Annotated in this window: 83 protein-coding genes, 3 tRNA genes, 4 pseudogenes and 1 other annotated feature; of the genes and pseudogenes, 51 read left to right on the top strand and 39 right to left on the bottom strand. The window is 53.5% G+C overall.

The features are described 5' to 3' along the window. Nucleotides 1-69: 69 nt before the first annotated feature. Nucleotides 70-956, top strand: a pseudogene (locus tag PG722_RS10600) (IS256 family transposase); the annotation flags it as partial. A gap of 211 nt (nt 957-1,167) precedes the next feature. On the opposite strand, the gene PG722_RS10595 reads toward PG722_RS10600, so the two are convergent. Beyond that, nucleotides 1,168-3,177, bottom strand: coding sequence for a phospholipase D family protein (locus PG722_RS10595; protein ID WP_270580513.1), 2,010 nt, complete (start codon nt 3,175-3,177; stop codon nt 1,168-1,170). Nucleotides 3,178-3,400: 223 nt separating this feature from the next. Between PG722_RS10595 and PG722_RS10590 the strand changes: the two are divergent. From PG722_RS10590 to PG722_RS10580, 3 genes and pseudogenes are all read left to right on the top strand, one after another. Next, nucleotides 3,401-4,285 (top strand): annotated as a pseudogene (locus PG722_RS10590) (transposase); the annotation flags it as partial. Between the two features lie 896 nt (nt 4,286-5,181). Next, the gene (locus tag PG722_RS10585; protein ID WP_270580512.1) at nt 5,182-8,403 is read left to right on the top strand and encodes an S-layer homology domain-containing protein; all 3,222 of its coding nucleotides are present in this window, start codon (nt 5,182-5,184) and stop codon (nt 8,401-8,403) included. Nucleotides 8,404-8,561: 158 nt separating this feature from the next. Further along, a tRNA-Val gene (locus tag PG722_RS10580) sits at nt 8,562-8,637 on the top strand. Between the two features lie 145 nt (nt 8,638-8,782). Here the strand turns inward: PG722_RS10580 and PG722_RS14240 are convergent. Next, complete coding sequence (locus tag PG722_RS14240; RefSeq protein WP_442867846.1) at nt 8,783-8,986, bottom strand: hypothetical protein; 204 nt, start codon at nt 8,984-8,986, stop codon at nt 8,783-8,785. Between PG722_RS14240 and PG722_RS10575 the strand changes: the two genes are divergently transcribed. Further along, a complete protein-coding gene (locus PG722_RS10575) occupies nt 8,912-9,178 on the top strand; it encodes a hypothetical protein (RefSeq protein ID WP_242994777.1) in 267 nt (88 codons plus the stop codon). The genes PG722_RS14240 and PG722_RS10575 overlap by 75 nt on opposite strands. A gap of 174 nt (nt 9,179-9,352) precedes the next feature. Here the strand turns inward: PG722_RS10575 and PG722_RS10570 are convergent, their stop codons facing one another. Beyond that, entirely contained in the window at nt 9,353-9,721 is a 369-nt protein-coding gene (locus PG722_RS10570; RefSeq protein WP_270580511.1) for a S24/S26 family peptidase, read from the bottom strand. Between the two features lie 192 nt (nt 9,722-9,913). Here PG722_RS10570 and PG722_RS10565 point away from each other — a divergent pair, with 192 nt between their 5' ends. From PG722_RS10565 to PG722_RS10545, 5 genes and pseudogenes are all read left to right on the top strand, one after another. Next, the gene (locus PG722_RS10565; RefSeq protein ID WP_270580510.1) at nt 9,914-10,084 is read left to right on the top strand and encodes a hypothetical protein; all 171 of its coding nucleotides are present in this window, start codon (nt 9,914-9,916) and stop codon (nt 10,082-10,084) included. A 144-nt stretch (nt 10,085-10,228) separates the two neighbouring features. Further along, on the top strand, nt 10,229-10,447 hold the full coding sequence (locus PG722_RS10560; protein WP_270580509.1) for a hypothetical protein: 219 nt from the start codon (nt 10,229-10,231) through the stop codon (nt 10,445-10,447). After that, nucleotides 10,405-10,500, top strand: a pseudogene (locus PG722_RS10555) (ssDNA-binding protein); the annotation flags it as partial. The gene PG722_RS10560 and the pseudogene PG722_RS10555, both read left to right, overlap by 43 nt. A gap of 11 nt (nt 10,501-10,511) precedes the next feature. After that, nucleotides 10,512-10,775 (top strand): hypothetical protein, encoded by a 264-nt coding sequence (locus PG722_RS10550; protein WP_270580517.1) that lies wholly within the window; start codon nt 10,512-10,514, stop codon nt 10,773-10,775. 1 nt (nt 10,776) lies between these two features. Further along, the gene (locus tag PG722_RS10545; protein ID WP_270384748.1) at nt 10,777-10,929 is read left to right on the top strand and encodes a hypothetical protein; all 153 of its coding nucleotides are present in this window, start codon (nt 10,777-10,779) and stop codon (nt 10,927-10,929) included. Nucleotides 10,930-11,024: 95 nt separating this feature from the next. Here the strand turns inward: PG722_RS10545 and PG722_RS10540 are convergent, their stop codons facing one another. Next, nucleotides 11,025-11,288 (bottom strand): DUF1653 domain-containing protein, encoded by a 264-nt coding sequence (locus PG722_RS10540; RefSeq protein WP_270580508.1) that lies wholly within the window; start codon nt 11,286-11,288, stop codon nt 11,025-11,027. Between the two features lie 143 nt (nt 11,289-11,431). Continuing rightward, nucleotides 11,432-11,508 (bottom strand) — tRNA-Ala (locus PG722_RS10535). Between the two features lie 276 nt (nt 11,509-11,784). Between PG722_RS10535 and PG722_RS10530 the strand changes: the two genes are divergently transcribed. The 3 genes from PG722_RS10530 to PG722_RS10520 all read left to right on the top strand — a co-directional run bounded on the left by PG722_RS10530 (nt 11,785) and on the right by PG722_RS10520 (nt 14,859). Further along, a complete protein-coding gene (locus PG722_RS10530) occupies nt 11,785-13,197 on the top strand; it encodes a glycine--tRNA ligase (protein ID WP_110436756.1) in 1,413 nt (470 codons plus the stop codon). 17 nt (nt 13,198-13,214) lie between these two features. After that, complete coding sequence (locus PG722_RS10525) at nt 13,215-13,421, top strand: hypothetical protein (protein WP_270580507.1); 207 nt, start codon at nt 13,215-13,217, stop codon at nt 13,419-13,421. A gap of 145 nt (nt 13,422-13,566) precedes the next feature. Beyond that, nucleotides 13,567-14,859: an O-acetylhomoserine aminocarboxypropyltransferase/cysteine synthase family protein gene (locus tag PG722_RS10520; RefSeq protein ID WP_270580506.1), complete on the top strand. Its 1,293-nt coding sequence runs from the start codon at nt 13,567-13,569 to the stop codon at nt 14,857-14,859. Nucleotides 14,860-14,938: 79 nt separating this feature from the next. On the opposite strand, the gene PG722_RS10515 is transcribed toward PG722_RS10520, so the two are convergent. The 3 genes from PG722_RS10515 to PG722_RS10505 form a co-directional block, all read right to left on the bottom strand. Beyond that, nucleotides 14,939-15,154, bottom strand: coding sequence for a DUF378 domain-containing protein (locus PG722_RS10515; RefSeq protein ID WP_118285795.1), 216 nt, complete (start codon nt 15,152-15,154; stop codon nt 14,939-14,941). A 65-nt stretch (nt 15,155-15,219) separates the two neighbouring features. Beyond that, nucleotides 15,220-15,936, bottom strand: a complete 717-nt coding sequence (locus tag PG722_RS10510) for an NAD-dependent protein deacylase (RefSeq protein ID WP_110436758.1) — start codon at nt 15,934-15,936, stop codon at nt 15,220-15,222. A 130-nt stretch (nt 15,937-16,066) separates the two neighbouring features. Continuing rightward, nucleotides 16,067-16,588, bottom strand: a complete 522-nt coding sequence (locus PG722_RS10505) for a nitroreductase family protein (protein ID WP_270580505.1) — start codon at nt 16,586-16,588, stop codon at nt 16,067-16,069. Nucleotides 16,589-16,770: 182 nt separating this feature from the next. Between PG722_RS10505 and PG722_RS10500 the strand changes: the two genes are divergently transcribed. From PG722_RS10500 to PG722_RS10395, 22 genes are all read left to right on the top strand, one after another. Beyond that, entirely contained in the window at nt 16,771-18,375 is a 1,605-nt protein-coding gene (locus PG722_RS10500; protein WP_270580504.1) for an ABC-F family ATP-binding cassette domain-containing protein, read from the top strand. Next, complete coding sequence (locus PG722_RS10495; protein WP_270580503.1) at nt 18,375-18,740, top strand: DUF2752 domain-containing protein; 366 nt, start codon at nt 18,375-18,377, stop codon at nt 18,738-18,740. Before PG722_RS10500 ends, PG722_RS10495 begins: the two co-directional genes overlap by 1 nt. A gap of 155 nt (nt 18,741-18,895) precedes the next feature. After that, complete coding sequence (locus PG722_RS10490) at nt 18,896-19,342, top strand: NfeD family protein (RefSeq protein ID WP_118359429.1); 447 nt, start codon at nt 18,896-18,898, stop codon at nt 19,340-19,342. A 12-nt stretch (nt 19,343-19,354) separates the two neighbouring features. Further along, the gene (locus PG722_RS10485) at nt 19,355-20,278 is read left to right on the top strand and encodes an SPFH domain-containing protein (protein WP_270384743.1); all 924 of its coding nucleotides are present in this window, start codon (nt 19,355-19,357) and stop codon (nt 20,276-20,278) included. A gap of 152 nt (nt 20,279-20,430) precedes the next feature. Then, nucleotides 20,431-20,805 (top strand): ArsR/SmtB family transcription factor, encoded by a 375-nt coding sequence (locus tag PG722_RS10480; protein WP_442865240.1) that lies wholly within the window; start codon nt 20,431-20,433, stop codon nt 20,803-20,805. A gap of 5 nt (nt 20,806-20,810) precedes the next feature. Continuing rightward, the gene (locus tag PG722_RS10475) at nt 20,811-23,507 is read left to right on the top strand and encodes a heavy metal translocating P-type ATPase (RefSeq protein WP_270580502.1); all 2,697 of its coding nucleotides are present in this window, start codon (nt 20,811-20,813) and stop codon (nt 23,505-23,507) included. A 132-nt stretch (nt 23,508-23,639) separates the two neighbouring features. Further along, entirely contained in the window at nt 23,640-25,490 is a 1,851-nt protein-coding gene (locus PG722_RS10470; protein WP_118645749.1) for a TIGR03960 family B12-binding radical SAM protein, read from the top strand. After that, entirely contained in the window at nt 25,483-26,151 is a 669-nt protein-coding gene (locus tag PG722_RS10465; RefSeq protein WP_118359423.1) for a TIGR03936 family radical SAM-associated protein, read from the top strand. The genes PG722_RS10470 and PG722_RS10465 overlap by 8 nt, the downstream gene beginning before the upstream one ends. A 12-nt stretch (nt 26,152-26,163) precedes the next feature. After that, on the top strand, nt 26,164-27,561 hold the full coding sequence (gene miaB / locus PG722_RS10460) for a tRNA (N6-isopentenyl adenosine(37)-C2)-methylthiotransferase MiaB (RefSeq protein WP_118359421.1): 1,398 nt from the start codon (nt 26,164-26,166) through the stop codon (nt 27,559-27,561). Between the two features lie 15 nt (nt 27,562-27,576). Further along, on the top strand, nt 27,577-30,171 hold the full coding sequence (gene mutS, locus PG722_RS10455) for a DNA mismatch repair protein MutS (protein WP_270580501.1): 2,595 nt from the start codon (nt 27,577-27,579) through the stop codon (nt 30,169-30,171). 60 nt (nt 30,172-30,231) lie between these two features. Next, on the top strand, nt 30,232-32,238 hold the full coding sequence (gene mutL, locus PG722_RS10450) for a DNA mismatch repair endonuclease MutL (RefSeq protein WP_270384733.1): 2,007 nt from the start codon (nt 30,232-30,234) through the stop codon (nt 32,236-32,238). Nucleotides 32,239-32,254: 16 nt separating this feature from the next. Next, nucleotides 32,255-33,196: a tRNA (adenosine(37)-N6)-dimethylallyltransferase MiaA gene (gene miaA, locus PG722_RS10445; RefSeq protein ID WP_118359415.1), complete on the top strand. Its 942-nt coding sequence runs from the start codon at nt 32,255-32,257 to the stop codon at nt 33,194-33,196. Between the two features lie 32 nt (nt 33,197-33,228). Further along, nucleotides 33,229-33,477 (top strand): RNA chaperone Hfq, encoded by a 249-nt coding sequence (hfq, locus tag PG722_RS10440; RefSeq protein WP_199667438.1) that lies wholly within the window; start codon nt 33,229-33,231, stop codon nt 33,475-33,477. Between the two features lie 19 nt (nt 33,478-33,496). Further along, a complete protein-coding gene (locus tag PG722_RS10435) occupies nt 33,497-34,786 on the top strand; it encodes an HlyD family efflux transporter periplasmic adaptor subunit (RefSeq protein ID WP_270580500.1) in 1,290 nt (429 codons plus the stop codon). Beyond that, entirely contained in the window at nt 34,783-35,508 is a 726-nt protein-coding gene (locus PG722_RS10430; RefSeq protein WP_118359411.1) for a YggS family pyridoxal phosphate-dependent enzyme, read from the top strand. The genes PG722_RS10435 and PG722_RS10430 overlap by 4 nt, the downstream gene beginning before the upstream one ends. Nucleotides 35,509-35,528: 20 nt before the next feature. After that, nucleotides 35,529-36,029, top strand: a complete 501-nt coding sequence (locus PG722_RS10425) for a cell division protein SepF (protein WP_243022707.1) — start codon at nt 35,529-35,531, stop codon at nt 36,027-36,029. Nucleotides 36,030-36,038: 9 nt separating this feature from the next. Then, a complete protein-coding gene (locus tag PG722_RS10420; protein WP_147358098.1) occupies nt 36,039-36,317 on the top strand; it encodes a YggT family protein in 279 nt (92 codons plus the stop codon). A 95-nt stretch (nt 36,318-36,412) separates the two neighbouring features. Then, nucleotides 36,413-37,006, top strand: a complete 594-nt coding sequence (locus PG722_RS10415; protein ID WP_117488033.1) for a DivIVA domain-containing protein — start codon at nt 36,413-36,415, stop codon at nt 37,004-37,006. A gap of 27 nt (nt 37,007-37,033) precedes the next feature. Further along, a complete protein-coding gene (ileS, locus tag PG722_RS10410) occupies nt 37,034-39,823 on the top strand; it encodes an isoleucine--tRNA ligase (RefSeq protein ID WP_118359407.1) in 2,790 nt (929 codons plus the stop codon). A gap of 61 nt (nt 39,824-39,884) precedes the next feature. Next, nucleotides 39,885-40,355: a signal peptidase II gene (gene lspA / locus PG722_RS10405; protein WP_270580499.1), complete on the top strand. Its 471-nt coding sequence runs from the start codon at nt 39,885-39,887 to the stop codon at nt 40,353-40,355. A gap of 2 nt (nt 40,356-40,357) precedes the next feature. Beyond that, nucleotides 40,358-41,278 (top strand): RluA family pseudouridine synthase, encoded by a 921-nt coding sequence (locus PG722_RS10400; RefSeq protein ID WP_270580498.1) that lies wholly within the window; start codon nt 40,358-40,360, stop codon nt 41,276-41,278. Continuing rightward, nucleotides 41,275-42,087, top strand: a complete 813-nt coding sequence (locus tag PG722_RS10395; RefSeq protein WP_270580497.1) for a Cof-type HAD-IIB family hydrolase — start codon at nt 41,275-41,277, stop codon at nt 42,085-42,087. Before PG722_RS10400 ends, PG722_RS10395 begins: the two co-directional genes overlap by 4 nt. A gap of 422 nt (nt 42,088-42,509) precedes the next feature. On the opposite strand, the gene pdxT is transcribed toward PG722_RS10395, so the two are convergent. The 6 genes from pdxT to PG722_RS10365 all read right to left on the bottom strand — a co-directional run bounded on the left by pdxT (nt 42,510) and on the right by PG722_RS10365 (nt 49,720). Further along, complete coding sequence (gene pdxT / locus PG722_RS10390; protein WP_270580496.1) at nt 42,510-43,094, bottom strand: pyridoxal 5'-phosphate synthase glutaminase subunit PdxT; 585 nt, start codon at nt 43,092-43,094, stop codon at nt 42,510-42,512. A 1-nt stretch (nt 43,095) separates the two neighbouring features. Then, a complete protein-coding gene (gene pdxS, locus PG722_RS10385; RefSeq protein ID WP_110436780.1) occupies nt 43,096-43,968 on the bottom strand; it encodes a pyridoxal 5'-phosphate synthase lyase subunit PdxS in 873 nt (290 codons plus the stop codon). A 162-nt stretch (nt 43,969-44,130) separates the two neighbouring features. Continuing rightward, nucleotides 44,131-46,050 (bottom strand): HlyD family secretion protein, encoded by a 1,920-nt coding sequence (locus PG722_RS10380; protein WP_270580495.1) that lies wholly within the window; start codon nt 46,048-46,050, stop codon nt 44,131-44,133. A gap of 61 nt (nt 46,051-46,111) precedes the next feature. After that, a complete protein-coding gene (locus PG722_RS10375) occupies nt 46,112-46,624 on the bottom strand; it encodes a hypothetical protein (protein WP_270580494.1) in 513 nt (170 codons plus the stop codon). Nucleotides 46,625-46,754: 130 nt separating this feature from the next. Further along, entirely contained in the window at nt 46,755-48,230 is a 1,476-nt protein-coding gene (gene spoIVA / locus PG722_RS10370) for a stage IV sporulation protein A (protein WP_118761211.1), read from the bottom strand. A 14-nt stretch (nt 48,231-48,244) separates the two neighbouring features. After that, the gene (locus tag PG722_RS10365) at nt 48,245-49,720 is read right to left on the bottom strand and encodes a DUF3794 domain-containing protein (RefSeq protein ID WP_270580493.1); all 1,476 of its coding nucleotides are present in this window, start codon (nt 49,718-49,720) and stop codon (nt 48,245-48,247) included. 141 nt (nt 49,721-49,861) lie between these two features. Here PG722_RS10365 and PG722_RS10360 point away from each other — a divergent pair, with 141 nt between their 5' ends. After that, nucleotides 49,862-50,008 carry a hypothetical protein gene (locus PG722_RS10360; RefSeq protein WP_158557213.1) on the top strand — a complete coding sequence of 49 codons (147 nt, stop codon included), beginning with the start codon at nt 49,862-49,864 and terminating at the stop codon, nt 50,006-50,008. A 152-nt stretch (nt 50,009-50,160) separates the two neighbouring features. Here the strand turns inward: PG722_RS10360 and PG722_RS10355 are convergent, their stop codons facing one another. Genes PG722_RS10355 through nrdD form a run of 3 tightly spaced genes read right to left on the bottom strand, consistent with a single transcriptional unit; the run spans nt 50,161 to nt 53,313 of the window. After that, on the bottom strand, nt 50,161-50,676 hold the full coding sequence (locus tag PG722_RS10355) for a deoxyuridine 5'-triphosphate nucleotidohydrolase (RefSeq protein WP_118285774.1): 516 nt from the start codon (nt 50,674-50,676) through the stop codon (nt 50,161-50,163). Between the two features lie 16 nt (nt 50,677-50,692). Further along, nucleotides 50,693-51,187, bottom strand: coding sequence for an anaerobic ribonucleoside-triphosphate reductase activating protein (nrdG, locus tag PG722_RS10350; RefSeq protein ID WP_270384720.1), 495 nt, complete (start codon nt 51,185-51,187; stop codon nt 50,693-50,695). A 5-nt stretch (nt 51,188-51,192) separates the two neighbouring features. Then, nucleotides 51,193-53,313, bottom strand: coding sequence for an anaerobic ribonucleoside-triphosphate reductase (gene nrdD / locus PG722_RS10345; RefSeq protein ID WP_118480065.1), 2,121 nt, complete (start codon nt 53,311-53,313; stop codon nt 51,193-51,195). A gap of 426 nt (nt 53,314-53,739) precedes the next feature. Between nrdD and PG722_RS10340 the strand changes: the two genes are divergently transcribed. The 4 genes from PG722_RS10340 (at nt 53,740) to hydF (ending at nt 57,787) form a co-directional block, all read left to right on the top strand. Then, nucleotides 53,740-53,997: a TM1266 family iron-only hydrogenase system putative regulator gene (locus tag PG722_RS10340; protein ID WP_270580491.1), complete on the top strand. Its 258-nt coding sequence runs from the start codon at nt 53,740-53,742 to the stop codon at nt 53,995-53,997. Beyond that, the gene (hydE, locus tag PG722_RS10335) at nt 53,978-55,036 is read left to right on the top strand and encodes a [FeFe] hydrogenase H-cluster radical SAM maturase HydE (protein WP_270580490.1); all 1,059 of its coding nucleotides are present in this window, start codon (nt 53,978-53,980) and stop codon (nt 55,034-55,036) included. Before PG722_RS10340 ends, hydE begins: the two co-directional genes overlap by 20 nt. Nucleotides 55,037-55,108: 72 nt before the next feature. Beyond that, a complete protein-coding gene (gene hydG / locus PG722_RS10330) occupies nt 55,109-56,557 on the top strand; it encodes a [FeFe] hydrogenase H-cluster radical SAM maturase HydG (protein WP_227108836.1) in 1,449 nt (482 codons plus the stop codon). 12 nt (nt 56,558-56,569) lie between these two features. After that, nucleotides 56,570-57,787, top strand: coding sequence for a [FeFe] hydrogenase H-cluster maturation GTPase HydF (gene hydF / locus PG722_RS10325; protein ID WP_270580488.1), 1,218 nt, complete (start codon nt 56,570-56,572; stop codon nt 57,785-57,787). Between the two features lie 236 nt (nt 57,788-58,023). On the opposite strand, the gene thiD (PG722_RS10320) is transcribed toward hydF, so the two are convergent. Beyond that, a complete protein-coding gene (gene thiD, locus PG722_RS10320) occupies nt 58,024-58,821 on the bottom strand; it encodes a bifunctional hydroxymethylpyrimidine kinase/phosphomethylpyrimidine kinase (RefSeq protein WP_270580487.1) in 798 nt (265 codons plus the stop codon). Between the two features lies 1 nt (nt 58,822). Beyond that, a complete protein-coding gene (locus PG722_RS10315) occupies nt 58,823-59,716 on the bottom strand; it encodes a radical SAM protein (protein ID WP_270580516.1) in 894 nt (297 codons plus the stop codon). A gap of 176 nt (nt 59,717-59,892) precedes the next feature. Between PG722_RS10315 and metF the strand changes: the two genes are divergently transcribed. From metF to PG722_RS10300, 3 genes are read left to right on the top strand one after another with little or no spacing between them, the layout of a single operon-like run. Beyond that, nucleotides 59,893-60,753 (top strand): methylenetetrahydrofolate reductase [NAD(P)H], encoded by an 861-nt coding sequence (metF, locus tag PG722_RS10310; RefSeq protein ID WP_270580486.1) that lies wholly within the window; start codon nt 59,893-59,895, stop codon nt 60,751-60,753. After that, on the top strand, nt 60,750-61,394 hold the full coding sequence (locus tag PG722_RS10305; protein ID WP_270580485.1) for a vitamin B12 dependent-methionine synthase activation domain-containing protein: 645 nt from the start codon (nt 60,750-60,752) through the stop codon (nt 61,392-61,394). Before metF ends, PG722_RS10305 begins: the two co-directional genes overlap by 4 nt. A gap of 5 nt (nt 61,395-61,399) precedes the next feature. Next, nucleotides 61,400-63,772 carry a homocysteine S-methyltransferase family protein gene (locus PG722_RS10300; RefSeq protein ID WP_270580515.1) on the top strand — a complete coding sequence of 791 codons (2,373 nt, stop codon included), beginning with the start codon at nt 61,400-61,402 and terminating at the stop codon, nt 63,770-63,772. Nucleotides 63,773-64,003: 231 nt separating this feature from the next. On the opposite strand, the gene PG722_RS10295 is transcribed toward PG722_RS10300, so the two are convergent. Together PG722_RS10295 and PG722_RS10290 are read right to left on the bottom strand one after the other, a co-directional pair. Then, complete coding sequence (locus PG722_RS10295) at nt 64,004-65,002, bottom strand: helix-turn-helix transcriptional regulator (RefSeq protein WP_118729867.1); 999 nt, start codon at nt 65,000-65,002, stop codon at nt 64,004-64,006. Continuing rightward, on the bottom strand, nt 64,995-65,519 hold the full coding sequence (locus tag PG722_RS10290) for an O-acetyl-ADP-ribose deacetylase (protein ID WP_270580484.1): 525 nt from the start codon (nt 65,517-65,519) through the stop codon (nt 64,995-64,997). Before PG722_RS10290 ends, PG722_RS10295 begins: the two co-directional genes overlap by 8 nt. Nucleotides 65,520-65,600: 81 nt before the next feature. On the opposite strand from PG722_RS10290, the gene PG722_RS10285 reads away from it, so the two are divergent. Then, nucleotides 65,601-66,701 carry a tyrosine recombinase XerC gene (locus PG722_RS10285; protein ID WP_330674682.1) on the top strand — a complete coding sequence of 367 codons (1,101 nt, stop codon included), beginning with the start codon at nt 65,601-65,603 and terminating at the stop codon, nt 66,699-66,701. A gap of 213 nt (nt 66,702-66,914) precedes the next feature. Here PG722_RS10285 and pyrB read toward each other — a convergent pair whose 3' ends face one another. The 6 genes from pyrB to PG722_RS10255 form a co-directional block, all read right to left on the bottom strand. Next, on the bottom strand, nt 66,915-67,979 hold the full coding sequence (gene pyrB / locus PG722_RS10280; RefSeq protein WP_188886173.1) for an aspartate carbamoyltransferase: 1,065 nt from the start codon (nt 67,977-67,979) through the stop codon (nt 66,915-66,917). An 88-nt stretch (nt 67,980-68,067) separates the two neighbouring features. After that, a complete protein-coding gene (locus PG722_RS10275; RefSeq protein WP_270580483.1) occupies nt 68,068-69,240 on the bottom strand; it encodes an ABC transporter permease in 1,173 nt (390 codons plus the stop codon). Then, the gene (locus PG722_RS10270) at nt 69,237-70,193 is read right to left on the bottom strand and encodes an efflux RND transporter periplasmic adaptor subunit (RefSeq protein ID WP_270580482.1); all 957 of its coding nucleotides are present in this window, start codon (nt 70,191-70,193) and stop codon (nt 69,237-69,239) included. The genes PG722_RS10275 and PG722_RS10270 overlap by 4 nt, the downstream gene beginning before the upstream one ends. 61 nt (nt 70,194-70,254) lie before the next feature. Further along, a complete protein-coding gene (radA, locus tag PG722_RS10265) occupies nt 70,255-71,610 on the bottom strand; it encodes a DNA repair protein RadA (protein ID WP_110436803.1) in 1,356 nt (451 codons plus the stop codon). 10 nt (nt 71,611-71,620) lie between these two features. Further along, the gene (locus tag PG722_RS10260) at nt 71,621-72,319 is read right to left on the bottom strand and encodes an N-acetylmuramoyl-L-alanine amidase (protein ID WP_118645519.1); all 699 of its coding nucleotides are present in this window, start codon (nt 72,317-72,319) and stop codon (nt 71,621-71,623) included. Between the two features lie 51 nt (nt 72,320-72,370). Beyond that, on the bottom strand, nt 72,371-73,624 hold the full coding sequence (locus PG722_RS10255; RefSeq protein ID WP_270580481.1) for an S-layer homology domain-containing protein: 1,254 nt from the start codon (nt 73,622-73,624) through the stop codon (nt 72,371-72,373). Nucleotides 73,625-73,740: 116 nt separating this feature from the next. On the opposite strand from PG722_RS10255, the gene PG722_RS10250 reads away from it, so the two are divergent. Then, complete coding sequence (locus PG722_RS10250; RefSeq protein ID WP_270580480.1) at nt 73,741-74,685, top strand: L-lactate dehydrogenase; 945 nt, start codon at nt 73,741-73,743, stop codon at nt 74,683-74,685. 50 nt (nt 74,686-74,735) lie between these two features. On the opposite strand, the gene PG722_RS10245 is transcribed toward PG722_RS10250, so the two are convergent. The 7 genes from PG722_RS10245 to thiD (PG722_RS10215) form a co-directional block, all read right to left on the bottom strand. Continuing rightward, nucleotides 74,736-75,752, bottom strand: coding sequence for an ABC transporter substrate-binding protein (locus PG722_RS10245; protein WP_270580479.1), 1,017 nt, complete (start codon nt 75,750-75,752; stop codon nt 74,736-74,738). 61 nt (nt 75,753-75,813) lie between these two features. Next, nucleotides 75,814-76,563, bottom strand: a complete 750-nt coding sequence (locus PG722_RS10240; RefSeq protein ID WP_110436808.1) for an ABC transporter permease — start codon at nt 76,561-76,563, stop codon at nt 75,814-75,816. Further along, nucleotides 76,560-77,315: an ABC transporter ATP-binding protein gene (locus PG722_RS10235; protein WP_118480035.1), complete on the bottom strand. Its 756-nt coding sequence runs from the start codon at nt 77,313-77,315 to the stop codon at nt 76,560-76,562. The genes PG722_RS10240 and PG722_RS10235 overlap by 4 nt, the downstream gene beginning before the upstream one ends. Nucleotides 77,316-77,318: 3 nt before the next feature. Next, nucleotides 77,319-77,987, bottom strand: a complete 669-nt coding sequence (gene tenA / locus PG722_RS10230) for a thiaminase II (protein ID WP_118645485.1) — start codon at nt 77,985-77,987, stop codon at nt 77,319-77,321. 36 nt (nt 77,988-78,023) lie between these two features. Continuing rightward, on the bottom strand, nt 78,024-78,893 hold the full coding sequence (gene thiM / locus PG722_RS10225) for a hydroxyethylthiazole kinase (RefSeq protein WP_270580477.1): 870 nt from the start codon (nt 78,891-78,893) through the stop codon (nt 78,024-78,026). Continuing rightward, nucleotides 78,890-79,399 carry an energy coupling factor transporter S component ThiW gene (gene thiW, locus PG722_RS10220; protein ID WP_119189353.1) on the bottom strand — a complete coding sequence of 170 codons (510 nt, stop codon included), beginning with the start codon at nt 79,397-79,399 and terminating at the stop codon, nt 78,890-78,892. Before thiW ends, thiM begins: the two co-directional genes overlap by 4 nt. A gap of 6 nt (nt 79,400-79,405) precedes the next feature. Next, complete coding sequence (gene thiD, locus PG722_RS10215) at nt 79,406-80,197, bottom strand: bifunctional hydroxymethylpyrimidine kinase/phosphomethylpyrimidine kinase (protein ID WP_270580476.1); 792 nt, start codon at nt 80,195-80,197, stop codon at nt 79,406-79,408. Between the two features lie 766 nt (nt 80,198-80,963). On the opposite strand from thiD (PG722_RS10215), the gene PG722_RS10210 reads away from it, so the two are divergent. Further along, complete coding sequence (locus PG722_RS10210) at nt 80,964-82,700, top strand: carbon starvation CstA family protein (RefSeq protein ID WP_270580475.1); 1,737 nt, start codon at nt 80,964-80,966, stop codon at nt 82,698-82,700. 164 nt (nt 82,701-82,864) lie between these two features. Here PG722_RS10210 and leuB read toward each other — a convergent pair whose 3' ends face one another. The 4 genes from leuB to PG722_RS10190 are packed head-to-tail and all read right to left on the bottom strand — an operon-like array spanning nt 82,865 to nt 87,250. After that, the gene (leuB, locus tag PG722_RS10205) at nt 82,865-83,941 is read right to left on the bottom strand and encodes a 3-isopropylmalate dehydrogenase (protein WP_118285757.1); all 1,077 of its coding nucleotides are present in this window, start codon (nt 83,939-83,941) and stop codon (nt 82,865-82,867) included. 4 nt (nt 83,942-83,945) lie between these two features. After that, nucleotides 83,946-84,437: a 3-isopropylmalate dehydratase small subunit gene (gene leuD / locus PG722_RS10200; protein WP_110436813.1), complete on the bottom strand. Its 492-nt coding sequence runs from the start codon at nt 84,435-84,437 to the stop codon at nt 83,946-83,948. A gap of 17 nt (nt 84,438-84,454) precedes the next feature. Beyond that, the gene (gene leuC / locus PG722_RS10195) at nt 84,455-85,717 is read right to left on the bottom strand and encodes a 3-isopropylmalate dehydratase large subunit (protein WP_270580474.1); all 1,263 of its coding nucleotides are present in this window, start codon (nt 85,715-85,717) and stop codon (nt 84,455-84,457) included. Between the two features lie 21 nt (nt 85,718-85,738). Then, nucleotides 85,739-87,250 carry a 2-isopropylmalate synthase gene (locus PG722_RS10190; RefSeq protein WP_118359336.1) on the bottom strand — a complete coding sequence of 504 codons (1,512 nt, stop codon included), beginning with the start codon at nt 87,248-87,250 and terminating at the stop codon, nt 85,739-85,741. 76 nt (nt 87,251-87,326) lie between these two features. After that, nucleotides 87,327-87,570 (bottom strand) — a binding site (T-box leader). A gap of 520 nt (nt 87,571-88,090) precedes the next feature. On the opposite strand from PG722_RS10190, the gene metG reads away from it, so the two are divergent. The 4 genes from metG (at nt 88,091) to PG722_RS10170 (ending at nt 92,287) form a co-directional block, all read left to right on the top strand. Then, nucleotides 88,091-90,025 carry a methionine--tRNA ligase gene (gene metG, locus PG722_RS10185; RefSeq protein ID WP_270580473.1) on the top strand — a complete coding sequence of 645 codons (1,935 nt, stop codon included), beginning with the start codon at nt 88,091-88,093 and terminating at the stop codon, nt 90,023-90,025. 203 nt (nt 90,026-90,228) lie between these two features. After that, a complete protein-coding gene (locus tag PG722_RS10180) occupies nt 90,229-90,642 on the top strand; it encodes an EamA family transporter (protein ID WP_117488099.1) in 414 nt (137 codons plus the stop codon). A 94-nt stretch (nt 90,643-90,736) separates the two neighbouring features. After that, nucleotides 90,737-91,501 carry an HAD hydrolase family protein gene (locus PG722_RS10175; protein ID WP_117488101.1) on the top strand — a complete coding sequence of 255 codons (765 nt, stop codon included), beginning with the start codon at nt 90,737-90,739 and terminating at the stop codon, nt 91,499-91,501. Between the two features lie 12 nt (nt 91,502-91,513). Beyond that, on the top strand, nt 91,514-92,287 hold the full coding sequence (locus PG722_RS10170) for a TatD family hydrolase (RefSeq protein ID WP_270580472.1): 774 nt from the start codon (nt 91,514-91,516) through the stop codon (nt 92,285-92,287). Nucleotides 92,288-92,337: 50 nt separating this feature from the next. Here PG722_RS10170 and PG722_RS10165 read toward each other — a convergent pair. Then, a tRNA-Ala gene (locus PG722_RS10165) sits at nt 92,338-92,413 on the bottom strand. Nucleotides 92,414-92,639: 226 nt separating this feature from the next. Here PG722_RS10165 and PG722_RS14235 point away from each other — a divergent pair. Further along, nucleotides 92,640-93,503, top strand: a pseudogene (locus PG722_RS14235) (transposase); the annotation flags it as partial.

Genomic DNA, 93,503 nt, shown 5'->3' with positions numbered 1-93,503 from the left:
TCCATCCCAAACTTTGTGTAAACCTCCAACAAGGTTTAGAATAGAAGCAGAATGACAGAGGTAATCACAATGGCAAGAAGGAAAAGAATCCCAGAAGAAAACAAACGTCGCGAAAAAATTCGTGAGCTGCTGCAGCTGGCGAATGTAGGCAGCATGGATGATATTCAGGAACTGTTCAAGGACACTATCGCGGAGTTCATGGAAAACGGTCTGGAGGCCGCGTTGGACGATCAGCTGGGCTACAGCCGGTATGACTACAAGAACAAGGACACGGATAACAGCCGGAACGGGCACAGCAGCAAAACCCTGCGCACCAGTTTTGACGATGTAGAGGTATCTGTGCCGCGTGATCACAAGAGCGAATTTGACCCCAAGGTGCTGCGGAAAAATCAGACCAGCATCAGCCAGGACATCGAGGAGAAGATTCTGTCCATGTACGCCAAAGGCATGACCACCGGTGACATTGAAGCGCATATTCAGGATATCTACGGCGTAGATGTCTCTGATACCACGGTAAGCCGTATCACAGATAAAATCCTTCCCGCAGCGAAAGAGTGGCAGCAGAGGCCGCTGGAGTCCATTTATGCGGTTGTTTTTCTGGATGCGATTCACTACCATGTCCGCAGTGAAGGACAGATTGTAAAGAAGGCCGTTTATATCGCCATCGGTATTGATCTTGATGGTTGGAAGGATGTTCTGGGAATGTGGTTTGGCGAGAATGAAAGTGCGAAATTCTGGGCTACCGTATTGAACAGCCTGAAAATCGGGGCGTCGAGGATATTTTCATTGCCTGTACGGATAATTTGACCGGTTTTTCTGCGGCGATCAAGGCGGTCTATCCCAAGACGGAAATCTAGAACTGCATCATCCATCAGCTTCGAAATTCCAGCAAATATGTCTCCTACAAGGATTTGAAGGCACTTATGGCTGACTTGAAAGCAGTCTACGCAGCGGTATAGCAAATAGGCTGTGTTTTCAATAATTACACCTTGAAATCACAGCCTATTGCGCTTATATAGAAGTAGAATTTTTCACAGTTCTGCCTGAGCATTCTCCAGTTTGTACACTAAATTACTAATCCGACTCCAGGCTTCCCTTATTTAAGCTATCTGCAAACCACTGCCTGCCGCGCATACTCACAAACTGCAAGGCGCCTCATTGCCACTCTCAAAACCGCCACAATCCCTTTCTGAAATTCACATCGAAAAATTCCCGTGCGGCCTGCAGGTTCATCACGACCCACTCACGAGATTTATGGGCCTCCAGTGTTTCCGGCAATTCTTTCATCAGGCGGTCCGCTTCATACGGTACACCCGCATTGTAATGTAGTTCATTGCTGTGCTTATTCACAACAAACGACTTTTTGCTCGTCCGCCATGCATTTTGAATCAACTTGATCGCGTATTTGCCGGTAACGTGCTCACTGAAATAATTCTCCAGTGAAAGCGTTCGGATATAATCCGGCAGCACATCACTGCCAAACTGTTGCATGACAGCAACGATAATCTCTGAGGAAATCTGTAAAATATCCGGTGCCTCGGTTTCATCATCCTTTAGCTGATCGAGTAAATCCGGCATTTGTTCCAGCATTCTGCGTAAGTATTCCCGATAGAATGCTGTGCCGATCTTCTGCTGCACCGAGCGTACCACGTTGCTGCGCATCACTTCGGTATTGGTCAGACCCGCTTCTACACGACAGATAACTGTTCGGCGAATGACCTCCGGTGCAACCGCTTTTACATCCTCGTTAGCACTGATGACAACCGCAGAATAATGTGTCAAATGATCGCTCACACCAAAATCATCATTCTTGATAGTTTCGATCGCGTGCTGATTAAAGCGTGTATTCGTCAAGTCATCTACAATGATCGGGGCACCTTGCACGGTTCGTTTCAGGTTTTCAATACCAGATCGGGTAAAATCCGGTGCCGAAATCTTAGGTTTCTGGCCGATCATCATTTTGAGCAGTGTTTCCAGAAAGCTGGTCTTCCCGGCCTTGCTCTGTCCATAAACCAAGCCAAATACCGGATACGGCAACCGCTGCTGATCAAACCTTGCCGCTATATCGCGCATCGTTGCCATCAGCGGCGAACAAAAGAACCAGTTCGCAAACTCAAAATACCGATACTGCATCCCCTCATAATCACCATGAAAACGGCTGTATCCGTCCATATAATCGCGGAATAACCCTACATCATGGCGAATCTCATCTTCTGTCGGATGCAGGTTCAGTGCCTCGCCATTCAGAGTGGCACTTTGTTTATCCGCATCGATTATCAACTGCGGGTATTCACTTCTCAGTTCTTTTTCTTTAATCTTCTCATTTTGGATTTGCCGCCGCAGCTTGACAATCTGTGCCGCCGAAATGATCGTTTTGCCCTGTTTACTTGTTTTCTTATCCTGCTTAGGCATATACGGCTTCAGTTTATCTGCCAGATTATGTACATCCAGAATAAATTTGACTTCCGTCGCATCATCCGCAGTTGCCTCTGTCGGCTCGATCACAAAGACTTTATTCGCCTTGATTGTGCCGGCAATGGGCAGTTCATCAATATTTTCGCCCGCATCTGCATATTGCAGCGCTTTCGTGGTGATCTCATCCGAGCTTTCCTCGAGCAGACTTTGAAACACACTGTAATACCAATCATACGCTTCATTGCCATCAACAAAGCAGATATTTTCTCGCTGCATACCGCCGAACGCATGATAAGACATATTGGCCGAACCTGTGATAACGCGCTTTCGGCCATCTGCCGCCTCCAACAGATACAGTTTTTCGTGGGAAACCGTACCGCGGGATACATAAAACCGAACTTCTCCCTTATCCATACGGGCAAGCAGATCATTCATTTTTTCACTTGACTGCTCGCGTATTCGCTCGATCAGCTTATCTTGATAAGCAATAATCTGATTCATGGACGAGGAAAGGATATGCTCACAGCCAAAGATAATCTCCGCATGGTCGAACATATCCAGCAGCTGATACACAAAATTCAGGCCAGAGGAAAATGTAATGGCGTGAATGGTATCAAATCCCTCAAACAACTCCTGCCATGTGACAGCGTGCGCCTGCTTGTACTCCATCTCCACTACGTCAAGTTTGCTGCCTCGCTTTTTGTTGGGTGCCGATTTTTCTTCTTCGTCTACCAAGGAAAACAGATTCAAGTTATCGTCCATTGACATTACCCCGCTTTTTATATTTTTGTGTGATCCTATGCTATTGTTTTGTACCCTTTCTGCTATGGATTGCTATATTTTTGCTCCTGCATCCGCCATATATGGCTGTTTGGTTGATAGCGTATAATCAAGTTCGCAAAAGCAAACAGAAAATAGACAAGCCATCAGGGCTCCTGTAAAATGATAGTTGCCGAAAAAATCATGATGTAAAGGAGAGACACTAATGGCTCACAAAAAGAATACCATAAATCTGACAGAATTGCTACTGCAATGTGTGACGCAGCCGGATCCGATGCTGAGCATGCTGGAATGGCTGTGCACGGAGCTGATGGAGGCAGAGGTCGATCAGCAGCTGGGAGCAGAGAAGAGCCAGCGCACGGACGGCAGGAGCGGCTACCGCAGCGGTTATCGTCCTCGCCGTCTGGATACCCGAATGGGCACGATGTACCTCATGGTGCCCAAGGTTCGTCAGGGCGGCTATATTCCGTTCTTCGTCACAGAGCGCAAGCGCAGTGAAGCCATGTTCGTACAGGTGGTTCAGGAAACCTTCGTGCAGGGCGTTTCCACTCGAAAAATGGAGAAGCTGGCACATAGCCTCGGCATTGAAAATCTATCCGGAAGCCAGATCAGCGAGATAACCAAAGGGCTGAATGAGCAGGTCGAGGAGTTCCGTAATCGCTCTCTTGCCGGTATGGTGTACCGGTTTTGTGGATGGACGCACTGTACGAAAAAGTTCGTGTAGATGGCAGAATTATCAGCATGGCGGCGCTTATCGTGTGCGGTGTGGACGAAAATAGCCGCAGAGATATTATCGCGCATATGATGTGATCGACTCCTATGCCAAGCGCTTGCCGAAAGCGGTTCAGTGCCTTGAATAGGGGGTGGAAGATTCTCTGGCCTTCTATACATTCCCCATGCTGGACGCGCGAAAAATCTCATCTTCCAACATGATTGAAAGATTGAATCGTGAAATCCGGAGACGTACCAGCGTGATTGGAATCTTTCCGGATGAAAGTTCCTATGTTCGCCTGGTGACAACGTATCTCATGGAATCGCCGAGGACTGGTCTGTCTCCAGAGTAAATATACAGCGCTCGTGTTTTTCGTCTTATTATTACTCATCAACGGCGCAGTCCTGTGGAAAGCTTCACGGTGTTTTTGCACTTGTAGAATATTTATGCGAAACACAGATAAATGAACGTATAGTCATTAAACGAAAAACATCAGACAATATATATGAAAATGTCATAATAGAGAATTAGTAGTCGTTTTTAAGATAATAACATAAATATGCAAATATGAATATTCTGCCGATGAAAGGCTCACTGTATAAGCGGAGTAGACACAAAGAAACAGACTAACGACTGGCTGTGCCTTTATGGAAAATGCTGAATATTATGTGTCGAATTTTGTCGATTAAAATATTGACGCATGCGAAACCTCATGGTAAGCTGAATAAAAATATGTGTGTTCTCTGCGAAAAATTGTGCAGAGTGCAGTGGACGAAGCGCACGCAATCGTCAAATCCCAGCTTGCGGGTCAGGAGGAAAACGTGAAACGTCTTAAAACGGCATTTTTGGCGGTCTTGGCGCTCTCGATGGCGCTCGGCATGGTAGTCGTTCCTGCGGGAGCGGCCGACGGTACTTATCAGAATGCGGTTTATCTGGAACGGATATGTAGAAAGGCTCAACCGACTACATCAATCCGAATCAATCGAAATGGTACGCCCGTAGTTGAAAAGTCGATTACTGTTTCGATTCCAACTGGTGATGAGCCATACAAGGATATGTATACGGCGGATGCACTTTTCCAGGATCTGACGGTCAACCACGAAGCAACATGCAATATTTCATTGCATGCAGAGGATAAAACAATAGTGGACGAAAACACGAATAATGGTGTCACATTTCGCAGGAAAGAAGAATCAAATAAGCAGACAAACAAAATAGCTGTGCACTGGGACATGATTGTTACTTGTAATGCAAAAGCAGGGCAAACATATCATATGAAAGCCGAGTGTAATGGTTTATCTGACGAACTCGAGATTGTTTTAATCTCAGAAGAAGGTTCAAAAGAAGAAACACCGATTATAGACTGGATTACGTCGGCTAAGGGCACATACGGCCAGACCTGGAATGAAATGGTTGATGCTTCCGGCTGCAGTGCAACGCTGAATGGCACAGAACTGTCCGGCACATTCGAGGTCGTAAACGGTGGTACTGTCCCGAATATCGGAGACAAATATCGGCTCAAATTTACGTCGAAGGACGGCACGTACACTGCGGAAAGTGAGGAGTTTTCTGCGGAAATCCAACCGAAAGCGCTTATAATTACGGCGGAAAGTGCAGAGAAAGTGTACGATGGCGAACCTCTGGTGAGAAATTCATACATGGCAGACGGGCTGGTAAACGGCGATGAAATTACCAAGGTTATAGTATCTGGAACACTGACCGATGCTGGAGAAATGTCAAATGTGCCAAGTGACGCGAAAATAAGCAGAAATGATACAGATAAGACGGAAAATTATGCAATTACTTGCGTCAATGGTACGTTGAAAGTTACTCCGCGGGATATTGCGGACGCGCAGATTGATATGAAGCAGACCGAGTATGTGTATAACGAAAGTGCGCATAATCCTAAGCCGATCGTTATGATAAATGGCAAAGAATTGTTAAATGGTACGGATTTTGAGCTTTCCTACGCTAATAATGTGCACAGCGGTACGGCAACGGTGACAATTAACGGCAAGGGTAATTACACCGGAAAAGTTGAGAAAACGTTCCAAATCACGCCGAAAATGCCGGAAAAGGACGTGGATTACAAAGTTGCGCTGCCTGCGGATCTGATATATGACGGCAAGCCATGTGAGGCGTCTGTGTGGACGAAAACAGGCGTTGGCGAGGTCACAGTTTGGTACAACGACAGCACGGCTTTGCCGGTTCATGCCGGAACTTACAACGTGGCGGTCGAGATTGCATCGAGTGACAACTTTTCTGCGGTCAAACGGATGAATATCGACAGTTTTACAATCAATAAGCGCACGATCTCTTTGGATACAACAGCGCTGAAAATTGTAGACAAGACATACAACGGACGCGATGATGATGCGCAGATTAGCGGTCTGGCGTTCAGCAACCTACCGGATGGCGCGGTACTGAGCGAGGGCACGGATTACACATTTGCTACGCGCTACGCATCTGCTGAAGTTGGCGAGAGGGACGTGACGATTGCAGTTACACTTACGAATGAAAATTACACGCTGAAAGACGGAAACTGCATCGTAAAAGGTAAAATCCTGCCTAAAACAGTCGAACTTGTTGTAATTGCGAAGGATGCAGTTTATACCGGCCTGCCGTACAGCGAGGGCAATCTGACCTGCTCGGGCACGTTCGCGCCGACGTATCGCTACTACGCCGACAGCAACGGCGCAAAAAGCAATCAACTGGACGGTGCACCGATCAATGCTGGAACTTACTGGGTGGAAGCGTATGCGCCCGAAACGAGCAGTACGGCTTCCGCAACCTCGCAAGCGGTTCGGTTTCATATTGAAAAAGCGCCGCTGTGTATTCGTGCTAAGGGTAAAACCATAACCTATGGAGAAACGTTAAGTGATAATGGTGCGGAAATCAATGGATTCGTGAACAATGAGAACGAAAACGTGCTTTCGGGTCTGAACTATGCGTTTGACTATGCGCAGTTTAGCAATATTGGAACTTACACGATTATTCCGATGGATGCAAAAGCCGAAAATTACAAAATTACATACGAAAACGGCGTGTTGAACGTACAGCCGAAGCCTGTTGAGATAAAATGGAACGGCGAGAGTGTTTTCTATTATGATGGTACGCCGAAGTTGGTCACGGCAGAAGCGATTGGCGCGGTGAACGGAGATGCGCTTACTGTTATAATCGAGGACGGCAGCCGGACCGAAATCGGGTCGTACACCGCACGCGCGGTCGCTCTGGCAGGCGGAAAGGCGGGCAACTATGTGCTGCCCGAGGTACAAACCTTCTCGTTTCAGATTAAGAAGGCGCTCGAGACGGCAGCTGTCACGCCGAGTACCGTTACTGCCGTAATCGATGGTCTGACGATTCGACTGACCGGCTTTGCGACCGAGCCGATTACGGTTTCTGCGCCGGATGCCGTGGCCGCGGGCGATACGCTGACCATCCATGGCGTGACGTACACGATCGACCGTTCTGCAGTGGACGTGCGCCGCGCGGAGATCACGTTCGTGTTTGCGGACAGCAGTGCGCAGACCAACGTTTACGGCGCGGGAGATATCGGAACGGCGTTTCCGGCCGACAGTAAGCGCGGATACACGTTTGACGGGTGGAAAATCGGTGATAAAACGTACACGACGCTGACGGAGGAAGCACTTACTAAACTGAACGGCACGCAGACTGCAGCACCGGTGTTCACCGTTCAGCAGAGTGGCGGAACGAGCGGCAGTGGTGGCGGCGGCGGTTCGGTCCGCACGCCGACCGGTGTGGTGACTGCGGCTAAGAGTGAGCACGGCGAGGTCTCAATCACGCCGAAAAACGCAGCCAAAGGCAGCACAGTGATGATTAAAGCTGTGCCAAAGGAAGGCTATGCGCTCAAAACAATCGCGGTTACCGACCAGAGCGGCAAGCCGGTCGCAGTGACGGAGAAGGACGGTCAGTTTACATTCGTCATGCCTGCGTGCAATGTCACGCTTACGCCTATTTTCGAGAGACAGCCTGCTCAAAATGTGAGTTTCGATGACGTCAAGCCAACCGAGTGGTACGCCGATGCCGTGCACTGTGTTGTGGAAAAGGGTCTGATGAGCGGTACAGGTACGGATGCGTTCTCGCCGGATGGCACGACCACGCGCGGTATGCTGATGACGATTCTCGCACGGTACGCGGGTGCGGATACGACCGGCGGTGCAAGCTGGTACGAGAAGGGCATGGCGTGGGCGCAGTCGGCAGGCATTTCGGATGGCCGCGTGCCGGAGGCTGGCATTACACGAGAGCAGCTCGTCACCATGCTGTACCGCTATGCGGATGCGCCCGAAGCCAGTGGCACACTGGATGCCTTTGCGGATGCGGATACCGTCAGCGCTTATGCGGCTGATGCCATGCGATGGGCGGCGGCGAACGGAATCGTCAACGGCTCGCACGGCAGACTGAATCCACAGGGGAATGCCACCCGCGCACAGGCTGCGGCAATGCTGATGCGGTTCTGCGAAAATATGGAACAATAAAATAATACATTGCGCCGCGCATGTCGGAGAACGCTGTGCGCGGCGCAAATTTTCGGGCCTAAAAATTTTTTGGAGTTTTTTCAGAAAATGTGTTGACAGATTCGTAATTCTGTTATATACTAAACAAGTCGTCAGGGATGAGACGACAACGACCCGATGGAAGTTTAGCTCAGCTGGGAGAGCATCTGCCTTACAAGCAGAGGGTCACAGGTTCGAGCCCTGTAACTTCCACCAAACGAAAAGCTCCTAAACATTGTGGTTTAGGAGCTTTTTTCTCTGTTTATTTGAACTTTTTACAGCGTCGCAAGGGAAGCGGAGCTTTTTTCGTTTTTGTGTGAATGCGGTTTTTTTGGGGTTTTTACGGGTGCAGGATGTGGGACTAAGTGCGGGAGCAAAAATCAACGGATAGAGACGACTTTTTCTGCGTTTTCTTCCTGCTCTCGGTCGCAAAACTGAGCACCTTTAACGAGGCGTTCGTGAACGCTTCATCGGAGAGGTGCGTATAAATATGCGACGTCATGGCAATCGACTGGTGACACAGAAGATCCTTTGCAACATTAAGCGGGACACCGGCGGACTGCAGGTCGGTCGCATAAGTGTGTCGCAGGCAGTATGGTGTGAGATCATCAGCCACAACGACGTTTCCGGGTCGATCGCGCCGTGTACCATCTGCGCGCCCATGTCGAGATCAAGCGCCTGTTTGAACGAGCGCCACATCTGCTTCATGGACGTTTCGGTGTGCAGTCTGCCGGTAGTCGGCTGCGTAAAAAGATAGCCGCTACTCTTTTCCTCGACCTTGTGCCAGAGATCGCGCGCGGTCTTTACCCGGACGGAGTACCGCTTGCCATTATAGCTAAACGTTTTGCGGAAACATCCGTCTGATGCGTTTGTTTTTATTGTAAAACATCTTTGGTTGTAAAATAAGAGGGTAGAATGCACTCGCTAACGCTCATCGGTTGCAGCCGGTGGGCGTAATTTTTATATTTAGAACGCGCGTATCAGTACACGCGGGATACCGATAATACGGCATCTTTCCGGGTCGGTGCCCTCGATCCGTCTGGGCGGGTAAGACGGGGTTCGGGGGCACAAGCTTCAGCCAATCTTCGCTCTGAACGTAGTTGATGCGTTTGATGGTCATTTCGTCATCGCCATAGCTGATGACTCCGATCTCGCCGCTGTGGTTCATGGTGTTCTGCTTGAGCACCAGCACGATATCACCATCACGGAAATCAGGATACATACTGTCACCGCGGACATGCATAGCGCAGAAATCCTCCGGCTTGCGGCCCTTGAGATAGGTGTCGGGAACTTCGACCATTTTCTCTTTTGATTCTTTCTCCTAATGTCAGAACAAACACCTTTACTTTATATCAAACATTCGATTGGTTGTGATTAGTGTACCACCTGCGTGATTATAAATCACACGAGGAGGTGTAAAACATAAACGCCTGAACCAATCAGGAACTCCGTCAGGGGGGGCAAGAACGATCTGATGCGGATGTATTCGAACATGGTATTGCTGACACTGGAGCAAGTCGCAAAAATCTACGGTTTTACCGACAAGCACAAAGCCAAGCGCATAATCGGCGCACCGAGAGTGTCCGGCGAGCATCGCGTGATGTACTATCTTGGCGACGTTGCAACCGACATCGTCAAGCGGCGTATGGGCATTGTACGATAAAATGCACAAGAAAGAAGATTCAATGTAAAACAACAACTTCGCAGCCAATCTGGCTGCAGTCGAGAAGCACAGCTGCGGCATCAAGCCGAGCAAGCGTTTTCACTTCTGCTGGACGGAGGAGCAGCTCGAGCAGCTGGCCGCTCTGTGGGATACGGCGTCAAGAACCTGTGGAAGGGCAACTGTCCGCAGATACGCTATCCGGTCATCTACGGCGGCGACGGCATCCGTCCGTCCGGTGAGCCGTTCGTCCTGGAGTGCAAGGGACACTGGGTTATAAGCAGAAGCCGCAGTGCGTGCATATTTCCAACGTCCACGCCGATCTGCTGCCGACCGACGTTTACTCCGGTATGTATGCCCGCGTGACCGTCAACTTCTTCCCGTATGACGCTTCCGGCAACTGCGGCGTAGGCTTCGGTCTGGGCAACGTGTGCAAGACCCGCGACGGCGAACCGCTCGGCAGCCGTGCAAATGCTGTACGGCAGCGTACCCCGGTACGCTTTCGCAGTTGGTGCGGACGGCACTGGTGCTCAAGCCCGGCTACAAATTCGTGGACGCGGACTTTTCCGCTATCGAGGCGCGTGTGGTTGCGTGGCTTGCGGGCGAGAAATGGGTCTTGCAGGTTTTCCGCACGCACGACAAGATCTACGAGGCAACCGAAATCCCGTACACGCGAGTGCATTACCAAGAATGAGGTGAACTACATCAAACTGCGGTCGTTAGAACGGGCAGGCTTTATGATCGGGTATGGTTCGGTTCGCAAGCTGCTGAGCGTCACCGTGCAGGAGCTTGCCGGTCTGGAGGAGCAGACCATCGAGTATCTGCTGCGGTATCAATCAGTACGGTGAGAACCTCGTGAAGAAGCTGGCGAAGGCTATGGAGAAGTAAAGCGAAACCCCTCTGGGAACTGGTTTTATACCGGCTCTCAGAGGGGCTGCTTTATTTATTCGGTTGGCTTCGGTGTATCTCCATCAAAGACTACATGAGCAAAGCGGAAACGCTGCGTAACATCGGGGTACTTCTTGGGATCCACCTCGGAGGCGAACATATCATACGGCCGCGCATAAATTTTGAAGTCGCCGTAGAGCGCCTGATAGATCACCAGCGGTTCGCCGGTTTCCGTGTGCGTGGCGATAGCGAGTACCTGATACAGCTTATTCTTAAAGTGCAAGTATTTTTCACCGACCAGAATTTTTCTTGAAGCCATTCATATTTCCTCCAATCCTATATTTTTATTATAACAGAGAGGAGGGCAAAGAAAAAGAGCACACCCGCAATCAGGTGTGCTCTATTCTGATGGTTAATGCGAAAACATTCCGAACTATGAAAAAAGTTTGTATCTTCGCATTATGGTGGACTTGAAGGGGATCGAACCCTCGACCTCTCGGATGCGAACCGAACGCTCTCCCAAACTGAGCTACAAGCCCGAATATATGTTGTCAAGAAAAGTGTTTTGACCAAACTCAACTGAACAGGGAAGACGGAGACTGCTTTCCGCACTGCTTTCAACTGCGCTAATCGCCCAAATGTCAACTTTTTGCAAGCAATTTACCGATCAAACCAAACTCTATTCGTTTAATTCGCTAAACTACCCTTGACAATTATTAATTATAACGGTAGAATAATTTCATGTCAAGCACTTTTTTCGGGTGCAAAGCAAAAACAGCGTGCAGCAGCCAGCTGTGCCAAAAGGAGAATTTAACATGAAAAACAGCGAAAAAACAATGGAAAAGATCGTAGCGCTCTGCAAGGGCCGCGGCTTCGTATACTCCGGCTCGGAGATTTACGGCGGTCTTGCAAACACCTGGGACTACGGTCCGCTCGGCGTTGAGTTCAAGAACAACGTCAAGGCAGCATGGCGCAAGAAGTTTGTGCAGGAGAGCCAGTACAATGTAGGTCTTGACTCCGCGATCCTGATGAACCCGATGACCTGGGTTGCTTCCGGTCATGTTGGCGGCTTCTCTGACCCGCTGATGGACTGCAAGGAGTGCAAGGAGCGTTTCCGCGCCGACAAGGTAATTGAGGACTGGTGTGCTGAGAATAACTACGATCTCGGCAAGAGTGTTGACGCGCTTAGCCAGGCTGAGATGAAGGCATTCATTGATGAGCATGAGATCGCATGCCCGACCTGCGGCAAGCACAACTGGACCGACATCCGTCAGTTCAATCTGATGTTCAAGACCTTCCAGGGCGTTACCGAGAACGCGAAGAACGAGCTGTATCTGCGTCCGGAGACCGCACAGGGCATCTTCGTAAACTTCCAGAACATCCAGCGCACCACCCGTAAGAAGATTCCGTTCGGCGTTGGTCAGGTAGGCAAGTCCTTCCGCAACGAGATCACCCCGGGTAACTTCACCTTCCGTACCCGCGAGTTTGAGCAGATGGAACTGGAGTTCTTCTGCAAGCCGGGCACCGACCTCGAGTGGTTCAAGTACTGGAAGGATTACTGCCACAATTTCCTGCTGTCTCTCGGCATGAAGGACGAGAACCTGCGTCTGCGCGACCACGATCCGGAGGAGCTGTCTCACTACTCCAACGCTACCACCGATATCGAGTTTATGTTCCCGTTTGGCTGGGGCGAGCTGTGGGGCATTGCCGACCGCACCAATTTCGACCTGACCCAGCATCAGAACACCTCGGGTGTTTCGATGGAATACTTCGATCAGGAAGCAAATGAGAAGTATATTCCGTATGTTATCGAGCCTTCGCTTGGTGCTGACCGTGTTGCACTGGCCTTCCTGTGCGACGCTTACGACGAGGAAGTCGTAGGTCAGGACAAGAACGGCAAGGACGATGTTCGTACCGTTCTGCGTCTGCATCCGGCTCTGGCACCGTTCAAGGCTGCTGTACTGCCGCTGTCCAAGAAGCTGACCGACAAGGCTATGCCGATCTGGCAGGAGCTGGCTAAGCAGTTCTCTGTTGATTTTGACGATGCAGGCTCTATCGGTAAGCGCTACCGCCGTGAGGACGAGATCGGTACGCCGTACTGCGTAACCGTCGATTTCGAGACCGAGCAGGATGGCTGCGTAACCGTTCGTGACCGTGACACTATGGAGCAGGAGCGCATCAAGATTGAGGAAGTTGCTGCTTATATCGCAAAGAAGATCGAGTTCTGATTTTTCGCTGCTGAACATTGATCATCAAAACCGCTGCACAATCCCTGTGCGGCGGTTTTCTTTTATTTGGATGGCGAACAGGAAACACCACTCCAAAACCTATCGAAAAAATAGGGATTGGGCCATCGGAAATTGGGAAATCTGCCGGAACGAAAAAAGTTTGTCGGAAAGGGTTGACAGGAGAGGGGGTATTTAGTATAATCATAGCAATCCCAGTGAAATAATATGAATTTAGGAGAAGCGGTTATGCGATACTACTTTGAAAAGCTGCTCCGCTCGAATTTCCGATTTGGGCGAATGTGATTCTTCTTTTTATTACAGCAAGTCACAAACAACTTTATGGAATGTATAAAAAGGAGATAATTCATCATGGCAACTATCAAGAATACCGAAAACTGGTCCTTTGAAACCAAGCAGCTGCACATCGGTCAGGAAACCGCTGACCCGGTTACCGATTCCCGTGCAGTTCCGATCTACCAGACCACCTCTTATGTTTTCCACGACAGCCAGCACGCAGCTGACCGTTTCGGTCTGGCGGATGCAGGCAATATTTACGGCCGTCTGACTAACTCCACGCAGGATGTGTTCGAGAAGCGCATTGCAGCACTCGAGGGCGGTGTTGCCGCTCTGGCTACCGCTTCCGGCGCCGCAGCGATTACCTACACCATTCAGGCACTTGCTCAGGCTGGCGACCACATCGTAGCACAGAAGACCATCTACGGCGGCAGCTACAACCTGCTGGCACATACTCTGCCGCAGTTCGGCGTTGAGACCACCTTCGTTGATGTACATAATCTGGAAGAACTGGAAGGTGCTATCAAGGACAATACTAAGGCTGTTTACATCGAGACTCTCGGCAACCCGAATTCCGATATTCCGGATATCGAGGCTATTGCAAAGATTGCGCACAAGCACGGTCTGCCGCTCGTAATTGACAACACCTTCGGTACTCCGTACCTCATCCGCCCGATCGAGTACGGTGCTGATATCGTTGTTCACTCTGCTACCAAGTTCATCGGCGGTCACGGCACGACCCTCGGTGGTATCATCGTTGATTCCGGCAAGTTCGACTGGAAGGCATCCGGCAAATATGCACCGATTGCTGAGCCGAACCCGAGCTATCACGGTATCTCTTTTGCAGATGCAGTTGGTCCTGCTGCCTTTGTAACCTACATCCGCGCTATCCTGCTGCGTGATACCGGTGCTACCATTTCTCCGTTCAACGCATTCCTGCTGCTGCAGGGTACCGAGACGCTGTCTCTGCGTATCGAGCGTCATGTTGAGAACACCAAGAAGGTTGTTGAATTTCTGGCCAATCACCCGCAGGTTGAGCATGTAAACCATCCGTCTCTGCCGAATCATCCGGACCATGCACTGTACGAGAAGTACTTCCCGAACGGCGGTGCGTCCATCTTCACATTTGATATCAAGGGCGGCAAGGAAGCAGCTTTCAAGTTTATCGACAAGCTGCAGATCTTCTCTCTGCTGGCAAACGTTGCTGACGTTAAGAGTTTGGTTATCCATCCGGCAACCACCACTCACTCGCAGCTGACCGCAGAGGAGCTGGAGGATCAGGGTATCCATCAGGGCACCATCCGTCTGTCCATCGGCACCGAGAATATCAATGATATTCTGGCTGACCTCGAGCAGGCATTCAACTAAGCAAAGTATCGGTATTCCTATTTATCTCTTACAATTTGATAAGCAAAACCCGCCGTTCCCGGCGGGCTTTGCTTTTTATTCAACTTTTCGGCTGCTGTGTGGTGTCATCCTGTCGGAAGAGCAGCGAGATACACCATGCTGCCGCCAGTCCGACTAGGGTGTAGACGATGCGGCTGATGGCGCCGGTCTGTCCGCCGCACAGCAGCGCGACCAGATCGAGCTTGAAAATGCCGATCAGTCCCCAGTTCAGACCGCCGATAATCATCAGTATCAGTGCGATTTTGTCGATAAGCATAGAAAAACTCCCCTTTCGGTTTGCAGTCAGTATAACCGAAAAGGGGAGTTTCATGCATTTTTACGTTACAGCTGCGAGAAAACCTCGCCGATTGGCGCGTGAATGACCAGATCAGCACGGCGATCCGCAGGAGTAGGGGACTTATTGACCAAAACCAGCTTATTGCCGCGGTAATAGTCGATCAGACCAGCGGCCGGATACACAGCCAGCGATGTGCCGCCGATGATCAGGATATCCGCCTTGGAGATGTAGTCTACGCTCTTGTTGATCGTGTAGCTGTCGAGTCCCTCCTCGTACAGCACGACATCCGGCTTGATAATGCCGCCGCAGGAGCATCGCGGAATACCGGTGCCCTTGGCGATATCCTCAACCGGATATGGCTTGCGGCAGCGCATGCAATAGTTTCGCAGCACCGAGCCGTGCAGCTCAAGCACTTCCTTCGAGCCTGCCTTCTGGTGCAGACCGTCGATGTTCTGCGTTACAACGGCACGACACTTGCCTTCGCGCTCCCACTCGGCCAGCTTGAGGTGGGCCGCGTTCGGCTTTGCATCGAGCGCCAGCATTTTCGCCCGATAGAAGCGGTAAAACTCCTCGGTTTCACTCAAAAAGAACGTGTGGCTGAGAATGGTCTCCGGCGGGTATTTGTACTGCTGGTTGTACAGACCGTCCACCGAGCGGAAATCCGGAATGCCGCTCTCGGTCGATACGCCCGCACCACCGAAAAAGACAATATTGTCGCTGCCGTCGATCCACTCTTTTAATTTAGCAATCTTCTCATCCATGATATTAGCTCCTTTCGTCGCTAATGAATTGAAAATTAAGGTATTCGGCACAGCCGAGTGATTTAATGCACGCAAGAATAGCGGCATTTTCCATTTTCCATTCTCAATTCTCAATTTTCCATTATTTCGATTATTCGATAATCGACACTAAGCCCTCATGACGCGGCTTTGCCGGCGTTTCCTTTTCGATGTAGCCAATTGCAGCGGAGCAGACAACGATATGATCCTCCGGTACGCCGTACTCAGTCAGCAGTGCACGAACCTCGGGTACGTCGCAGGTCTCGCGCAGCTGGTTGATCCAGCAGGAGCCGAGGCCAAGCTCGGTAGTCATCAGCAGCAGATTCTCCATTGCAGCAGCGCCGTCTACCAGAGCGTGGTGCTCATCCCTCTTGTAGGAAATGATGATGTTGACCGGTGCACCGTAGAAATTGTACTGCGGACCGCGATTGTCTGCCTCAGCAACGGCACGAGCCAGCTTGAGCGACTTCTCTGCATTGTAAATCACGGTAAAGTGCCACAGGTACTTGCCCATGCCGGAAGGCGCCCATTCAGCAGCTTCAACAATCTGCATGATCTGATCCTTCGGCGGCAGCTCGGACTTGAACGCGCGCGTAGAGCGGCGAGACTTGATAACTTCCATCAGGTTAGACATAGGGAAAAACCTCCTGAAACAAATAGGGATTGATATTTATAAATATAGTATATAGCATTCTGGGTGTCGTTTCAAGACAACATGAACAAAAATGCGGCTGCATCTGTAAATTATCTGTGAAAACAGCGGTTTGTGTGGTATACTGATTCTAATTGAAAAATAATGCGGGAGGAATCTCTTACATGATCACTATCAGCGATCTTAGCTTAAACTTCAGCGGCGAGCCACTGTTCAAAGATGTAAACCTGAAATTTACCCAGGGCAACTGCTACGGTGTTATCGGTGCAAACGGCGCAGGCAAGTCTACCTTCCTGCGCATTCTGTCCGGCGATCTGGACCCGTCCACCGGCACGGTTTCGATTGCGCCCAAGACCCGTATGAGCGTACTCAAGCAGGACCACTTCGCCTTCAACGAGGAGACCGTTCTCAACACGGTTCTCGGCGGCAACGAGCGTCTGCTCGAGGTCATGCGCGAAAAGGATGCGCTCTATATGAAGGACCCGTTCACCGAGGAGGACGGCAACAAGGCTGCCGAGCTCGAGTCCGAGTTTGCCGAAATGGGCGGCTGGGACGCTGAGACGGAGGCCAGCCAGCTGCTGAACGGTCTGGGCCTGGATGCAGATGCCATCCTGTACACCGAAATGAAGAACCTCGGTGACGTCGAGAAGGTCAAGGTGCTGCTGGCGCGTGCGCTGTTCGGCAAGCCGGATATTCTGCTGCTGGACGAGCCTACCAACCATCTGGACATTCAGGCAGTCCGCTGGCTGGAGGACTTCCTTGCTGATTTCGAAGGCACCGTCCTTGTTGTATCGCATGACCGTCACTTCCTGAACAACGTATGTACCCATATCGTCGATATCGACTACGGCAAGATCAAGCTGTATGTCGGCAACTATGAGTTCTGGTATGAGTCCTCTCAGTTGGTTCAGCGCATGATCAAGGACCAGAACCGCAAGAATGAGGAAAAGATCAAGGAACTGCAGAACTTCATTCAGCGTTTTGCGGCAAACAAGTCCAAGTCCCGTCAGGCGACCAGCCGCCGCAAGCTGATCGACAAGCTGTCCGTCGAGGAAATGCCGGCTTCGTCCCGCCGTTACCCGTGGGTAGCGTTTGACGCGGACCGTGAGGCAGGCAAGGACATTCTCGAGGTGCGCGGCATCTCCAAGACCATCGACGGCGAGAAGGTGCTCGACAACGTATCCTTCATCGTTCGCCGCGGCGACAAGATTGCGTTCATCTCGGATAACGAGCTGGCAATGACTACGCTGTTCCAGATTCTTATGGGCGAGATGAAACCGGATGAGGGCAGCTTCAAGTGGGGCGTTACCACCTCGCAGAGCTATTTCCCGAAGGACAACAACGAGTTCTTCGAGGGCCACGAGGAAAACATGCTCGACTGGATCGCACCGTATTCCCGCACGGATACACTGGAATCCACGCTGCGCGGCTTCCTCGGCCGTATGCTGTTCTCCGGCGACGATGTTTACAAGCCGGTTCGCGTACTGTCCGGCGGTGAGAAGGTTCGCCTGATGCTGGCGCGCATGATGCTGTTCGGCTCGAACGTGCTTGTCATCGACCAGCCGACCAACCACCTCGATCTGGAATCCATCACCGCAGTCAACAACGGCGTTCGTGATTTCAAGGGCACCGTACTGTTCGCGTCGCATGACCATGAGTTCGTGCAGACCATTGCGACCCGTATTATCGAAATTCGTGAAAAGGGTGTTCTGGACAAGGAATGCACCTATGACGAGTTCCTCGAGTTCCGCGAGACCTACAAGGGCTGATGCCGGAGCGCTTTCGGCGCGGTCTGAACGGCCTGCTCGTGCTGCTGATACTGGGCGCGTTGGCATACGCCTCGGCGCTGCTGTTCGGCTGGAACTGTCCGATCAAATACTTGACCGGCGTGCCATGTCCCGGCTGCGGACTGAGCCGTGCGCTTGCCGCTCTGCTCCGGCTGGACTTTTGGACAGCACTGCGGTTTCACCCGATGGTTTTCGTTCTGCCGACAGTCGTTTTGTACGCACTGTTTGGTAAAAAGCCACTTCTTGGCTCAAAAAAACTCGAACGCGTGCTGCTGTGGAGCGTTATCGTGCTGGATATCGCAATTTGGCTGATACGTCTCGCGCTGCATGACCCGCTGATTTTTTGAAGATTTCCCGCTCGAACTGTACTGCACGGTTCGAGCGGATGTTGCTTTATTCGGCATTTTGTGCAATATGCAAAAATTAACCGGAAATTTAATCGGGTTTTGCTGTACTTTTTCGTAGGCACATGCTATACTGTTGCCAAGGGAGGGGATAGTTTATGATGTTTGGAATTGACAGCCTGTATATCTGGCTGGCTGTCATTATCATCAGTGTAGCGGTAGAGGCGTTTACACTCACGCTGTGCGGCATCTGGTTCGCTGCAGGCGGTGTCGCAGCACTTATTGCAGCCAGCCTTTCGGTCGGGCTGATGGGGCAGTGGATTGTGTTCATTGTGTTCTCCGCGCTGCTGCTTGTACTGGTGCGTCCGCTCTGCCGCCGTTTTCTCGGCAGTCGGCAGCAGGCGACCAACGCGGATCGTATCATCGGACAGACGGCTGTTGTTACCGAACCGATTGACAATATTCTGGAGACCGGTGCGGTGAAAATCAACGGAAAGATCTGGACAGCCCGCAGTGCGACTGACGCGCAAATTGCAATCGGGACAAGAGTCACGGTTGTGGAGATCCGCGGCGTCAAGGCGATTGTAAAACCGAACCAACTGTAAAGGAGCGTTATCATGGATTATATTATTGTACCCATCATCTGGATTGTGCTGATTATTCTGCTCATCGCGTTCATTGCAAGCAATATCGTGATCGTGCCGCAGGCGAAGGCGTATGTTATCGAGCGTCTCGGTACCTACCGCGACACATGGAGCACCGGCCTGCATTTCAAGGTGCCGCTGTTTGAGCGCATTGCCCGCAAGGTAACCCTCAAGGAGCAGGTAGTCGATTTTCCGCCGCAGCCGGTTATCACCAAGGATAACGTAACCATGCAGATCGACACGGTCGTGTACTTCCAGATCACCGATCCGAAGCTGTTTGCATACGGTATCGAAAGCCCGATGGCGGCAATTGAAAATCTGACTGCAACCACACTGCGAAACATCATCGGTGATCTCGAGCTTGACCAGACGCTGACCAGCCGCGATATCATCAACACCAAAATGCGCTCCATCCTCGATGAAGCGACCGATGACTGGGGCATTAAGGTAAACCGCGTGGAGCTGAAGAACATCATTCCGCCGGCTGCCATTCAGGAATCTATGGAGAAGCAGATGAAGGCCGAGCGCGAACGCCGCGAGTCCATTCTGGTAGCGGAAGGTAAAAAGCAGTCCGCGATTCTGGTGGCTGAAGGTGAAAAGGAAGCAACCGTTCTTGCTGCAGAGGCAAATCGCCTTGCCAAGATCAAGGAGGCCGAAGGTGAAGCGGAAGCGCTGCTTACCGTGCAGAAGGCACTGGCAGACTCCATCAATCTGCTGAATGAAGCGGCACCGACTGAGCAGGTTATCAAGCTGAAATCCCTCGAGGCATTCAGCAGCGCCGCTGACGGCAAGGCAACTAAGATCATTATCCCAAGCGAGATCCAGAGCCTTGCGGGTCTGGCAACCTCATTCAAGGAAGTTATGACCGATCCGAAGCGCGAACAGCCCAAGAAGTAAAAAATGCGTTCAAGTCCTGCAGACCGTATCCGGCCTGCAGGACTTTTTTGCACGCAAAATTGTCATTTGTGTCCGACTCGATTCTTGACAGAAGTGGACTGGAATGTTATCATAAGTTGAATAGATATGCACATATTGCGGGAGGGATCAAATTGTCGGCAAAGCATACAGAGGCAGAACTGGAGTGCTGCGAGGAGCATATCGTCCATACGGACGCAGTTATGGCAGCGCGCAGCGCAATGCCGGCAGAGGAGATCACTACAGCCGCATCAGATTTTTTCAAAGCGTTTTCCGACAAGACCCGCTTGCGGATACTGGCGGCGCTTGTGTCCGCGGAGCTGTGTGTCTGTGATATTGCGTCGCTGCTGAACATGAGCCAGTCCGCGATATCGCATCAGCTTCGTTTTTTGAAACAGGCGCGGTTGGTCAAGAGTCGAAAAACCGGAAAAACAGTATATTATGCGCTGTGCGATGATCATATTCAGACCATTTTGGCACAGGGAATCGCGCACGTGCAGGAGGGATAAACGGAATGAGCGAAAATAACCGCCCTGATTCGGAACAGAAGAAGGACCAGACAACGGCGGAAGATATTTTAGCACAGGTCGATTCGATTTTAGCGGATCTGGAAAATTCGGCAGTAGCGCAGCTGTTTGCCGCTCCGGAAAAGCCTAAACCCGAAGAGAACAAAAAACCGCCTGAAAAAGAAGAATCAGCGCCGCCCGGCGAGCCTGAGCCGCCGGACAAGAATGCGGAGCAGCCGGAGACTGAACCGGAAGCCGATACATCGCACCAAAGTGTAAGCGAATCTCCGGAGGCGGAAACGCCGCCCGAGGAAGCGGCGGCAGCTGAGCCTGCAAAGCCCTCGGAGGAATCAGACGCAGCTGAGGAATCGCCGGAAGATTCGGAAGACGAATTTGACGAAGAAGAAGATTCGCCGAATGAGGCTGAAGACGAGGGCGACTGGGATGAACCGGAATTTGACGACGAAGGTATAGAGGACGAGCTTCCTGAGGAAGAACAATCGCAGGAAGCGGAGTTCGAGCCTATCGTAGAGGAAAAGTCGGACAGGCTGCAGAAGCTAAAAGAAAAACTGAAAAACCATGAAAAGGACAAGGCGGAGAAAAAGGAACAGGCAAAATCCGCACCTAAGGAGAAGCCTAAACCAAAGGATGAAAAAAAGCCGGAGGAAAAGAAGCCGGAACCGTCAGTAATCGAAGCTCCGGAGGACGCGGACGATACCACCGGTATGAATTTCGTGCAGAAGGCACAGTACCGGGCGAAAATGCGTCGGCGTGAGCAGACCCGTCTGCGGCGAGAAAATGCACGCCGTATACAGGAAGGCGCTGAAGTGACCTATCAGCCGATGACACGGTTGGATATGCAGAGCACAGGCGCACGGCTGGCTGCCGCGGCAATTGTTCTTGTGGCCGGAATCGCGATGGGAGGTTCGAGCGCGGCATTGCCGCTCTGCCTGTTGGCGTTTTTGATCACAGCGCTGCCGATTGCAGCGCATGTGCTGACCAATCTGACACACGGTTCATTTTTCGATGAATATCTGCTCGTGCTAATGGCATCCATCGGCGCATTCGCGCTCGGCAGCCGTGCAGAAGCAACGATCGTGCTCATCCTGTTTGAGATTGGCAAAATTGCAGGTGATATCGTTCTGGCATCCACCTATCAGGTATTGCCGCAGCAGCATGATTTCATGCCGGAAAAGGCAACGGTCGTCAACATGAAGGGCGAACAGCGTCAGGTTCCGCTGGCAGATATCCGTCTGGGTGAGCTGGTTCTGGTGCACTCGGGTGAGCGCGTACCGATTGACGGCGTTGTGCTTCGCGGAGACGGCACGGTGGATGACAGCGTGCTTACCGGTGAAAACGTGCCGATGGCAGTTGATAAGAATACGCGTGTGCTGGCAGGCAGCCGGTATAACGGCTCTCTGATGCTGATTCGTGTGATCTCGCGCTATGAAGACTGCGCGGTTCGTCAGATTCGCCGCGTACAGAATGCGGCCGCCGAGCACAAGGCAGCGTTGGAAAAAAGTGCGCAGCGTAATGCCAAGCGTCTGGTTCCGGTTGTGATCGTCATTGCCGTACTGGCAGCCGCACTTCCGCCGCTGTTCATGCCCGGTTCAGATATGACCGGCTGGATATATCGCGGACTGACGCTTCTCATCGCCTGCTGTCCGACCGCACTGGCGCTGGCTGTCCCACTTGCTTTTGTATGCGGCGGCGGCCGACTTGAGAGTGAAGGCGTTCACATGAAGGGCAGCGAAGCGATGGAACGGACTGCAGACCTGCGTCTGGTCGTGTTCAACAAGACCGGCACGGTGACCAACGGCAATCTGCAGATTAAAAAGATTTATCCCACACAAGAGTTTTCCGAAAAGAACTGTCTGGCACTTGCCGCAGCAGCTGAGCAGCTTTCACAGCATCCGATTGCGCGCGCAATCGCAAGTGCATGCCGGGAAAAACTGCCAAAGATCGAGGAATTTGAGGAATTCCCGGGCCGCGGCGTGCGCGCCCGTATCGGTGATCACGTTCTGCTGGTAGGCAACCGCAAGCTGATGGTCTCTCGCGGTGTCAAGGGTTTGCCGGATATCGACGGCACGGTTGTTTACATCGCCTGTGAAGGGGAGCACATCGGCGTGATTGAATTGGAGGATACGGTTCGTCCGTCCGCTGCTGACGCGATCAAGAAGATCAAGGATCAGGGCGTTGAGCGTACTGTACTTATCACCGGTGACGCTGAGACACCAACCCAGCGAATTGCAAATGCCACCGGTATCGATACCGTTCACTGCAGCTTGATGCCCGAGGAAAAGCAAGCGAAGCTGGACTTTATGATGCGTACGATTCCGACAGACGGCACGACCGCCTATGTCGGTGACGGCGTAAGCGATATCGAGCAGCTCAAGATGGCCGATGTCGGTGTGGCAATGGGCACGCGCGGCTCCCGCTATTCAGCGGATGCGGCGAATGTACTGATTACCGCAAATGATCTGAGTGGTCTCGGCGAAGCTGTTCAGGTCTGCAAGAGTACACACGGAGTGGCAATGCAGAATCTGACACTGCTGGCCGCCATCAAGCTGGTGCTTGCTGTACTGGCACTGATCGGTCTGGCGCAGATGTGGATGGCAGTTATCGTCGATGCTGTACTCACGGTGCTGACTGTATTCAATACGTCCCGACTGCTCGGCAGTAAGCCGGAAATTTCAGAGGAATAAGCAAAACGCGAAGAAAGTGTAAAGGCTTTCTTCGCGTTTCTTTTTTGTTTTGTGTACTTTCTGCGCGAAAACAGTCAAAAACAGTATGGTTTTTTTCGGAAGGATATGATACAATAATCTGTATGAATGAAAATGGAGGAATACGTCTTGCATAAAAAGATGGAAGCCATTTTGTCCCGTGTACAGAAGCCGGCACGCTACGTCGGCGGTGAATGGGGCTCGGTGATGAAAGATAAAAAGAACATCGATCTGCGATTTGCGTTCTGTTTTCCGGATACCTATGAGGTTGCCATGTCTCACCTCGGTTCGCGTATCCTGTACGGTCTGCTCAACGATCAGAAGGGCATCTGGTGCGAACGCGTCTGCGCGCCATGGATTGACATGGAGGCCGAAATGCGCGAGGCAGGGCTGCCGCTGTACGGTCTGGAGAGCGGTGACCCGTTGTCGGACTTTGATATTATCGCTTTTACGCTGCAGTACGAGCTGTCGTTTTCCAACATTCTGAATATGCTGGATCTCGGCGGTATTCCGGTGCTGGCAAAGGATCGCACCGAACTCAAACATATTGTAGCCTGTGGCGGTCCGTGTGCCTACAATCCGGAGCCGCTCGCTGACTTTGTTGACCTGTTCATGATCGGCGACGGCGAGGAGATCATGTTGGAGTTTACCGATCTGTACCGCAAGGCCAAGCGCGAAGGCTGGTCTAAGCAGGAATTTCTGATTGCAGCAGCACAGATCGAGGGTATGTATGTACCTTCGCTGTACGAGGTCAAGTATCACGAGGACGGCACGATCGAGAGCGTCACACCGACGCACGGTGCACCGGCTCTCGTGCAGAAGCGCATCGTCAAGGATCTGGATACCATGTACTATCCGGAGTCCTTCGTTGTGCCCTCGACGGATATTGTATTCGACCGTGCGATGATCGAGCTATTCCGCGGCTGTCCGCGCGGCTGCCGATTCTGTCAGGCCGGTCACACTTATCGTCCGCTGCGTACCAAGTCCAAGGAAGTGCTACTCAAGCAGGCGCAGGCGGTGCTCAAGAACTCCGGTTACGAGGAAATCTCTCTGTCCTCGCTGTCTACGAGCGACTACGGTGAGCTGTCCGGTCTGACCGAGTGCATGCTCGACTATTGTGAGCCGCGTCATATCAGTCTGTCACTGCCGTCTCTTCGTGCGGACAGCTTTTCCGCCGAACTGATGGAGCGCGTACAGAAAACCCGCAAAAGCGGCCTGACGTTCGCATGTGAGGCCGGTACGCAGCGCCTGCGCGATGTTATCAACAAGAACATCCGCGAGGAGGACGTGCTCCATGCCTGCGAGATTGCCTTTCAGGGCGGCTGGAATAACGTCAAGCTCTATTTCATGATGGGTCTGCCGACCGAGACCTACGAGGATCTGGACGGCATTTCCGACATTTGCAAAAAGGTCGCCTATTGCTGGCGTGAGAACACGCCCAACCGTGCGCGCGGCGTGCGTATCACAGCGTCGGCTTCGTGCTTTGTGCCCAAGCCACAGACCCCGTTCCAGTGGGACGCGCAGGACACGCTCGAGCAGTTCCGCGAGAAGCAGGCGCATCTCAAGGTGGTCATGAAAACCAAGAATGTCACCTACAACTGGCATGACGCTGAGACCTCGGTGCTCGAGGGCGTTATTGCACGCGGCGACCGTCGTCAGGGTAAGGCGATTCTGCTGGCGTGGCAGCGCGGCTGCAAGATGGATGGCTGGGATCAGTGCTTCGACTTTGATAAGTGGATGCAGGCGTTCCGCGACTGCGGACTGGATCCCGCGTTCTACGCATCCCGTCAGCGCCCGATGGACGAGGTCTTTCCGTGGGATCACATCGGCTGCGGCACGCGCAAAGAGCACCTCAAGCGTGAGTGGGAGCGTTCCCGCGAAGCGGCTATCACGCCGGACTGTATGCACCAGTGTGCCGGCTGCGGCGCAAGCGCACTGCTGAAGGGAGGCAAGTGCCATGTTTAAGGCAAGAATGAAGTTTGCCAAGGAGGGACGCGCCAAGTATATCTCCCACCTTGATCTCATGCACGCCATGCAGCGCTCGATGGCGCGCTGTCAAATGCCGCTGTGGTTTACCGAGGGCTTCAACCAGCACGCCTACGTTTCGGTGGCGCTGCCGCTCTCGACCGGTTACTCCGGCGAGTGCGAATTTCTGGATTTCAATATCACGGCAGAAGCCGTGCCGGAAAATGCGGTGGAAGCGCTCAATGATGTATTTCCCGAGGGCCTGCGTGCAATCGAGATTTACCCGCTTGCCGACGGCGGCATGAAGGTCGGTTCGATCGAATGGTCGCAGTACCGCATCACCTGGGGCTTTGAGGGCGGCACGCCCAAGGGCTTTGCCGAGGATGTGCGCAATCTGTTCCGCCGTCCGGTGGTCGAGATCGTCAAGCGCTCCAAGCGCGGCGAAAAGACGGTCAATATGCGTGAGCTGATGCGCGATCTGACCGTGACCGATGGTCCGGACGAGGTGACCGCTGTTGTCACCACCGCTGCCGGCAATAACAACATGAGTCCGGAATACCTGACCCGTGCCATCCGGCAGTATCTGCCGCAGTACGAAATTCCGTTCAGCGCGTACCACCGCATGAACGTGTTTACTTCTGACGGCACTCCATTCCGATAAAAGGAGAGTTTCATGGCAACTCAGAATGTTTCCGAAGAACAACTGCAGTCGCAGTTTACCTATATTGACGCGGTAGCCCGCCTGTTGGGAGACAAGCGTCCCAAAGCCTATACGCATACGTTTGGCTGCCAACAGAACGAGGCGGATACCGAGCGTATCCGCGGCATGCTGTCCGAAATGGGCTACGAAATGACCGATACACCGGATGCGGCGGATTTTATTCTTTTCAACACCTGCGCTGTGCGTGAGCATGCCGAGGATCGTGCGTTCGGCAACATCGGCGCACTCCGCCACCTGAAAAAAGAGCGGCCGGACATTGTTATTGCAATGTGCGGCTGCATGGCCCAGCAGGAGAAGAACGTCGAGAAGATCAAGAAAAGCTATCCGCAGGTCAACCTGCTGTTCGGCACGCATGCGCTCTGGCGATTTCCGTCATTGCTGTACCGCGTGCTGACCGAGAAAAAACGCGTATTTGACATCGGCGGCGAGGACGATATCGCCGAAGGCCTGCCGGTGCTGCGTGCCAAGGGCGCAAAGGCGTGGCTGTCCATCATGTATGGCTGCAACAACTTCTGCACCTACTGCATCGTACCGTATGTGCGCGGCAGAGAGCGCAGCCGCCGACCGGAGGAGATCGAGAAAGAACTGCGTGAGCTGGTCGCGGCGGGTTACAAGGAGATTACGCTGCTCGGCCAGAACGTCAACTCCTATGGTAAGGATCTCGGCATTGACGTGGATTTTGCCGATCTTCTGCGCCGTCTCAACGCCGTGCCCGGCGATTTCTGGCTGCGGTTTATGACAAGCCACCCGAAGGACGCGTCTCCCAAGCTGTTCTCTGCTATGGCAGAGTGCGGCAAGGTCGCAAAACAGCTGCATCTGCCGTTCCAGTCGGGCAGCGACGAAATCCTGCGGCGCATGAACCGCCGCTATACGGCAGAGCACTACAAATCGCTGATTGCGGATGCACGGTCGAAAATGCCGGATATTACGCTGTCAAGCGATATTATCGTCGGTTTCCCGGGCGAAACGGACGAGGATTTTGAGGATACCTTAAAGCTGGTGCAGGATACCCGGTTTGATCTGCTGTTTACCTTCCTGTATTCGCCTCGCACGGGCACGCCCGCAGCCTCCTATGAGGATAACGCTACGCCGCAGGATAAGCAGCGCCGCTTCGAGCGCCTGCTCAAGGCGCAGGATGAAATCGTTGCTGAAAAGCAGGCGGCGTATCAGAGCAAAAAGCTGCGGCTGCTTGTGGACGGTAATGCCAAAGGACCGGAATATCCGTTTACCGCCCGTACCGAGGGCAACCTGCTTGTCTGCGTACGCGGTGACGATATCAAAATCGGTGAATTTATCGAGGCAGAGATCGAGAAAACCTCGCTTCGCTGTCTGTTTGCACACAAATTATAAGAAAGAGGTAAGAACATGGCTGAACTGACGCCCATGATGCAGCAGTATTTTGAGATCAAAAACAAAAATAAAGATTACATTCTGTTTTACCGTCTGGGCGATTTCTACGAAATGTTCTTTGACGATGCCAAGCTGGTCTCCCGCGAGCTGGAGCTGACGCTGACCGGCCGCGACTGTGGTCAGGGAGAACGTGCACCGATGTGCGGCGTACCGTATCACAGTGCGGAAGGCTATATTGCCAAGCTGGTGCAGAAGGGTTACAAAATTGCAATCTGTGAGCAGATGGAGGACCCGAAAAAGGCAAAAGGTCTGGTCAAGCGCGAGATCATCCGACGCGTGACACCGGGTACGGTCGTGGAAGCCTCCATGCTGGATGAAAATCGGAACAACTTTCTCGGCTGCGTATACGCAGCCGGTGGTTCTGTCGGCGTATGCTTTGCTGATATTACGACAGGTTCGGTGTACGCGACCGGATCGGATAACTGGAATGACATAACCAGTGAGTTCGGACGTTTTGTGCCGCGTGAGGTGTTGGTCGGCGGCGGAGCCATTTCTGCAGACAGCCTTCAGTCCTTTCTGAAGGAACGTCTGGAGGCGCTTATCGAGCCGATGCCGGAGGAGTGCTTTGAGGCACAGCGCAGTGCGGAACGCATTCAGGAGCACTTCAAGGTGCAGGACTTTGACGCTGTCGGTCTGACCGACCTGCCGTGCACTGTGCGGTGCCTCGGCGGTCTGTTGGATTACCTTGAACAGACGCAGAAGGCCAGCCTTTCCAGTCTGAATCAGCTGCAGGTGTACCATCAGGGTCAGTACATGGAGCTTGACCTGATCGCACGCCGCAATCTCGAGCTTTGCGAGACCATGCGCACCAAGGAGAAAAAGGGCACGCTGCTGTGGGTGCTCGACCACACGCGCACGGCAATGGGCTCGCGCCTGATTCGTCAGTGGATTGAAAAACCGCTGTATAATCCGCTGCATATTGCACGCCGTCAGCAGGCGGTAGGTGCATTGTGTGACGATGTAATTGCCCGCACGGCATTGACGGACGCACTCAAGCGGGTGTTCGATATGGAGCGCCTGATCGGGCGTGTAGCCTACGGCACTGCAAACTGCCGTGATCTGCGTGCGCTGTCGGCGGCAATTTCTTGTCTGCCGGAGATCAAAACGCAGGCTGCTCTGTTCGGCCAGGCTATGCTGCGCGAGCTGACCGGCAAGATTGATCTGCTCGAAGACATCCGCGCGCTGGTCGAGCAGGCCATTGTAGACGAGCCGCCGATTCTTCTTCGGGAAGGCGGCATGATCCGCAAAGGCTTCAATGAGGAGATTGACCGTCTGCGCGACCTTGCGTCCGGCGGCAAGGGCAAAATTGCCGCAATCGAGCAGGCGGAACGCGAGCGTACCGGCATCAGCAAGCTGAAAATCGGCTACAACCGTGTGTTCGGCTATTATATTGAGGTCAGCCGCTCCAATGCGGAGGCGGTTCCAGAGAACTATATTCGTAAGCAGACGCTTGCGAACAGCGAGCGCTATATCACCGAGGAGCTGAAACAGCTCGAGAGCACCGTGCTCGGTGCACAGGAACGCCTGACCGCACTCGAGTACGAAGTATTCGTTTCTGTACGCGACCAGATTGCCGCCGAGGTACACCGCGTGCAGAAGACCGCGCAGGCTATTGCAACGCTTGACGTTCTGTGTGCTCTGGCCGATGTGGCTTGTGATAACAACTATGTTTGTCCGGTGGTTGATTTTTCTGACCGCATTGACATCAAGGACGGTCGTCACCCGGTTGTTGAGAAAATGCTGTCCGACAGTCTGTTCATCCCGAACGACACCTTGCTCGACAGCAAGGAAAACCGCGTTGCTATCATCACCGGCCCGAATATGGCAGGCAAATCCACCTATATGCGGCAGGTGGCGCTGATTGCCATCATGGCGCAGATTGGCTCGTATGTACCGGCCTCATCCGCGCATATCGGCGTGGCAGACCGCGTGTTTACCCGTGTCGGTGCGTCGGATGATCTGGCAAGCGGTCAATCCACCTTCATGGTGGAGATGAGCGAGGTCGCGGACATTCTGCGGCACGCTACCAAGTCCAGCCTGATCATTTTGGATGAGATTGGCCGCGGAACCTCTACCTATGATGGCATGAGCATTGCCCGCGCAGTCGTAGAGTATGTAGCGGACAAGAAGCGCATCGGCGCACGCGCGCTGTTTGCAACGCATTATCACGAGCTGACGGTGCTTGAAGATCTGGTCAAGGGCGTCAAGAATTACAATATCGCAGTTAAAAAGCGCGGGGATGACATTACGTTCCTGCGCAAAATCGTGCGCGGCGGCGCGGATGACAGCTATGGCATTGAGGTTGCAAAGCTGGCCGGTGTGCCGAATCCGGTCATCAAGCGGGCAAAGGCTGTGCTGGCTGATCTGGAATCCACCATGCCGAAAATCGAGCTGCATGCCGTAGCCGAGGAACCGGAAGACGTTCCGCAGATTACGATGGATTCGCTCTCCGGCGATGCCGTAGCCGAACGTCTGCGTGCACTGCAGGTGGACACCATGACGCCGATCGAAGCGCTCAACGCACTGTATGAGCTGAAAAAGCTGGTTTAATCATTTATCAGGGCAGGAAAGACCAAGCATGATTTGTTCCGGAAAGGAAAACAAAGAAAAATGGCAGTGATTCATGAATTATCTCCGCATCTTGCGGATCTGATCGCGGCGGGAGAGGTTGTTGAACGGCCGTCCTCTGTGGCGAAGGAGCTGGTCGAGAATGCGATCGACGCAGGTTCTACCCGCATTACAGTGGAGATTGAAAACGGCGGCATTACCTATCTGCGTATTGCGGATAACGGCTGCGGCATGTCGGCAGAAGACGCGCCCGTGGCTTTCCGCCGCCACGCGACCAGCAAGCTGCGTACCGAGGAAGATTTGAACGCCATCGGCACATTGGGTTTCCGCGGTGAAGCATTGGCTGCGATTTCGTCGGTTACGCGCATTGATCTGTTTACGCGTCAGGCAGGTTCGATTGCGGGTCTGCACCTGCATCTGGAAGCCGGTGAGATTCAGACACAGGAGGAAGCCGGCTGTCCGGAAGGCACAACAATCGTTGTGCGCGACCTGTTCTTCAACACACCGGCTCGCATGAAGTTTCTCAAAAAGGACTTCACCGAGGCGGGTTACATTCTCGGCGTAGTACAGCATGCGGCGCTCTCCCATCCGGAGATTGCGTTTACGCTTATTCGCGACGGCAAGCAGGTATTCTCGTCGGACGGCAAGGGCAAGCTAATTGCACCGGTGTTCGGTGTATTCGGCAAGGAAATGACTGCCAATATGATTGAAGTGCCGATGACCGAGCGCAACGGTATGACCGTACACGGCTACATTGTCAAGCCGCACGCCGGACGTGCCAACCGTTCGATGCAGCACTTTTTCGTCAATGGACGCTATGTCAAGAGCCGTCTTATGCAGGCTGCAATGGAAGAGGCCTATCGCAATGCGATTATCACCGGAAAGTATCCGTCTGGTGCGGTTTTCCTTGATCTGCCGCTGTCAGCGGTCGATGTCAACGTGCATCCGGCAAAAACCGAAGTCAAATTTTCGCAGGAAAAGCCGATTTTCGAAGTCGTGTATATTGCCTGCAAGAATGCACTTGCCGCAAACGACAATATGCCGCATCTGGAGCATAAAGAAAAAGGGACAACTGCCGCGCCGCGTGAGGATAATCTGACGCACGAGCAGCAGCGATTTGCGATTCCGAAGCCGGTGGACCCCAAGCCGTTTGCCGCGCCGCGTGTAAAGCCAACACCGATTACACCGGTAAAGAACGGCGAGGAAGCACCGGATTTAGAGGATTTTCTCGTTTCGATCCCGCCAAAGGCAGAGCGTCCGCGCAGTGCATCGGGTTATCTATCCGCGCCGCGCATCCTGCAGGACGAACCGCAGGAACCGATTTGTCCGCGAATGGCACAGCCGGTTGAGTCGTCGGTCGCAGAACCAACACCTGCTGTGCATACGCCGGCGCCGGAGCCGGAAGATGAACCGATGGTTGTTGTGCCGCCTGTCAGCGCACCGGAGGTCAAGGATAAGCCGCAGATCCTGCAGCCGCTGGATGCCGGTGTGCGTGTAATCGGCGAATGCTTCCAGACGTACATCATTGCTGAGGACAAGGACGGCTTGATTCTCATCGACAAGCATGCCGCGCATGAACGTATTCTGTTTAACAAGCTGCGTGCGGAGACCGATATGCCGCAGCAGCAGCTTCTCACGCCTGTAATTGTAGAGCTGACCGGCGAGGAAGCCGCCGCTGTGCAGTCGCAGATCGTGGACATCCGTCAGGCAGGCTTTGCCATCGACAGCTTTGGCGAGAACAGCTTTGCCGTACGCAGTGTGCCCGCTTATCTGGATAGCGGCGATGTGCAGAGCGTCATCAGTGAATTGGCCGAAAAGGCGATGAACAGCCGTACCACCGTGCCGGATCGTCTGGATGATTTGATTCATACAGTAGCATGCAAGGCGGCTATCAAGGCAGGCAAGCCAACCACGATGACCGAGTTGCAGGACCTGTGCGAGCGGGTGCTGAGCGATGACAACGTGCGTTCCTGCCCGCATGGCAGACCGACGACCGTTCGTCTGACCAAATATGAGCTTGACAAGATGTTCAAGCGTGTAAATCAATAAAAAGTGAGGAAACAGCATGGAAAACCGTTTGATCTGCATCTGCGGACCGACTGCCAGCGGCAAAACCGCCTTATCGGTCGCATTGGCGCAACAACTGCATACCGAGATCATTTCTGCGGATTCCATGCAGCTTTACCGCGAAATGGATATCGGCACCGCCAAGCCGGATATGAGGGAACGGCAGGACGTACCGCACCATCTGTTCGATGTATGCGAGCCCGGCGAAACGTTTTCAGTGGCGCGGTATGTCGAACTGGCAGACGCTGCTGCGCAGAATATTCTGTCGCGCGGGATGACACCGATCGTTGTTGGCGGCACAGGATTGTACATGGACGCGCTCATCGAGTGCAGCGTATTCTCCGGCGACGAGACCGACCTGACCGTGCGTGAGAAATATCAGCGGATGGCGGCTGAGCAGGGCAATCAGGCGGTACATGACTGTCTGGCTAAGGTAGATCCGGCCGGAGCGGAACGTCTGCACCCGAATAATCTCAAGCGCGTCATTCGTGCTCTTGAGGTGTATGAGCAGACCGGTATGACGATCGACGAATTTAACCGCAGGAACAAGCGCCCGGAGCCAAAGTATGATGCGCTCAAGATCGGTGTTTGCCCGTCTGATCGTGAAATTCTGTATGACCGCATCAACCGCAGAGTGGATCTTATGATGGAAAACGGTCTGCTGGAGGAGACGAAACGGCTGGTGGAGCGCGGTCTGCTGACCGGCACTGCCGCGCAGGCCATCGGCTACAAAGAGCTGCTCGGCTATCTGAGCGGCGAGCAAACATTGGAAGAATGTACCGAATTGCTCAAGCGCCGCAGCAGAAATTATGCAAAACGTCAGCTTACCTGGCTGAAAAGGGATGACAGCATCCACTGGATATATTATAATAGTGGAGAAGAACTTCCTTTCGTCTTACAGGAAACGACAAAATATCTTCAAAACCACGGTGTACAATGATACCATAAATTGTAATTTAAACTGGAGGAATCATTGTGCGAAACGAAATCAACTTACAGGACAGAATGCTCAGTGCACTGCGTCAGCAGGCGCAGAACATCACCGTATTTTTAACGAACGGCTTTCAGATGCGCGGTATTGTCCGCGGATTCGACAGCTTCGTTGTGATTTTGGAGAGCGACGGAAAACAGCAAATGATCTATAAGCACGCAATCTCTACTCTGATCCCACAGCATAGAGTCGATCTCCATGCACCGAGAGGGGAGCGTGCGGAACAGTGAACATATACGAGGTCTTTACATGGGACAACAGACAAAAAGCACAAAATCCAAGCCGCGAAAACGGCGGAATGACGGCGGAAACCGCGTTGTATTTATCATTGCGGCGGTGCTGATGGTGATTTATCTGGGCGGCCGTCTTTCTAACGCTTTTTCGGCTGCACCGGAGACCACACCGGCTCTGCATGTCACAGTTAATGACAGCTTTACGAGCGATGGCTGGTTCTTCCGCGATGAAGAACCGATCGACAATGCCACGGGAAGCTCGGTCAAGCACATCGTGTACAGCGGTGAACGCGTACAGCAGGACGCACCGCTAGCGATCATCTATTCCGATCAGGAATCTATGGACCTGAGCCGACAGCTCGATCCGCTGGAGGAACGTATTTCTCTTCTGGATACGGCGCTGCAGTCCGCATCGGACAGCTCAAACATCGCAAAGCTGGATCAGGTCATCACGCTGACGATCGAGCAGCTGGCTGAGCAGGTGAAGGAAGGCAGCGGTTCTTCGGTCGCATCTGCCGCAAGTTCGCTGCGCACGCTGTCGCTGCGCCGTGAGGCAGGCAACGTGGATACCAACGAGGTATCTGCCGAACGTGACGCTTTGGTTTCTGAGCAGTCCTCGCTTGAGCATCAGCTTACCGGCCGGACCACGGAACTTACTGCATCTTCGTCCGGATATTTCTCCGAGGTAGTGGATGGATACGAGAGTATTCTCACACCATCCTCACTGGATGAGATGACCGTGGAGCAGTTTGACAAGACCGTTGCGCAGCAGCCGTCTGCTGAGAACAGCAATTCGCTCGGCAAGATCGTCAAGGGATTCAACTGGTATCTGGCAGCTAAGATTCCGGCCGAGCAGGCCGAGCGTCTGCAGGTCGGTCAGGAGCTGACGGTAAACTTTACGCAGGCTTCGATGGAATCCAAAGTAACCGTACATTCCATCAACCATCAAGGTGACAGCGATACAGCTCTGCTGGTGATGGAAGGCACAGAATTCAGCAGTGAAATGGTTTCCATGCGCGAACAGCCGATCGAAATTATCATTGCGACCTACACCGGACTCAAGGTGCCGAAGAGTGCCGTCCGCGTGCAGGAACAAACAGACAGCGACGGAAAGACTACGCAAATCCCCGGCGTGTTCATCCTGAGCGGCTCGATACAGAAATTCAAAATGATCAACGAGCTGTTTGAGGCGGACGATTATTATGTCGTCGAACAGAGTGCGACCGACTCCGATATGCTGGTCGAGCGAGACCAGGTTATCGTTCAAGGTAAAAATCTGCAAAACAATATGGTGGTGAAAACATGACGGAGCAAGAAAAGAAAGAACTGCAGGAACGCGTAAAATCTGTGATCGAGCGCGTCAACAATGCCGCCGTGCAGGCAGGGCGCGATCCCAGTGAAATTACGCTGGTGGCTGCGACCAAAATGAATGACGCCGAGCGCGTGCAGGCAGCCATCGAAGCAGGCATCCGCGTGTGCGGTGAAAACCGTGTGCAGGAGCTGCAGGAAAAGTATGAACAGGACGCCTACGATGGCGCAGACCTTCAGTTTATCGGCACGCTGCAGACCAACAAGGTCAAGTACCTGATCGGCAAGGTTTCGCTGATTCAGTCAGTCGGCTCGGTTCATCTCGGCGAGGCTATCGCCAAGGAAGCCGAGAAGCGCGGTGTTTGTCAGGATATTCTTCTGGAGGTAAATATCGGCAGAGAAGCCGCAAAAAGCGGTCTTCCGCCCGAAGAACTGCACGATGCGATCGTGAAATTGAGCGCAAAAAAGTCACTTCATATCCGCGGATTGATGGCAATTCCTCCCGTTGCAGATGAAAAAACAAAAAATTCAAACTACTTTACCGAAATGCGTCAAGTATTTATTGACATTTTGACGAAAAAATACGATAATGTAGATATGGATTATTTGTCTATGGGAATGACGAATGATTTTGAAACGGCGATTGCGTGCGGAGCGAACATGGTTCGCGTGGGCACGGCGATCTTTGGCAAACGGCCGTATCAGATCGTTTCGCCTTAAAACATAAGGAGGAACTTGGCATGGGTTCAATCAAAGGCTTTATTGATTGGGTAAAGGGCAGCGAGTTGGAGGACGACTACGAAGACGAGATGCCCCGTCAGAGAAACGAAGAACCTGCGATGGATAGCGAGCCATCATCTTACAATAGAAGATCCTATGACCGTTCGTACGACAGTGATGCACAGGACGCGCCTCAGGTGCGCCGTCACGATCGCAGCGATAAGGTTGTAAACATCAATACTACTACACAGCTGGCTGTGGTTCTGGTCAAGCCGGATCGCTTTGAGGCGGCTGCAGAGATTGCAGATCATCTCAAGGACAAGCGCACGGTTGTCCTCAATCTGGAGCAGACCAACAAGGATATTGCCCGCCGTCTGGTGGACTTCCTCAGCGGTGTTGCATATGCAAACGAAGGCAAGATCAAGAAGGTTGCAAACAGCACCTATATTATCACACCCTACAATGTTGATATTATGGGCGATCTGATCGACGAACTGGAAAACAGCGGTATGTATTTCTAAGCGCAGATCGTGAGTACTATCGTGAACAGCTTGGTAATATATTTCGTAGGTAGCTTATTGCGCATTCTGCAGTTTATGTTTTTTGCACGGGCAATCATGAGTTGGTTCGTACAGGGCAGCGACTCGAAAATCTACGAGTTTCTGTGCCTTGTTACCGAGCCGCTCATTCAACCTTTTCGCAGTCTGCTGAGCCGCGTGAGTGCACTGCGGAATTGTCCGTTTGATTTTGCGTTTATGCTGGCATTTTTTGTTCTGATTGTTTTAGAACAAATGGTATATATGCTTTAAGCCTGCCGGACAAACGGCGCTGATTTTGGTCGGGCGCAGCCCGACCATTTTTCCGTGTCAGTACGGCAAATGATATAAAGACGGAGGAAAAACATATGACGGTGCAGGAAATACAAGAAATCGGCTTTGAAAAAGCAGTTTTCGGCGGATATGACATGAAGTCTGTCGATACTTTTCTCGAGCGTGTTGCAGAGGAATTTGCAGCGATGCAGAAGGAAAACGCTGCTATGAAGGCAAAAATGAAGGTGCTGGTCGATAAAATTGAAGAATACCGCGGTGTTGAAGAAGGAATGCACCGTACCCTACTGACCGCTCAGTCGATTGCACAGGAGACAATCGACAAGGCAAAGAAGGAAGCAGAGGAGATCATTGCTTCTGCGAAGGATGAAACCGCAAACAAGGTGAAAGACACCCAGGCGGAAATCAACACCGAGGAACAGAAACTGGAGACTGCCCGCAAGAACACTGCTGAGTTCATCGCTCATGTAGCAAAGCTGTATCAGTCGCAGGCAAGAGCACTGGCAGAGTTGGCGAAGGGCGAAAACCTCGCTCCGGTACAGCAGACTGAAGATGCAAAGAACACAAATGCGACTGGGAAGGGCGATGCACCGGTGGAAGATGCAACGCGTAAATTCGACTTCGGCGAACTGCAGTTCGGCACTGAATACGACCCGAAGGACGTTAAGTAAATAAGCGAAAGGACTGAATACTGCACAATGCAGCAGGATTACAACAACACGATCAATTTGCCCAAAACCGAATTCCCGATGCGTGCCGGTCTGCCGAAGCGTGAGCCGGGTTTTCTGGAAAACTGGGAGAAGAACGACCTCTACCATGAACTGATGAAGAAGAACGAAGGCAAGCCGCTTTTCGTTCTGCACGACGGCCCTCCGTATGCAAACGGCAATCTGCATATGGGTCATGCACTGAATAAGATCCTCAAGGATTTTATTCTGCGTTCGCGCAATATGATGGGTTATCAGGCTCCGTACATTCCGGGCTGGGATACCCATGGTCTTCCGATTGAGCGTCAGGCAATCAAGGCTTACGGCATGGATCGCAGCAAGGTTTCCACTGCGGAGTTCCGCTCCAAGTGTGAAGAGTTCGCACACGATCATGTCAATACCCAGCGTACCCAGTTTAAGCGTCTGGGCGTTATCGGCGACTGGGATCGTCCGTACCTGACCCTGACCCACGATTACGAGGCTGCTCAGATTGAGATTTTCGGCGAGATGGCTAAGAAGGGTTACATCTACAAGGGTCAGAAGCCGGTTTACTGGTGCCCGCACGACGAGACCGCACTGGCTGAGGCAGAGATTGAGTACAAGGATGTTCCGTGTAAGTCTATCTTTGTAAAGTTCGCTGTAACCGATGACAAGGGTGTTATCACCAAACTGCTTGGTACCAAAGAGAACGTATATTTCGTAATTTGGACCACCACTACCTGGACCATTCCGGGCAACCTTGCAATTTCTCTGAACCCGAACTTCGAGTATGATTTCGTTAAGGTTCCGAACGGCGAGGTTTATGTTCTGGCCAAGGAACTGGTTGCTTCTGTTATGAAGACTGCCGGTATTGACAGCTGGGAAGTTCTCGCAACCGTTCTTGGCTCTGATCTGGAGCTGATCAAGACCAAGCACCCGCTGTTCGACCGTGATTCTCTGGTTATCACCGGTGATCATGTAACGCTCGATGCCGGTACCGGCTGTGTTCATACCGCTCCGGGCTTCGGTGCTGATGACTTTATCGTTTGCCAGAGGTATAACATCCCGATCATCGTTCCGGTTGACGGCAAGGGACGCCATACCGCTGAATCCGGCAAGTACGAGGGTATGTTCGTTGACGATTCCAACGAGGTTATTCTCAAGGATCTGGATGACTGCGGCGCACTTCTCGCAACCGAGGACATCGTGCACAGCTATCCGCATTGCTGGCGCTGCAAAAATCCGATCATCTTCCGCACTACTGAGCAGTGGTTCTGCTCTGTTGATGCGCTCAAGGATGACGCAGTCAAGGCTTGTGAGGACATCAAGTGGATTCCCGGCTGGGGTCAGGAGCGCATGACCTCCATGATCCGTGAGCGTTCTGACTGGTGTATTTCCCGTCAGCGTGTTTGGGGTGTTCCGATTCCGATCTTCACCTGCAAGAAGTGTGGCAAGCCGCTGGTAAATGAGCAGACGATTAAGACCGTTGCTGATCTGTTCCGTGAAAAGGGCTCCAACGCATGGTTCGACATGACGGCTGCTGAGATTCTGCCGGCAGGCACCAAGTGTGAGTGCGGCTGCAGCGAATTTGACAAGGAAACCGACACCATGGACGTATGGTTCGATTCCGGTTCCTCTTGGCGCGCTGTTATCGAGAACCGCGAAGGCCAGAAGACCCCGGTTGACGTATATCTGGAAGGCAATGACCAGTATCGCGGCTGGTTCCAGTCCTCGATGCTGACTTCTATTGCTACGCAGGGCAAGGCTCCGTACAAGACGGTTATCACCCACGGTATGATCGTTGATGAGGAGCGCCAGAAGATGTCCAAGTCTCTGGGCAATGGTATTGCTCCGGAGGATATCCTCAAGCAGTATGGCGCAGATGTAATGCGTCTGTGGGTTGCTTCTTCTGACTACCGTCAGGATATGCGTATTTCCAAGGACATGCTCAAGCATCTGTCGCAGAACTACCTCAAGATCCGCAACACGGCTCGCTACATCCTGGGCAACCTGTTTGACTTTGATCCTAAGACCAACGCTGTTGCATACGCAGATATGCCGGAGTTGGATAAGTGGGCACTGATGAAGCTGAACGACCTTGCTGCAAAGGTTCGTGAGGGATATGATAGCTACGAATTCCACACCGTATTCCATGCAATTCATAATTTCTGTGTTGTTGATATGTCCAACTTCTACCTCGATGTGATCAAGGATCGTCTGTACTGCGATGAGACCGATGGTCTGAGCCGCCGCTCTGCACAGACTACGATCTATCGTATTCTGAGTGCGCTGGTTCGCATGCTGTCTCCGATTCTGTGCTTTACCGCAGACGAAATCTGGCAGGCTATGCCGCACGCTGCTGAGGATGATGCTCGCAACGTAGCATATAACGAGATGCCGCAGGCTGACGAGGCTTTGTCCTTCAGCGATGAGGATCGTGCTAAGTGGGACAAGCTGACCGCATTCCGCGATGACGTAAACAAGGCGCTCGAGGGTGCGCGTACCGCTAAGACCATCGGCAAGCCGCTGGAAGCATGCGTTACTGTTTACGCTGACGCTGAGCAGGCTGCATTCCTGAACGGCTGTGGTCAGGATCTGGCTGATCTGTGCATCGTTTCCGAACTTGATGTGGTTGCCGGTGACGGCGAGGGCGCTGCAAGCGAGAATCTGCCGGGTCTGAAGATTGCTGTTGCCCGCGCAGCAGGTGAGAAGTGCCTGCGCTGCTGGAAGCAGGCTAAGACCGTTGGTTCTGATGCAAAGCATCCGGGGCTGTGTGCTCGCTGTGCCAAGGTTGTAGGCTAAAAGAAGAATCCAAGGGGGAGCAGAGCAATTCTGTTCCTCCTTTTTGTTTTGGAGGTAGAAAATGCCGATTTATATTTGTGCAATCTTGCTGATGATCGCGGCAGATCAGGCAGTGAAATACTGGGCGTTTACATCCCTGCAGGCACAGCAGACCATTCCGTTGATCAATGGTGTGTTTCACTTGACCTATATTGAGAACCGCGGTGCAGCATTCAGCCTGTTCGCGCAGTTTGATTCACGCTGGATTTTTGTTATATTGGCCATTGTGATTACAGTTGCCATTTTCACAGCGATTTACAGGAATATGCTGCAGACTCAGCTTGGCTGCTGGTCGCTGATTCTGGTAGCGGCAGGCGCACTCGGCAACGCCATTGATCGTGTAGCACGCGGTTTTGTTGTCGATATGTTTGACTTCCGTCTGATTCATTTTCCGGTATTTAATGTGGCAGATATCTTCATTTGTGTAGGTGGCGTGCTGTTTGTGCTATATTTTATGTTTCAGCACAAGGAGACAAGCGAAGCGGAGAAGTAACCATGAGTGAATTACAATTTACAGTTCCGGCAGAGCAATCCGGCAAGCGTATCGACAGCTGGCTGGCAGAGCAGATTGAAGGACTGACCCGCTCTGCGGCGCAGAATCTTCTGTCAGAGCAGGCAGTAAGCTGTAACGGTCAGCCGCTCAAGAAAAATTACAAGCTGGTCGGCGGCGAGGCGGTTACGGTTCAACTTCCGGAGTTAAAGGAAGTTGATCTCAAGCCGGAGAATATTCCGCTGGATATCGTTTATGAGGATGCGGATATTGTGGTGGTCAACAAGCCGCGCGGCATGGTTGTGCATCCTGCGGCTGGCAACTGGGACGGCACGTTGGTTAATGCATTGATGTACCACTGTGGTGACAGCCTGTCTGGTATTAACGGTGAACATCGACCGGGCATTGTGCATCGTATTGATAAGGATACCAGTGGTCTGCTCGTTGTGGCGAAAAATGACGCCGCACATCAGAGTCTGGCGGCTCAGATTGCGGCGCATACGGCATATCGCGGCTATGAAGCGATTGTGGTTGGTTCTGTTAAGGATGATACGGGAACGGTGGATAAGCCGATTGCCCGTCACAAGACGGATCGAAAAAAAATGGCAATCGTGGAGGGCGGACGTGAAGCAATCACGCATTATACTGTCATCAAACGATATAACGGCTACACATATATGGCATTTCAGCTCGAGACCGGACGTACACACCAGATTCGTGTACATATGGCATCTATTGGTCATCCGATTATCGGTGATCCGGTGTACGGACTGAAAAAAGACCGGTTTTCCAATATCGGCGGTCAATGTCTGCATGCAGCGAAGCTGACGCTCACGCACCCAAAAACAGGGGAGCGGATGGAGTTTTCGGCATCGCTGCCACAATATTTTACTGAAGTTCTTGATAAATTGGAGCGTATGCAATGAAAAAGTTTAAGGGTATGCTGCTGGCCTGCGATATGGATGGTACGCTGCTCGATGATTCAAAGCAAATTCCGGCAGAAAATTTGCGCGCATTACAATATTTTACGAAACAGGGAGGACGGCTGTCGCTTGCGACCGGCCGTTCTCCTCATGCTATTGGCACATATATAGACCAGTTGCCGGTCAATGCGCCATACAGTGTGATGAATGGTTCGTTGATTTGCGATGAAAATCGCAAGATTTTGTATTGCTCCGGCATGCCGTACGAGACGAAAGAAATGATCGAGCATGTATTGTTAAATAATTCACAATTCGGTTGTGAGGTTTTTACTGCAGAAACGGCGCTGATTCGTCAAATGAGCGATCACACGCTGCAGCACATGCACAAGCTGCATTTGGATTATCAGATGTTTTCTAATGAGCAGTTTGCAAAAAGCGCAACTGCGGACTGGTGTACGGTCAATTTTACCGGTGAACCGGCACAAATCACCGCACTTACACAGGATTTACTGATTCGATATCCGCATGTATTTGATGTGACATCCAGCATGCCGACATTCTGTGAAATCACAGCCGCTGGTGTGAATAAGGGTTCGGCTCTACGAAATATTGTTGAATACTTACCAGACGTTGAACGTGTGTTTGCTATTGGCGACAGCTACAATGATGAATCCATGCTGCAAGAAGCTCAGATTTCGTTTGCACCGGCCAATGCAGAGCCGGAAGTGCTGCGAAATGTAAATGTGATGGTAAGTTCTAATAATGATCATGCTGTGGCTGATATGATAGAGTATCTGGAGAAAATAGGATGAAAACTGTTAATTATTAATGGTCTATAAAATAGGTGGTTTATTAATTATACAAAATAAAGATTTTGTATAATTAGAGGTGCTGGCAATTACGCAGCACCTCTGCTGCGCTGACTGTCCTAATTTTTCTTATTCAGCTTCTTCTATCCTCGTAAGACGTTCTATAATTTGTTGCAATTGGTTATGTATCGGCACAGTTGTTTTCATATCTGCATAGGCTTTTTCTCGTATGGTTTTCGTAAAATAAAATCATCGCAAAAATATATAGACAATTGTTTTTCTGTGATGCATCATTTTCGTGCAGTGACAGCAAACATAATTGTCACATTTAGTCATAGCATGCTCATATCTTTCTGTTGGTGTTTTTGTGTGCAGTAGATTTTCTATATAGACGAAAGCGGCTCTTACAGAGCCGCTTATTTTAGTTATCCCGCATTCTTCAACCGAAACTGCTCAACCATCCGAATAAAATGTTGGTGCACCGTCAAATCCGCATCTAATTCCGGATGAAATGCGGTCACGAGCATATTATCCTGCTGCGCAGCAACGATATTACTGTCAACAATGGATAGCACCTCGACATTATTTCCTACGCTCTCAATATATGGTGCGCGAATGAATGTCATCGGTATTCTCTCGCTACCGCCAAACCGATCATCCGTGAAAAAACTGCCAAGCTGTCTGCCATAGGCATTACGCTTTACGCGGATATCCATCACACTGAAGCATGGTATGCCACCATCAATCTGCTTAGCCAGCAGAATCAGACCGGCACAGGTTCCGAATACAGGAAGTCCGTTTTGAATCTGCTCACGCAGCGTATCATACAAATCCAGCTCGCGCAAGAGTTTATTCATTACTGTGCTTTCGCCACCCGGAATAATCAAACCATTCATCGGCTGATCCAGATCGCGCTTCTGGCGAATTTCGAAGTGCGGTACGCCGAGTTTATCCAGCACTGCGGCATGCTCTGCGAAGGCGCCCTGCAGCGCCAGAATTCCAACTGCCATTTTACTTGCCTCGCTCTGCCATCAGCAATGCGATTTCGTTCTCGTTAATGCCAACCATTGCTTCACCCAGATCGGTAGACAGTTCTGCAATCAGCTTTGCATCGGTGTAGTTAGTAACCGCCTTTACGATTGCTGCAGCACGCTTTGCCGGATCGCCAGACTTGAAGATGCCCGAACCAACGAATACGCCTTCTGCGCCAAGCTGCATCATCAGTGCTGCGTCAGCCGGAGTTGCAACGCCGCCTGCTGCAAAGTTTACGACCGGCAGTCGGCCATTTTCATGCACACTTCGGAGCAGTTCAACCGGAACCTGCAGTTGCTTTGCGGCCTCAAACAGCTCATCCTCACGCAGATTCTGCACACGGCGAATCTCTGCGTTCATAGCGCGCATGTGACGAACCGCTTGTACAACATCACCGGTGCCCGGCTCACCCTTGGTACGGATCATTGCAGCGCCTTCAGCGATGCGGCGCAGAGCTTCACCCAGATCACGCGCACCGCATACAAACGGAACCTTGAACTGTGTCTTATCAATGTGGTATACATCGTCCGCCGGAGACAGCACTTCACTCTCGTCGATATAGTCGATCTCGATTGCTTCCAGAACCTGTGCCTCAACAAAGTGGCCGATACGGCACTTCGCCATAACCGGAATGGAAACTGCTTCCTGAATACCGCGAATCATCTTCGGGTCGCTCATGCGGGAAACGCCGCCTGCTGCACGGATGTCAGCCGGAATGCGCTCCAGCGCCATAACTGCACATGCGCCTGCTGCTTCGGCAATCTTCGCCTGCTCTGGTGTGGTTACGTCCATAATGACGCCGCCCTTCAGCATCTGGGCCAGCTCCTTGTTCAGCTTATACTGTACGCTCATGTCGTTCAGACTCCTTTGTTGTTTGGTGTATGAACGCATTATACGTCCAATCTGAATATGTTAAAATACTCAGATTGCAATTATTTTGCAATGCCAGTTTGCAAGAAATAAAGAAAAGCACGGTTTCTGTTCTAAAACAAAAGCCGTGCTTTATACTGCTTATCAGCTGTTATATGCTGTATTTTCCTCATCAGATACCGCGTTTGATGTATTTGGTGTGGCATTCAGATAAACCGTTGCACCTTCATCGACGCCCCAGAAAATTTCGGTATTGTTCGCATCTGAAACGCCGGTTTCCACCGCTACCAGCTGATAGCCTTCGGGTGCTTCCATGCCGTCCGGAATCGGCAGTGTATCATCGAATGGAATTTCGTTGCCGTCCTTGTCAATGAGCGTTTTGGTGAATACACCCGTACTGCCATCCGCCGTGTGAACGATAGCGGAAGTCGGTACCATCAGGCAGCTGTCCGATTCGGCAACTGCAATTTTGTAATCGACCATCATGCCGCTGGAAATCGCCTGACCTTCGATAGAATCAACCGTGATAATTGCCTTAAAAGTCGTCAGACTGCCCTGACTGCCCGTGTTCTGACTCGGCTCCGGCGAAACCGAGTCAACCACACCGGTGAGCGGCAGCTCGGAACCATCCATTGTGTACATGTTCATTGTCACCGTCTGACCAGGCTCTACAGACTGCACTTCATCTGTCATCAGCTCGGCCGTAACAACGGTATCGCTTAGGTCGGAAACAACAACCAGAGGCTCGGTACCATCGGTCTCCTCCCCTTCTTCCGCGTTCAGTGAGGTGACAACGCCGTCGATCGAAGCCGTCATCGTGGCATCCAGAATCTCCTGCTGCAGCTTGAGAATGCGCGTCTGAATCTCGCTCACCTTGGCCTGTGCGGCTGCAGCCGTGCTCTGTGCAGCCGTGAGACTGCTTCGCGCGTCCGAAGTATCCGGCGCTGCAACATTGGAGATCGACATAATGACTGCACCGCTGCTGTATGTGTGGTTCGAGCCGTTATAGGCCGTGATTTCACCGCCGATCGGTGCCGTGATAACCTGCTCCTTGATGTAGTCCAGCGTGCCCGACCCGGAAGAGAAAATCGTGCCGGCACTGTCGCTGTTGATCGTTGCGGTAGCACTCGTTCCCTGCGCCAGTGCACCGGAAGGATTCTGTACGGTCAATACAACAAGGAAAGTACCTTTGCCGGAAGCGGAATCAATCGACGAAACCACAGCGGAAACCTGTCCGACAGAGGTAGAGATCGTAGCCGTCTGACCGGCCTTGATATCTTTGGCATATTCCGAACTAAACTGTACAGCAAGCTGCATCTGGCTGTCGTTGACCATACGGCCGATGGTCTGTCCGGCACTTACCTTCTGCCCTGCTGCAAATGTGCTTGATGCGATAAACTTGCCGCTGAACGGTGCCGTAGCGCTGCCGTGGGTGTACTGGCTCTGCGCCGAGGCAATGCGGCTCTGTGCCTGCGTAATCGCTGCCTGTGCGTTGGTCAGCTCACTCTGCGCGGCAGTGAATTCTGCCTGTGCCGCTGTCAGCTGTTCGCGGATTCCGGTCGGATCGACAACGACCAGCGGATCACCGGCATGCACCTCATCTCCCTCGGAAACCAGCACCTGAGAGATTTTGCCCTCAAGTCCTAAGCCAAGTTCTTCCGTATTGCGCGCAGCCGTTTCACCGCTGCCCTCGATATAAGTGCCAATATCGCCATAGGTAACGACTGCAGTCGTCGGAATTGTGTCCTCCGTGCCGGTATTGCGCGAGCGAATGACAGCAAATACCGAACCGCCGACCAGCAGAATAATCAATCCGGCTGCAATGATAACGCGGACGCACTTGCTTCGATTAAATCTTTTGCAAAAGGATTCAGCAAGCTGCTCTGCCTTCTCATTTTTTTCGTCAGCATCAGCTTTTTCGGATGCTTCTTCCGGTGCGGTGTTTTCCTCCGTCTGAACGGTCTTATCAGCGGTGTTTTCTGATATCGGCGGAAGCGTCTGTGTCTGCTCAAGCTCCTGTTCATTCTTGCGTTTGCCGAAGAACTTCTTCTTGTTCTGGCTCATATTTTGATGTTCCTTTCTATGCGCTGTTCCTGTGAAACAGAGCCGTGCCTGATCTTGAAAGTTATCTCTTGATCAAAGCCTGTAAAAAGTCGTGTACTTTTGCGGGCAGTTCCTCCAGCGAACCGTCGTTGAGGAATTCCGCATCATAGGCGTACGCTGCAACGCCATCGTCTGAGCGGTTGCCCAGCTGTCCGCGTGCCTGCTCAAGTGTCGGTCGACGCACGAGAATGGTCTTGCAGTTTACGCCTGCTGTCTGACGAAACCGCTCGATCTCCTCCGGTTCCCGGATATGGACGAACAGCAGTTCCGCATCATTTTCAGTAAATATCTGCAGCTGTTCTGTGCAGTAGCGGAACGGAAGGTCGTTGAATTCTGTGCAGTCTGCCTTCAGCTGCGAAAGAAAACGGCGTGCCGCCGGTGTTTTGGTGCCGTCCCATCCTGCGGCTTTGGCCACCTGCAAAATGGGTGTGATGGACGAAATGTTCTGCACCTTCCAGCTTTGCGCGGCAGCACTGCATACGGTATCCTTGCCGACACCGCCGCTGCCGTTTATGATAAACACTTGTTTGGTCAAGTAAAAGTCTCCTTCAAATGCGCATTTCTATACACTATACATTTTAGCACAGCAAATCGACCTTTACAAGCGGACAGTCTTTACAATTCTGTTAAAAAAGCGTGCCTGTTTTTGGCAGGCACGCCCGATTTCACAGGATGATGCAAATGAGTCCTCCTGCGCTTTCATTGATGATCTTTTCCAGTGTTTCGCGGATTTTACCACGGGCATCATCCGGCATACGGCTCAATTTGTGCGACAGTTCCTCACGCACGAGTTCATTGAGCGACTTTCCGAAAATATTGGTCTCCCAAATCTTCTCCGGCTGTTCCTCAAACTCGCTGAGCAGATAGTGTACCAGTTCTTCCGACTGCTTTTCCGTGCCGACGATCGGATTGACCTCAGCTTTGATGTTGGCCCGCATCATATGGATGGATGGTGCAGAAGCCCGCAGACGCACACCATACCGCCCTCCCTGCCGAACGATTTCCGGTTCCTCGAGCGACAGCTCCTCCACCGACGGCATCACAATGCCGTAACCGGTCTGATATACCTGATCGAGCGCACCATGCAGCCGTTCGTACTGCTGTTTCACCGCAGCAAAATCCTCAAGCACACGAATCAAATCTGCGTCATCCCGCACCTGAATGCCGGTCTGCTCGCCGACAATGCCATAGAATACGGTTTCCGGTATGTCCACATGCACGACCGCCGAGCCGCTGCCGAGCGCCATATTGTCCACGCTCGCCCGCTCGACGTATTCGTTCTCTTCGAGGGTACGGCATAGCTTCTGTACATCGCGCATTTTTTCTCCGCCTTCGGCGGCTGTGCGGATGCACTGGTAAATGCTGTTCTGCACCGGATGATGCAGCGGCAGAGTACCGATATAACGCGGAAGGACAAAACCAATCTCGCAGACCGGAAATTCATACAGCACCTGCTGCAGAATATCCGCAATGCCGCTCTCATCCAGTTCAAGACAGTTCACCGCAATCGGTGCAATCCCGTACTGCGACTGCAGCTCGGCACATACACGCTGTGCTGTTTCGCCGTTCGGCTCTGACGAGTTTACCAGCACGAGAAACGGCTTGCCGAGTGACTGCAGTTCCTCGATTACGCGTTTTTCTGCCGGTATATAGGCTTCACGCGGCAGCTCGGTAAAGCTGCCGTCGGTCGTCACCACCAGTCCGATGGTAGAGTGTTCACCGATAACCTTGTGTGTGCCAATCTCTGCCGCTTCGGCCAGTGTCATGGGTTCCTCCTGCCACGGTGTAGATACCATGCGCGGTGTATCTCCCTCCATGCCGCCGAGTGCGCCCTCTACCAGATAGCCTACGCAGTCCACCAGCCGTACCCGGCATGCGCCGCCTTCCGGCAGAGCGATTTCCGCCGCTTCTTCCGGCACAAATTTCGGTTCGGCAGTCATAATTGTCCGTCCGGTGCCGGACTGCGGTAATTCATCCCGTGCGCGCTCCCGCTTGTATGGATTCTCCATATCGGGCAGCACCATAGTCTCCATGAACCGCTTGATAAATGTGGATTTGCCCGTACGAACCGGACCGACAACACCAATATAAATATCACCGCCGGTACGGCTGCTGATTTGGTCGTAAATCTGGTTTTCCATTCTCTTCCCGCCTTTCAGTCCTGAATCGGAATCAGCAGCATGGCATTCTGCACACGCTCTGCCTCTGCCGGCAAGTCATTCGCACAGCGGATGGCCTGCTCGGTCGTACCGCAGTTTTTGGCAATATCCCACAGCCGTTCTTCGCCGTTGATCTGCTTGAGAACCAGTGTTACGCCGTTATGACTGCTCTCCTTTGGCTTGATCTCCAACGCAGAGATATGGCAGAACGTCACGCGCTCCTGTGTTGCAGCAGTGCCGTTTGCGTTGACAGTCAAAAGTAATCCGCGCTCACCCGCCGCTGTGGCGCGTGCCGAAAGTGTAAGATCTTCCGGCTCTCCGGCTTCACTATACGGCATGGTCAGCGGTACAATACGCTGTACTGCGCAAAGCTGCTGTTCATCACTCAAATACAGCACACGAACACCGGCTTTGACCTGCAGCTCGCTCTCCGATACGCGCTTTGCGCCGCAGCAGACCGCCTGCGCGGCAATCACATGAGAAACATGCTGTGCAGTCTGCAAGGTCTCACTGCCTTCGGCGGTAAACGGCTGCGCGGATGGCATATTCTGCAATACAGGATGTTCTGCCTGCGCAGCAAGCACCTTGCCGGGCAGATACATATCCTCGATGCAGTGCAGCTTGCGCTCCTGCCGCAGCAGTACTATTGCCTGTGCGCTGATGGTGCAGGACAACATGCCATCGGATTCCAATCGGCAGTCTGCCTCGGATACGGTCATATGAACTGCGGTCAGGGCGCCTTCTTCTGCTTCTGGCAGCTCGAGAATCTGCGTGAACGGCGTGCTGTTGTTCAGTACGCGCACAGCATCATCCTCCTGCATGGCAAGACAGTGCAGTATCGCCTCACCTTTCACGATGATTCTGCCATGCATGGCGCGGCACTCGGATACCTGCATCGTGCAGTCGGTATGCAGAAGGGACAGCTCCGCTGCATCCGCAAGCTGTACGTCGTCCAGTATTGTCACCGGATAACTGCGTACCTGCTCCAGCAGCGTTATGCTCTGCAAATGGCTCAGGCATTCTATGCCGTCCAGTTCGACCGATTCTGTCACGTCGCATTCTGCTTTGCAGTAGCCTTCGGTTAAAAAGCAAAGCTGAACGCTGACGCTCACCTTGCGGCTGTTCATAGCTTCGGCCTCTACCGCAGCAATGCGGCACACGGTGCTGCAGACAGATTCTGCCGAGACACCCTCGCATTCCTCAATATGCGCAAACGTGACCGGCACGGAGAGCCGACGCAGTTTACCGCCGTTTTCTGGTTCATACAGTACGGTCGTCTGCACGGTGCCGGATACCAACAGGCGACCATTCTGCGGAGTCTGGTCCTTGATGGCCGCCGTACCATACGCGCACACGATTCGTCCGATATCCGGAAACGTGTCCGGCACAATCGAATCCGCACTCTCTGTCGCCGCAGAGATATGCGCTAATTTCTTTTCGTAGTAGCAGATGCTTGTTTGATTCAGTTCCATTGATGCTGCCTCCTTTGGTTTCACCGCTGCTCCTGCATTACCATATGAAGCGCTTGCGTAAAATATGAGCAGATCGGTTTCGCTTTGCTGTCACATTTTCTATCCGAGCTGCTTATACTGGTAACAGGAGCGTGATGCGCTATGTTCTGCCGTGGTCAGGCGATCGGTCTTGCCGTATTTATGTTTGGAACAGGCTTGCTGCTAGGCAGTCTGCTCCCATCCTGTCTGCCGGTGTGGCTGATTGCACTGGCAGTGATCGCGGCAGGGCTGTTCCTGCTGCAGTGCTGAAGGAGGGTAAGGCATATGAAGGTTGTTGTATGGAAAAGTCCCAAGTGCTTACGCGGGATCCTGTGCTGCCTGTTTCATGTAAACAGGGCATAAGAAAAAGCGCATTCGCAGATAAATCTCTGTGAATGCGCTTTTGGCTGTTTATGAAATCGTTACTTCTTTTCAGTCGTGCTACCGAAGCCGCCGGTGCGTTCACCGTCAGCCTCATCGTCCACGGTAATACCGAACGGCAGGAAAATACCTTGTGCAAAGCCGTCGCCGGCGGCAACCGAAAGGGTCTTGCCCTTGTGATCGTCGCTGGTCATCTTAATGAGAATATGTCCTTCATTTTTAGCCTCAAAGTAGTCGCTGTCGATAATACCGACCGTATTGTCGAGCTGCAGACGGTGACGGAAGCCCAGACCGGAACGCGGGTACAGGCTCAGCACCCAGCCGTCCTCGATCATAACGCGGATACCGGTCGGAATAAGGATGGTCTCATGCGGAACAAGCGTAAAGCTTTCCGGCGCAAAAAAATCATAGCCGGCAGAGCCTTTGGTCGCGCGGCGCGGCAGCCGGATGTTCTGATAGACCTTCTTGGCCTCATCCGCGCTGCGGCGGGTAGCCGCGCACCAGTCACGGACAAACTGTTCCTCGGATACCTTGAAAAACTGTGCGATCTGTTGCATAATTCAGCACTCCTTTTTACTTATCGTCATGCAGGACGATACTGTTAGCCGCAAGCGTGCGCGGAACATCGATCACGCGCTGGTTGGCACTGCCGCGCCAGTGAAGCTGCGGATCGGCCTGCGCCTGTACAAAACGACCGTCGATCAGCACGTCAATCTGATCGAGAAACGGCAGCCACTTGATTTCCTCCCAGCGATAGCCGGTGTACAGCCAGATGGTCTTGTCCGGAAACTTCTGCCGAATCTCGCGGCACAGCTCGCTGACCTCCTCACGGTTGCCGGGGAAAAGCGGATCGCCGCCGGAAAACGTGATGCCGGAGATATAGTCCTTGCCGAGCTCGGTGAACAGCTCATTCTTTGCTGCCTGATCAAACAGCAGACCGCCTTCCGCATCCCATGTGATGGGGTTGTGACAGCCGGGACAGGCATGTCCGCAGCCGGCCACCCACAGCACAACACGCAGGCCGTCGCCGTTGAGCATATCGTCCTTGGTTATATTGTGATACTGCATTCGTGTTACATACTCTTTCTTTCAGCAATTTCGGCCATCTTGGCATCGTTCAGGCGCGTATCGCCCTTCACGCGAGAGTAGGAAAGATAGCCGTTCATTCTCTCGATTTTGGTAAGGTTGCGGCTGCCGCACTTCGGGCAGACATCCATGGAAAGTTCCTCATGACCGCAGTCGTCGCAGTACGCGAGTGAAAGATTGACACCCTCATAGAAGCCCTTTGCCATGGCGCGGCGCACCAGAGAGCGAATCGCCTCATGGTTGTAGTCAATCGGATACTTGACGTACTGGATCTTGCCGCCGTTGCACAGATTCCAGAAACGCCCCTCAAGATCCTGCTTCTGAATCGGTGTCAGGTCCTCGGTAACATGGCAGTGGAAGCTGTTAGAGACATACGGACGATCGGAAACGCCCTCGATGATGCCGTATTTCTTGCGGAACTGCTCGACCTGCAAACCGCACAGACTCTCTGCCGGTGTACCGTAGATAGCATACAGATTGCCGTCCTCGTTCTTGAACTGCTCGACTTTATCGTTGATATACTGCAGTGTTTCGAGGGCAAACTGACCGTCCTCGGCAAGCGATTTACCGTTGTACAGCTCCTGCAGCTCGTTGAGTGCAGTAATGCCGAACGACGCAGTAGCGGTTTTCATGATCGGCTTGATCTTGTCCGACGGCTTGAGATGTCCACCGTAGAAGCCGCCCTCGCAGTACGCCAACGGATTGGTAGATGCACGCATCTCCCCCAGGTATGCATAGGTGCGGATGTGCAGCTTGCGGATAAGCTCCAGATAGTAGTCCAACACCTCGCGGAACGGACGGCTCTCCTGCTGTGCCTTAGCGTAGATCATCGGCAGGTGCAGCGATACCGCGCCAATGTTCCAGCGGCCGACAAATACCGGCTTGTCGCTCTCATCAGCGGGCTTCATGCCGCCGCGCTCGTACCACGGAGACAGGAACGCGCGGCAGCCCATCGGACTGATGATCGCGCCGTACTTCTTATACATGCTCGGCACATAGCCTTCACCGGTTAGCGACAGCCAGTCCGGATACATCGCACGGGACGAGCACAGGATACCGGCTTCAAATACATCCTCAAGCAGCTTGCCGGGACCGTGCAGGTTCTCATCGTACAGGAATACGATCTTCGGGAACAGGACCGGCTTCTTCTGGCCCTTTTTGCCCTGCCCCTTGCGGCGTACATTCAGCATGGTAATGGAGGCCAGCTTGGCAAAACGACCGGTGCCGGTTCCCATTGTCATGGTGATGAACGGATAGTCGCCGCGGCTGGATGCTACCGTGTTGAACTTGTACTCCCAGCCCTGGAAGCCCTGCTCAAAGTCGTTGAGAATGTCCGCCATAACTTCCTTCTCGACCGTATCAGCATCCAGTCCCAGACGAGTATACTTCTCGGTCAGCATTTTGTAGCTGCGCTCGGCATAGGGCTCGAGCAGCAGATCGACCGACGGCACGGTAAAGCCGCCGTATTGCTGGCTTGCAGCGGAAAGCACGATATCACCGATCACGTCAAATGCAACATTAAGTGTTTTCGGCTCGTTGTACCACAGATTGCCCATCTCAAAGCCGTCCTTGAGGACACTCGCTACATCAAACAGGCAGCAGTTCATGGTATCGCGGCGTGCCGACATATCGTGGACGTAAATGTAGCCGTCCCGACAGGCCTGCAGTTCCTCGGTGTTCATAAAGAACTTCTGGTACAGCTCCTTGTTGAGCTGATTGAAGATCAGGCTGCGCTTGGTGGAGACCAGCGCGGAATCCGTGTTGGAATTTTCCTTATCGCCGATATACATGATGGACTGGCTTTTCTGGTATACGCTGTCCAGCATGCCGACAAAATCCTGCTTATAGTTGCGGTAGTCGCGGTAGCTTTTGGCAACCTCCGGCTGCACCGACTCAAGTGCAGACTCAACGATGTTGTGCATTTGCCAGATCTGAATCTCGGTCATGTGATGGTCACGGATATAACCCTCGACATGATTGCAGATCGACTTCAACTCATCCTCTGTAAAGTTGTAGAGGACACGGTTTGCCGACTTATTGACGGCGATAACAACCTTCTGGATGTTAAACGGTTCTTTGGTGTGATCCTTTTTGACAACTCGAACCATGTGTTGTTCTTCCTCTCTAAATTTCATACGTTCATCATTATATCATATTGTTCGATAAAAAGCGAACAAAAAAGCACTGCTGTTTACAGGCAAAGCGTAAAAGTGCATACCCATATATCATGTGCCGCTATTGCATTGTACCATACAAGATATAGATTTGGAAGGATAAAATTCGACAAAAATATCATATATATTTTTGCGAAAATAATTCTTTGCATAAAATCGTCGGTTTTGCTTGCGGGTCTGCCGACTATCCTCTATAATAGATGTAGCGATCCTGACAGTAAGCCTCTGCGTCCGCAGATTCTGCATGAAAGGAGCCGTCCATATCGTATTGCAGCGTTTCTTGCACGGAAGCGCCGTTTATATCTGTATCGGACTGCGTCTTTCAGAGGACGCAGTTATTTTTTGTTCCGAGGTGTTTTTATGCAAACAAGAGTTGCCGTAATGGGAATCGTGGTAGAGAACACGGATTCTGTGGAACGGCTCAATACCCTGCTGCATGAGTACGGCAGCTATATCATCGGGCGCATGGGTATTCCCTATCGAGCGCGCAATATCAACATTGTGTCCATCGCCATTGATGCGCCGCAGGATGTGATTTCGGCTTTGTCCGGCAAAATCGGCAATCTGGACGGCATCAGCGTCAAGACCGCGTACTCCAATGTGCAGAACGATGAATAAGGCGAAGCAGCTCATTGACCGGCTGGAAGCGCAGCGCAGCCTGTCAATAGAGGAATACGAATATCTAATCGAAAACCAGAGCGATGAACTGGCAGCCTATGCCGCAGAGAAAGCGGTTGCCTTACGCAAACAGGTATACGGTACGGATGTGTACATTCGCGGACTGATCGAAATCGGCAATATCTGCCGCAACGACTGCTATTACTGCGGTATCCGGCGTTCCAATCCTGCGTGTGACCGCTATCGACTGACCGAGGCGCAGATACTGGACTGTGCCCGGGAAGGCTATGCGCTCGGCTTCCGCACTTTTGTCATGCAGGGCGGCGAGGACAGCGCATTCTCAGTCGATGTGGTTTGCCATCTGGTACGACAGATCAAAGCCGAGTTTCCGGACTGTGCAGTAACGCTGTCGCTCGGAGAGTTCCCTCGTGAAGCCTATCAGGCGATGTTCGATGCTGGCGCGGACCGTTATCTGCTCCGTCACGAAACCGCCGATCAGGCACATTATGAAAAGCTGCATCCGGCGCAGATGTCGTTTGACAACCGTATGCGCTGCCTTCGTGATTTGAAAGACATCGGCTACCAGACCGGCTGCGGCTTTATGGTCGGCTCGCCGTATCAGACGGCACGAACACTCGCTGAGGACTTAAAGTTCATCGAAAAATTTCGGCCGGAGATGTGCGGTATCGGCCCGTTTATTCCGCAGAAGGACACACCGTTCCGCGATTTTCCGGCCGGAACGTGTGAGCAGACAGTGTATCTGCTGTCACTGCTGCGGCTGATCCAACCGAATTTGCTGCTGCCCGCTACAACGGCGCTCGGCACCATCCGGCCGGACGGCCGCGAGCGCGGACTGCAGGCTGGTGCAAACGTAGTGATGCCCAATCTGTCTCCGCTTGGGGTGCGAAAAAAATATGCACTGTACGACGGCAAACTATGTACCGGTGAGGAGGCTGCACAGTGCATCGGCTGCCTGTCGCGCCGTGTGGCATCGGTCGGCTGCCGGATTGTTACCGCACGCGGAGATATTATCCGATAAGTGATACATTTTAAGGGACTCTGACGGAAAGAGTAATCCTCTGACCGCAAGATAAGAAAGGAAAACGAAAAAATGGCTCAGTACAACCCGAAATCACTCCATGCAGAGGAGTTTATCAACCATGAGGAAATCCTTGAAACGCTGAAATACGCCGAGGAGAACAAACACAACATCGAGCTGATCGACAGCATTCTGGAAAAGGCCCGTCCGCAGAAAACGGCTACCGGCGTACACTGTGCCGGTCTGACGCATCGCGAAGCCTCCGTGCTGCTGGCCTGCGATATCCCCGAGAAGATCGAGGAGATGTATCAGCTGGCCGAGGAGATCAAGCTGGCGTTCTACGGCAACCGTATTGTTATGTTTGCACCGCTGTATCTGTCGAATTACTGCGTAAACGGCTGTGTTTACTGTCCGTATCACGCAAAAAACCGCCATATCACTCGCAAAAAGCTGACGCAGGAAGAGGTTGCCCGCGAGGTTATCGCGCTGCAGGATATGGGTCACAAGCGCCTTGCCATCGAGGCCGGTGAGGACCCGGTCAACAACCCGATTGAGTACATTCTCGAGTGTATCAACACCATTTACTCCATCAAACATAAAAACGGTGCAATTCGACGTGTCAACGTCAACATTGCGGCGACCACAGTCGAGAACTACCGCAAGCTGAAGGACGCCGGCATCGGCACTTACATTCTGTTTCAGGAGACCTACCACAAGCAGAGCTACCTCAAGCTGCATCCGGCAGGTCCGAAGCACGATTACGACTACCACACCGAAGCAATGGATCGCGCGATGGACGGCGGTATCGACGACGTTGGTCTGGGTGTTCTGTTCGGTCTGGAAATGTACAAGTACGAGTTCGCCGGTCTGCTCATGCACGCCGAGCATCTGGAGGCTGTACACGGCGTTGGCCCGCATACTATCAGCGTGCCGCGTATCAAGCGCGCGGACGATATTGACCCGGATGTATTCGACAACGGCCTGAGTGACGAGCTGTTCGCAAAGGTTATCGCGTGCATCCGCATTGCCGTGCCGTACACCGGCATGATTATCTCCACCCGCGAGAGCCAGCAGGTGCGTGAGCGGGCGCTTGGTCTGGGCATTTCGCAGATCAGCGGTGCTTCTCGTACCTCGGTCGGCGGCTATGAGGAAGAGGAGCGTCCGCACGACTCTGAGCAGTTTGATGTATCCGATCAGCGCTCGCTCGATGAGGTTGTTCACTGGCTCATGCAGCTTGGGTTTATTCCGTCGTTCTGCACCGCCTGCTACCGTGAGGGGCGCACCGGCGACCGTTTCATGAGCCTGTGCAAGAGCGGCCAGATCCTCAACTGCTGCCACCCGAACGCATTGATGACACTCGCGGAGTATCTGGTCGATTACGCAAGCGAGGACACCAGGCGCGTTGGCATGGAGCTGATTCAGGAGGAACTTAAAAAAATCCCGCGCGATAAGGTACGCGAAATTGCAGCCGAGCATATCAAGGATATCTGCAGCTCCAACCGCCGTGATTTCCGCTTCTAAGGAGGGTTTCCTATGGGACTGAACGCACAGCCCTCCGGCGAGCGTGTACACATCGGCTTTTTCGGTCTGCGCAATGCGGGCAAATCCAGCGTGGTGAACCGCGTGACCGGACAAACGCTGTCCATCGTGTCCGATATTAAGGGCACTACGACTGATCCGGTGCAGAAGGCGATGGAACTGCTCCCTATCGGTCCGGTGGTTATCATCGACACGCCGGGCATTGACGATGAGGGCGCGCTCGGCGCGGAGCGTGTCCGTCGGGCGCTCCGCGTGCTGGAAAAGACGGATATTGCGGTTCTTGTCACGGACAGCACGCGCGGTTTACAGCCTGCCGAGCAGGAACTGCTCGAATTGTTCCGCAAGCGGGAGATTCCGTTTATAATTGCACATAACAAGACAGATTTGACATCCGCACCGACTGCTGTACCGGAAAACGAGATTTACGTCAGCGCAGCAACCGACAGCAACATCCGTGAACTCAAGGAACTGATCGCACGAGCCGTCAAGCCGACCGAGCCGAAAAAACGTCTGGTAGCTGACCTGCTTGCGCCGAATGACACAGTCGTACTGGTCGTGCCGATCGACTCAGCCGCACCGAAAGGCCGACTGATCCTGCCGCAGCAGCAGACCATCCGCGATATTCTGGAAGTAGGTGCGATTTCACTTGTCACCCGCGAAACCGAGTTGACCCGCACGCTGGAATCCCTGCGGGAGCCGCCGCAGCTGGTTATCACGGACTCGCAGGCGTTCGGCATCGTGGACAAGCTGGTGCCGAAAAATGTGCTTCTGACCTCGTTTTCCATCCTGTTTGCCCGATACAAAGGCAATCTGCGGCAGGCGATTCTCGGTGCTGCACAGCTGAATTTCTTGCAGGATGGCGATACTGTGCTCATCTCCGAAGGCTGCACACATCACCGCCAGTGCGGTGATATCGGCACGGAAAAACTGCCGAACTGGATTCGCAGATTTACCGGCAAGGATGTGCAGTTCTCATTTACCGCAGGCAATGAGTTTCCCGAGGACGTGAGCAAGTACGCGCTTGTTGTGCACTGCGGCGGCTGCATGCTGAACGAGCGGGAAATGCAGTATCGTCTGCGGCACAGCGCCGAGCGGAATGTGCCGATGACCAACTATGGCATTGCCATCGCTCATATGCACGGCATTCTCGATCGTGCGCTTGCTCCGTTCCCTGATCTGCATCAGGCATGGAGCAGCACCGCAAACGGATAAAACATGGGGCGCGCTGAAAACAGCGCGCAAGAAAAGACGAGTAAGTTTCTCCGAATGGGGTTTGCTTACTCGCCTTTTTGCTTTAGATTAAGGTGTAAAACAACACCGGTGCAGTGTAAATGAGTGCAGGGACAAGAAGCCTTTTTCAGCCTTTTGTCCCTGTATTCTTTGCGCTTTTTTTTGATTACATTTTGAAAGATTGAAATGTTTGATCTGCACCGAGAATGTGCCGCAGTTCACGCATGCCGGTTCTCCCAATCCGCAATGCGGTGCTGCAGCGGACCGGAACCGTGACCAAGATCCAGCTTGAATTCAATGCAGGCGGTCAGATACCGCTTGGCCCGCTTGACGCTGCCGATGAGCGACATGCCCTGTGCCAGTCCGCATGCAATTGCACTGGATAGCGTGCAGCCGGTACCGTGCGTGTTCGGGTTGTCAATACGCGGCGCGGGAAGCCAGTGCATTTCTGTGCCGTCAAACAGCAGATCATCTGCGCAGTCTGCCAGATGACCACCCTTGACCAGAACGGCGCCGCCGGTCTTGCCGACGATTTCGCGTGCCGCCTGCTCCATATCTTCACGATTGGTGATGTTATGGCTGCAGACAGCGGCTGCCTCATGCAGATTAGGCGTGACCAGTGTGCACAGCGGGAACAGCTCCTCCTGTAGAACCTTTGCCGCATCGTGATGCAGCAGCGCGGTACCGCTTGAGGACATCATTACCGGGTCGAGTACGATATTCTTGGCGTGGTACGCCTTCAAGCGCTCCGCTACTGTGTGAATAATCTCTGCGTCATACAGCATGCCAACCTTGACGGCATCCGGGAAAATATCGTCAAACACACAGTCAATCTGTTTGCCAACCAGTTCAGCGGAAACCGGCTGCATACCGAATACACCAGTGGTATTTTGTGCACACACGACAGTGATAACGGCCATGCCATACACACCGAAGGCTTCAAAGGTTTTCAGGTCGGTCTGAATACCTGCGCCGCCTGTCGGGTCGGTGCCTGCAATGCTGAGAACGGTTTTCATGTTAATTTTCCTCCAATCCTGTGCCGTCAAAGGCGGGAATAAAACTCTCGCTGATGGATTCGTCCTGCTGAAAAAAACCGCCGAGTCCAAGCTCACCGAACAGCGTACAGGCATCTGCGTACTCCTCTGCGGTGATGGTGCGGTCAAGCTCGGGATAATCCTGCATATCAAACGGCGTGTACTGCCGCATAAGGCTGACAAGCACGCTGTCGCCCCATCGAGAGGCAATATCCCGAAGCACCTGCGCGGTATCGCCGGCCAGTCCGGGCAGCATCAAATGCCGGATGACGGTGCCGCGCTTCAGCAGACCATTTTTATCAAACTGCGGTGCACCTGTCTGGCGCACCATTTCATCAATAGCCGGAACGGCGAACTCACGGTAATCTTCCGCATGCGAGTACAGACCTGCATAGTAGCTGCTGTAATACTTGTAATCCGGCAGATAGATGTCAATGTGACCATCGAGCAGCTGCAGCGTTTCCACCTGCTCATATCCGCTGGAATTGTATATAACAGGAAGCGAAAGCCCCTGTTTTCGGGCAATTTGCAGCGCTTCGATAATTTGCGGCACATAATGGGCGCCGGTAACAAGGTTGATGTTATGCGCACCTTTTTTCTCCAGAGAGAGAAAGGTTTTCGCCAGTGCATCTGCCGTAATGTTCTGTCCCTCGGCCTCTCTGCGGCTGATCTTGCGGTTTTGGCAGAACACACAGCCGAGCGAGCAATGAGAGAAAAACACCGTGCCCGAGCCATTTGTACCCGAAATCGGCGGCTCCTCCCACATATGAAGCGATGCGCGTGCAGCTTCGATTTCGATGCCTGCACCGCAGGCTCCGCGGCTCTTTGTGCGGTCTGCGCCGCAGGCGCGCGGACACAGCTGACAGTTCTTAAGCATATCGGTCAAAATAATCCCTCCGATACGTTATATTATATCGTATTTTTGTCTGGAAATAAAGTAGAGAAATGTGATATAATAAACACTACGGCTTTGGAACGTATAGAATTTTCACGCGGATCAAAATCGTGTCTTTTATTAAACAGAAATACAAGTAGAAACATAGGAGATGCAATATGAAGGTTTCTCAACTTTTGAATCAGGACAAAGTAACCCTTTCTTTTGAGGTATTCCCGCCCAAGACCAACAGCAGCTATGAGTCTGTCGCACACGCAACGCAGGAAATTGCGGCATTGCGTCCGGACTTTATGAGCGTTACATACGGTGCAGGCGGCGGCACGAGCGAACACACTGTCAACATCGCGGCAGATCTCAAGAAGAAGTATGATGTTACCGTTCTGACCCATCTGACCTGTGTTTCCTCTACCCGTGAGCACGTTGCAGCGATGGTAAAAAAGTATAAGGATGCCGGTATCGAGAACATTCTTGCACTGCGCGGTGATATTCCGGAGGGCGGTGCTCCGCATTCTGACTACCACTATGCCGCTGAGCTGGTACGCGATATCAAGTTGCAGGGCGATTTCTGCGTCGGCGGCGCCTGCTACCCGGAGGGTCACGTTGAGGCAGCCAATAAAACCGAGGATATTCTGCACCTCAAGGAGAAAGTAGACGCAGGCTGTGAGTTTCTGACTACGCAGATGTTCTTTGATAACAACATCATGTACAACTTCCTGTACCGCATTCGAGAAAAGGGTATTACGGTTCCGGTTGTTGCGGGCATTATGCCGGTGACGAATGTCAAGCAGATCAAGCGTATCACTTCCATGTCCGGCACCTACCTGCCCGAACGCTTCAAGGCTATCGTTGACCGTTTCGGTGACAATCCGGCGGCTATGAAGCAGGCAGGCGTTATCTACGCGACCGAGCAGATTATCGACCTGATTGCAAACGGCGTCAACCATATCCATGTTTACTCGATGAACAAGCCGGAAATTGCCGCAGGTATTCAGTCCAGCCTGTCGGAGATTCTCAAGTGATTGAACTGGACAGATCGGAAGCCATCCGCTACATGGGTTATCACGGCACGCAGCCGGATGAGGCTGTGCAGGCCAGCCTGACACGATGCGGTGAAGCACTGCAGCAGGCGGCAGAACCCAAGTCGATCTACCGCGTGTTTCCGCTGCAGCATATTGACGCGCAAACGCTCGAAATCGCAGATGTACAAATTCACAGCAAAAATCTGGCACGTAATCTGCAGGGTTGCAGCGAGGTCTGTCTGATGGCAGCAACGCTCGGCATCGGACCGGATCGCCTGATTGCCCGCGCGTCTGCAGTCCGGATGAGCGACGCGGTGATCTATCAGGCAGCGGCAGCGGCCATGGTCGAGACCTATTGCGATGAGGTCAACGAATGCATCCGGCAGGACGCAGCGCAGCGCGGCATGTACTGTCGGCCGCGATTCAGCCCTGGCTACGGCGATTTTCCGATCGCACACCAGCGGGATTTCAGCCGCCTGCTGGATACGCCGCGCAAGATTGGCTTGACCGTGACCGAAAGCTGTCTTCTGGCACCTATCAAGTCGGTAACGGCGGTAATCGGTCTGTCTGAAACACCGCAGCCGTGTCACCGCAAGGGCTGTGAGGAATGCGGCAAGACGGATTGCGCTTACAGGAGATGAAAAGAATGAAACTGACCGAACGACTGGGAAAAGAATGGATATTTTTCGATGGCGGCATGGGCACCATCCTGCAGGAGCACGGCTTAAAAGCCGGTGAACTGCCGGAAACATGGAACCTGTCCCATCCGGATGAGATTATTGCGCTGAACCGCAGCTACTTTGAAGCCGGCTGTGATGTGGTGAATACCAACACTTTCGGTGCAAACGCCCTCAAATATCCGGATAACCTGCAGGAAATCGTGCAAGCTGCGGTTTCGCATGCAAAAACCGCGCGTCAGCAGGCAGACCGAGAGGACGCCTATATTGCGCTCGATATTGGCCCAACCGGCAAGCTGCTGCAGCCGATGGGCGATCTGCCGTTCGAGCGTGCGGTCGAGCTGTTCGGCGAAACCGTCCGTATCGGCGCGAAAGCCGGTGCGGACCTCGTGCTCATTGAGACCATGAGCGACAGCTACGAGGCTAAGGCGGCCGTGTTGGCTGCCAAGGAAAACTGCGATCTGCCGGTGCTCGTAACGCTGATTTTCGACGAAAAAGGCAAGCTGCTGACCGGCGGCACGGTGGATTCCACGGTTGCCATGCTCGAGGGTTTGCGCGTAGACGCGCTCGGCGTTAACTGCGGTCTGGGACCGAAGCAGATGCATCCGATCATCGAACGACTGACGCAGATAAGTTCACTGCCAATCATCGTCAACCCGAATGCCGGTCTGCCGCGCAGCGAAAACGGCAAGACGGTATTCGATATCGCGCCTGCCGAGTTCTCCGACCTGATGGAAGAAATTGCAGGCATGGGCGTGCAGGCGCTTGGCGGCTGCTGCGGCACTACACCGGAGCATCTGCGGCTGACCATCGAAAAGTGCCGCAAAGTACCGTTCCGACCGCCGGTAGCCAAGCGCCGCACGGTGGTCTCCTCGTTCTCGCAAGCCGTGGAGATCGGGCCGAAGCCGGTTATCATCGGCGAGCGTATCAACCCGACCGGCAAGAGCAAATTCAAGGCAGCTCTGCGCGAGAATAACATCGAGTACATCCTCGGTGAAGGCATGGCGCAGGAGGACAGCGGCGCGCATATTCTTGATGTCAACGTCGGCCTGCCCGAAATCGACGAACCCGTGATGATGGAGCGTGTCGTTACGCGTCTGCAGAGTGTTATTGCGCTGCCGCTGCAGATTGACACCTCGGATACCACCGCAATGGAGCGCGGCATGCGCCTGTACAACGGCAAGCCGATGATCAACTCGGTCAGCGGCAAGATGGAGAGCATGGAAGCTGTGTTCCCACTTGTACGTAAGTACGGCGGTGTTGTTGTTGGTCTGGCACTGGATGAAAACGGCATTCCGTCCACGGCAGAGGGCCGCATCCGGATTGCAAAGAAGATTTACGATACAGCGGAGAAATACGGTATTCCGCATGAGGATATCGTGATTGACGGTCTGGCGATGACCATTTCGTCGGACAGCGGTTCGGCTCTCGTAACGCTCGAAACACTGCGCCGCATTCGTGATGAGCTGCACGGTCACTCGATTCTCGGCGTATCGAACATTTCGTTCGGTCTGCCGCAGCGTGAGATTGTCAACTCGAACTTCTTCACAATGGCGATGCAGAGCGGTCTGTCCTGCGCGATCATCAACCCGAATAACGAGGCAATGATGAAATCGTATCGTTCCTATCTGGCGCTGGCCAACCTGGATGAGCAGTGCGCAGGCTACATTGCGGCCTACGGCAACCAGCCGGCAGCGGCGGCTCCTGCAGCAGCAGGCAGCACGGCGATGCCGCTCGCGGAGAGCATTGAACGCGGCTTGCGTGAACGCGCTATCGACGCGGCAAAGGAAATGCTGCAGACGGTTCCGCCGCTCGAGGTTGTCAACAACGAGCTGATTCCGGCGCTGGACCGCGTCGGCAAGGGCTTCGAGAAGGGCACCGTGTTCCTGCCGCAGCTGCTCATGAGCGCAGAAGCGGCCAAGGCGGCTTTCGAAGTCGTAAAGGACGCGATGAAGGGTGAGAGCCAGCAGATTAAGGGCAAAATTATTCTTGCGACCGTCAAGGGAGATATTCACGATATCGGCAAGAATATTGTCAAGGTTCTGCTGGAAAACTACGCCTATCAGGTGCTCGACCTCGGCAAGGACGTTCCGCCCGAGGTGATCGTTGATACCGCTATCAAGGAAGATGTTCCTGTGGTCGGCCTGAGTGCACTGATGACGACGACGGTTGTCAGCATGGAAGAGACCATTAAACAGCTGCGTGAGAAAAAGCCGGGCACCAAGGTCGTTGTCGGCGGTGCCGTGCTCACACAGGAATACGCAGATTCCATCGGCGCGGACTGCTACGCGAAGGACGCTATGGCAACCGTGCATTATGCGGATTCCGTATTTGGCGTATAAGATAAGAAAAAGAGACTGTATCACCGATACAGTCTCTTTTTATGAAATTAAGCGGCGTCTTCGAGTTCTTCGAGTGCCTCCTGCTTGGTATCGGCAGAGAAAAGAAACGCGCCGGTTCCGTCATATACTTCAATGTGTCCGTTTACATATTCGAGAGTGCAGTTCATCTTGCGCATCCCCTTTCCTTTTGTTGTACATAGTATAACAAAAGGAAAGTACGTTAAACGGTACTTAGTCTATGAATTTGTGAATCTGCTTTTCAAACGCTTCGCAGACCTCCGGCGGGTTTACAATGCGCACATCGCCTTCCAGACTGAACACCCAGGAAAAAAACTGCGGACTGACGACAACATCCACATCCAGATAAAAATGTTCGTTATCCGCCGGAAACAGACGCAGACTGCTGCCGAAGCGGTCGAGCATGACACCGATAAAGCGGTTCAGGCATTTCAGCTTCACGGTTTTCTCCTCGCCGGAGAACATGCCGAACACCTTACGGGAGTAGGCTGCCGCGTCAAACCGATCGTCGAACAGCTGTTTACCCTCACGAGGCAGGTCGGTCTGCACAAGTGAATCCATCTTATCTACGCGGTAGTGGCGGATTTCACCGGCATCGTGATCGAAGGCAATCAGATAGTAATTTTCATTGTCCCACGTCAGTGCCCACGGACTGACGCGGTAGCGCGCACCATCTCGGCGGTACTGCTTTTGAATGCGCGGACTGGCAGAGAAATTCAGCACCCAGTTGAAATAGCGAAACGTAATCTGGACATCGTTGGATATGGCCGCATGCAGCGCATCAATATTGTAGTAAATCTGCTCATTAAGCGTTTTCACACGTTCGGAAACATACACCTGACGCTGGAGCGTATGTGCTTCATGGTCACTGGTGAGGTGCTCGATTTTGCCGATGAGCTCGTTGGATTTTTTCTCGGTGATAAAGCGGGAGCACTGAATTGCATCCACGAGCAGCTTGAGCTCGGGCAGTTCAAACTCGCGTGACGCGACGTAATAGCCGCCGCCGGTACCTCTCTGACAAATTACATCCAGGCCAAAATTCTGGAGTGCTTCGATGTCCGAATAAATGCTTTTGCGCTCAGCGGTAATGCCGCAGCGCTCGAGTGCCGCACGCAGTTCATCTGTGGTGAGTTTATGGTTCTCATCCGTTCGCTGCAGCAGGATTTGGTATAAATACAGCAGCTTCAGCTTTTGATTCGGATTTTTAGACATGGTTAGCCTCCCGTTCAGAAAGCGCGTTTTGATACGCCGAAAGCGTGGTTCCATCAAAGCAGATCATGCTTACCTGCTCAATTTCTGCATGAGTTGAAAGATATTCCTCAATCGTACGGATAGCGATTTCAGCGGCACGATTCAGCGGAAAGCGATACACACCGGTGCTGATGGACGGAAACGCCACGGTTTTGCAATTTAATTCAGATGCAATGCGCAGGCAGTTTTGATAGCAGCCTGCCAGCAGTACCGCCTCACCCGCATGTCCACCGCACCAGATCGGTCCCGGCGTATGAATAACATACCGACATGGCAGACGGTATGCTCGTGTTGCTTTGGCTTCGCCGGTCCGACAGCCGCCGAGCGTGCGGCATTCCGCCAGCAGCTCCGGTCCTGCTGCACGATGAATGGCACCGTCCACACCGCCGCCGCCCAGCAGGGACGTGTTGGCAGCGTTTACAATCGCATCGGTCGTGCATTGGGTAATATCTCCGCGCTGAATAAAAATTCGGCTCATCAGCCATGCCCCTTCCATGAAGTTGTTGGCTTTATTATACGTTGTTTTTCCGGAAATTGCAAGTTTGACGCAAATTGCAGAATGCGTTATAATAAATACAGCATCACAGCAGGCGAGGAGAGCGCAGCAATGGACAAGCCGATGAACGAATACGCCGCAGACGCACCGCGCGTTTTGCGGGATTTTTTAACCTATATTTCCACAATACGCGGCAAATCCGCGAAAACTGCACACGAATATTATCTTGATCTGCGGCTGTTTTTCCGCGTACTCAAGCACAACAAAGGCGCAGTCGATAAAAATCTTCCGCTTGATGAGATCGACATCAGCGACATTGATCTGGATTTTATCCGTGATATCACGCTGTCGGACACCTATGATTATCTGGAATACATGGCGCAGAGCCGCCCAACTCAGCAGAACAGCAACCACACCAATTACGGATTGAGTGTCAACTCGCGTGCACGCAAGGTCTCTGCGATACGCGCATTTTTCCGGTATTTGACCGATAAACAGCATGTTTTAGAGGTTAATCCGGTCAGCGGACTGGAAGCGCCGACTGTCCGAAAGTCCCTGCCGACTTACCTCACGACAGACGACAGTGTGCGGCTTCTGGAATCCGTCACCGGCTCGTATGCCGAGCGAGATTACTGCATCCTGACGTTTTTCCTTAACTGTGGCATGCGTGTTTCCGAGCTGGTCGGTCTGAATCTGACCGACTTCAAGGACGATACTGTGCGCGTGCTCGGTAAGGGTGGCAAGCAGAGGACGGTATTTCTCAATGATGCGTGTCTTGCCGCACTCGAGCAGTATCTGCCCAAACGCCTGGAGCCGAACGAGCAGGACGCGGACGCGCTGTTTGTCAGCAAAAAGCGCAACCGCATCAATGTGCAGACGGTCAAGTGGCTGGTAAAGAAATATATCGGTCAAGCCGGACTCGACCCCAAAAAATACTCTGCGCACAAGCTGCGTCACACAGCGGCAACGCTCATGTACCAGAATGGCGTGGATATCCGCACACTGCAAAGCATTCTTGGTCACTCGAGTGTGGATACGACCATGATCTACACCCACATCGAGAATGAAAACATGCGCGAAGCTGCGGCAAGGAATCCGCTGGCGGAAATCCGGCCGAACGGTGAGCGTGTGCCTGTAAAACAGCCGAAAAACAGCGATAAGTAACAAAAGGGGCGCGTTGCAAAATAGTGCGCAAGAAAAGACGAGTAAGTTCCCTCGAAAGGGAGTGCTTACTCGTCTTTTTGCTTTATGATTAGGTGTGAAACAAGATCAAACCACCCATTTTCGAAAACAAACGCAGGGACGAAATGCCTTATGCGACCTTTCGTCCCTGCGTTCTTTGCGGATCTGTTCTGCAACAGACTCTTTGTTTTTTTATTACAGCTGCATCTCCAGCGCGGCATCACAGTACGGACAGCGGTCACCGACCTTGCCGTGCAGCGGTACATACAGCTCGCTTCGCGTAATGCACTTGTGGTTGGAGCAGCGGATGCCGGGATCTGCACCGATTTCATGATGACCGGCACGCTCGAACGGCAGTTTGGACAGCGTCAGCAGCAGTGCCATACGGCCGAACATGCCGAACCGCGCCTGGCGGAAGTAGACCGCACGCGGATCATCATCCACGTCCTGTGCAATCTCATCAACACGCGGCAGCGGATGAAGCACTAGCATGTCCTTCTTGGCGCGCTTCATCTTCTCAGCAGTCAGCTGATAATTGCCTTCAAGGTTTGTGTACTCCTCTGCCGTGACAAAGCGCTCGCGCTGAATGCGGGTCATGTACAGCACATCCAACTCGGGAAGAACTTCATCAATGCTGTCTACCTCGCAGAACGGCATATTGTTGTCTTTCAGGAATTTTACCATATAGTCCGGCAGCTTGAGTGCATCAGGTGCGATCAGATAAAACTGTACATTATGATACCGCTGCAGAAAATGCAGCAGAGAATGCACGGTACGGCCGTACTTCAAATCACCGCACAGGCCAATCTTCATATCGTCAGCCGAGCCGCGCATACGCAGAATGGTAATCATATCGGCAAGCGTCTGGGTCGGGTGCAGATGACCGCCGTCGCCGGCATTGATGACCGGCACAGACGAGTACATTGAAGCTACCTTGGCTGCACCCTCTCGCGGGTTGCGCATGACGATCATATCCGCATAGCTGGATACCATGTTGATAGTATCCTTGAGTGTTTCGCCCTTGGACGCAGAAGTGGCGTTCGGATCGGAAAAACCGACAACACTGCCGCCCAGTCTCATCATTGCGGTGGAAAACGACAGGTTGGTACGGGTAGAAGGTTCATAAAACAGGCTGCCCAGCACCTTGCCGCGGCAGGCATCTACATAGCCCTCCGGTCGGTCGATAATATTGCTGACCAGTTTGTACAGATCGGAAAATTCCTTTTCCGTTAAATCACATAAATCAATAATATGGCGCATGCAAACTCCATTCCTTTCTACGGTACAGTCGCCCTATTCGTTATTTGTCACTGTTAATGATAGCACAAATGAAAGCGAAAGAAAAGAGTTATTTGCACATTGCGTCGATTGGATCGAGAGCGGCCGCACGAACCGCCGGGAGCAGTCCGGCAGCGGCTCCGCTGAGTGTGGAAAGTGTCAGCAATCCGGCAAATACGCGGCCTTCCGGCAGGAGCAGTGCTGCTCCGAAGTGCAGGAGCGCACCTGCGGCTGCCAGACCGACGATTCCGCCGAACAGGCACAGCAGCACAGCCTGCAGGAGAAATGTCCGGCGAATATCATGCGGCTGTGCGCCGAGCGCCAGCAGAATGCCGATCTCCCCTGTTTTCTCGTGGGCAGCAGCCAGCATGCTTCCCATCACACCGATGAGCGCGACAAACAGTGTTACCGCACCGACGGCGGCAAACAGGCCGATTCCCATTTCGGCAAGCTGCTGTACGGTTTGCACCGCACCCGACATATTCTGTACATGCACGCCGCGCACCTGCTGTCGATCGGTCAGATACTTTTCGATCTGAGAGCTGACCGAAGCAGTATCTGCCTGCGAAATGCACTGCACAAACACTTGATCCGTACGTTCGGTTTGCGACGCGATACACGCATACGGCACATAGACCAGATGCGGTGCAACCGCCGACAGCATTCCGCCGAATGCCCCCGTCTGCGCCCGCACAACACCGCATACCGTGAAATACCGGTCGGTGCCGTTTACCTTTAGCCGAATCTGCCGTCCGGTGATATTTGTCCGTCCGTACAGCGTTTGCGCCAGATCATCGCCGACCACGGCAACCGGCTCCGCGTTTGCGCTCTGCCATGCGTTCGGCAGCGAGCCTGCCAACAATTCCAGCTGCATGACCTCACCGAGCCGTTCGTCCGTACCAAGGAACACCGCGTGTTCGGTCGTGTGTCCGACACGCACGGTGCCGCTCTGCGCTTTGATCGGCATCAGCGTGCGAATGCCGTCCACATCCTGCTCTATCTCATCCGCCAGTGCTGCCGAGAGTATCGTTCCCGCGTGTCCGCTTTCCGTGTACACCGATAAACCGCTGACGCCGAGTGTCTGCAAACCGACGTCCACCTGTTTTCGCCCATACAGACCAATGGAAAGGATGAGCAGCAGTGCACCGCTTCCAACCGCAACAGAAAGCGCGCAAAGTGCCGTCCGCAGCGGACTTTCCCGCAGATTATGTGCCGCCAGTGACAGAATATCCCGCAGTCTCATGTCTGTACCTCCACCGGATCACCGTCAGTCAATTCATCGGGCGGCGACAGAATGACCGATACACCTGTCGGCAAGCCGTCTATAATTTCAACCGTATCCTCGAGCAGATAGCCGGTCTGTACCGCGCACTGCACGGCATAGCCGTCCTGCACGCAGAATACAAACTCTTGTTCTCCGCGCTGGCAAATTGCTTCATATGGGACAACCGCAGCATCGTCTCGATGGTCTGTGAATACCTTAACGGTCGCGGAATAGCCGGGGCGCAGATTTTCGGTTGAGCCGTTCAAATCGAGCAGCACCTCAACGGTTGCTTCAGCATCTTCGTTTGTCAGACTAAAGGTTTTCACAGCCGCAGGCGCGATTGCGGTTAATTCGGCGTGAAAGGTGCCGTCCACTGCCGAAAATGTGATGTTAGCGCGCTGCCCGACAGCAAGCTCTCCTACATATAGTTCGGGAGACTGCGCGCGCACGCGCAGCTTATCCGGATTTGCAATTTGTATGCACGGCATATCGGCCGATACGCTCTCGCCCGCCTGCGGAGCGGTCAACACAGTACCGTCCATCGGTGCATACAGCGCGTGAGCGTCCTCGGCGGTGACAGTGTTCACCGTGCCAGAAATTGCAAACACGCTCTGTGCGGTCTGCCAGTAATCCGCAGCTGTTTGCAATCTGCCGATATCAGTCAGCGTGCACAGGATATCACCCTTCTGTACGGTGTCGCCTGCCTTAGCATACACTGCGTTTACTACGGCATTTTCCGCCGGACAAACCGCTGTGCTTTCTGCGGACTCGACCGTGCCGAAAATCGTCACACTATTGTAGATATCCTGCGTTTCGGCGGCCGCTGTGCGTACCAAAACCGCCTCCGGCGGACGGTGCTTCCACGACCAGAACAGCATTGCCGTCAGCACACCTGCCGTCGTAAGCAGCACTACGCGGATCTTATTCTCCAAATGCAAAACCTCCTCTGACGCAAACTGAGTTTAGTCTGCGGAGAGGAGGTGAAAATTATGCTTACAATACGGCACGAATCGCGTCACCGACGGTTTTCGCACGCACGATATTCATTTTCTGCAGCAGGTCCTCGTCCACATCCTGCATGGGCATGATGCAGGTGTGAAAACCAAGACGATATGCTTCATTGATACGCTGTCCCGGATTGGATACCGCACGCAGCTCGCCGGTCAGGCCGACCTCGCCGAAGCTCATGACGCCTTCCGGCAGCGGCTTGTCCCGAAAGCTGGATGCGATTGCCAGCACCATCGGCAAATCCACAGCAGGCTCGTCCAGCCGCATGCCGCCGACAACGTTGACGTATACATCGCTCGACGAGAGAAACAGCCCGCAGCGTTTTTCCAGAATGGCGAGCAGCAGCACCATGCGGTTGTAGTCCACGCCGGCAGCGGTGCGGCGCGGCACACCAAACTGCGTTTTCGCAGCAAGCGCCTGCACCTCGGCGAGCAGAGGACGGCTGCCCTCCATCACGCAGGCAATGCAGTTGCCGGACGCACCCTGCGGATGACCGGCCAGCATAGCCGCAGACGGATTCTGCACCTCGAGCAAACCGTGATCGCTCATTTCAAACACGCCGATTTCATTGGTTGAGCCGTAGCGGTTTTTCGCCGCACGCAGACAGCGGAACGGACCTGCGGATTCCCCCTCGAAATACAGCACGCAGTCCACCATGTGCTCAAGGATTTTTGGGCCTGCCAGCGTACCCTCTTTGTTGACATGACCAACAATAAAAATCGTCACGTTGCGATTCTTCGCATACTGCATCAGGCTCATCGCACATTCCTTGATCTGCGTTGTACCGCCGGGAGCGGCAGTTAAATCACGCTTGTAGACCGTCTGGATAGAGTCCACGATCAGAATATCCGGCTCGAGCAGCTCGGTTTCGTTGATGATCTGCTCCATGTCGGTCTCGGCAAGGATATACAGCTCGGGTGAAGAAATGTGCAGGCGTGCCGCACGAATTTTGATCTGCTTGAGCGATTCCTCGCCCGAAACATAGAGCACGCGGGCATTTTTGCACATTTCCTGACACATTTGCAGCAGCAGCGTGGATTTGCCGATGCCCGGCTCACCGCCGACCAGCACAAACGAGCCGTGTACAGCGCCGCCGCCGAGAACGCGGTCGAGTTCACCGATGCCCGAATGGAACCGGCTTTCGTCTCCGGTATCAATATCCTTGAGCAGAGTCGGCCGCGATTCGCCGCGCTGAAATGTATTCGTGCCGCGTGCCGCCGAAACCGGCTTCTCCTTGAATTCGCTCATGGTGTTCCATGCGCCGCAGGACGGACATTTGCCGTACCATTTCGGACTTTCATATCCGCAGTCACCGCACAGAAAAACTGTCTTTTGCTTCATATTTCCTCCGTTACATACCGCTCTGGCTGCGTAAATATCCGCAGATCACGGCGGCAGCAAGTTGTTTGTGATAGGCTTCGTCCCGCAGCCGCGCTTCTTCGGCCGGATTGGACAGAAAGCCGCATTCGATGATAACCGCCGGGCAGTCCAGCTTTTTCATCAGATAGATGGCGCTGTCTGCCTGTTTAGCCTTGCGATGATTCAATGGGTCGCAGCCGTCAATCAGGCACTGTTGTATCTGCTCGGCCAGCGGCTTGCCCTGCACATTTCCTGTCGAGTAAAACACCTGGGCGCCGTGGTACTGCGCGTCGCTGAATTTATTCAGGTGAATGCTCAGAAACACCGGCGACGGAATACTGTTTACCAGCTTTTCCCGTGCCTTGATATCCGCGATTTTGTTCTCTCGCACCGTGCGGGAAGGATTGTAATCAAGTGCATTTTCATCCGGCCGCGTCATAGCAGTCGGCACACCGAAGAAATTCGCCAGCACTTGCACCCGTTTTGCAATGCTCAAATTGATATCTTGCTCGGCGGTTCCATCCGCGCCGACCGCGCCGCCGTCGAAGCCGCCGTGTCCGGCATCAATGACGAGCGTGGTTTGAGCGTTCCCTGCCGTCTGCATTGCACGGGTTTTCTGCTCCATGCCAAAGCACAGCACCAGCGCCAGTGCCGCCGCGGCGCAAACGCCGCATTTCAGCCGTCTCTCCATCTCCGCACCTCCGTATCACACAAATATGCGAAAAAGGCGGAACTTATGCGTTTACTTGGGCGCGTTCAGCACAGCATCTGTGCCGGTTTTGTCCAGTGTGCTGATGATAACAGGCGCTGCCGTCATGCCGTCCAGCGTGAAGGCTGCAGAAACGCTCTGCCTGTGAATCGTGCCGCCGCTGACCGACTGCGTTACCGTGGTCGGCTGCAGCCGGACGGCTTCGTCTAAATCACCCATTGCACTTTCGACCGACCAGAGCAGTTCGGTGTACGCGTTCGGCGTATCGGCACAGATAATGGTCCAGCTGCCTGCACGCTGACTCAGCGAATCGACACATACCAGCGGTACGCGGCCATACATCGCGGCAAGGCCCTCCTGCTCAGCGGCAGTCACCAGCTCTGCCGACCATGAGCCGTTCAATTTGTGATACAGCGCACCGTCCGACAGATAACTCTGCGTCAGCAGCTGCTTATCCGATGTATTCGGCGCGGAAAGCGTCATTTTGCGGTCGGTGAGCAGTTCGTTCTTCTCGCGGTCGAACACGGTGGTCTCGCTCGTCTGCACCTGCATGACCGTCCTGCCGTCATGGGTCACAGCCGCCGGAGACGCAAACTCGCTGTTGACCGAGTAATGCAGCAGAGCGCCCATACCGACGGTTGCCTTGCGGTACTGTGCATAGCTTGAAAACAGGCTCTGATACCGCTTCGCGTCCGCTTCGGTTATCGCGTTTTCGCTGACAAGCTGATCGAGCAGCGTGCCTTCACTGTTCTTCGGCGAAACGGACAGCACCGTGTAGCTTGCCGCTGCAGCATCGTCGCGCAGGAAATTCTGCACGTTGATGATACCGGTGTCGTAAATACCCTGCTCACGAGCAGTCTCTATCGCGTTCGCATAGCTGAAATCCGCCGTATCCGAGTAGCCGAGCGCACGCAGCAGGAAGGTCGCGTACATCTGCGCGGTGCACTTGCCGGTCGGATTGAAGGTCGTCCGGCTCGTGCCGTTCACCAGACCGTTGCTGTACAGATACTGCACATACGGCTTTTCCCATCCCTTGAGATCGGTAAACGGTGCAGTATACGTCAGCGCCTTGGCCTCAGCCTCCTTGCCGAGCAGACGCACCAGCATGACAGACGCTTCCGCCCTGGTCGGCGTGCGGTCGAGATCGTAGCCGTTCTGCGTGCCCTGAAACAGCCCCATTTCGTGCAGTGAATCTGCACAATTCGTATAATTTGCCGCAAAGGCCGAAGCGGTCAACATGGCAGCGGCAGCCGCGCCGACGCAGACAGCGCGTAACCATTTATTCATAGTCCTATCCTCCTGAACTGATATTGCCGATAAAAATACAGTATAAGTATAGCACAAAGCCATGTGTTTTCCAACAACAAAACGGATATACTACTCGCAGAAGGAGTGTATCCAATATGACGAATATTCAAAAATGCGGCGTGATCGGCGTGGGCTTTGTCGGCGCGACCTGCGCATACACATTGGCGGTTTCCGGACTGTTCTCCGATCTGGTACTCGTGGATATGAACCGCGACAAGGCTATCGGTGAAGCTGCGGACATCAATCATGGTGTGGCGTTCAGCAAGCCGTGCCGCGTCATGGCCGGAGACTATGCTGACCTCGCCGAATGCGGTCTTATCATCATTGCGGCAGGCGCAAACCAGAAGCCCGGCGAAAGCCGTTTGGAGCTGCTCGGACGCAATAAAGGCATCCTGTCCTCCATCATTGCACAGCTTACGGCAGTCAATCGTGAGGCGATTCTGTTGGTTGTGTCCAATCCGGTCGATGTGCTGACCTGTCTGGCGCAGCAGCTGAGCGGCTTCCCTGCCGGACGTGTACTCGGTTCCGGTACCGTGCTGGATACCGCGCGGCTCAAGTATCTGCTCGGACAGCGGCTTGGCGTGGACAGTCGCAACGTGCATGCGTTCATCATTGGTGAGCACGGCGACAGCGAGCTGGCGGTATGGTCGAGCGCTAACATCTCCGGTGCCGATCTGGACGATTACTGCCGCATTGCCGGCATCACCAAGCCGGCAGATGAGCTTTCCCGCATTTACGAGCATGTGCGCGATGCAGCGTATCAGATTATCGACAGCAAAGGCGCAACCTATTACGGTATCGGCATGGCGGTGCGGCGCATCGCGGAAGCCATTGTACGCAATGAGCATTCCGTGCTGCCGGTCACCTCTATGATTCACGGACACTACGGCGTGGATGGTATTTGTCTGGGTGTGCCGACTATCGTCGGACGAAACGGCGCGGAAGCCGTGCTGGATATTCCGCTCTCCGAGGAAGAACTGGCACAGCTGCAGCGTTCCGCGGACACAATGCGCGAGATGATCGACAAGCTGGACGGATAACACAAAAGGGACAGAGCCAATGCTCTGTCCCCTGTTTTATGTGGGTATTTTTAGAAGTCAAGGTTTACCATAACGTCGGAAACATCCGGCTTCTCTGCGATCAGGCCCTGATCGTACATCCAATCAATGTTCTCCTGCCAGCACTGCTCGGTCTGAGAGAGGAACTTGGCGCCCTCGGTCTCCATAAGCGGCAGCAGCGTCTCACAGGACTTCTTCTCTACATCCGGGTCGAGTGCAAAGTTTGCCTCATCCTGATTGTCGAGCAGAACCTGCAGAACATCGTCGGTGTTGCTCTTGAAGTTCTCAAAGCCCTTGCTGCAAGCGCGCAGGAAGCCCTTCAGCGTATCGGAATTGTTCGCAATCATATCATCGCTTGCGAGGAAAATACCTTCGTAATACTTCGGAACACCGTAATCATCCGGGAAGAAGTAATTGACCTCGAAGCCTTCCTTCTCCATCTGCGGTACTTCGTGGTTGACCAGACAGCCGATGGTTGCATCAACATTGCCGGTGGTCATCGAGCTCATCAGGTCGAAGCCAACGTCAACCATGTTCACGCTGTTCGGATCGGCACCGTTGGACTGCATGATGCTGCGGACCAGTGCCTCGGAAAGCTCGGTGCCCGCGTAGCCGATCGTTTTGCCCTCGAGATCCTGCGGCTTGGTGATGTTCTTGTCCTTGAGCGACAGGATGATGTTCAGCGGACCCTGAACTACCGCACCGATTGACTTGATCGGCACATTCTGCTCTGCGCGAGCCTGAATCACATCCTGCTGATAGTACAGACCGATGTCTGCCTTGCCGGCGGCAACCATGCTCATTGCATCGTTTACGCCTGCCGGAGACTGGATATCCACATCCAGACCTTCCTCGGCGAAGTACCCCTTCTCCTGTGCTTCGTACAGGAATGCGTGCAGAGCATTCGGATACCAGTCGAGCACAACGGTCAGGTGCTGCAGATCATCGCTGCCGCTGTTTGCCGCATCAGACTGTGCGGCGTTCTGTGCGCCGCAGCCGGTCAGCAGCATGGTGCCTGCCGCCATAAGTGCAAGAATACGCTTTTTCATATGTAATTTTCTCCTTATGTTAGAACAAAAATTTCGTTTCCTTAAAATTGTGTTATCAAGATTATAAACTGCTGCGCCAGGTGATGATCTTCTTTTCCAGCCAGCTTACAATGCCTACTGCGATCATCGCAACCACACTCAGCAGTACGATCGGTGCAAACACGCCTGCGCCATCCAGCTGCGTCATCATGCGGCGGCTGAAATAGCCAAGACCCGCCTGTGCGCCCAGCCACTCACCGATAGCAGCGCCGATGATCGACATCGGGATCGCCATTTTGAGCGCCGAGAAAAAGTACGGCAGCGCTGCCGGAATCTTCAGCTTGAGGAAAATTTCCTTCTTGCCTGCGCCGAAGGTCTTGAGCATATCGACCATATCGGTCTTCGCCGAGCGGAAGCCGTCAAACACGGTCATCGCGATCGGGAAGAACGTGATGAGCACGGTGACGAGCACCTTGCTCCAGATCGTGTAGCCGAACCAGAGCACAAACAGCGGCGCAAGTGCGGTTGTCGGAATGGTCTGTGAAGCGACGATGAGCGGGTACAGCATTTTCTCCGCCGACGGACTCGCGTCCATTACGATGGCGAGCAGCAGACCGAGCGCGATCGAGATCGCAAGGCCGACTCCGGTACACAGCATGGTGGCCGGCAGATGTGCGGTAAACAGCGGTTTGCGCAGCTCCCACAGGCGCACAAGCACCTGTGTCGGCGACGGCAGAATGTAGGCCGCATTCATGCCCATGGCTATGCACTGCCAGACGATGAGCAGCGCGAACATAAAGATCAGTGCGGGCAGATTTGCATTCTTTTTCATGCCTGCACCTCTTTTCTGAGCAGCGAAATCAGATTTTCTCTCAGCTCGAGCATCTTCGGGTCGGTCAGGCACGCACGCGTGCGCGGATACGGCGCAGGCACTTCAAACGAGTGCAGCTTGCGGATCGGCGTATCCTCCACGACCAATACGCGGCCGGAGAGAAAGATGGCCTCCTCCACATCGTGCGTGATGAACAGGACGGTCTTGCTGTCCTGCTCCCACTGGTCGAGCAGCCACTCCTGCATAGTGATGCGCGTGAGAAAGTCGAGCGCGGAAAATGGTTCATCGAGCAGCAGCAGTTCCGAGCCGGTCAGCAGCGTACGCGCGAATGCCGCACGCTGACGCATGCCGCCGGAAAGCTCCTCCGGGCGCTTGTCGCCCCAGCCAGCCAGACCGACGTGCTCAAGCGTTTCCGCCACACGCTTGTCCATCTCCGCGCGGGAAATGCCGCCGCGAATCTCCATCGGCAGACGCAGGTTTTCGTTCACCGTGCGCCACGGAAACAGCAGGTCGCGCTGCGGCATGTAGCCGCAGTAGCCGCGCCGTCCGTCGATGCTCTTGCCGTCCACCAGAATTTCACCGCTCCTGCGCGGCAGAAGCTGGTTGGTCAGGCGGAAAATCGTGGATTTGCCGCAGCCGGACGGCCCGATGACCGACACAAATTCTCCCTTCTCAAGATGGAAGGACAGACCGTCAATGATGTTAAAATCCTCACTGTCGTACTGAAAAACGACGCTCTGAAACTCCAACATGGCTTACATCGCCTCGTTCCAGGCCATGTCCCAGAACATGCTTTCGTAGCGCGAGCACGCGACGAAAATATCGGTCAGACGCGCAAGCTGCGACTCGGTATAGCCCTCACTCAGGCGCTCCATATAAGCGACCAGTTTGCGGTTTTCTGCCGCATAGTCCTCGGATGCGTAGCCCTGCACCCATTCACCGTAGAACTCATGCTGATCGGCGTTCGGGTAGTTGGCGACGATCCACTTGGCGATGTATTCATAGCTGAGTGCACACGAAAGCACAGCCGCCATGATCTCCGCCGGACCTTCCTCGGCTGCAACAGCGCGCATATATGAGGTGTAGGACTCGTTATTCAGCGACGGCTTGACGCGCTCTGCGTCCTCCTCGGTGATGCCGAGACGGCCCATGTAGCCGCGGTGAATGTTCATCTCGCCGCCGAGAATATTCGCCACCGAGGTTGCGAACACGCGCATGATCTCGGGATCACGGGACTTGACAACGCCCTGCGCGAATACCTTTGCGTAATCAAACAGATAAACATAATCCTGCAGAAGATAAAAACGAAATTTTTGAATGTCGAGGCTGCCGTCGGCAATACCGTGGACAAACGGATGGTTCAGATAGCCTTCCCAGATGTCCTGCGTTGCGGCAAGCAGTCTTTCGGTGGTTTTGTTGTTCAAGGTGGTACCCCCAATGAAAGTATGTTGATGATTTTCCTAAGACTGACGGCAAAATTCTGCCGGCAGCACTTTTCCTACTTGCAGAATCTGTAAGTAGAGGTTCGGCGTCAGCTCGTCCGCGTTCAGCAGACTTACCGCGTCGATCAGGCGCGTACGAAAGGAAGCGGTGCCCTCCATCTCTTTACGCACACGCGCCTCGGCTGTTTCTCCGCAATGCTTCATCACCTCCGATGCCGTGACTGCGGCTTCTAACAATGTATCTGGATTCGCACCGCAGTATACGCCGGTCAGCGAAGTGAGCATACAGCCCGCGCCGGTGATCCGCCGCAGATACGCACTGCCACCGCGTACCACTGCGGTACGGGTTCCATCGGTAATTACATCCATCGCGCCGGTGAGCATGACGACAGCTCCGGTCCGGCGGCTGAACGACCGCAGCCACGCTGCGGATTCCTGTAAATTGTCCTCGGTCACGCTGTCGAGCGCACTGGCTTCCACGCCGGTTTCCTGCTCGGCTCCTGCGGCGAGCGCCCGCACCTCGGATGCATTGCCGCGAATGACCGAAACAAGATTTTCGCTCAACAGGCGGGAACACATTTCACGCCGGAGCGTGCTGGCACCGGCGGCTACCGGATCGAGCACGACCGGACGGCCGTTGCGCTTTGCAATCTTGGCTGCACGCAGCATGGCCTCCTGTGCACGGACAGCGCCCATGTTGATTACAAGTGCCTGTGCGTGCGAGGTAATCTCTTCGACCTCGCGCTCATCCTGTGCCATGATGGCCGTGCCGCCTGCCGCAAGAATGATGTTCGCGCAGTCGTTGATGGTGACATTATTGGTGATGGAATGCACCATTGGCGTGCGGTTCTGTGTATTTTCGAGAACGGTTTTAATGGTTTCGATCAATGCTTAGCACCTTCCAGTGTGCTGAGAACGTGCGTGCGCTTGAGGGCGCTCAGCACCAGAACAGAAATTGCGGCACCTACCGCAGTGGACACGAGGAAGGACGGCACAAAGGTGAACAGAGCTGCCTTGGTATTGCCCATCACGAATGCGGCAATCGGGTAGGAAGCCAGACCGCCGAGAATGCCGGTGCCGAATACCTCACCAACGTAAGCGACCGGCAGCTTCGGGCAGGCCTTGTAGGCCAGACCGCACAGCAGTGCACCGATCATCGAGCCGGGAAACGCCAGCAGACTTCCCAAGCCGAGCACATTGCGAATCAGTGCTGCTGCAAAGCCCATGCCGAGCGCGTACCACGGGCCCAGCAGAACGGCGCCGAGCACATTTACCATATGCTGCACCGGCGAGCACTTCGCGCCAAGCACCGGTATGGAAAACAGGCTGCCAACGACCGCAACTGCGACGAGAACGCCTGCAATGGTCAGTTTACGGATAGAATTCTTTTTCATTGTCTTTCACTCCTCCGAAAAAATACGGCAAAAATGGCCCAGCGGGCCGCAGCCATGTCCCAGACCGGGTGCATGACGGATAGCGTCGGTGACGTACTCTTTAGACAGCTTTACCGCCTCGGGCACGCTGTGGCCGAGCGCCAGATTGGATGCGATCGCAGAGGACAGCGTGCAGCCCGTGCCATGCGTGCTGGTGGTGTCAATCTGCTCAATCTCAATGCGGTGACAGGTCTCGCCGTCAAACAGTACGTCCACCGCACCTGCGATGTTCTTGCCGCCCTTGACGAGCACGTTTCTGCAGCCCTTGGCATAGATGCGGCGTGCCGCCTCCTCCATGTCCTCCGGTGTGCGGATTTCCATATCTGCCAGATACTGCGCCTCCGGTACGTTCGGTGTCAGCACCTCGGCAAACGGCAGCACGGTCTCAATAAGTGTGCCGACAGACGCCGGATCCATCAGCGGATCACCGTTTTTGGCGAACATCACCGGATCAATCACGATGTGCGCCGGCTTGTACTGTGCCAGCTTGCCAGCTACCGCCTTCATGCACTCCGGCGAGGACAGCATGCCGATTTTAACCGCATCCGGCACGATGTCTTCAAACACCGCGTCAATCTGCTCCTCGATCATCCGGGGACTGATGTCCTGAATGTCGATCACGCGTGCGGTGTTTTCCGCTACGACTGATACGATAACGCTCATGCCGAACACGCCGTGTGCCGCCATGGTTTTCAGATCGGCCTGTACACCTGCACCACCGGAGCAGTCCGAACCGGCAATGGTAAGCACTGTTTTCATTCCTGTTCCCTCCAATTTTATCATCGCTGCCGGGAAAATAAAAAAACGCCTCGTTTTCACCCTGCGGCAAAACCGAAGCACTCAATCCCAGCAATGCGACAGCTTCCCTACAATGGCATTAACCAACAGGTTCAAAAGGTTGGGTTTCTCGCCCTCTCAGCCGCTCATCACAGCACCCTTGCTTGTCTTTTATATAATATCAGTATAAGCCGTGTAAAATGCATTTGTCAAGTATAGAATCTTGCTGTATCTGATACGCCGTTAAAAAATAAACAAATTTTTATTTATCAATACTGCCGGATTTGCAGGTGTTGCCAAAATTGCATTTTTCGTCTCCTGTCCGGTTGACAAACGGCAAAAAGAGGTCTATTATACGAATCGTTCAGCAGCCAAATGCTTTGAACAGGACATGACGTATCCGTATCACCGTTCACAGAAAGCCGTCGGTCGTGCAAGACGGCAGCAAGGCACGGGTTCGCTATCCCCTGCGAGCAGCTTCGATCAAAGGCAATGCCGAGTAGTCGAGGCCGGATATCCACCGTTAACAGGAAAAGCCCTCCGGAAGAATGCGGTACCGGGCGGCAATGAGAGGTCGGCAGCGTACTGTCGGCAAGCAAAGTGGTAACGCGGAAGTAAATACAGCAATAGCAATGTATATGCCTTCGTCTTTGCAGGATCATCTTCGTGATCCTCCTGCATGGACGAAGGCTTTTTTGCGTCTTTGGCTGCGGAATCGCAAATCATTTCAAGAAAGAGACGAAAAAACATGAACACACTTGTAATCGTGCTGATCGCGGCTGTTGTTCTGTTCGGCGCGTACGTTTTCTACGGACGCTGGCTGGCGAACAAATGGGGTATCGACCCGAAAGCCAAGACGCCTGCCGTTGAATTTAATGACGGCAAGGACTTTGTACCGACCAACGGCTGGACGGTATTCAGTCATCAGTTCTCCTCCATCGCGGGCGCAGGCCCTGTAACCGGTGCAATTCAAGCTGCGGCGTTCGGCTGGCTGCCGGTACTGCTGTGGGTGCTGATCGGCGGCGTATTCTTCGGCGCGGTAGCCGACTTCGGCGCGCTGTACGCTTCGGTTAAGAACAAGGGCAAGTCGATGGGTATGCTGATTGAGAAGTACATCGGCAAAACCGGCCGCAAGCTGTTCCTGATTTTCTCGTGGATCTTCTGCTGCATCGTTGTTGCGGCATTCGCAGATATGGTTGCGGGCACATTCAACGCCTACACTGTTACCGACGCAGGCGTTACCGAGCTGGCTGCTGCCGCAACCACCAACGGTGCGGCAGGCATGATCTCCATCATGTTTATGGTATTCGCGGTTGTGCTCGGCCTTATCCAGAAAAAGTTTAACCTGACCGGCTGGAAGGAAGCAGTTGTCGGCATTGTGTGCATCGTTGCCTCCTTTGCAATCGGCATGAACTGCCCGCTTATCTTCGGCAAGGCAGCATGGAGCTATATCACCTTCGTTTATATCTTCTTCGCCGCTGTCCTTCCGATGTGGCTGCTCAAGCAGCCGCGCGACTACATGACCACCTTCATGTTCATCTGCATGATCACAGGTGCAGTCGTCGGTCTGGTTGTTGCACATCCGACTATGAACCTGCCGGTATTCACCGGTTTTACCAATGAGAAGCTCGGCACGATGTTCCCGATCCTGTTTGTAACCGTTGCATGCGGTGCGGTTTCCGGTTTCCACAGTCTGGTTTCCTCGGGTACGTCCTCCAAGACCATCGAGAACGAAAAGGACATGCCTAAGGTTGGCTATGGCGCAATGGTGCTGGAAAGCCTGCTGGCTGTTCTGGCACTGTGCGTTGCCGGTGCTGCTGCAGCAGCTGACGGTACGCCGGCAGCGGGCACGCCGTTCCAGGTATTCAGCAGCGGTGTCGCAGGCTTCTTCGAGATGTTCGGCGTTCCGGTTTATGTTGCTACTGCATTTATGACCATGTGTGTTTCCGCACTGGCGCTGACCAGTCTGGACGCAGTTGCGCGTATCGGCCGCATGAGCTTTCAGGAGCTGTTCTCCGTCGATGACATGGAGCATGCTGAGGGCTGGCGCAAGCTGTTCTGCAACGTATATTTCTCCACGGTTATCACGCTGGCATTTGGTTTCCTGCTTACCAAGATCGGCTATGCCAATATCTGGCCGCTGTTCGGTTCGGCCAACCAGCTGCTGAGCGCTCTGGTGCTCATCACGCTCTGCGTATTCCTCAAGGTTACCGGCCGCAGCAACAAGATGATCTTCCCGCCGCTGATCATCATGCTGTGTGTTACCTTCACCGCGCTGGTGCAGCGTTTCCTTGCTATGGTAAAGGCGATCTCTGCTGCCGCCTCAACGGCTATTCCGGCCGGTGAGACCACTTGGGGAGCGGTATTCATCGCAAACGGCCTGCAGCTTATCCTTGCGGTACTGCTGATTGTGCTCGGTCTGACGATCGTTATCCACTCGTTCAAGAGCTATGCCAAGAGCGAGAGAAACAGTGAGAACGCGTAAAGCCGATTCTCCATATAACAAAAACGGCTTCGAAAAACCGAAGCCGCGAGACTATCGAAAAACCCGGTTGCAGCCTAATCGCAACCGGGTTTCTTGATAGGAAAAATTCACGGAGTAATTACGGATTACTCATTCCTGATTATTCTTAAGGCAACACCGCACAATTAAAGCTGTTCGCGGATCAGTGCACCCATCTCGGAGGTGGACAGCACCTTCTCACCCTTTGCGGCGATGTCCGCGGTGCGGTGGCCTGCGTTGAGGACATTCTCAACAGCGGTTTCGATGGCGTCTGCCTCGTCCTTGAGGCCGAACGAGTAGCGCAGCATCATCGCGCACGACAGGATGGTAGCAATCGGGTTCGCAATGCCCTTGCCCGCGATGTCCGGCGCGGAGCCGTGGATAGGCTCATACATACCCTTGCCGCTCTCGTTCATGGAGGCGGACGGCAGCATACCGATAGAGCCGGTGATCATGGAAGCCTCATCGGACAGAATATCGCCGAACAGGTTGCCGGTTACGATAACATCGAACTGACCCGGATTGCGGACAAGCTGCATCGCGCAGTTGTCAACGTACATATCGGTGTACTCAACCTCCGGGTACTCGTCCTTGATGCGGTGCATGGTCTCGCGCCATACGCGGCTAGTTTCGAGCACATTTGCCTTGTCTACCGAGCAGACCTTCTTATTGCGCTTCATCGCCATCTCAAAAGCACGGCGGCCGATGCGCTCTACCTCATATACCGAGTAGTTCATGTCGTCCGCGCCGGTCTCGCCCCAGCCCTTGTCGCTCTCGCGGCGGTAGTGCTTGCCGAAGTAAACGTCGCCGGTCAGCTCACGGCAAACGAGAATGTCGAAGCCGTCACCGATGATCTCAGGCTTGATCGGGCACGCATCCGCAAGTGCCTTGTGCATCTGCGCCGGGCGCAGGTTGACGAACAGGCCCAGTGCGGCGCGCAGACCGAGCAGCGCCTTCTCCGGACGCTTGGCACTCGGCACATCGTCCCACTTCGGGCCGCCTACCGCGCCGAGCAGAACGGAATCCGCGTTCTTGCAGATCTCGATGGTCTCATCGGTCAGCGGAATGCCGTTCTTGTCGATCGAGCAGCCGCCTGCGAGGACTTCCTGGAAACCAAACTTGTGGCCGAACTTCTCGCCGACCTTATCGAGCACGAGCATAGCCTCGGATACGATTTCCGGGCCGATGCCGTCACCCTTGACAACAGCAATATTGTATTCCATGGGATTATGCCTCTCTCTCCTTGAGCGACTTGAGCAGGCCGCCCGCCTTGATGATATTCTGGATAAACGGCGGGAATGCAGCTGCCTGCCAGCTCTCGCCCTTGGTAACGTCGGTGATCACGCCGGTGTCGAAGTCTACTTCTACCTCGTCGCCTGCATCAATGCCGTTCGCCGCTGCCTCGCACTCGAGGATCGGCAGACCGATGTTGATGGCGTTGCGGTAGAAGATACGCGCGAACGAGGACGCGATAACGCAGGAAACGCCGTTCTCGCGGAGAACGAGCGGTGCGTGCTCACGGGAGGAGCCGCAGCCGAAGTTACGGGTTGCGACAACAATGTCGCCCGGGTGCATATTCTTGACGAAATCCGCGTCGATGTCCTCCATTGCGTGGGTGGACAGCTCCTTCGGGTCTGCGATATTCAGATAACGTGCGGGGATGATAACGTCGGTATCGACATTATCGCCGTACTTGAAAACCTTGCCTTTTGCGTTCATGGTATGTGTTTCCTCCCTTACTTCAGGTCGTCCGGTGCACAGATATAGCCTGCTACCGCACTTGCGGCAGCGACGGCCGGGCTTGCCAGATAAATTTCCGAGGTGATATGACCCATACGGCCGACAAAGTTGCGGTTGGTGGTGGAAACCGCCTTCTCGCCATGCGCCAGAATACCCATATGACCGCCAAGGCACGGGCCGCAGGTCGGCGTGGAAACGATAGCGCCAGCCTGAATGAAGATCTTGGTCAGACCCTCCTCGATGCACTGCAGGTAAACTTCCTGTGTTGCGGGGATAATGATGGTGCGCACGTTCGGATTTACCTTGCGGCCCTTGAGGATTTCGGCTGCAACGCGCATATCGTCGATGCGGCCGTTGGTGCAGGAACCGATGACCGACTGCTGAACCTCAATATGGCCGAGGTCGTCAATGGTCTTGGTGTTCTCCGGCAGGTGCGGGCACGCGATGGTCGGACGGAGTGCAGACAGGTCGATCTCGATGGTCTGCTCGTACTCGGCGTCAGTGTCGGCCTCGAATGCGGTAACCTCGCGGTTTACGCGGCCCTTGATGTAGTCCATCGTCTTGTCGTCTACCGGGAAGATGCCGTTCTTCGCACCGGCCTCGATCGCCATGTTGCAGATGGTGAAGCGGTCATCCATGGACAGCGCGTGTGCACCCTCGCCGACGAACTCCATCGACTTGTACAGCGCGCCGTCCACGCCGATCTTGCCGATGATGTGCAGGATGACGTCCTTGCCGGATACCCACGGGTTCAGCTTGCCGGTGAGCACAAACTTGATGGCGCTCGGCACCTTGAACCACGCCTTGCCGGTCGCCATGCCCGCCGCGAGATCGGTAGAACCGACGCCGGTGGAGAATGCGCCCAGTGCGCCGTAGGTGCAGGTGTGGCTGTCCGCGCCGATGATGAGCTCACCGGGAGCGGTCAGACCTTTTTCCGGCAGCAGCGCGTGCTCAATGCCCATTGCGCCAACATCGAAAAAGTTGACGATATTGTACTTCCTGGAGAACTCGCGGCACTCGAGGCACTGCTCGGCGGACTTGATGTCCTTATTCGGTGCAAAATGGTCCATTACGAGCGCGATCTTAGTGTTGTCGAACACCTTGTCGAAGCCCGCCTTCTCCATCTCTCGGATGGCAACCGGACCGGTGATATCGTTTGCCAGCGTGAGATCTACGTTTGCCTCGATCAGCTGACCTGCCGTTACGCTTTCCAGACCCGCATGCTTTGCGAGGATCTTCTGCGTCATTGTCATACCCATAACAGCGTTCCTCCTGCTGAATTAGTCGTTAAAATACTTGTTAATGCCGTTGATGTACGCCTTGATGGACGCCTCCATAACGTCAACCGATACGCCGCGGCCGGTAACAACCTCGTTGCTGCCGTCTACGCGGATCTTGACAATAGCCTCGCTCTGTGCGTCCTCGCCGTCGGTCAGTGCGCGCAGCGAGTAGTCCTCCAGAACGATTTCCTTGCCGATGATCTTGTCGATTGCATGGAACGATGCGTTGATCGGGCCGTCGGAAGCGGCAGCGCGCTCAAACATCTCGTCGCCCTTCTTGACGCGGATAACAGCGGTAGAGGTAATGGTGTTGCCAGAGTTGATGACAAAGCGGTCGAGCGTGTAGCGCTCCTCGCCGGAAACCGGAACAGCACCGATCAGACCCTCGAGGTCGCGGTCCTTGATGACCTTCTTCTTGTCAGCCAGAACCTTGAACTTCTCGAATGCCTTCTCGAGCTTCTCGTGATCGAGCGTGTAGCCCAGCTCATGCAGGCGCTCCTCGAACGCATGGCGGCCGGAATGCTTGCCGAGCACGATGGCGTTCTTCGGGATACCGACGGATTCCGGAGTCATGATCTCGTAGGTTTCCTTGTTGGCCATCACGCCGTGCTGGTGGATGCCCGCCTCGTGTGCGAACGCATTTGCACCGATGATCGGCTTGGTCGGTGCAACAGCAACGCCGGTAATGGTCTGGATCATGCGGCTTGCACGGTAGATCTGGGTGGTCTCGATGTTGCAGCCGATGCCGAAGTGGTCGGCACGGGTCTTGAGCGCCATAACGCACTCCTCCATCGAGGCGTTGCCTGCGCGCTCGCCGATGCCGTTGATGGTGCACTCGATCTGGTCAATACCGGCTTCAACGCCTGCCAGAGAGTTTGCAACTGCCATGCCGAGGTCGTTGTGCATGTGGCAGGACAGGATTACGTTCTCGATACCCTCGGTGTGCTCACGCAGATACTTGATACGGGATGCGTACTCCTGCGGAATCATGTAGCCGACGGTATCCGGAATGTTGATGGTAGTAGCACCGGCCTTGATGGCGGTTTCAACGACGCGGCACAGGAAGTCGAGGTCGGAGCGGGTTGCGTCCTCAGCGGAGAACTCGATGTCCGAACAGAACTTCTTGGCGAAGGCTACGTTGTGCGCTACGGATTCCAGCACCTCATCCGGCGTCATCTTCAGCTTGTACTCCATGTGTACCGGGCTGGTTGCCAGGAAGGTGTGAATGCGGGCAGACTCTGCACGGCGGATGGAGTTCCATGCCGCCTCGATGTCCTGCTCACGGCAGCGCGCCAGCGAGCAGATGGTAGCGCCGCGCACGGTATCAGCGATTGCTGCGATAGCAGCAGCATCGCCGGGAGAAGCAGCCGCAAAGCCTGCTTCAATGATATCAACCTTGAGGGCTTCGAGCTGCTTTGCAACCTCGATCTTCTCATTCAGGTTCATGCTGCAGCCGGGAGACTGCTCACCGTCACGCAGCGTCGTATCAAAAATCTTAACTGTTCTTCCCATGGTATCTTGTCCTCTCCTATTCAGAATTTTACCGGGTTTACAGGGACAAAAAAAGCTCCGTCCCTTAATCCAATCATTAAGAGACGAAGCGAAAGCTCCGCGGTACCACTCTTGTTGCCGCAGTATGGTGCGACCCCTCTATGCACATCTGACAATGCGCTCCCCTGTAACGGTGGGTATCCGTTCCCTCCTACCGGTCCGAAGGACTTTCAGCGGACAGCTCCCGGGCGAGTTTCACTGCTTCCTGACGCTGCCTTACACCAACCGGCAGCTCTCTGCGGACAGGGGTGACAATTACTTTACCCGTTCATCACCTTTATCAATATGTTTTTATATTAGACCTCTGAGCCGCTGTTGTCAAGACTTTTTTTAAGGCAGCGCCGGGCATACTGCACCGCAAACAGATTTGACAAACCTTCTCCAATATAGTAAAATAACACTGTATACAGGAAAACGCTGTTTTCCTGAGCACATCTGTTAAAAGCTGTGAAGAGAAGAGTACGCAGTGAAGTACGTCAAAGCGAGTTCCGGGCGGTGAAAGCGGAACGCGGAGGGCACTGCCGAACATGGTCTTGGAGCTTCGCACCGAACCTGCTTTGTGATAGTAGGCAAGGCTGCGGCGGCAAGGTTCTGCCGTTATCGAGGACGATGGGTAGCATCCTACCCGCTGAGGCGCCTTTCCGCGAGGAAGGCGTAAAGCAAGGTGGTAACACGGAAGGTTTGTCCTCCGTCCTTGCAGTGGCAAAATACAGGCCATTGCAGGAACGGAGGATTTTTTATTCCCTGTTCCCTGCTGTCACGCATAAAACATATTTATATATGTAAGGAGAGAATACACGAATGGACAAGAAACCCTATTATATCTCAACGGCGATCGCCTATACCTCGGCGAAGCCGCACATCGGCAACACCTACGAGATCGTGCTGGCCGACGCTATCGCACGCTACAAGCGCATGACCGGTTACGACGTTTATTTCCAGACCGGCACGGACGAGCATGGTCAGAAGATTCAGGAGAAGGCCGAGGCAGCCGGCATCACGCCGCAGCAGCACGTTGACAAGATTGCCGGTGAGGTTAAGACCATCTGGGATCTGATGAACACCACCTATGATAAGTTCATCCGCACCACCGACCCGATGCACGAGAAAAAGGTGCAGAAGATCTTCAAAAAGCTGTACGATCAGGGCGATATTTACAAGGGCGCGTACAAGGGCAAATACTGCAAGCCGTGTGAGTCCTTCTGGACCGAGAGCCAGCTCAAGGACGGCTGCTGCCCGGACTGCGGCCGCCCGTGTGTAGACGCTGAGGAGGAGGCATACTTCTTCCGCATGAGCAAGTACGCCGACCGCCTGATGAAGCACATCGAGGAGCACCCCGAGTTCATTCAGCCGGAGAGCCGCAAGAACGAGATGGTAAACAACTTCCTCAAGCCGGGTCTGCAGGACCTGTGCGTTTCCCGCACCTCGTTCAGCTGGGGCATTCCGGTAGACTTTGACCCGGGCCACGTTGTTTATGTTTGGCTGGATGCGCTGACCAACTATATCACCTTCTGCGGCTACGATCCGGACGGCAACCACGATGAGCACTACAAGAAGTTCTGGCCGGCTGATGTGCACCTGATCGGCAAGGATATCATTCGCTTCCACACGATTTACTGGCCTATCTTCCTGATGGCGCTCGGCGAGCCGCTGCCCAAGCAGGTATTCGGTCATCCGTGGCTGCTTGTCGGCGACGGCAAGATGTCCAAGTCGCTCGGCAACGTTATCTATGCGGACGATCTGGTTCGCCTGTTCGGTGTGGATGCCATCCGCTACTACGTTCTGCACGAGATGCCGTTCGCAAATGACGGTGTACTCTCCTACGAGCTGATCTGCGAGCGCATTAACTCTGATCTGGCAAATGTGCTCGGCAATCTGGTCAACCGCACGATTGCCATGACCAAGAAGTATTTCGGCGGCATTGTTCCGGCGCCGACCGCACCGGAAGCGCTTGATGACGAACTGAAGGCAGTCGCACTCGGTCTGCCGGCAGCTGTTGAGAAGAAGATGGATACCCTGCACGTTGCAGACGCCATCGACGAGGTATTTGCACTGCTGCGCCGCTCCAACAAGTATATCGACGAGACCATGCCGTGGGCGCTCGCCAAGGACGAGAGCAAGCAGGCGCGTCTGGGCACGGTGCTGTACAACCTGCTCGAAGCGATCCGCTTTGCCGCTGTTGAGCTGAAGCCGTATCTGCCGGACACCGTCGACAAGATTTTCGCACAGCTGGGTGTTGAAAATAAGGGCGTTGAGAGCCTGACCTCGTTTGACGGCATGCAGCCGGGTCAGCCGGTCGGCGAAGCCTCCATCCTGTTCGAGCGCATCGACATTCCGAAGAAGCTCGCTGAGATCGAGGAGGAAAAGAAGGCTGCCGAGGCAGAGCAGAAGCCTGCAGTTGAGTTCCTGCCGGATATCCCGTTTGACGATTTCTGCAAGGTCGATATGACCGTGTGCAAGGTCCTCGCGTGCGAGAACGTCAAGAAGAGCAATAAGCTGCTCAAGTTCCAGCTGGATGACGGCTCGGGCACGCCGCGTCAGATTCTGTCCGGTATTGCCAAGTATTACAAGCCGGAGGAGCTGGTCGGCAAGACGGTCGTCGCCGTTACCAACCTGCCGCCGCGCAAGATGATGGGTCAGGAGTCCAACGGCATGCTGCTTTCCGCCGAAAAGGACGAAAAGCTCAACCTGCTCATGCTGGACGACAGCATTCCGGCTGGCGCTAAACTGTGCTAAAATAAACACACTTTACAACGGATTCCGCAGGGCGGGGTGCCCTCACCCCGCCGCACATAAACGGGAACACTCGGTTGCAACGGCGGGCTGAGGGCAGCCCGCCCTACGAATGGGTTAACAGATGTGTTATCCCATGTATAATTTCGCACACACTACAATCAACAATTTAGGAAGCGAAAATTATGACAAGAGGGCGAAATGCAATGTGGATCATTTATGCGCTGCTCTCTGCGGTATTTGCCGCACTGACAACGATTTTAGCCAAAATCGGCGTGGAAAACGTGGACAGCACGCTTGCTACTGCTATCCGAACCGCTGTGGTGCTTGTGATGGCATGGGGCATGGTCTTCCTGCTAGGAAAACAGGGCGGCGTAAGCGCAATCGGCGCCAAAAGCTGGGTATTTCTTACCCTGTCCGGACTGGCGACCGGCGGTTCGTGGCTGTTTTACTACAAGGCCCTGCAGATGGGCGAGGCCAGCCGTGTGGCTCCGATCGACAAGCTGAGCGTTGTTATCACGATGATTCTGGCGTTTGTTGTCCTGCACGAGACCGTGACGGTCAAGGGCGTGATCGGCGGCATTCTGATTGCGGCAGGCACGCTGTTTATGATTCTGTGATATATTTTAAGCAAAAGAGTTAAGAACAGAGTGGAGAGTGGAGATTTATGTTTTCTGCACTCTCCACTCTTCACTCTGTTATTGAGGGTTTTACATGCACAAAAAATACTTCTTTTTTGATATTGACGGCACGCTTTCCACCGGCCTCACCACCATGATGCCGGAAAGCGCAGTAAAGGCACTGGCGCAGCTTCGTGCTAACGGCCACTTTACCGCCATTGCGACCGGACGGCTGCAGGCATCTGCGGCAGCCGTTGCCGCGCGCTACGGCTTCACGGACATTGTAGCGGACGGCGGCTGGAGCGTAACGCACAACGGTGAAATTGTTGAGATGGAGTCGCTGCCGGCGGCCGACTGCATTGCTCTGATCGAGCGGCTCGAGCAAGCCGGTATTCCGTGGGCGGTGTCGCCGGAGAACGAGAAACTATGCGTAACAACGGATAAAAATTATCTTCCGTATGCACCGGAGAACTACTTCCCTGTTCTGTGGGACCCGCATTTTGATTATCACAGGTTGGAGCATCTGTACAAGGTTTACTACGTCTGCACGCCTGATGAAGAGAATCATATTGACGCGGGCGGTCTGCCGCTTGTGCGGTACAATCCCCATGTGATTTTCGTTGAGCCGAAGGAAAAACAGCGAGGGATTCGCTATTTTCAGCAGCTTTTATCCATTCCGGATGAGGATATTGTGGTGTTTGGCGACGGCATGAACGACATCTGCATGTTCGGTCAGGGATGGCTGTCTATTGCGATGGGCAATGCCCGCGCCGCGCTCAAGGAGAAGGCGGATTACATCACAACCGACGTGGATAAGGACGGACTTTGGAACGCCTGCAGGCATTTCGGCTGGATTTGAGGAAGGTTTACTATGCTTTTTGATACACATGCACACTATGACGATGAACGGTTCGACGAGGACCGCGATACGCTGCTGGCTTCCATGCCCGAGAACAATGTCGGCCTGATTCTCAATCCCGGCTGTGATGTGGAAAGCTCGCGCAAGGCGGTCAGCTACGCGAATAAATATCCATTTGTATATGCGGCGGTCGGCATTCACCCGGAGAACATCGAGGACGGCTGGGAGGCTGATCTGGAGACCATCCGCGCACTGGCACAGAACGAAAGCAAGATCCGCGCCATCGGTGAAATCGGTCTTGACTATTACTGGGAAAAAGACGAGCGTGCGCGTGCGCGGCAGCAGGTTGTATTTGCCCGCCAAATGGAGCTGGCGCGTGCACTACACCTTCCTGTCATCGTGCATGACCGCGATGCGCACGCCGACAGCATGGAGATCACCCGTCGGTATCCGGATGTGATCGGCGTGTACCACTGCTATGCCGGTCACGTCGAAATGGCACGCAAACTGCTGAAACTCGGGTATTATCTGTCATTCACCGGTGTTATCACGTTCAAAAATGCTAAAAAAGCGAAGGAAGTCATTCGTGAAGTGCCGATTGAGCGATTGATGATCGAGACCGATTCGCCCTACATGGCACCCGAACCGTTTCGCGGCCGTCGTAATTCCTCGCTGTATGTGCATCGCATGGCTGAGACTATCGCGGAAATCAAGGGCATAAGTGCCGCAGAGGTTGAACGGATTACAACCGAAAACGGCAGACAGCTGTTTGGTATTTCCGGGTAAGATAGAACAAAACAGGGACAAGAGGTAAAATCTCTTGTCCCTGTTTTGTATGGTGGAGACGGTGGGGATCGAACCCATGACCTCTTGACTGCCAGTCAAACGCTCTCCCAGCTGAGCTACGCCCCCGATTCGGCTAATAAACTTTGCATAAAAATTATAACGCAACGGATCGGTTAATGTCAAGTACAGAGCATCTGGCAGTATCACCGAAATCGAAAAGTAAAAATTGGTAGTGCTGCCGAAAATTTAGGCGGAACTGCCAATTTTTATCCGCTGCTGTGACTCCATCCCAAACTTTGTGTAAACCTCCAACAAGGTGTAGAATAGAAGCCGAATGACGGAGGTAATCACAATGGCAAGAAGGAAAAGAACCCCAGAAGAAAACACACGTCGTGAAAAAATTCGTGAGCTGCTGCAGCTGGCGAATGTAGGCAGCATGGATGACATTCAGGAACTGTTCAAGGACACTATCGCGGAGTTCATGGAAAACGGTCTGGAGGCCGCGTTGGACGATCAGCTGGGCTACAACCGGTATGACTACAAGAACAAGGACACGGATAACAGCCGGAACGGGCACAGCAGCAAAACCCTGCGCACCAGTTTTGGCGATGTAGAGGTATCTGTGCCGCGGGATCGCAAGAGCGAATTTGAACCCAAGGTGCTGCGAAAAAATCAGACCAGCATCAGCCAGGACATCGAGGAGAAGATTCTGTCGATGTATGCAAGGGCATGACGACCAGCAATATCGAAGCACATATTCAGAATATTTACGGCGTAGATGTCTCTGATACCACGGTAAGCCGTATCACAGATAAAATCCTTCCTGCATCGAAGAACAGATTGTAAAGAAGGCCGTCTATATCGCCATCGATATTGATCTTGATGGTCGGAAGGATGTTCTGGGAATGTGGGTTGGCGAGAACGAAAGTGCGAAATTCTGGACTACAGAGGATATTGCTGAGCTTAAAGCGCAGGTGCAGGAAATGCAGATGCAGATTGATATTTTAAAGGAAACGATCAATGTATTAAAAAAAGACCCCGGCATCGATCAGACAGCTCTCCGGAACCAGGAGAAGGCAGCGATTATCGATGCCCTGAAAAATAAGTATTCGCTGCCGGAACTTCTGTCCGCATTACACTGCCCGCGCAGCAGCTATTATTACCAGCAAAAGCGCGCAAAAAAGCAGGATAAATACTGCCATGTCAAAGAGAAAAT

The organism is Butyricicoccus sp. OF27-2pH9A (assembly GCF_027693185.1).
Lineage (GTDB): Bacteria > Bacillota > Clostridia > Oscillospirales > Butyricicoccaceae > Agathobaculum > Agathobaculum butyriciproducens.
Note: the sequence above shows the minus strand (reverse complement) of the source record. Positions and strands in the feature narration are given on the sequence as shown.

Coding starts and splice junctions, on each gene's coding strand:
- PG722_RS10595 (WP_270580513.1), bottom strand. CDS start 3,177: ATGGACGATAACTTGAATCTGTTTTCCTTGGTAGACGAAGAAGAAAAA.
- PG722_RS10585 (WP_270580512.1), top strand. CDS start 5,182: ATGAAAGCCGAGTGTAATGGTTTATCTGACGAACTCGAGATTGTTTTA.
- PG722_RS10575 (WP_242994777.1), top strand. CDS start 8,912: ATGCGACGTCATGGCAATCGACTGGTGACACAGAAGATCCTTTGCAAC.
- PG722_RS10570 (WP_270580511.1), bottom strand. CDS start 9,721: ATGGTCGAAGTTCCCGACACCTATCTCAAGGGCCGCAAGCCGGAGGAT.
- PG722_RS10565 (WP_270580510.1), top strand. CDS start 9,914: ATGGTATTGCTGACACTGGAGCAAGTCGCAAAAATCTACGGTTTTACC.
- PG722_RS10540 (WP_270580508.1), bottom strand. CDS start 11,288: ATGGCTTCAAGAAAAATTCTGGTCGGTGAAAAATACTTGCACTTTAAG.
- PG722_RS10530 (WP_110436756.1), top strand. CDS start 11,785: ATGAAAAACAGCGAAAAAACAATGGAAAAGATCGTAGCGCTCTGCAAG.
- PG722_RS10520 (WP_270580506.1), top strand. CDS start 13,567: ATGGCAACTATCAAGAATACCGAAAACTGGTCCTTTGAAACCAAGCAG.
- PG722_RS10515 (WP_118285795.1), bottom strand. CDS start 15,154: ATGCTTATCGACAAAATCGCACTGATACTGATGATTATCGGCGGTCTG.
- PG722_RS10510 (WP_110436758.1), bottom strand. CDS start 15,936: ATGGATGAGAAGATTGCTAAATTAAAAGAGTGGATCGACGGCAGCGAC.
- PG722_RS10505 (WP_270580505.1), bottom strand. CDS start 16,588: ATGTCTAACCTGATGGAAGTTATCAAGTCTCGCCGCTCTACGCGCGCG.
- PG722_RS10500 (WP_270580504.1), top strand. CDS start 16,771: ATGATCACTATCAGCGATCTTAGCTTAAACTTCAGCGGCGAGCCACTG.
- PG722_RS10495 (WP_270580503.1), top strand. CDS start 18,375: ATGCCGGAGCGCTTTCGGCGCGGTCTGAACGGCCTGCTCGTGCTGCTG.
- PG722_RS10490 (WP_118359429.1), top strand. CDS start 18,896: ATGATGTTTGGAATTGACAGCCTGTATATCTGGCTGGCTGTCATTATC.
- PG722_RS10485 (WP_270384743.1), top strand. CDS start 19,355: ATGGATTATATTATTGTACCCATCATCTGGATTGTGCTGATTATTCTG.
- PG722_RS10475 (WP_270580502.1), top strand. CDS start 20,811: ATGAGCGAAAATAACCGCCCTGATTCGGAACAGAAGAAGGACCAGACA.
- PG722_RS10470 (WP_118645749.1), top strand. CDS start 23,640: ATGGAGGAATACGTCTTGCATAAAAAGATGGAAGCCATTTTGTCCCGT.
- PG722_RS10465 (WP_118359423.1), top strand. CDS start 25,483: ATGTTTAAGGCAAGAATGAAGTTTGCCAAGGAGGGACGCGCCAAGTAT.
- miaB (WP_118359421.1), top strand. CDS start 26,164: ATGGCAACTCAGAATGTTTCCGAAGAACAACTGCAGTCGCAGTTTACC.
- mutS (WP_270580501.1), top strand. CDS start 27,577: ATGGCTGAACTGACGCCCATGATGCAGCAGTATTTTGAGATCAAAAAC.
- mutL (WP_270384733.1), top strand. CDS start 30,232: ATGGCAGTGATTCATGAATTATCTCCGCATCTTGCGGATCTGATCGCG.
- miaA (WP_118359415.1), top strand. CDS start 32,255: ATGGAAAACCGTTTGATCTGCATCTGCGGACCGACTGCCAGCGGCAAA.
- PG722_RS10435 (WP_270580500.1), top strand. CDS start 33,497: ATGGGACAACAGACAAAAAGCACAAAATCCAAGCCGCGAAAACGGCGG.
- PG722_RS10430 (WP_118359411.1), top strand. CDS start 34,783: ATGACGGAGCAAGAAAAGAAAGAACTGCAGGAACGCGTAAAATCTGTG.
- PG722_RS10425 (WP_243022707.1), top strand. CDS start 35,529: ATGGGTTCAATCAAAGGCTTTATTGATTGGGTAAAGGGCAGCGAGTTG.
- PG722_RS10415 (WP_117488033.1), top strand. CDS start 36,413: ATGACGGTGCAGGAAATACAAGAAATCGGCTTTGAAAAAGCAGTTTTC.
- ileS (WP_118359407.1), top strand. CDS start 37,034: ATGCAGCAGGATTACAACAACACGATCAATTTGCCCAAAACCGAATTC.
- lspA (WP_270580499.1), top strand. CDS start 39,885: ATGCCGATTTATATTTGTGCAATCTTGCTGATGATCGCGGCAGATCAG.
- PG722_RS10400 (WP_270580498.1), top strand. CDS start 40,358: ATGAGTGAATTACAATTTACAGTTCCGGCAGAGCAATCCGGCAAGCGT.
- PG722_RS10395 (WP_270580497.1), top strand. CDS start 41,275: ATGAAAAAGTTTAAGGGTATGCTGCTGGCCTGCGATATGGATGGTACG.
- pdxT (WP_270580496.1), bottom strand. CDS start 43,094: ATGGCAGTTGGAATTCTGGCGCTGCAGGGCGCCTTCGCAGAGCATGCC.
- pdxS (WP_110436780.1), bottom strand. CDS start 43,968: ATGAGCGTACAGTATAAGCTGAACAAGGAGCTGGCCCAGATGCTGAAG.
- PG722_RS10380 (WP_270580495.1), bottom strand. CDS start 46,050: ATGAGCCAGAACAAGAAGAAGTTCTTCGGCAAACGCAAGAATGAACAG.
- spoIVA (WP_118761211.1), bottom strand. CDS start 48,230: ATGGAAAACCAGATTTACGACCAAATCAGCAGCCGTACCGGCGGTGAT.
- PG722_RS10365 (WP_270580493.1), bottom strand. CDS start 49,720: ATGGAACTGAATCAAACAAGCATCTGCTACTACGAAAAGAAATTAGCG.
- PG722_RS10360 (WP_158557213.1), top strand. CDS start 49,862: ATGTTCTGCCGTGGTCAGGCGATCGGTCTTGCCGTATTTATGTTTGGA.
- PG722_RS10355 (WP_118285774.1), bottom strand. CDS start 50,676: ATGCAACAGATCGCACAGTTTTTCAAGGTATCCGAGGAACAGTTTGTC.
- nrdG (WP_270384720.1), bottom strand. CDS start 51,187: ATGCAGTATCACAATATAACCAAGGACGATATGCTCAACGGCGACGGC.
- nrdD (WP_118480065.1), bottom strand. CDS start 53,313: ATGGTTCGAGTTGTCAAAAAGGATCACACCAAAGAACCGTTTAACATC.
- PG722_RS10340 (WP_270580491.1), top strand. CDS start 53,740: ATGCAAACAAGAGTTGCCGTAATGGGAATCGTGGTAGAGAACACGGAT.
- hydE (WP_270580490.1), top strand. CDS start 53,978: ATGTGCAGAACGATGAATAAGGCGAAGCAGCTCATTGACCGGCTGGAA.
- hydG (WP_227108836.1), top strand. CDS start 55,109: ATGGCTCAGTACAACCCGAAATCACTCCATGCAGAGGAGTTTATCAAC.
- hydF (WP_270580488.1), top strand. CDS start 56,570: ATGGGACTGAACGCACAGCCCTCCGGCGAGCGTGTACACATCGGCTTT.
- thiD (WP_270580487.1), bottom strand. CDS start 58,821: ATGAAAACCGTTCTCAGCATTGCAGGCACCGACCCGACAGGCGGCGCA.
- PG722_RS10315 (WP_270580516.1), bottom strand. CDS start 59,716: ATGCTTAAGAACTGTCAGCTGTGTCCGCGCGCCTGCGGCGCAGACCGC.
- metF (WP_270580486.1), top strand. CDS start 59,893: ATGAAGGTTTCTCAACTTTTGAATCAGGACAAAGTAACCCTTTCTTTT.
- PG722_RS10300 (WP_270580515.1), top strand. CDS start 61,400: ATGAAACTGACCGAACGACTGGGAAAAGAATGGATATTTTTCGATGGC.
- PG722_RS10295 (WP_118729867.1), bottom strand. CDS start 65,002: ATGTCTAAAAATCCGAATCAAAAGCTGAAGCTGCTGTATTTATACCAA.
- PG722_RS10290 (WP_270580484.1), bottom strand. CDS start 65,519: ATGAGCCGAATTTTTATTCAGCGCGGAGATATTACCCAATGCACGACC.
- PG722_RS10285 (WP_330674682.1), top strand. CDS start 65,601: ATGCGTTATAATAAATACAGCATCACAGCAGGCGAGGAGAGCGCAGCA.
- pyrB (WP_188886173.1), bottom strand. CDS start 67,979: ATGCGCCATATTATTGATTTATGTGATTTAACGGAAAAGGAATTTTCC.
- PG722_RS10275 (WP_270580483.1), bottom strand. CDS start 69,240: ATGAGACTGCGGGATATTCTGTCACTGGCGGCACATAATCTGCGGGAA.
- radA (WP_110436803.1), bottom strand. CDS start 71,610: ATGAAGCAAAAGACAGTTTTTCTGTGCGGTGACTGCGGATATGAAAGT.
- PG722_RS10260 (WP_118645519.1), bottom strand. CDS start 72,319: ATGGAGAGACGGCTGAAATGCGGCGTTTGCGCCGCGGCGGCACTGGCG.
- PG722_RS10255 (WP_270580481.1), bottom strand. CDS start 73,624: ATGAATAAATGGTTACGCGCTGTCTGCGTCGGCGCGGCTGCCGCTGCC.
- PG722_RS10250 (WP_270580480.1), top strand. CDS start 73,741: ATGACGAATATTCAAAAATGCGGCGTGATCGGCGTGGGCTTTGTCGGC.
- PG722_RS10245 (WP_270580479.1), bottom strand. CDS start 75,752: ATGAAAAAGCGTATTCTTGCACTTATGGCGGCAGGCACCATGCTGCTG.
- PG722_RS10240 (WP_110436808.1), bottom strand. CDS start 76,563: ATGAAAAAGAATGCAAATCTGCCCGCACTGATCTTTATGTTCGCGCTG.
- PG722_RS10235 (WP_118480035.1), bottom strand. CDS start 77,315: ATGTTGGAGTTTCAGAGCGTCGTTTTTCAGTACGACAGTGAGGATTTT.
- thiW (WP_119189353.1), bottom strand. CDS start 79,399: ATGAAAAAGAATTCTATCCGTAAACTGACCATTGCAGGCGTTCTCGTC.
- thiD (WP_270580476.1), bottom strand. CDS start 80,197: ATGAAAACAGTGCTTACCATTGCCGGTTCGGACTGCTCCGGTGGTGCA.
- PG722_RS10210 (WP_270580475.1), top strand. CDS start 80,964: ATGAACACACTTGTAATCGTGCTGATCGCGGCTGTTGTTCTGTTCGGC.
- leuB (WP_118285757.1), bottom strand. CDS start 83,941: ATGGAATACAATATTGCTGTTGTCAAGGGTGACGGCATCGGCCCGGAA.
- leuD (WP_110436813.1), bottom strand. CDS start 84,437: ATGAACGCAAAAGGCAAGGTTTTCAAGTACGGCGATAATGTCGATACC.
- leuC (WP_270580474.1), bottom strand. CDS start 85,717: ATGGGTATGACAATGACGCAGAAGATCCTCGCAAAGCATGCGGGTCTG.
- PG722_RS10190 (WP_118359336.1), bottom strand. CDS start 87,250: ATGGGAAGAACAGTTAAGATTTTTGATACGACGCTGCGTGACGGTGAG.
- metG (WP_270580473.1), top strand. CDS start 88,091: ATGGACAAGAAACCCTATTATATCTCAACGGCGATCGCCTATACCTCG.
- PG722_RS10180 (WP_117488099.1), top strand. CDS start 90,229: ATGTGGATCATTTATGCGCTGCTCTCTGCGGTATTTGCCGCACTGACA.
- PG722_RS10175 (WP_117488101.1), top strand. CDS start 90,737: ATGCACAAAAAATACTTCTTTTTTGATATTGACGGCACGCTTTCCACC.
- PG722_RS10170 (WP_270580472.1), top strand. CDS start 91,514: ATGCTTTTTGATACACATGCACACTATGACGATGAACGGTTCGACGAG.